We start from the raw sequence: 111,042 nt of genomic DNA, 5'->3' as shown, positions 1-111,042 counted from the left end.
GACTTCGCTCCGCCGGAGGACGCTCCGGGCGGCGGCCTGCTCGGCGAAGTGGAGGCCGCGGAGGCGGCGCTGCGCGAAGCGGCGGCGCGTGCGCGGCGCGGCGGTCCGGCGCCGGGCGAGGACGTCGAGGCGTACTTCGCCGACGTCATCGACGCGGACCAGAAGATCGAGCCCCGCGACTGGATGCCCGAGGCGTACCGCAGGACGCTGATCCGGCAGATCGCGCAGCACGCGCACTCCGAGATCATCGGCATGCAGCCGGAGGGCAACTGGATCAGCCGGGCGCCGTCGCTCAAGCGCAAGGCGATCCTGCTGGCGAAGGTGCAGGACGAGGCCGGCCACGGCCTCTACCTCTACGCGGCGGCCGAGACGCTCGGGATCAGCCGCGACGAGCTGGTGGACCTGCTGCTCGACGGGCGGCAGAAGTACAGCTCGATCTTCAACTACCCGACGCTGACCTGGGCCGACGTCGGCGCGATCGGCTGGCTCGTGGACGGCGCGGCGATCGTCAACCAGGTGCCGCTGTGCCGCTGCTCCTACGGCCCGTACGCCCGGGCGATGATCCGGGTCTGCAAGGAGGAGTCGTTCCACCAGCGGCAGGGCTACGAGATCCTGCACACGCTGGCGCACGGCACCGAGGCGCAGAAGGCGATGGCGCAGGACGCGGTGGACCGCTGGTGGTACCCGTCACTTGCCATGTTCGGCCCGCCGGACGGCGACTCGACGCACAGCGCCCAGTCGATGGCCTGGAAGATCAAGCGCTTCTCCAACGACGAGCTGCGCCAGCGCTTCGTCGACATGTGCGTCGGCCAGGCGGAGGTGCTCGGCCTCACCCTGCCCGACCCGGACCTGCGCTGGAACGACGAGCGCCAGGCGTACGACTACACCCAGCCCGACTACGACGAGCTGATGCGGGTCATCAAGGGCAACGGGCCGTGCAACAGGGAGCGCATGGCGCACCGGCGCAAGGCGCACGCCGACGGCGCGTGGGTACGGGAGGCCGCCGCGGCGTACGCCGCGAAGCGGTCAGATCGAAAGGAGCCGGTGGCGGCATGAGCAGCTCGTCCTCTCCCCTCTGGGAGGTCTTCGTGCGGGCCCGCCGTGGCCTGTCGCACACCCACGTCGGCAGCCTGCACGCCCCCGACGCCGAGCTGGCCCTGCGCAACGCCCGGGACCTCTACACCCGCCGCCAGGAGGGCGTATCCATCTGGGTGGTGCCGGCGAGCGCGATCACCGCGTCCAGCCCGGACGAGAAGGACTCGTTCTTCGACCCGGCCGCCGACAAGGTCTACCGGCACCCCACCTTCTACGAGGTCCCCGAAGGGGCGGCGCACCTATGAGCCGGTTCGACTTCACGCTCGCCATCGGCGACGACGCGCTCATCGCGGCGCAGCGCCTCGGCGAGTGGACCTCCCGCGCGCCGGAGATGGAAGAGGACATCGCGCTCGCGAACATCGCCCTCGACCAGCTCGGCGCGGCGCGGCTGCTGCTCACGTACGCGGGCGAGCTGGAGGGCGCCGGCCGCGACGAGGACGACCTGGCCTACCTGCGCGACGACCGCGAGTTCCGCAACTGCCTGCTGGTCGAGCTGCCGAACGGCGACTTCGGCGTGACCATGGCGAAGCTGTTCTTCCTGGCCGCGTACCAGGTGCCGCTCTACACGGCGCTGGCCGGCTGCGCGGACGAACGGCTCGCGGCGGTCGGCGCCAAGGCGCGCAAGGAGTCGGCGTACCACCTGGACCACGCGGCGCTGTGGGTGAAGCGGCTCGGCGACGGCACCGAGGAGTCGCACCGGCGCATGCAGGACGCGGTCGACGAGGTGTGGCCGTACGTCCACGAGCTGTTCAACCCGGATCCGGCGGCGCCGGTCGACCCGTCCACCCTTCGGGCCGACTTCGACGCCACTGTGGCCGCCGTGCTGGACGAGGCGACGCTCACCCGCCCGGAGACGGGCTGGACGCCCGGTGGTGGCCGGGACGGCCTGCACACCGAGCACCTCTCGTACCTGCTCGCCGAGATGCAGGTGCTGCACCGCGCCCACCCCGGAGCGAGCTGGTGACAAGCGCGAGGAACGCCGCGGCGGCGGTGGTGGACCCGGAGATCCGGGTCATCACCATCGACGAGCTGGGCATCCTGCGCGCCGTCGACGAGGAGCCCGGCACCGGCCGGGTCGTCGTCACCATCACCCCCACCTACACCGGCTGCCCGGCCATGGACGTGATCCGGGCGGACATCCGCCGGGCGCTGGCCGCCGCCGGGCATCCGGACGCCGAGGTCCGCACCGTCTACCACCCGGCGTGGAGCACCGACTGGATCTCCGACACCGGGCGGGCCAAGCTCGCCGCCGCCGGCATCGCCCCGCCCGCGCCGCGCGGCGACGACACCGTGGTGCCGCTGACGCTGGCCGTACGCTGCCCGCGCTGCGGGTCGCCGGAGACCACCCAGATCAGCCGCTTCGGCTCGACCGCGTGCAAGGCGCTGTGGCGCTGCCGCTCCTGTTCCGAACCCTTCGACCACCTGAAGGCGCTGTGACTGTCACCATCACGCGGCCGGTTCGCCGCCGGCCGGTCTTCCACCCGCTGCCCGTGGCCGCCGTGGACCGGCTCACCGACGACTCGGTGTCGATCACGTTCGCGGTGCCGGAGGAGCTGCGCGAGACGTTCGCGTTCTCCGCCGGGCAGCACCTCACCGTCCGCCGCCCGGCCGACGCCGACGGCGGGGAGGTGCGGCGGTCGTACTCGATCTGCTCCACCCCCGACGAGCTGGCCCGGCACGGCCGGTTGCGGGTCGGGGTGCGTGAGGTGCCGGGCGGGGCGTTCTCCGCGTACGCCTGCGGCGCGCTGCGTGGCGGCGACACCGTCGAGGTGCTGCCGCCGCTGGGCCACTTCACCTCCGCGTTCACCCCGGACCGGGTCCGCCGGTACGGCGCGGTGGTCGCCGGTTCCGGCATCACCCCGGTCCTCGGCCTGGCCGCGACCGCGCTGGCGACCGAGCCGCGCAGCACGTTCACGCTGGTGTACGGCAACCGCACGGCGAACTCGGTGATGTTCGCCGAGGAGCTGGCGGACCTGAAGGACCGCTATCCGACCCGGCTGCACCTGGTGCACGTGCTGTCCCGGGAGATGGGCGAGTCGGCGCTGCTGTCGGGGCGGATCGACGCCGACCGGCTGACCCGGCTGCTCGACACCGTCGTACCGGGGGACGAGATCGAGGAGTGGTTCCTCTGCGGCCCGTACGGGATGGTGGTGGACGCCAAGGCGGTGCTGGCCGGTCGTGGCGTGCCGGACGCGGCGGTGCACACCGAGCTGTTCCACGTCGACGCCCTGCCGGAGCCGGTCCGGCGTGAGGTCGAGCGGCCCGGCGCGGGCACCGACGTGACGATCGTGCTGGACGGGCGCTCGTCCAGTTTCACGATGGGCCGGGACGAGCGGGTGCTGGACGCGGCGCTGCGGGTGCGCGGCGAGCTGCCGTACGCCTGCAAGGGCGGGGTGTGCTCGACCTGCCGGGCCAAGGTGACGTCCGGCGAGGTGACGATGGCGCGCAACTACGCGCTGGAGCCGGACGAGGTGGCCGCCGGTTACGTACTGACCTGTCAGTCGAGTCCGGTAACCGACGAGCTGACCGTCGACTACGACGCCTAGCGGCGCCGCCGCTCAGATCACCACGGGCGGTGCCGTGGCGGCGCGGCCACGGGCCCGGCTGACGTGGCCGCGCCACCCGCCGACGAGCGCGAACAGGGTCCATCCCGCCGCGCCGAACACGAGCATGCCCCGCTTTCCGTCCGGGTCCACGTCCCGCGCGTCGGTCAGTTCCACCTCATCACGCGGGTCGACGAGCACAGTCAGCCGCTGGCCCACCCGGTAGCCGGGGGAACTGCCCCGGTAGACCAGCGGCTCGTCCAGCCGGCCGGCGTCGCCCTGGAGGGCGAACTCGTGCCGCTTGCCGGCCGTCTGCACGTCGGTGATGGTCACCTGCTGGGCGACGCCGCGCTCCCGGAGCACCGACTCGGGGGCGAGCTGGACGGCGCCCACCAGCACGAACAGGGCCGGCAGCACCGACAGGAGGGTCAGCCACCAGCCCCGGTGCAGCAGGCGCAGGCCGACCGCGAAGGCGAGGCAGCCGACCAGGCCGACGGAGATCGGCACCGCGATCGGGAGTCCCACGGTGAGGTGGCCGACCGCCGCGGTCACGACGATCACGGCGAGGCCGAAGCCGACGAGCACGGCGGTCATCGTGAGGGACCAGAGGGCGGAGCGGGCGCCGGCCACGCGTACGGGGGTGGGCGGGGGCGATACGACTGACACGCCGAGAGCGTAGACGGGCGACGCCAGCGCTCCGCTTCCCGCGGTGGCGCTTCGGGTCGACCACCATCCGTGACGGGTAGAACGTTACGTTCTACACTTGCCTGATGGAGCAGATCGCCGTCCGGGAGCTGAACCAGCACACCAGCCGGGTGCTGGCGCGGGTGCGCGCCGGTGAGACGGTCGAGGTGACCGATCGGGGTGAGCCGATCGCCCGCCTGGTCCCGGTGCTGGCCGGCGACGCGCTTCTCGGCCGGTTGGTGGCCGAGGGCCGGGCCACGGCCCCGACCACGACCGGCCCGGTCCCGATGCCGCCGGTGCTCGGGGATCCCACGGTGGACGCCGCGGCCGCGCTGGTCGAGGCACGCGACGAGGAGCGTTGGTGATCTACCTCGACTCGGCGGCGGTCATCAAGATGCTGCGGCGGGAGGCGGAGACGCCGGATCTGCTCGGCTGGCTGAACGAGCGCGCCGGCACCGCGCTGGTGTCGTCGGCTCTCGTCGAGGTGGAGGTGCCGCGGGCGTTGCGTCGTGCCGCTCCACAGGCGCTGGTGGGTGTCCCCTCGGTGCTGGGACGTCTCTACCGGGTCGAGATCGACGCCACGGTCCGTGCGACGGCGGGCGCGTATCCGGAGCCGATGCTGCGCAGCCTGGACGCCGTCCACCTCGCCACCGCCGAGGTCCTGGCCCGGCAGGCGGCGGCCGAGTTCGTCGCGTTCGTCACGTACGACAAGCGGCTGCTGGAGGCGGCCAGGGCGATCGGGCTGCCGGTGGCCAGTCCGGGGATGCCCTGACCGGGTGGGTCTCTCGTCACCGGGTGAGGAGTGGCGTTTCCCGCCGTCGGGCCCGCGACGTACGCTCGGGAGTGTGACGGCGAACCGGGAGATCGACGACATCCTGCAACGCGGCGCGGACGGCGGGCGCATCACGCCCGAGGAGGCGCTGCTGCTCTACACCGACGCGCCCTTCCACGCGCTGGGCGAGGCGGCCGACGCGGTACGGCGGCGCCGCTACCCGGACAACATCGTCACGTACCTGATCGACCGCAACATCAACTACACGAACGTCTGCGTGACGGCGTGCAAGTTCTGCGCGTTCTACCGGGCCCCCAAGCACAAGGAGGGCTGGACCCACCCGACCGAGGAGATCCTGCGCCGCTGCGGCGAGGCGGTCGAGTTGGGCGCCACCCAGGTCATGCTCCAGGGCGGCCACCACCCGGACTACGGCGTGGAGTACTACGAGGAGCTGTTCTCCTCGGTCAAGAAGGCGTACCCGCAGCTCGCGATCCACTCGATCGGCCCGAGCGAGATCCTGCACATGGCGAAGGTCTCCGGCGTGAGCCTGGACGAGGCCATCGCCCGGATCAAGGCCGCCGGCCTGGACTCGATCGCCGGCGCCGGCGCCGAGATGCTGCCGGACCGGCCGCGCAAGGCGATCGCGCCGCTGAAGGAGTCCGGCGCCCGCTGGCTGGAGGTCATGGAGCTGGCCCACCGGCAGGGCCTGGAGTCGACCGCCACCATGATGATGGGCACCGGCGAGACCAACGCCGAGCGCATCGAGCACCTGCGGATGATCCGCGACGTGCAGGACCGCACCGGCGGCTTCCGGGCCTTCATCCCGTGGACGTACCAGCCGGAGAACAACCACCTGAAGGGCCGCACCCAGGCGACCACGCTGGAATACCTGCGGCTGGTCGCGGTGGCCCGGCTGTTCTTCGAGACGGTGCCGCACCTGCAGGCGTCCTGGCTGACCACCGGTAAGGACGTCGGGCAGCTCGCGCTGCACATGGGCGTGGACGACCTCGGCTCGATCATGCTGGAGGAGAACGTCATCTCCTCCGCCGGGGCCCGGCACCGCTCCAACCTGCACGAGCTGATCGGCATGATCCGGTCGGCCGACCGGATCCCCGCCCAGCGGGACACGCTCTACAACCGGCTCGCGGTGCACCACACGCCCGCCGACGACCCGAGCGACGACCGCGTGGTCTCGCACTTCTCGTCGATCGCTCTGCCCGGCGGCGGGGCCGGGAAGTCGCTGCCGCTGGTCGAGGTCAACTGACCTCGTTCCCCCGTTCGGCCGGTCGGCTCCCGTCGTGCGGCCGGAGCTCCGCCCGTTTCCGGTGAAGCTTCCGCCAGGGGTCTTCACCTGCGTGATCACCGGCGGCTAGCCTGCCCGCGCGACACCACCGATCCGGGCCGCGAGCAGGCAGGTAACAGGTCGGCGGCGACCCGGGTGAGCACCGCCCGGCAAGCCGGCGACGCCATTACGCTGGCGGCGTCCGTCGGGGACCGTCGTCCTCCATCGGCCCATGAGGGCCGTTCACATAACGCACCGCGGCAGGGGCGGGATGGGTGACCATCCCGCCCCTGCCGTCTGTCGAATCGATGGGAATTCCCACCGTACGACGCTGGCGCGGCGATGCGTCGCTCCGGTACCGTCCCTTCGTTCCGTGCGTTGATCGGCACGTCCCTACCCCCGGGGGAACCATGACCTTCCGCTACCGGTCCACGCTGGCGCGCGCCGGCGTGGTGGCCCTGCTCTCCACCGCCGGCCTCGGCGCGGTCGCCGGCCCGGCGTACGCCGCCGACAAGGCCGACCTCCAGCTCATCCCGCTCAGCTACCAGCTCGCCAAGGGCGTCACCGAGGCGAAGGCCAAGCCGTTCAAGTTCCAGGTGAACAACGCCGCCGGGACCGTCGACGCGAAGGGCGTCCGGGTCACCGTCGAGACGAAGGACCTCAAGCCCGGCAAGGTCGGCGTGCTGGCGCCGAAGGGCTGCGACATCCGCGGCACCGCCTTCTCCTGCCTGCTGGGCGACGTGCCCGCCGGGACCACCGAGGACTTCGGCATCCCGCTGTTCTCCACCGGCGGCAAGGGCGGGGCGGGCACGCTGACGGTGTCGATCAGCGCGGCCAACGGCGCCGGCGTGCTGGACACGGTCGAGCACGACATCACCGTCACCGACCCCGGCTACGACCTCACCACCTGGGTCCAGGACGTGTACGCCGACGTGGTCGTCGACGGCGACGACGCCGGTGAGGCGAACCTGCGCCCGGTCCGGCCGGGCCAGACCGCGCCGCTGGACTGGGCCGTGTTCAACGACGGAAGCGAGAACGCCACGGGCGTCGCGTACGGCATCACGCTGCCGGCCGGTGTCACCTTCGCCGAGCTGCCCGAGGGCTGCGTCGAGCAGAACCTGGGCGGCTTCGCCAACGCGTACTGCGAGGACCTGGGCGCGGTGCTCAAGCCCGGCCAGTACTACACCGCCGACGTGCGGGTGAAGGTCGGCGCGGACGTGACCGAGAAGCTGCTCCGGCCGGGCTTCGTCTGGGCCGCCGGGCTGGAGGCGGCCTCCGGCACGCCGGAGGAGCAGCCGAAGGCCGCCACCTCGGCGCAGCGTCGCGCGTTCTCCGAGGCCGACGACGGCGACAACACCGCCCAGTTCGACGTCTTCGTCGACCAGAGCCCGCAGTCGACCCCGAGCCCGACGCCGAGCGCTGAGCCGACCTCGACGCCGACCGCCGAGCCGACCCCGACCGGCAGCGTGACCGCGGTGCCGACGCCGACCTCCGGTGGTGGCGCGGGTGGCGGCACCGGCGGCGGTGGCCTGCCGGTGACCGGTATGCAGGTCGGCCTGATCGGCGGGATCGGCGCTGCGGTGGTCGCCGCCGGTGTGGCGCTGATGATGCTGTCCCGGCGCCGCAAGGTGGTGCTCGTCACGCCGGGCGAGGAGCGCACCGAGGACTGACACCGTCACCGTGGACACGGAGAGGGCGGGGTGGGCGACCACCCCGCCCTCTCGCGTACCCGGGGCGGGGCGGAAGGGGCGCGGCTGGCAGAGTGGAGGGGTGAGCCGTACCCCGCAGGGCCAGCGCGCCAGCCTGGACAAGCAGCCGCACGAGGTAGCCGCGATGTTCGACGGTGTCGCGGCCCGCTACGACCTGACCAACACCGTGCTCTCCTTCGGGCAGGACCGGTCCTGGCGGCGGGCCACCCGGGCGGCGCTCGGGTTGGCGCCGGGCGAGCGGGTGCTCGACGTGGGCGCCGGCACCGGCGTCTCGACCGAGGAGCTGGCCCATTCCGGGGCGTACGCGGTCGGCGCCGACCTGTCGCTGGGCATGCTGTACGCGGGCAAGCGCACCCGCCCGTCGGTGCCGCTGCTGGCCGGGGACGCGCTCCGGCTGCCGTTCGCCGACGCCAGCTTCGACGCGGTGACCATCTCCTTCGCGTTGCGCAACGTCAACGACACCGACGCGGCGTTGCGCGAGCTGGCCCGGGTGACCCGGCCGGGCGGGCGGCTGGTGGTCTGCGAGTTCAGCACCCCGGTCAACCCGGCGTTCCGCACCGTCTACCTGTCGTACCTGATGCGGTCGTTGCCGGCCGTGGCGCGCGCGGTGTCCAGCAACCCCGACGCCTACGTCTATCTGGCGGAGTCGATCCGGGCCTGGCCGGACCAGCCGGCGCTGGCCGCGCGGATCGGCGCGGCAGGCTGGGGCCGGGTGGCGTGGCGCAACCTGACCGGGGGCGTGGTGGCCCTGCACCGGGCCGTCCGAAACTGACCGGCCGACCAGGCGTTAGCCGGTCATTTCGTGAATATCCGGTTCTGGTCTACTTTGTCCCCGTAGGCTCGCCTGCATGACGGGACCAGACCAGGCCGCCACCGACGACGACGCCGCCGAGCTGATCGCCCAGCTCCGCGAGTTGGCCGGCGCGGATCCCGCTGATGTCCGGCAGGTCGTCGCCGAGGTGCTGGCGGCGCTCGACCGTGCGGCAGGTGGCGCGTTGCGTGACCACCTGCCCGAGGCGATCCGGCTCGACGCCGGGCTCGGACCGGCCGCGCCGGCTCGCCCCTGACCGGTTTCGGCCCGCCTACCGGCCCGTTTCCGCGAAGTTAGGCCCCCCTCAACGCGTCCTGGTGTAACAGCGGTCATAGACTCCATCCGGATGGGCTTGTGAAGCATTTCACGAGCATGCGGGAGGAGGCGCGGATGACCGCGGTGGAGAACGACGCCGACGTCATCGTCGTGGGCGCCGGTCCCGGAGGATCGGCCACGGCGTACCACCTGGCGCGGCACGGCGTACGCGTGCTGCTGCTGGAGAAGACGGAGTTTCCCCGGGAGAAGGTCTGCGGCGACGGGCTCACGCCCCGGGCCGTGCGCCAGCTCATCCGGATGGGCGTGGACACCTCGCCCGAGGCCGGCTGGCTGCACAACAAGGGCCTGCGGGTGATCGGCGGCGGGGTGCGCCTGGAGCTGGACTGGCCCGACCTGGCGAGCTTCCCCAACTACGGCCTCGTGCGGACCCGGCTCGACTTCGACGACCTGCTCGCGCAGCGGGCCGTCGCCGCCGGGGCGAAGCTGCGCACCAGCGTCAACGTCCTCGGCCCGGTGCTCGGTGCCGACGACCGGGTGATCGGCGTGCAGGCCGAGGTCGGCCCGGACAAGGAGCCCGCCACCTTCCACGCGCCGCTCGTGGTCGCCGCCGACGGCGTCTCCGGCCGCTTCCCGCTCGCCCTCGGGCTGGCCAAGCGGGAGGACCGCCCGATCGGCGTGGCGGTCCGCCGCTACTACCGCTCGCCCGCCAAGCACGACGACGACTACCTGGAGTCGTGGCTGGAGCTGCGGGCCAAGGGCAGCGACGCGCTGCTGCCCGGCTACGGCTGGATCTTCGGCCTCGGCGACGGCCGGGTGAACGTCGGCCTCGGCGTGCTGAACTCGTCCTCCGCGTTCGGCAAGACGAACTACCGCAAGCTGCTCACCGACTGGCTCGCGAACACCCCCGAGGAGTGGGGGATGACCGACGAGTCCAACGCGGAGGGTCCCACCCTCGGGGCCGCGCTGCCGATGGGCTTCAACCGGGTCCCGCACTACACCCGCGGGGTCCTGCTGGTCGGCGACTCCGGCGGCATGGTCAACCCGTTCAACGGCGAGGGCATCGCGTACGCGATGGAGTCCGGCGAGATGGCCGCGGAGGTCATGGTGCAGGCGCTGGCCCGCCCGGCCGGCGCGGAACGGGAGCGGGCCCTGATGGCGTACCCGCAGGAGCTGAAGGCCCGCTTCGGCGGCTACTACCGGCTCGGCGGCGTGTTCGTGAAGCTCATCGGCCGCCCCGAGATCATGCGGATGGCGACCAAGCACGGCATGCCGCACCCGATGCTCATGCGCTTCGTGCTCAAGCTGCTGGCCAACCTGACCGACCCGCGCGGCGGGGACGCGATGGACCGGGTCATCAACGCGATGACGAAGGTGGCCCCGGCCGTGTAGAAGACGACCGACCACGAGCCGGACAGAGATCGACCCCCCGACGACCGAGGTCTCAGGGACGTGAATAGTGTGATTTTGGCCAACCACCGAGGTCAGGGAAGGACGAGCAGGGGACAACGATGACGCTCTCTCCTTACGCACCCATCATCGGGCTGTTCGCCCTCGCTGCGGCGTTCGCGCTGTTCTCCGTGGCCGCTGCCCGACTCGCCGGCCCGCGGCGTCTGAACAAGGCCAAGCTCGAGGCGTACGAGTGTGGCATCGAGCCGAGCCCGCAGCCGGTCGGCGGCGGCCGGTTCCCGATCAAGTTCTACCTGACGGCGATGCTCTTCATCGTCTTCGACATCGAGATCATCTTCCTCTACCCCTGGGCGGTCTCCTTCGACGCTCTGCCGATCTTCGGCTTCGTGGAGATGGTCCTGTTCATCGTCGCGGTCTTCGTCGCCTACGCCTATGTCTGGCGTCGCGGCGGCCTGGACTGGGACTGAGGAGGTAGCAGATGGGCATCGAGGAGAAACTCCCCTCCGGCGTCCTGCTCACCAGCGTCGAGAAGCTGGTCAACTGGACGCGGAAGACCTCGGTCTGGGGCGCGACGTTCGGTCTGGCCTGCTGCGCCATCGAGATGATGGCGGCGGGCGGCCCGCACTACGACATGGGCCGCTGGGGCATGGAGGTCTTCCGGGCCTCGCCCCGCCAGGCGGACCTGATGATCGTGGCCGGCCGGGTGAGCCAGAAGATGGCCCCGGTGCTGCGCCAGATCTACGACCAGATGGCCGAGCCCCGCTGGGTCATCTCGATGGGCGTCTGCGCCAGCAGCGGCGGCATGTTCAACAACTACGCCATCGTGCAGGGCGTCGACCACGTCGTCCCGGTCGACATGTACCTGCCCGGCTGCCCACCCCGGCCGGAGATGCTCATCGACGCCGTGCTCAAGCTGCGCGAGAAGATCATGCACGAGCCGCTGGGCCCGAACGGCCGCAAGATGCTGGAGGCCCGCCAGGCGCGCGGTGACGTGCCGGTCGTGCCGTACGGCTCGATGCCCTCGTCGTACCGCAGCGACAAGGCCCGCCGTGCCGAGTGGACGAAGGCCGTCCGCGAGGGGCGCGAGGAGCAGCTGCGGATCGAGAACTGGATGAAGGCGCAGAACCACCTTCAGGCGTCGCATAGGGGCCCGAAATGAGCAACGACAAGACCAACGACGGCGGGGTGCCGGTGCCGACCACCCCGGTCGGGGCCAGCTCCACCGCTCCGGCCGAGTACCCGCCGGCCAGCCCGGCCGGCCGGGGGATGTTCGGCAACCAGGGCACCGGTGACGTCTCCGGCTACGGCGGGCTGGTCCGCCAGCGCAAGCCGATCGAGGAGGCGACCCGCCCGTACGGGAGCTACTTCGACGAGGTGCGGGACGCGCTGGAGGAGGCGTACCCGGACTTCAACGACGCGATCGAGAAGGTCGTGGTCGACCGGGGCGAACTGACGCTGCACGTACGCCCGGAGCGCATCGCCGAGGTCTGCCAGGTGATGCGCGACGACCTGTCGCTGCGCTTCGAGCTGCTCTCGTCGCTGTCCGGCGTGGACTACCTGGGCGCGGAACGCCGCCTGCACGTGGTCTACCAGCTGACCTCGATGACCTACCGCCGCATCGTCCGGCTGGAGGTGGCGGTCTCCGCCGAGCAGCCGCACGTACCGAGCGTCACCGCCGTCTACCCGACCGCCGACTGGCAGGAGCGGGAGACGTACGACATGTTCGGCGTCGTCTTCGACGGCCACCCCGCCCTGACCCGGATCCTCATGCCGGACGACTGGGAGGGTCACCCGCAGCGCAAGGACTACCCGCTCGGCGGCGTACCGGTCGAGTACAAGGGTGCGGAAATCCCGCCGCCGGACCGTAGGAGGTCGTACCAGTGACCACGTCTAACTACGCGACCGAGCGCGAGACCACCGAGGGCAAGGTCTTCACCGTCACCGGCGGGGACTGGGACGAGGTCGTCTCCGGCGCGGACCCGATCAACGACGAGCGGATCGTCGTCAACATGGGCCCGCAGCACCCGTCCACCCACGGCGTGCTCCGGCTGGTCCTGGAGCTGGAGGGCGAGACGGTCCGCGAGGCCCGCTCGGTCGTCGGCTACCTGCACACCGGCATCGAGAAGAACCTGGAGTACCGCAACTGGGTCCAGGGCTCGACGTTCGTGACCCGGATGGACTACCTCTCCCCGCTGTTCAACGAGACGGCGTACGCGCTCGCGGTGGAGAAGCTGCTCGGGATCACCGACGACATCACCGAGCGCGCGAACACCATCCGCGTGCTGATGATGGAGCTCAACCGGATCTCGTCGCACCTGGTCTGGCTGGCGACCACCGCCATGGAGCTGGGCGCGATCAACATGATGCTGTACGGCTTCCGCGAGCGGGAGTACGTCCTCGACATTTTCGAGACCATCACCGGCCTGCGGATGAACCACGCGTACGTGCGGCCGGGCGGCGTGGCGCAGGACGTGCCGGACGACGCGATCCGCAAGATCCGCGACTTCCTCCAGCTGATGCCGAAGCGGCTCAAGGAGTACGAGAACCTGCTCTCCGGTCAGCCGATCTGGCTGGAGCGGACGCAGAACGTGGCGGTGCTCGACGTGACCGGCTGCATGGCGCTCGGCGTCACCGGCCCGGTGCTGCGCTCCGCCGGCCTCGCCTGGGACCTGCGCAAGACCATGCCGTACTGCGGCTACGAGACGTACGAGTTCGACGTGCCGACCCACACCGACGGTGACGTGTGGGGCCGCTACCTGGTCCGGGTCGCGGAGATCCGGGAGTCGCTGAAGCTCGTCGAGCAGGCGCTGGACCGTCTGAAGCCGGGCCCGGTGATGGTCTCCGACAAGAAGATCGCCTGGCCGGCGCAGCTCGCCATCGGCGTCGACGGCATGGGCAACTCCCTGGAGCACGTCGCGAAGATCATGGGTCAGTCGATGGAGTCGCTGATCCACCACTTCAAGCTCGTCACCGAGGGCTTCCGGGTCCCGCCGGGCCAGGTGTACGTCGCCGTCGAGTCGCCCCGCGGCGAACTCGGCGTGCACGCGGTGTCCGACGGCGGCACCCGGCCCTACCGGGTGCACTACCGGGAGCCGAGCTTCGTCAACCTCCAGGCCCTCCCGGCGATGGCCGAGGGCGGCCTGATCGCCGACGTGATCGCCGGCGGCGCCTCGCTGGACCCCGTGATGGGTGGTTGTGACCGATGAGCACGTTCACTGAAGAGACCCGGCTCCGGGCGCGGGAGATCATCGCCCGGTACCCGGCCGACCGGTCCCGCTCGGCGCTGCTGCCGCTGCTGCACCTGGTCCAGTCCGAGGAGGGGTACGTCTCCCCGGCCGGTGTCGAGTTCTGCGCCGAGGTGCTCGGGCTGAACAAGGCCCAGGTCGGCGCCGTCGCCACCTTCTACACCATGTACAAGCGCAAGCCCACCGGTGAATACCTGGTCAGCGTCTGCACCAACACCATGTGCGACGTGCTCGGCGGGCAGAAGGTCTACGACGCCCTGGCCGAGCACCTCGGCGTCGGGCACGAGGAGACCACCGCCGACGGGAAGATCACCCTGGAGCACGCCGAGTGCCTGGCGGCGTGCGACTACGGCCCGGTCATGACCGTGAACTACGACTTCTTCGACAACGTGGAGCCGCAGGGCGCGCTCGACGTGGTCGAGGAGCTGCGGGCCGGCGGCCGGCCGATGCCGACCCGGGGCGCGCGCCTGTGCACGCTCAAGGAGATGGCGGTCCAGCTCGCCGGTTTCGCCGACGAGCGCGACGGCGCGGTGGCCGACGGCGGGCCGGGCGAGCCCAGCTTGCGCGGCCTGCGCCTGGCCGAGCAGCACGGCGTCTCGGTGCCGGGCTTCGACCCGAAGACCCCGATCCGCAGCAAGGCCGAGGCCGACCGGGCCGCCGCCGAGGCGAAGGCGAAGGCCGAGGCCGCGAAGCCGGCCCCCGCGCCCGAGCCGGCCAAGGCCGCCGAGCAGGTTTTGCCGGAGGCGGCCACCGGCAGCACCGCGCCGGACGTGAAGGCGCCGGACGCCAAGTCGCCGCAGGTGCGTACCGCCGAGACCCGGCAGCCGGACGCGGCCACCGCCGTACCGGACGCGCCGGGCACCAAGGTCCCGGTGGACGGCCCGCCGCCGGTGCCGCGCGACGCGCAGGCGGCGGAGGCGGCCGGCACGGCGGCGAACCCGCCGGCCGGCGACGGCAAGCCCGCCGGCGACGCGGCCGGCGCGCAGGAGCGCAACCTCAAGGAAGCGGAGGCCGGTACGGGCGCGGACGGCGCCGACCCGGCGGACGCCAACGGATCGGGGGTCCGCAAGTGACCACGCCTCGGCCGGAGACGCTGGCCAAGCTCACGCCGGTGCTCACCAAGCGCTGGCTGTCGCCGGACGCCTGGCGGATCGGCACCTACGAGAACCTGGACGGCTACGCCGCCCTGCGCAAGGCGCTCAAGGCGCACCCGGACGACCTGATCCAGCTGGTCAAGGACTCCGGGCTGCGCGGCCGTGGCGGCGCGGGCTTCCCGACCGGCCTGAAGTGGGGCTTCATCCCGCAGGGCGACGGCAAGCCGCACTACCTGGTGGTGAACGCCGACGAGGGCGAGCCGGGCACCTGCAAGGACCTGCCGCTGATGACCTACGACCCGCACTCGCTGGTCGAGGGCGTCATCATCGCCTCGTACGCGATCCGGGCCAACCGGGCGTACATCTACATCCGGGGTGAGGCCGTGCACGCCGCGCGGCGGCTGCGCAGCGCGGTCGCCGAGGCGTACGCCAAGGGCTACCTCGGCCGGAACATCCTCGGCTCCGGGTTCGACCTGGACCTGGTGGTGCACTCCGGCGCCGGGGCGTACATCTGCGGTGAGGAGACCGCGCTGCTGGACTCGCTGGAGGGCTTCCGCGGCCAGCCCCGGCTGCGCCCGCCGTTCCCGGCGACCCACGGCCTGTACGCCAGCCCGACCGTGGTCAACAACGTCGGCACCATCGCCAGCGTGCCGTACATCGTGCTCGGTGGCGCGGACTGGTGGAAGACGATGGGCACGGAGAAGTCGTCCGGCCCGATGATCTACTCGCTGTCCGGCCGGATCGCGAACCCGGGCCAGTACGAGTGCTCGATGGGCATCACGCTGCGCGAGCTGATCGAGCTGGCCGGCGGGATGAAGCCGGGGCACAACCTGAAGTTCTGGACCCCGGGTGGCTCGTCGACGCCGCTGCTGACCGCCGAGCACCTGGACGTGCCGCTGGACTTCGAGGGGGTGGCGGGGGCCGGCTCGATCCTGGGCACCACCGCCACGCAGATCTTCTCCGACCAGGACTGCCCGGTGTACGCGACCTACCGGTGGCTGGAGTTCTACCACCACGAGTCGTGCGGCAAGTGCACCCCGTGCCGGGAGGGCAACTACTGGATGGTCCGGGTCTACCGGCGCATCCTGTCCGGCCAGGGCACCCACGAGGACCTGGACACCCTGCTCGACACCTGCGACAACATCCTCGGCCGCTCGTTCTGCGGTCTGGGTGACGGCGCGACCAGCTCGGTCACCTCGTCGCTGAAGTACTTCAAGCAGGACTACCTCGACTACATCGAGGGACGTACCGCTCCGAAGCTGTCGGAGAAGACCCTGGTAGGGGCGCACTGATGACCGACGTAGCCAAGCAGACCGAGACCGTCACGCTGACCATCGACGGCGTCGAGGTCACCGCCCCCAAGGGGGCGCTGCTGATCCGGGTCGCCGAGCAGCTGGGCACCGAGATCCCCCGCTTCTGCGACCACCCGCTGCTGGCCCCGGCCGGCGCCTGCCGGCAGTGCCTGGTGGAGGTGGAGGGCCAGCGCAAGCCGGTCGCCTCCTGCACCCAGACCGTCGCCGACGGCATGGTGGTGCGGACCCAGCTCACCTCCCCGGTCGCCAAGAAGGCCCAGGAGGGGGTGATGGAGCTGCTGCTCCTCAACCACCCCCTGGACTGCCCGATGTGTGACAAGGGCGGCGAGTGCCCGCTGCAGAACCAGGCGATGTCCACCGGCCGGACGGACTCGCGGTTCCACGAGCACAAGCGGGAGTACCCGAAGCCGCTGCCGATCAGCACCCAGGTGCTGCTCGACCGCGAGCGCTGCGTGCTCTGCCAGCGGTGCACCCGGTTCTCCGAGGAGATCGCCGGGGACAAGTTCATCGACCTGATGGGCCGCTCCTCGCACGAGGAGATCAACATCTACCGGGACGAGGAGTACGGCGAGGAGGGCGACGAGGGGGACGTCCCGTTCAACTCGTACTTCTCCGGCAACACCGTGCAGATCTGCCCGGTGGGCGCGCTGACCGGCGCGCAGTACCGGTTCCGGGCCCGCCCGTTCGACCTGGTCTCCACGCCGAGCGTCTGCGAGCACTGCTCGGCCGGTTGCGCCCAGCGCACCGACTGGCGGCGCGGCAAGGTGCTGCGCCGGCTGGCCGGCGACGACCCGGCGGTGAACGAGGAGTGGAACTGCGACAAGGGCCGCTGGGGCTTCCAGTACACCCGCGCGTTCGACCGGATCAGCACCCCGATGGTGCGCGACGAGAAGACCGGTGAGCTGCGCGAGGCGTCCTGGAGCGAGGCACTGACCCGGGCCGCCGAGGGGCTGCGCGAGGCCCGTGACGGCGCGACCGGCACGGCGGTGCTGACCGGCGGCCGGCTCACCGTCGAGGACGCCTACGCGTACGCGAAGTTCGCCCGGATCGCACTGCACACGAACGACATCGACTTCCGGGCCCGCCCGGTCTCCCGCGAGGAGGCCGACTTCCTGGCCAGCAGCGTCGCCGGGGTCACCGACGTGACCTACACGGACGTGGAGAACGCGCCCGCCGTGGTGCTGGTCGGCCTGGAGCCGGAGGAGGAGTGCCCGATCCTCTTCCTGCGGCTGCGCAAGGCGTACCTGAAGAAGAAGCTCACGGTGTACGCGATCGCGCCGTTCGCGACGCGCGGCCTGGAGAAGCTCGGGGCGAAGCTCGCCCGGGTGGTGCCGGGCGAGGAGGCCGGCGTGCTGGCCGAGCACGCCACGGTGGCGGAGGCGCTGGGTAAGCCCGGCGCGATCCTGATCGTCGGCGAGCGGCTGGCCGAGGTGCCGGGCGGGCTGTCGGCGGCGGCGGACGTCGCCCGGCGTACCGGTGCCCGGCTGGTCTGGGTGCCGCGGCGCGCGGGTGACCGTGGCGCTGTCGACGCGGGCTGCCTGCCCAACCTGCTCCCCGGCGGCCGTGTGGTCACCGAGCCGGCCGCCCGCGCAGAGCTCGGCGAGGCGTGGGACATCCCGGCCGGGGTGATCCCGAGCCAGGCCGGCCGCGACACCGACGGCATCCTCACCGCCGCCGCGAACGGTCAGCTCGGCGCCCTGGTGGTGGCCGGTGTCGACCCGGCCGACCTGGCCGACCCGCGCCTGGCCGAGAAGGCCCTGGACGCGGTGCCGTTCCTGGTCAGCCTGGAACTGCGGATGAGCGCGGTGTCGCGCCGGGCCGACGTGGTCCTGCCGGTCGCGCCGGTGGTCGAGAAGGCCGGCAGCTTCCTGGACTGGGAGGGCCGGCTGCGCACGTTCGAGAAGGTGCTGGACACCGGCGCGATGACCGACGCCCGGATCCTGGACGCGATCGCCGCGCAGCTCGACGTGCGGCTGGGCACCGGCGACGTGCCGAGCATCCGCCGCGAGCTTGGCACGCTGCCGCGTACCCGGGTCGAGCGGCCGTCGGCGCCCTCGGTCGAGCCGGCCGCCGTCCGGCAGCCGGGCGCGGGCGAGGCCGTGCTGTCCACCTGGCACCAGCTCATCGACCTGGGCAGCCTCACCGACGGCGACGAGCACCTCGCCGGCACCGCCCGCCCGCCGGTGGTCCGGCTGGGCAAGGGCACCGCCGAGTCCCTCGGCGTGGCCGACGGCGACGCGGTCACCGTCGGCACCGACCGTGGCGCGGTCACGCTGCCGGCGGCGATCACCGAGATGCCGGACGGCGTCGTCTGGCTGCCGACCAACTCGCCCGGCTCCACCGTGCGGCGCAGCCTCGGCGCGACGTCCGGTTCGCTGGTGAAGGTCTCCGTCGGCGCCGCCGGCGGTTCGGCCGTCCCGGCGGGGCGGGTCGCGGCGGACGCCGCGGACCGGCCGGGCCCGCTGCTGAACACCGGGAGTGCACAGTGAGCGCGCGCAGGCAACGAGCGGAGCGAGTACGCCTCGCGGTCGCGAACGAAAGGTCGGTGCAGTGAATCTCTACCTCGCGGCGCAGGACCCGACGCTTGCCGACTTCGGCAAGGACCCGTGGTGGCTGGTCCTCGGCAAGATCCTCTTCGCGTTCGTCGTCGCCGTGGCGGCCACGCTGCTGGGCGTCTGGTTCGAGCGCCGGGTCGTGGGCCGGATGGCGGTGCGGCCCGGCCCCAACCAGGCCGGACCGTTCGGTCTGCTCCAGACGCTCGCCGACGGCGTGAAGCTGGCCTTCAAGGAGGACATCCTCCCGCGCAAGGCCGACAAGGTGGTCTACTTCTTCGCCCCGGTGATCTCCGTGGTCTGCGCGGTCACCGCGCTGTCGGTGATCCCGTTCGGGCCGATGGTGAGCATCTTCGGGCACCGCACGCCGCTGCAGGTCACCGACGTGTCGGTGGCGGTGCTGGTGGTGCTGGCCTTCTCCTCGCTGGCCGTGTACGGCATCGTGCTCGGCGGCTGGGCCAGCGGCTCCACCTACCCGCTGCTCGGTGGTCTGCGCTCCGCCGCCCAGCTGGTGTCCTACGAGGTCACCATGGGCCTGAGTGTGGTCGCGGTCTTCATGACCGCCGGCACCATGTCGACCAGCGGGATCGTCGCCGCGCAGGGCGACGGCACCCGGCTGAGCATCGGCGGCTTCGAGGTCGCGGCCCCCGGCTGGTACGCGATCCTGCTGCTGCCCAGCTTCATCATGTTCTTCATCGCCATCGTCGGTGAGACCAACCGGGCGCCGTTCGACCTGCCCGAGGCGGAGTCGGAGCTGGTGGCCGGCTTCCAGACCGAGTACAGCTCGCTGAAGTTCGCGCTGTTCATGCTCAGCGAGTACGTCGCGATGGTGACCATGTCGGCGTTCACCGTGACGCTGTTCCTCGGCGGCTGGCACGCGCCGTGGCCGATCACGATCTGGTCGGGCGCCAACGAGGGCTGGTGGCCGATGCTGTGGTTCTTCGGCAAGGTCATCCTGCTGGTGTTCGTCTTCGTCTGGCTGCGCGGCACGCTGCCCCGGCTCCGCTACGACCAGTTCATGCGCTTCGGCTGGAAGGTGCTGCTGCCGCTGAACCTGGTCTGGATCATGGTGCTCGCCGGGCTGCGCTCGATCGAGGACTGGCAGGCCCGGGACCGGCTGCTCGTCACCGCCGTCGGCGCGGGCGTGCTGCTGCTGGTCACGCTCTTCTGGCCGAGCCGGAAGAAGGAGCTGAAGCCGTCGCCCCAGGAGCAGGCGGACAGCCGGCCGTACGGCAGCTTCCCGCTGCCGCCGATGGATCTTCAGGTTCCGCCGAGCCCGCGTACCAAGCGCGTGCTCGCCGAGCGGGAGCCGGCCAACGTGGTCGCCGGCCCGGACTCCAGGGAGGTGTGACGTGGGCGCGATCACCGGAACGTTCAAGGGCTTCGGTGTCACCTTCTCGCACATGTTCAAGAAGGTCGTCACCACCGACTACCCGTTCAAGCCGCCGGTCTCGGCGCCGCGCTACCACGGGCGGCACATCCTCAACCGGCACCCGGACGGGCTGGAGAAGTGCATCGGCTGCGAGCTGTGCGCCTGGGCCTGCCCGGCCGACGCGATCTACGTGGAGGGTGGCGACAACACCGAGGAGCAGCGCTTCTCCCCGGGTGAGCGGTACGCCAGCATCTACCAGATCAACTACGCCCGGTGCATCTTCTGCGGGCTCTGCATCGAGGCCTGCCCGACCCGTTCGCTCACCATGAGCAACGAGTACGAGCTGGCCCGGGACAACCGGCAGGACCTGATCTTCACCAAGGAGCAGCTGCTCGCGCCGCTGCTCGAAGGCATGGAGCAGCCGCCGCACCCGATGCGGCTGGGCGACAGCGAGAAGGACTACTACGTCGGCGCGCTGACCAACCCGGGCACCTCGGCCGGTGCCGAGCGCTCGCCGATGGGCCCCGGCCGGTACCAGGTGGAGGAGCACCCCGGCGTGACCTTCCCCGGCGCCGAGCAGGCCGAGCAGCGGTCCGCCGCCGCGGCGGGCAAGGGAGGCAAGGCATGACCTCGGCAACGGTGCTCGCCGCTGCGGGCCAGGTGTCCGGGGGTGAGGAGGTCACCTTCTGGATCCTCGCCCCGCTGGCCCTGCTCGGGGCGGTCGGCATGGTGTGGGCCCGCAACGCGGTGCACTCCGCGCTCTGGCTCGTGCTGACCATGCTCTGCCTGGGCGTGTTCTACGTGCTCCAGGCGGGGCCGTTCATCGGCATGGTGCAGATCATCGTCTACACCGGCGCGATCATGATGCTGTTCCTGTTCGTGCTGATGCTCGTCGGCCGGGACGCCTCCGACTCGCTCATCGAGACGCTGCGCGGCCAGCGGGTCGCCGCCGTCGTCCTCGGGCTCGGCTTCGCCGGCCTGGTGGGCAGCGGCCTGTACCGCGCGCTCGACGGCGTGCCGGCGGCCGGGCTCGACGAGGCGAACGCCGAGGGCAACGTGCAGGGCATCGCCCGGCTGCTGTTCACCAAGTACGTCTTCGCCTTCGAGTTGACCTCGGCGCTGCTGATCACCGCCGCGGTGGGCGCGATGGTGCTGGCGCACGTCGAGCGGCGCAAGGCGGACCGGATGGACCAGATCGCCACCATGAAGGCGCGGTTCCGCCCCGGCAACTACCCCGGCCCGAAGCCCGGCCCGGGTGTCTACGCCACCTCCTCCTCGGTGGCCACCCCGGCCCGCCTGCCCGACGGCCGGCTGACCGACCGCAGCATCCCGGAGATCCTGCCGGTGCGCGAGCTGACGGCCGAGGAGACCGCACCGAAGGGGACGGACAAATGACCCCGGACTACTACCTGATCCTCGCGGCGGTGCTGTTCACCATCGGCGCCGTCGGCGTGCTGGTCCGGCGCAACGCGATCGTGCTGTTCATGTGCATCGAGCTGATGCTCAACGCGGCCAACCTGACGCTGGTCACGTTCAGCCGGATCAACGGCGACCTGAACGGCCAGATCATGGCGTTCTTCGTGATGGTGGTCGCGGCGGCCGAGGTCGTGGTCGGTCTCGCGATCATCATGGCGATCTTCCGTACCCGGCGCTCGGCGAGCGTCGACGACGCCAACCTGCTGAAGTACTGAGGGGCTCGTGGTGGAACAGATTCTGACGATCGCCCAGTCTGAGCCAGCCGAGGCCGTCACCTTCGCCACGGCGGACGGGATGCTGGGCTCGGTCTGGCTGCTGGTGGCGATCCCGCTGGTCAGCGCGGCGATCCTGCTGCTGCTCGGCAAGCGGGCCGACCGCTGGGGCCACTGGCTCGGCGTGGGCGCCATCGGCGCCGCCTTCCTGCTCGGTCTCACCTACTTCTTCCAGCTTCGCGGCCTGGAGAACAAGCAGGTCGAGCTGAGCCTCTGGGACTTCATGGCGGTCGGCAACCTGAGGGTGGACTTCGGTCTGCTCTTCGACCCGCTGGCCGCGGTCTTCGTCCTGCTGATCACCGGGGTGGGTTTCCTGATCCACCTCTACGCCGTGGAGTACATGGCGCACGACGCGGGCCGGCGACTGTTCTTCGCGTACTTCAACCTGTTCGTTGCCGCGATGTTGCTGCTGGTGCTCGGCAACAACTACGTGATGCTCTACTTCGGCTGGGAGGGCGTCGGTCTGGCGTCGTACCTGCTGATCTCCTTCTGGTACGGCCGGCCGAGCGCGGCCACCGCCGGCAAGAAGGCGTTCCTGATGAACCGGGTCGGCGACGCCGGCCTGGCCATCGGCATCTTCATCATGTTCGCCATGCTCGGCACCACCCAGTACGACGAGGTGTTCAACGGGGTCGGCTCGATGACCTCGACCACGGTGCTGGTGCTCGGCCTGCTCCTGCTGCTCGGCGCGGCCGGCAAGTCCGGCCAGTTCCCGCTGCAGGCGTGGTTGCCGGACGCGATGGAGGGCCCGACCCCGGTGTCCGCGCTCATCCACGCGGCCACCATGGTCACCGCGGGCGTGTACCTGATCGCCCGCTCCAACGCGATCTTCTCGGCCAACGAGACGCTGCAGCTCGTGGTGGTCAGCGTCGGCGCGCTCACGCTGCTGATGGGCTGCATCATCGGCGCGGCCAAGGACGACATCAAGCGGGTGCTGGCCTGGTCGACGGTCAGCCAGATCGGCTACATGTTCCTCGGCGTCGGGCTCGGCGGCGGCGCGTACGCGCTGGCCATCGTGCACCTGCTGGCGCACGGCTTCTTCAAGGCCAACATGTTCCTCGGCGCCGGCTCGGTCATGCACGGCATGAACGACCAGGTGGACATCCGCCGCTTCGGCGGGCTGTCGAAGTACATGAAGGTCACCTGGCTGACGTTCATGATGGGCTGGCTCGCCATCATCGGCATGTTCCCGTTCTCCGGCTACTTCTCCAAGGAGCCGATCATCGTGGCCGCGTTCGAGCGGGAGGGCTGGACGGCCTGGCTGTTCGGCATGGCCGCGCTGCTCGGCGCCGGGCTCACCGCGTTCTACATGACGCGGCTGTTCGTGCTCACGTTCCACGGCCCGAAGCGCTGGACCGAGGACATCGAGCACCCGCACGAGTCGCCGAAGCTGATGACGATCCCGCTGATCCTGCTGGCGATCGGCTCGGTCGGCGCGGGCTTCCTGCTCGCCACCTCCGTGCCGGACTGGCTCACCGCCACCAACGGGCTCGGCGGCGAGAGCGGGGAGCACGCGCCGGTGCTGGCGCACTGGCTGCTCACCGCGCTGTCGCTGCTGGTCACCGTGCTGGGCGCCGGGCTGGCCTGGTTCCTGTTCCGGGGCGGTACGGCCACCGAGCCGCAGCCGGCCGGCGTGGTGGTCACCGCCGCGCGCCGGAACCTCTACACGGACGCCTTCAACGAGGCGGTCTTCGAGAAGCCGGGCATCTTCCTCACCCGGGCGCTGGTGTTCCTCGACAACCGGGGCGTGGACGGGCTGGTCAACGGCCTGGCCGCCGCCGTGGGCGGGGGCTCGGGCCGGCTCCGGCGGCTGCAGACCGGCTTCGTGCGGTCGTACGCGACCTCGATCCTGACCGGCGCGCTCCTCGTGGTCGCGGCGTTCCTGGCGGTGCAGGCGGGGTGGCTGGCGTGATCGACCTCAACGCGGCCGCCCCCGCCGGCGGGCCACGCAGTCACGACGGAGGTAAGGCCGAATAATGTCCAACTTCCCGTTCCTCTCGGTGCTGACCGTGGCGCCGCTGGTCGGCGCCCTGGTGGTGGCGCTGCTGCCACGCAGCCGTCCGGACCTGGCCAAGCTGGTGGCGTTCGGCTGGTCGCTGCTGGTGCTGGTGCTCTCGGTGGTGATGTGGTTCGCCTTCTCCGCCGGTGGTGACCGGTTCCAGTTCCGCGAGTCGTACCCGTGGATCCCGAACTGGGGCGTGAACTTCACCTTCGAGGTGGACGGCATCGCGCTGGTCATGCTGATGCTGATCGCGATCCTGGTGCCGCTGGTGATCCTGGCGTCCTGGCACGACGCCGAGGCGTCGAAGCGCTCGGTGCCCGCCTACTTCGCGCTGCTGCTCGTCCTCGAGTGCACGATGATCGGCGTCTTCGCCGCCGCCGACGTCTTCCTGTTCTACGTGTTCTTCGAGGTCATGCTGGTGCCGATGTACTTCCTGATCGGCAGCTACGGCGGCCACCAGCGGCAGTACGCGGCGGTGAAGTTCTTCCTCTACTCGCTGGTCGGCGGTCTGTTCATGCTGGCCGCGGTGATCGGCCTCTGGGTGGTCGGCGGGAAGACCTTCGACTGGCAGGCGCTGAGCCAGGCGGAGTTCGCCACCGACACGGCCCGCTGGCTGTTCCTCGGCTTCTTCGTCGCCTTCGCGATCAAGGCGCCGTTCTTCCCGTTCCACACCTGGCTGCCGGACGCCGGTGGCGCGGCCCCGGCCGGTGCCGCCGCGCTGCTGGTCGGCGTGCTGGACAAGGTCGGAACGTTCGGCATCCTGCGCTACTGCCTCCCGCTGTTCCCGGAGGCGTCGCGGTGGTTCGCGCCGTGGGCGCTGGCGCTGGGTGTCATCGGCATCATCTACGCCGCGCTGCTGGCGGTCGGCCAGAACGACCTGAAGCGGCTGGTGTCGTACACCTCGATCGCGCACTTCGGGTTCATCGGCATCGGCATCTTCGCCTTCACCACCCAGGCCGGCACCGGCGCGGTGCTCTACATGCTCAACCACGGCCTGGCCACCGGCCTGCTGTTCCTGGTGGTCGGCATGCTGATCGCCCGGCGCGGCTCGGCCCTGATCAGCGACTTCGGCGGCGCGGGCAAGCTCGTGCCGGTGCTGGCCGGCGTGCTGTTCTTCGCCGGTCTGGCCTCGCTGGCGCTGCCCGGCACGGCGCCGTTCGTCTCCGAGTTCCTGGTGCTGATCGGCACGTTCACCGTCAACAAGCCGGTCGCGGTGATCGCCACGCTCGGCATCATCCTGGCGGCGGCGTACGTGCTGTGGATGGTGCAGCGCACCACGCAGGGCACGCTGAACCCGGCGCTGACCGAGGTCGAGGGCATGCGCCGGGACCTCACGCTGCGCGAGAAGGTCGTCGTCGCGCCGCTGATCGCGCTGATCGTGCTGCTCGGCTTCTACCCGAAGCCGGTCACCGATGTCATCAACCCCGCCGTCCAGGCGACCATGCAGGACGTCGGCAAGTCCGATCCCGCCCCTGAGGTCGGCAGCGTCCAGGAGGCCGCGAAGTGAGTGAACTGAAGCTGCCGTCGATCGACTACGCGGCGCTCGCTCCGATCCTGATCATGCTGGGCGCGGCCCTGGTCGGGATCCTGGTCGAGGCGTTCGTGCCGCGCCGGCTGCGCAACGCGGTGCAGCTCGGGCTCGCCCTGGTGGCGATGCTCGCGGCGATCGTGATGGTGATCCTGAACGCGGACGCCCGGCTGATCACCATCGGCGGGGCCATCGCGGTTGACGGGCCCACGCTGTTCCTCCAGGGCGCGATCCTGGTCCTGGCCGTCATGGCGCTGCTGCTCGTCGGCGAGCGCACGGTGGAGCGGGGCGGCGCGTTCGTGGCGCACGCCGCGGTCACCGCCGAGTCGGCCGAGGACCGCCGGCAGGCCGAGGGCGTCGGTGGCGCCACCGAGGTCTACCCGCTGATGTCGTTCGCGATCGCCGGCATGCTGATCTTCGTGGCGGCGAACGACCTGCTGACCATGTTCATCGCGCTCGAGGTCTTCTCGCTGCCGCTCTACCTGCTCTGCGCGCTGGCCCGCCGCCGGCGTCTGCTGAGCCAGGAGGCGGCGCTGAAGTACTTCATGCTCGGCGCGTACGCCTCGGCGTTCTTCCTGTTCGGTGTCGCCCTGATCTACGGCTTCACCTCCGGCATCCCGGGCCGTGGGGCCGGCGTCGACTTTGCCACCGTGCACGCGGCGGTCACCGACTCCTCGTCCAGCCCGGTGCTGCTCTTCGCCGGCATGGCGCTGCTCGCCATCGGCCTGCTGTTCAAGGCCGCCGCCGCGCCGTTCCACGTCTGGACGCCGGACGTCTACCAGGGCGCGCCGACCCCGGTCACCGGCTTCATGGCCGCCTGCACCAAGGTCGCCGCGTTCGGCGCGCTGCTGCGCGTCTTCCACGTGGCGTTCGCCGGGGCGTCCTGGGACTTCACCCCGGTGCTCGGCGCGATCGCGGTGCTGACCATGCTGGTCGGCGCGGTGCTCGCGGTCACCCAGACCGACATCAAGCGCCTGCTGGCGTACTCGTCCATCGCGAACGCCGGTTACCTGCTGGTCGGTGTGCTGGCGCCGAGCCGCGAAGGGCTCTCCGGCACGATGTTCTACCTGGCCGCGTACGGCTTCTCGGTGCTCGCCGCGTTCGCCGTGGTGACGCTGGTGCGCGACGCCGACGGGGAGGCCACCCACCTGTCCCGCTGGGCCGGGCTGGGCCGCCGCTCGCCGTTCTTCGCGGCGATCTTCACGTTCATCCTGCTGGCCTTCGCCGGCATCCCGCTGACCAGCGGCTTCACCAGCAAGTTCGCGGTCTTCGGCCCGGCCCTGGAGGCGAACCAGGCGTGGCTGGTGATCGCCGGTGTGCTGACCAGCATGGTGCTGGCCTTCCCGTACCTGCGGGTCGTGGTGATGATGTGGCTGTCCGAGCCGGGCGAGTCCACCCCGACGGTGACCGTGCCGGGCGCGCTCACCTCGGCGGCGCTGGTCATCGGCGTGGTGGCCACGCTGGCGCTGGGTGTGGTCCCCGGTCCGCTGCTCGACCTGACCACCGGTGCTGCCGAATTCGTCAGATGACCGACGTGATCCCACCGGGGGCCGGTACGCCGTGGCGTGCCGGCCCCCGGCCCGTATCCCCCTCGACGAGCAGGTCGAACGGGTGTGGCATGGTTGAGGACGTGGCGAATCCGGCTGGCGAGCGTTCAGGTCAGTTCGGCGCGCTCGGCCTGCACCTCGCGGACCCGCGCGTCGAAGCCTCGGTGCTGGGCGTGCTCGACCGGGTCGAGACGAGCCTGCGGGCGAGCGTGGCGAGCGCTGACCCGCTGGTGACCGAGGCGTCCCGGCACCTGGTCGAGGCCGGCGGCAAGCGGTTCCGCCCGCTGCTGGTGGCGCTGAGCGCCCAGTTCGGCGACCCGGAGGCCGCGCAGGTCGTCCCGGCCGCCGTGGTGATGGAACTCACCCACCTGGCGACGCTCTACCACGACGACGTGATGGACGAGGCCGCCGTGCGGCGGGGCGCGCCGAGCGCCAACTCCCGCTGGACCAACTCGGTGGCCATCCTGGTCGGCGACTACCTCTTCGCCCGGGCCGCGGACATCGCCGCCGAACTGGGCACGGAGGCGGTACGCCTGCAGGCGCGCACGTTCGCTCGGCTGGTGCACGGCCAGATCGCCGAGACGGTCGGCCCGCGCGACGACGACCCGGTCGCGCACTACCTGCACGTGATCGCCGAGAAGACCGGTTCGCTGATCGCCACGTCGGCCCGCTTCGGCGGCATGTTCGGCGGCGCGTCGCCCGAGCACATCGAGGCGCTCGCGGGGTACGGCGAGATCATCGGCGTCGCGTTCCAGCTCTCCGACGACCTGCTGGACATCTCCAGCGAGTCGATCCAGTCCGGCAAGACGCCCGGCACCGACCTGCGCGAGGGCGTGCCCACCCTGCCGGTGCTCTACGCGCTGGCCTCGGACGACGCGGACGCGGCGAGCGTACGGCTGCGGGAGATCCTGGCCACCGGCCCGCTGGTGGACGACGCGCTGCACGCCGAGGCGCTCGGCCTGCTGCGGGAGTCCCCGGCGCTCAAGCGGGCCCGGGAGACGGTACGCAGCTACGCCGAGGACGCGCGGGCCCGGCTGGCCCCGCTGCCCGAGAGCCCGGCGCGCCGCGCGCTGGAGTCCCTCTGCGACTACATCGCCGACCGCACCAGCTGACCCCCGCACCCAGGGCGAGGGCGGTCAGCCGAGCGCGGGGGCGCGGCGGAGCAGGCGGGCGCCGAGCAGCATCAGTACGGCGGCCACGAGCATGGCTGCCGCCGCCGTCAGCCACATCGCCGGGTAGCCGGCCGCGCCGGCCAGCGCGCCCAGGCCGAGCGGGCCCAGGCAGCCGCCCGCGTACACGCCGGTCTGGGTGATCGAGGTGGCGGCGGCCGGGGCCTGCGGGTGCAGCCGGACCACCGCGAAGTTCATCAGCCCGGGCCAGGCCCAGCCGAGCCCGAAGCCGAGCACCACGCCCGCGACCAGCGGCGCGGAGCCGGCCACCGCGAGCAGGATCAGGCCGACCGACCCGGTCAGCAGCATCCCGGCGATCAGCCCGACGTGCCCGTCGGCCCGCCGGTCGGCGAGCCAGCCGACGCCCACCCGGGCGAGCACGCACACCGCGCTGCCGAGCGTGAGCGTCAGGCCGGCCAGGCCGGGGGAGAGACCCCGCGTCGCCGCCGAGTCGACCAGGAACGTGCCCAGCGCGTTCGCCGCGGCTGCCGCCAGCGTCGCGGCCAGCCCGATGACCACGAGCGGGGCGGTGCCGCCGTAGCGGCCCCCGGAGGCGGCCCGGGCGTGCCGGTCCCGTCCGGTCCGGGGTACGGCCGGCAGCGCGGCCAGCGCCGCCCCGGCGGCGACCACGAAGGCCCAGCGCCAGCCGGCGGTGAGCGCGACGGTGGGGACCGCCACGCCGGCCAGCAGCGTCGCGACCGGGACGGCGGCCTGCTTCACGCCGAACGAGAGCCCCTGCCGGTGGGCGGGCACGTGCTCGGCGAGCGCGGCGTTGCTGGCGAGCTGTCCGAGGGCGTTGGCGGCGGCGCTGAGCGCCAGCAGCGTCACCAGCATCGGGTACGACCGGGCCAGCCCGGCCACGGCCAGCAGGGAGGCGGCGGAGAGCAGGATGCCGGCGCGGGCGACGGTGGCCGGGCCGTACCGCTCGACCAGGGCCCCGGAGGGCACCGAGGCGAGCGCGCTCACGCCGAAGTAGATCGAGACGGCCAGGCCCAGGCCGGCCGGGCTGAACCGGAGTTCGTCGCCGAGCTGCACGGCGAGCCCGCCGACGAGGAAGACGGGCAGGACGCACACGATCGTGGTGACGGTGGCGCCGGCGCCCGCCCGGACCGCCCGCCGGGCCGACGCGGGCGCGTCTTGCGAAACTGTTTCAGTCATTGCGAGCACACCCTACGCCCGCACGTTTTGGCTGCTCATCGTGTCCGTCGACCTACCGTCTGTGTCCGGTGATCTGGCATCCTCCATCCGAACAGGCATTTCGCACTCGGCCGGTTTTTCATATGGTGTAAGTCCCCGGCGGCGGAGGTGGTTGTGCGCGACCCCTTGGCGGAACCCTCGGACCTGATCCGCAGCGTGTCCCGCGCGCTTCGAGTGCTCGAGTCGGTCGGCCGTGCGCCGAGAGGGCTCACCGTGAAGCAGATCGCCCGGCGTTGCGAGTTGACAGTCGCCACGACCTACCACCTTGTCCGCACGCTCGCGTACGAGGGCTACGTGATCCGGCGCGAGGACGGGACGTACATCGTGGGGTTGGAGGTGGCCGACCGCTACCGCGAGCTGGTCACCGCGTTCCGCGGGCCGCCCGCGGTCGGCGAGGCGCTGCGCCGCGCGGCGTCGGACACCGGCTGGAGCCACTACCTCGGCCGTTTCATCGGCGGGCAGGTGGCGGTGACCGCCTCCGCCGAGGGGCCACGCTCGCCCTTCCTGGAAGACCTGGTGCCGGGCTTCGACGAGGGCGCCCACGCCACCGCGCTCGGCAAGAGCCTGCTCGCCACGCTCACCACCGAACAGCGCTTCCGCTACCTGCGCGAGTACGGCATGCGCCCGTTCACCACCGCCACCCTCACCACCGTGGAGGCGTTCGAGGCCGACCTGGCCGCCGGTGACCGGCGCGGCATGCAACTGGAACTCGGGCAGTTCCGGCAGGGCGTGGCGTGCGCGGCGGTGCTCGTCGCCCCGGACAAGGACATCGAGCGCCGGGTGGTGCTGGCGTGCGCGCTGCCGGCCGGCGAGATGATGACCTCGGCCCGGGTGGTCCGCGCGAAGCTGCTCACCGCCGCCAGGTCGATCGCCGACGGCATCGCCTCCGAGAACTGACGAAGGGCCGCCGACCTGGTGGGTCGACGGCCCCTCGCGGAGCGGACCAGCGCCGGACCGCTCCCGGGGTGGGTCAGCTGCCGACCGGGCCGCCGTCGAGGCGCCAGGTGACCACCACGCCGGGCTTGGCGAAGTCGCCGTCCGGCCAGGTGGAGGCCGGGTTCTCCACCGACGCGCCGGTCACCTCGCCCGGGTGCTGCACCGCCACGAAGACCGAGCGGTTGTCACCGGTGATGAACGGGCCGCAGGTCTCCGCGCCGAGCGGCACGGTGAGGAACTGCTTCAGGTGACCTCGCTCCGGGCCCTCCACGGCGGTGGCGAACAGGCCGTCGTTGCTGCCCAGCGCGTTGCCGTCGGTCGAGATCCACAGGTTGCCGGTGGCGTCGAAGGCGACGTTGTCCGGGCAGGAGATCGGCGAGACCCTGGTCTTGTCGTACCCGGCGAAGTACGTCGAGGCGTCGGCCGGGTCGCCGCAGACGATCGGCAGCGACCAGGCGAAGGTCTCGGCCGTGTTGTCGCCGCGGTCCTCGACCAGCTCCAGGATCTGCCCGTGCCGGTTGCTGTTGCGCGGGTTCGCCTCGTCAGCCGGGGCCTTGCCCGCCTTGCCGCGGTCGCTGTTGTTCGTCAGCGCCACGTACACCTTGCCGGTGAGCAGGCTCGGCTCGACGTCCTCGGGGCGGTCCATCTTCGTCGCGCCGACCTTGTCCCCGGCCAGCCGGGTGAACGTGAGCACGTCGGCGGCGGTCATGCCGTCGACGTACGAGCGGTTGCCGCTGACCAGCTTGATCCAGCGCCCCCGGCCGCCGAAACCGCCGTCGGCCGGGAGCTTGCCGGAACCGTCGATCTCGGCGGCCGGGCTGTCCCCCTCGATCCTGGCGACGTAGAGCGTGCCCGACTCCAGCAGCGTCAGGTTGTGCCGCCGGGCCACCGAGGACTTGCCCGGCATGAACTTCTTGTCCGACACGAACTTGTAGAGGTAGTCGAAGCGCTCGTCGTCGCCCATGTACGCGACCACGCGGCCGTCGCGCGCCACGATGACGTTCGCGCCCTCGTGCTTGAACCGGCCCAGCGCGGTGTGCTTGCGCGGCTTGGACTGCGGGTCGAACGGGTCGATCTCGACGACCCAGCCGAACCGGTTCGCCTCGTTGGGGTGCCGGGCCAGGTCGAAGCGCTCGTCCGCCCGGTCCCACTTGCGGCTGCCGCTCGGGTAGCGCACGTCGGTCGGGATGCCGTAGCGGGTCAGCTTCGCCTTCTGCTCCTCGGCCACCGCGTCGCCGCCGACGAAGTACTGGTTGAAGTTCTCCTCGCCGGAGAGCACAGTGCCCCACGGGGTGACGCCGCCGGCGCAGTTGTTGAGCGTGCCGACGACGGTCCGGCCCTTCGGGTCGGCGGCGGTACGCAGCCACGCCGACCCGGCCGCCGGGCCGGTCATCTCGAACTTCGTCGCCAGCGCCGTGACCCGGCGGTTGTACTCGCGCCGACCGCGCCGGACCGGCTGCCACTGCCCGGTGTTCTCCACCCGCTCCAGCTCGACCACTGACATGCCGTGCGCGGCCATCGCCACCCGCACCTGCTCCACGGTCAGCGCGTCCTGGCTGGTGAAGCCGGGGAACATGAGGTCCTCGTTTGTGTACTCGTGGTTCACCACGAGCAGCGCGCGCCGACGGTCGATCGGCAGCACGCCGACGAAGTCGTTGTTGTAGCCGAACTGCTTGGACTGGGCGGCGGCGGTCTGCCGGCCCAGGTTGAACGCGGGCGCGCCGGGCACGACCTCGTCACCCCAGCGGATCACCACCGAGTGGTCGTACCCGTTCGGCACCACGAGCGTGTCGAGCTTGTTCGGCGGGATCGGCTTGAACGTCAGCGCGCCGCTGCCGGGACGCCCCGCACCGGTGGCGGCCACCCCGCCCTCGCCGGGCACCGGCGGAGCGGCGGGGGCGGCAGCCGCCGGGGACCCGGCCAGCGCGCCCGCCGCGGCGCCGCCGAAGCCGAGCACCAGCGCGCCGACCGCGCCGGCCCGGACCACGCCGCGCCGGGAGATCTCGGTGTCGACCACGTCCCCGAAGTACGGGTTGTCGGTCGGGTTGGGCACCGGGTGGTCGCAGGCGTTGCCGCACCGGTACAGACAGGTCATCGCGTCGCGGCTGCCGTGGCGGGTGCCACCGAGCAGCGGAAGCAGGCGAGGCCGGTCGCTCATGAGGTGGAGCCTCCAGATCGGACGAGGGGGAAGGCGCACGGGCGAGGGAGCCCGCGCTCACCCGCCGGACGCTGCCAGGGCGCCGTGAGCGGCGGTCGGCCCGCAGCTGAACCGGACGTGAACAGCTCCGTCGTGACCTGCGGCTGAACCGTTCGGCGACACGGCACGTATGGAAGGGCGTACACATCGCCGGTCTCCCCGCCGCCGGAAGCGAGGTACCGCCATCAGCGACCACGACGCCCAACTGCTGCGCGCGCTGCACGACGAGCATGCCGACGCGCTGTACGCGCACGCCCTGCGGCTGGTCAACGGCGATCGGCCCCGCGCCGAGGACCTGGTGCAGGAGACGCTGCTGCGCGCCTGGCGGCACCCCGAGTCGCTGGACCCGCGACGCGGCTCGGTACGCGCCTGGCTGTTCACCACGGCGCGGAACCTGGCCATCGACGCCTGGCGGCGGCGCTCGGCCCGGGTCGGCGAGGTGTACACGGACGAACTGCCGGAGACCGCCGAGACGGTCGACGAGACGGAGCGCGCGGTGGAGGCGTGGACCGTGGCCGAGGCGCTCAACCGGCTCAGCCCGACCCATCGGGAAGTGCTCGTCGAGTGCTTCTACCAGGGGCGTTCGGTGGCGGAGGCGGCGGCGCGGCTGGGCGTACCGCCCGGCACGGTGAAGTCGCGTACCCACTACGCGCTGCGCTCACTACGGTTGGCGCTGGCCGAGATGGGGGTGACCGGATGACACGCTGCGAGTTCGCGCACGACGACGGGGCGTACGTGCTCGGTGCCCTCGCCCCGGCGGACCGGGTCGCCTACGAGCGGCACCTGGCCGGCTGCGCCCAGTGCCGGGAGGCGGTGGCCGAGATCGCAGTGCTGCCCGGCCTGCTGGGCCGGCTCGACCCGGCCGGCCTGGAGCAGTTCCTGGAGGTCGGACCGGAGACGTCGCGGGTGCCCGCGCTGCTCGACGCCGCGCGGGAGCGCAAGCGCCGCGAGCGGTCCCGCTCCCGCCGCCGGTACGCGCTGACCGCGCTCGCCGCCGCCGCGCTCGCGGTGCTGGCCGGCGTCGGGGTGGCGCTGGTCCAGCCGTCGGCCGAGCCGTCCACGCCGCAGGTGGCGTTGACCTCCATGCGGCCGGTGGCCGGGACGGTGCCGGTGCACGCCGAGGTGGGGCTGACCGAGACGCCGTGGGGCACCGAGGTCACCATGCACTGCGGCTACGACAGGCGGGCCGGGCACCGGGAGGCGTACACGTTCCGGCTGGTGGCGCACGGCCCGGACGGCGCGACGGAGCAGATCGGCTCCTGGCTCGCCGCCCCCGGCGACGACCTGCGGTTCTCCGGGGTAACCCGGTTCACCAAGGGTGAACTGGTCCGCCTGGAACTCCTCCGAGGCGCCAATTCCCCCGTCCTGGCCTACGACTTCCGCTGACCGCCGTCCCCTCCCCGTTGATCTTGCAGTTGCGGCCCTCGGCGCGGGTGATTGGTCCCTTTCGCCGGGGCGGTAAGTGCAAGATCAGCGGGACGGGGTGGGTGCGGCGGCCGGGGTGGGGGTGCGGGTGGCCTGGCGGGTGCGGTGGGAGTGGCGCAGGGCGTCGGCGGTGAAGACCATCAGGGCCAGCCACACCAGCGCGAAGCCGGCCAGCCGGACCGCGGGCATCGGCTCGTGGAAGATCAGCACGCCGCAGCCGAGCTGGAGGATCGGGGCCAGATATTGCAGCATGCCGACAGTGGACAGCGGCAGCCGGTTCGCCGCCCCGGCGAACAGCAGCAGCGGGATCGCGGTGGCAGCGCCGGCCAGCACCAGCAGCGCGGTGTGCCCGGCCGAGACGTGCCCGAACGTCGAGTCGCCGCGCGCCGACAGCCAGCCCAGGTACGCCAGCGCGGGCAGCGCCAGCACCGCCGACTCCACGAACAGCCCTTCCGTGGCGGGCAGCGCGAGGCGCTTCTTGACCAGGCCGTACCCGGCGAAGCTGAACGCCAGGGTGAGCGCCAGCCAGGGCAGCCGGCCGTAGTCGACGGCGAGCACCGCCACCGCGAGCCCGCCGACGCCGAGCGCCGCCCACTGCGCCGGGCGCAGCCGTTCGCGCAGCAGGAAGACGCCGAACAGCACCGACACCAGCGGGTTGATGAAGTACCCGAGCGCCGTCTCCACCACCCGGCCGGAGTTCACGCCGTAGATGTACGTGCCCCAGTTGACGGCGATCAGCGCGGCGGCGAGCCCGATGCCGGCGAGCGCCCGCGGCCGCCCGGCCAGCCTGCGCAGGAAACCGGCGTGCCGCGTGGCGGCCAGCAGCAACGCCACGAACGCCACCGACCAGAGGATCCGGTGCGCGAGGATCTCCATCGGCCCGGCCGGGCGCAGCAGCTTCAGGTAGATCGGGAAGAAACCCCAGATCAGGTACGCGCCGACGCCGTACAGGTAGCCGAGCCGGAGCTGGTTCACCGCTCCACCGTAAGTGGTGGATCTGTCTGCTGATCCTTATCGGTGACCGGCGTCACCCGCTGATCCAGCTCCATCCACCGATCCGGCGCGACCGGGCGGAAGCCGAGCTTCGCGTAGACCCCGTGCGCGTCGAGCGTCGCCAGCAGGATCCGGCGTACGCCCAGCTCGGCCAAGTGGTCGCGGACCGCGCCGGCCAGCCAGGTGCCCAGCCCGCGACCGCGCTCGGCCGGGTCGACGTAGACGTCGCAGAGCCAGGCGAACGTGGCCCGGTCGGTGACCACCCGGGCGACAGCGACCTGCCGGCCGTCACCGGGGCGGTAGACGCCGAAGCCGATCGAGCCGGCGAACGAGCGCGCGACCGTCTCCCGCTCCCGCCCCCGCGCCCAGTAGGCGTCGCCGGCGAGCCAGGCGTGCACCCGGTCCAGGTCGATCCGGTCCGGGTCGGTGCTGATCTGGTAGCCGTCCGCGCGGGTCACAGTGAACACCCGCCGACGCTAGCGCCGACACCCGGGCCGCTCGCCAGCCAATTCCCTCCTGGTGGACCCGGCCGGTCGCCGTCGCGCCCGGCCGGGGCCGGGGGTGTCAGTCGCGGTCGAGGACGGCGCCCAGGATCCAGGTGACGATGCCGACGAACAGCGCGCCCAGCACCGCCTCCGGCCAGAACCCGTCCACGTGGAAGGGCAACCCGGCCTCACCGGCGATCCAACTGGTGAGCAGGAAGAGCAGGCCGTTCACCACGAGCGCGATCAAACCGAGGGTGAGCAGGTAGAAGCCGCAACCCACGGTCTTGATGATCGGCTGGAGCACCGCGTTGACCACTCCGAAGATCACCGCGACGAGAACCAGCGTGATCACGGTCTCGGTGGCCGACCCGGAGTCCAGCGAGATGCCGGGGATGAGCAGCGTGGCGAGCCAGAACGCCACTGCCGTCGAGCCCACACGAATCAGAAGACCCTTCAGGAAATCCATGGCCGGGATCGTGCCACGGACGTACCACCAGGGAAAGCAGCGTGACGCCCCCGCGCGCCTCAGCGTCGCGCCGGGCGACCGACCAGTTGCGACTCCACAGGCGTCGGTGAGAGCAGCGCCCACCGCAGGGCCCGCCGGTTGACCACCGCCACCATGTCGTCGCGGATGCGGGTCAACCAGTCGGCGGATCCGCCGAGCCCGAGCGCCGCTCCGGCCAGCGCCGCCTCGTCCGGGTCGAGTGGCTGCAGGATCGCCAGGTCGGCGCGGGCCAGCGTCGCCGTGTCGGCCGCGGTCAGCTCGTCGCGGACCACGAGCACGGACTGCCAGGCCGCGTCCGGCCCGGCCTCCGGCGGCACCGGGCCGACGTCGACCACCACCAGCAGCGGGCACAGCGGTGAGGCGGGCGCGCCGCCGGGCGGACGCCCCGGCGGAAGCAGCGGTACGCCGCCACCGAGCGTCCCGACGCCGCGGACGAACGGCTCCCAGGCCCGGGGACGGCCGGTCTGCACCGCCACCCGGGCACCCAGCGCCAGCGCCCGCAGCACGAGCAGTTGAGCGGCCGGCACACCGCCGATCAGCAGCACCCGTGTCGGGGCGGGCCGGAACAGGCGCACGGTGAGCGCGGCGCCGTGGCGGTTGGCGCCCACCATCAGGCCGGCGGTGGCCGGGGGCAGTTCCAGTGCGGGCGGCGGCGACCCGGACCCACCGGTCACCCCGAGCGGCAGCGTGGCGGCGAGCCCGGCCAGGTGCTCCCCGTCGAGCCGGCGCAGCTCCCCGCCGACGTCACCGGCGACGCGCCGAAGCGTCCGATCCACCGCCGACAACTCGTCCGCGCTGCCGGCGGCGACCCGCACCGCCAGCTCGGCCGGGGCCGGATTCGTCCCGGCGCGGGGTCCGACCGTCAGCGCGACGGTGGTGGCGGTGGCGGGCACCGCGAGCAGCCGGGTGACCAGCCCCGGGGAGGGCTCGCCCCGCGGATCGGGCCACCGGCGCAGTCGCCAGGTGGCCTGCGCCAGCCCGCCCACGGTGAGCAGCGGCCACGTCTCCCGGACCGGGGCGCCGGGCTCGTGATGGGCCAGCTCTGCGATCACCCGCAGCGCCGCGTCCCCGCCGAGCGGCCGGGCGGTGAGCGGCCCGAGCCGGCGGACGATCCGCCGCAGCGTGCCGGAGAGCGCCCGCAGCAACTCCTCGTCCGGCCAGCCGTCCGCCCGCAACACCTGGACGGCCAGGACCGCGCGCGTCCGCCCCGGCACCCGGCCGTCGGTGAGCTGCCGGTAGGACGTCCCGGCGGGACCGCCCGCGACGGCCGGCACGGGCGCGGGGGAGGACGAGAAGACGAGCTGCAACCGGACCGCTGGGGCGTCCGGGCCGCTCGGCGGGAGCAGGTCGGACGGTACGGGCAGCCGGCGCGCGTGGTCACCGAGCAGGTCGTCCGGGTCGCCGAGTTCCAGCAGCGCGGTCAGGCCGGCGGCGTCGTGCAGCACCGCGGCCGGACCGCCGGCCAGCTCGGTGGAGCCGGCCACCGCCCCCGGCCGGACCAGTTCCAGCAGCGCCGCCGGGTCGGCGGCCGACGGCAGGGCGCGGCGCCGGGTCAGGTACGCGACGGCGGTGACGAGCCATTCGTGCAGCCAGCGGCCGCGTACCCGGATCCACGCGGCCGGCAGCATGAGCGCGGCGGTGAGCAGCGCGGCGGCGGTCGCCACGAAACCCCGCCCGGCGGCGGCCACCAGCACGGCCGCCGCGACCTGTGTCGCCACGACCTGACCGGCCCGCTGCCGCGCGCCCGGCCGTCGTGTCCACAGTGGGGCGGACGCGGCCGGCCGGGTCGTTGTCGTCGCGGCCACCGCACCTCCTCGCCCGGGTCCCGCTGTGACATCACCGTGGCACATCGTAATGGCCGAGTTGTCCACAGGGGAGCCCGAGGGGGTAGCAGAACCGGAGTGGGGCGGCTACCGTCAGCGACGAAATCGTCGAGTCGCGTGTCCGCCGCCGCCTGGTCTTCCCCTCCACCGGCCCCGGGCGCCCCCGGCGAGTCCACGGTGGTCACCGGGGTGACCAGCCACGACCGAGGAGACGAGGTGACGTCCGGGATGTCCCAGACCCAGGCAGAAGCCGCGGTGATGCAGCAGACCGCCGCGAAGTTCGAGCAGGTCGACCAGTCGCTGCAGACCATGCTCAGCGGCCTGATGGCCGAGCTGGAGGTGCTGCAGCAGGCCTGGCGGGGCGCCGGAGGGCGCTCGTTCGCGCAGGTCAAGCAGCAGTGGGCGCAGGACCAGGCGGCCCTGCAGCGGGCGCTGCGGGAGACCGCCACCGCGATCCGCACCGCCGGCCGGCAGTACGACCTGTCCGACACCGAGGCCGCCGGCCGGGTGGCGGGCACCAACCGCGGCATCCAGCTGCCGCTCTGACAACCGGAAGGATCGAACTCATGGAGCACGGTGTGCTGGTCGTCAACTTCGCCGCCCTGCAACAGGCCGGCGCCGACATCCAACGGGCGTTGTCCACCCTGGAGAGCCAGCTCGGCCAGTTGGAACGCGACGCCGCCCCGCTGGTGGCGAGCTGGAACGGCGCCGCCCGCGAGGCGTACGAGGTGCGGCAGTCCCGGTGGCGGGCCGCCTCGCAGGACCTGCAGGCGATGCTGCGCGACATCAAGCTCGCGGTGGAGGATTCCGCGGCCGACTACCTCGACACCGAGAAGCGCAACACCAACCTGTTCCAGTGAAGCGTCCCGTGCGGCCCGGGTCTGCCGATCCGGGCCGCACGGCGGTTCAGGCCCGGTCGGCCGCCCGCCAGCGGCGCCGTGCTCCGCGCGGCAGCACCAGGGCGAGCGCCGCCACGAGTGCCACGGTCCCGCCCACGACGGCGGCGGTCAGCAGCGCCCGGTCCCGGGCCGTCCCGCGGCGAGCCTCGCGGGCCAGCGCGGCCGGATCTGGCCGGTCGGCGGGCAGCGCGGCGCCCGGCCGGGGCCGGGAGTCCATCACGCCCGCCGACTCGGTCACCGCCCGGTACGGGTTGAGCACCCCCGCGCCGTAGCCGGTCTCCCGTCCCGGGGCCGGGTCGGCGGCGGCCACGATCCGGGCGGCCACCTCGTCCGCGCTCAGCCGGGGCCGGTACTGACGCAGCAGCGCCGCGGTGCCGGCCACGAACGGAGTGGCGTAGCTGGTGCCCTCCGCCCGGTGGTGTCCCTGGCGGGGCGCCGCCATCAGCACCTCGCTGCCCGGGGCGACCACGTCGACGTACGGGCCGGTCTGGGAGAACGCCGAGCGGGTGCCGTCCGGGCCGATCGCGCCCACCCCCAGCACGCCGTCGTACGCGGCCGGGTAGGGCCGGGGATCGCCGTTGTCGTGCAGGTTCCCGGCGGCGGCCACCACCACCACGTCCTGTCGCAGCGCGTACGCGACGGCGGCGCGCACGTCGGGGTCGTCCGCGTACAGCACGACCGACAGGTTGAGCACGTCGGCGTCGTGGTCCACCGCCCACTGGATCGCCCGGGCGAACCCGGTCGCGTCGACGGTACGCCCCGACTCCCGCCCCTCGACCACCTGCTGCTCGCTCACCCGTACCGGCAGGATGCGCGCGTCCGGCGCGAGGCCGCGGAACGCGATGCCGGGCTGCGGGGCGGCGGCGACGATGCTCGCGACACCGGTGCCGTGCCCGGCGCAGTCCCGGGTGCCGTCCCCGCCCGGGTCGAGGAAGTCGGCGCCGGACAGGACGCGCCCGGCGAGCTGCGGATGGGACCGGTCCACGCCCGAGTCGATCACCGCGACCACGACTCCGGCGCCGGTGGCGAGCGGGGCGAGCCGGTCCGGGGCGTACCGTTGCTGCGGCCACGGCTGTTGCGCGACCGGCCGCGCCGGGGCGGGTGGCGAGGCGCAGCCGGCCGGCGCGCGAGCCGCCGCGGGGGCGACCGGAGACCCGACGGCGAGGAGCGTCGCCAGGGCGGCCACGGCCGGGTGCGCGACAGGCCGGTACATCGACGACCTCCGTAACGTGTCGGCTCCGGGACGGGATGTTATCGCCTCGTGGACATCGGGGCGGACCGTCGATGGCCAGAAGTCCTGATCTTGCTGCCACCTTGTAGGTTGTAGGCGATGCCTGTGGCCTGTTCGCGGAAGGAGAGGTGGCCGTGACCGGATGGGAGCCGGCCACCGAGGCCGAGGTGGCGATGCGGGACGCGCTGCGCGCCCAGGACCAGCAGCAGTACTTTCGGGTGCTGACGCGCGTCGATTTGTTCCTGCCGGTCGCGGGCGGCCCGGCCGGCGGATGGGGCACCTGGACCTCCGGCGGCCGCACGCACGTGCTCGCCTTCACCTCCGCCGCCGCGCTGCGGGCCAGCCTGGGGGAGAACGCCGGCACGGCCCGCCGTGTGCCCTACCCGGAACTGGCGGACGGCTGGCCCAACCCGGAGTGGTGGCTGGCGGTCAACCCCGGGCTGCCGATCGAGGGCTACCTGCCCGCCTGGTACGTCGCCCAGCTCTCCCGGGGCGATGTCCGGCTGCCCGGGCGGACCATGGGCGCTCGGGCCCGGCTGGAGCGGGTGGAGGGCGCGGCCCGGAGCGCGCGCAACGGCGTACCCGATTCCGCGCCCCGCCCGTCCGCCGTACCCGTCCCGCCGGCCGCCGTCCCGCCCCCTGTCGTTCCGGCTCCCGCGGTTCCGCCTCCGGCGGTGCCGGGCGACCGGGGCGGACCGCGGACTGCGGACGACGAGCCGCCGACGGTGCCGGTACGCGGCGGTTCGGTGCTGGGGCGGCGGCTGCCGACCGTGCCGCCCCGCCGCCGGGAGCCGGACCGGGACAGCCCGGGCCGCGCCGACCCGGGCGACGAACCGGGTACGGACGCCCTGGACGGCTGGCTCACCGACCTGCGCCGCCGCCCCGACGAGCCGGACCCCTTCGCCGCCGAGCCCGCGTCGACCGACGAGCCGCCGCCGACCCCCACGCCACCGCCACCGTCGCGGTCCTTCTTCGAGCCCGCCTCCGGTCGCTCGGCCCGGCGCCCGTCACCGCTGGACGCGCCACGGCGGGCCGCCGACCGGGCCACCCCGCCGACCCGGTTCGCCGGTGGCCAGCCGTTTCCGCGTCGCCGTCCGCTGAACGAGCCGGTACGGGAGGACCCCACCCAGGCGTTCGCGGCGCAGGCGGACGAGCCACCTCCGGCGCTCCGGACCGACGAGGCGACCCAGGCGTTCCGGCCGAGCCGCCCACCCGAGGACGCCATCGGGACGCTGCCCCGGCGTCACTCCGGCCCTGCCACCCCCGCGACGGACACGTGGGCCGACCCGGTCGGCCCCGACCGGGAGGCCCCGCCCTGGAACGCTGCCGAGGACCCGACGGAGGCGCTGTCGCCCTCGATCGCCGAGCCGGTGTCGAGCCCGCCCGCGCCGCGCCGGGACTTCACCCCCATCGTCATCGAGGGCACGGTCATCGAGGCCCGCGACCTGACCGAGCCCGATCAGCCCTGGTCCGCGCAGTACGCCGACCCGGTGCGTGCCGCGTCGGCCGATCACGCGGCGGCACCCTGGGCCGGTGACCCGACCGCGCCGCTCCCGGCCGACCCGCTGCTGACGACCGGCGACGAGACGATGAACCTCACCGAGGCCGCCCACACCGTTGCGCCGGCCGAGACGGCGCCGTTCGACCGGGCCGGACGGCTCGACGATCCGACGGTGTCGTTCACCTCGACGGCCGAACCCACGGTTTCCCTGTTCGAGGCGCACACGCCGGCTGCCGAGCCGACCACCTCGCTGTTCGCGCCGACGCCGCCCGAGCAGACGGCGGCCCTGATCGCGCCGGCCACCGCCGGGGAACAGGCCACCGTGTCGCTCTTCGAGCCGGCCGCCGACGCCGAGCCGGCCACGCAGCCGGCCACCGAGGCCGAACCGGCGGCCTTCGACGACTCCGTCACCACGTCGCTGTTCGCGCCGGGTGAGCCGACCGTCGCGCTGTCCACCCCGCACGAGACGCCGGACACCTCGGCGCCGCCCGCGCCCCTGGCGGAGCCGGCGCCGATCGACGGCGACCCGGTGAGCGCCGCCGCTCCGGCCGACTTCGTGCCGGCGAACAACGTGGAGGAGGAGTTGCTGGCCGCCGCGGGCAGCGGGAGCACCGACGGCTTCCTCACCACCCTGCTGCTGGCCCGGGTGCTGCTGCCGGCCGCGCCCGACTCGGCCGCGGGCAGCCGGCCGGGTGAGCCGGGGTTCGTCTGGCACACCGAGCCGGTGGACGGCGAGACGTCCGTCTCGGTCTACACCTCCCTGGAACGCCTCGCCGAGCACGCCGGAGACGCGGTCGAGACGGTACGGGTCAAGTTCGTCCAGCTCATTCGCAAGTGGCCGGACGTGTCCTGGTCGTTCCGGGTGAACCCGGGCAGCCCGGTCGGCGCGACGTACCCGGGGGAGCAGGTTCTCGCGCTCGCCAACTGGGCGGCCGAGGTGGGCCTCGGCGACGACCCGGAGCCGGCCGCCGCGCAGCAGCCGGCGGAACGACAGCGCCCGGAGGCGCCGACCATCGCCGCGAACCAGCCGGTGACCATGCAGAAGGCGATCGCGGCGAGCCAGCTCGCGTACTACCTGGAGCGTGGCTACGACCGGGTCTCCGGCTTCGTGCACCGGGCCGGGGAACTGGCGCACCTGAACAGCCCGGCGGAGCTGTACCGGGCGCTCGGGCTCGGCCACCCGGGTTCGCCGTTCTCCCCGGACGACGAGGAGATCTACCTCCTGCGCTGGCCGGCCTACCGGCCGAGCCTCTACCGGATCCCCTACGGCGGGCCGAACGAGGCCGCGATGCGGGCGATGGAGGGCTGGGTGATCGAGCGGCCGCCGTTCCGCGGCAACGGCTTCGCTCCCGGGGAGAGCAGCGACGTGATCGCCGAGTTCAAGGTGGACAGCGCCCGCCTGCCGCACGGCGCCGAGCTGTGGCGGCTCGGCGCGGACGGCGCCACGCGGCTGGTCGCGGTCCTGGACACCGACGCGCTGGTCTGGCGGAAGGCGGACGAGGCGTGACCCGCGACGGCTACGTGGCCCGCTGGCGGGGGCGGGAGTACCAGGCCAGCCCCGCCGGGGACGAGGTCCGCCTCTACCAGCCCGGCCCGGAGGAGGGTTTCACCGAGGTACGCCCCGGCCGGCACGTCCGGGTGGTGCCGGCGGCCGAGGTCGACGATCTCGCGTACGTGCGGACCACCTGCACCTGGCAGGGACAGCCGTTCATCGTGCTGGCCGAGCACGAGGGCTGGCTGCGGCTGGAGTACACGGGTGGGCGCTGGCCGGTGGCCGAGGCGATGGGGCTGGAGGCGTTCGACTTCGGCGTCTACCAGGGCTGGGCGCCCGCGACCGAGGTGGCCGACCTGGGCGAGCAGCGGGTCTGAGTCAGGACTTCGCCCAGCGCAGGACCTCGCCGAGCACCAGGTCACGGGCCTCCACGTGGGGGAAGTGCCCCACGTCGTCGAGCAGCCGCCACTCGTACGGCGCGCTGACGTAGCGGCCGGAGCCCTGGGCGGTACGGGGAAGCGACGCGCGGTCCAGCGCGCCGTGCAGTTGCAGGGTCGGCGTGACGAGCGGCTTCTGCATCAGCTTCACGAAGCGGTAGCCGTGCAGCCGCAGCACCGAGCGGAACGCCCAGCGGTAGCCCTCCATCGCGCAGAACGCGGCCTGCGGGATCTGCATCGCGACCCGGCAGCAGTGGGCGTAGGCGGCGAAGTCGGGGCTGTCCGCCCAGCGTGGGCCGCCCCACCGGCGCAGGATCTCCTCCACCTCGGCGGCGTCGTCCCGGGTCAGGACGTGCTCGTAGCGGGGGAGCTGGAACTTGAGCGTCGCGGTGGCCGAGGCGAACTGGCCGCGCGGGTCGGCGAAGATGGCGGCCCGCAGCCGCAGCGGGTGCGGCGCGCCGAGCACCACGAGCCGCCGGACCAGGGTCGGGTGGAAGGAGGCGGCGGTCCAGCCGATGAGCCCGCCCGCGCCGGTGCCGACCACCGTGGCCGATCGCTCGCCGAGTGCGCGGATCAGGCCGGCGACGTCGGCGGCGAGCGTGTAGCCGTCGTACCCCCGGGGTGGTTTGTCGCTCGCGCCGTAGCCGCGCAGGTCGACGGCGACCGCCCGGAAGCCCGCGTCCGCGACCGCCGGCAGCATCTCGTGCCAGGCGTACCAGTACTCGGGGAAGCCGTGGAGGAAGAGCACCATCGGACCGGCGCCCGCCTCGACGACGTGGAACCGGCTGCCGTTGGCGCCGACGAACCGGTGCGTCCACGGCCCCTCGGGCAGGACGCAGGACTCGTCGACGGGTCCGCCGCGCTGGTCGGTCATGGGGCACAGCCTAGGGCCGCCGATCGCGCATCGGGCTCGCAGGTGACCAGGATCAGGGATTTCTCCGGGAGGTGACCCATGTGGCCCGGCGACCGCTTGCGGGGTCAGGATTCGGCGACGCGCATGGGGATGCCGGGCCCGCAGTCCACCGAGCGGTCCCGCGCGGTGAGCCGCAGTGAGACGAAGTCGCCCTTGCGTAACTCCCCGGCGTCCGGGCCGTACACGGCGTACTCCGTGCCGTTCTCGTCCATCAGGCCGTAGCAGGGTCCGGCGCCGCCCCGGGTGATCCATCCGGCGACGACGCCGGCCGGGCGGTTGTCGGTCGGCTTCCTCGGCGGGCCGGCGGGACGCCGCAGCGTCGGCAGTTCGGTGGCGGACAGCGGCGCGGGCCGGTCGGCGGGCGTGCCCGCGCCGCTCGCGGCCGGCTGGTGGTCGTCGGACACGGATCCTCCGTCTCGGCCGCGCCGTCGATCAGCGCCATCGTGGGGCGGCCGGCAGCGTGGGGCGGGTGTCGAACGGATGGGACGCGGGCGGGGTACGCCGGGTTCCCGGAAAGGGCGATGCCCGGGCGGTGAGCCCGCCCGGGCATCGCGTGGCGCGTCGATCAGTGGATCAGGAGAAGCGGACCTTCAGCGAGGTGCCGTTCTGCTCCAGGACCTTGATCTTGGTGCCGGTGGCCGGGAGCTTGACGCCGTGGTTCGGCAGCTCCGGGTACCAGTACTGCTTGGTGTCGTCGAACAGCGGCTGCGCGTCCTGACCGCGGATGTACTGCGGCTGGCTGTTGATGTGCAGCGTGAACGAGTCGGCCTTCTTCAGGCTGAACGGCGCGTCGTAGACCTGGACACGGGCCCGCCAGGGCTGGCCGGTCAGGTTGTAGATCGGCCGCGGGTGCGCGTCGATGATCATGTTCCGACCCTCACCCGGGTGCGCGAACGTGTCGTTGTCCGCGAACCGCAGGTTCCAGTAGGAGATCAGCAGACCCTCCTGGTACGCGTAGTGGTCCACGTAGTCCGGGCGGGTGTTCGCGTAGCCGAAGAAGTACGGGCCGGTCTTGAGGTACTTGTCGTACGAGACGTACGACCGGTGACCGGCGATGTAGTAGTTGTCGAACTTACGGGTGTAGGTCTCCTCGACGATGCTGAAGCCGCTGAGGGTCCAGCCGTTGGCACCGGCCTCGGCGCCGTCGGTGAGGAGGGTCTGACCGTCGGCGGTCACGGTGATCGCGTCACCGTAGAAGCCGCCCTCGGACACACCGCCGTCCGTCTGGTAGCGGAGCCGGAACTGCACGACCTTGCCGGCGACCGCGTCCATCGGGATGTTGACGTCGACCCACTGGTCGTTGCTGGAGCCGTCCAGGGCGTAGCGCCCGGGGGAGATCTCCTTCAGCGGGGTGCCGTTGGCCGTACCGGGCAGCGAGGTCCAGGTCTGGCCACCGTCGGTGGACGCCTCGAAGAACAGGTAGTCGTAGTCCGCCTCGATGCTGTAGCGACCCTTCATCGACAGCGCGGCGCTGGTCTTCCCGGTGAGGTCGACAGTGCGCGTCATCGTGTTGTTCAGGTCGTCGTCGTTGCCCGAGAAGAACTGCTTCGTACCCTCGAACGGCTTGCCGTTCTGGAACGTGTACTCCCGCTGCGGCAGCACCACCACGGCGCCCTGGGCCTTGTTGGAGTTGTACTCCTGCGGCCCGAGTTCCAGGGTGCGCTTCTGGCCGGCCACGATCACCTCGTAGTCGAGCCAGCCGAGCTGGAGCTTGTTCCAGGCGCCGAGGTCGCCACCGCGCTCGCCGATGCCGCCGTCGTTCTTGGCGCCGAGCCGGCTCTGGGCCATCAGGGTCCAGTGCTCGTTGTTGTTGTCCCCACCGCTGACCACGTTGTAGTCGTCCGGCAGACCGAGGTCGTGGCCGTACTCGTGGTAGAAGACGCTCCGGCCACCGTTCTCCGGCTGGATCGTGTAGTCACCGATCCAGACGCCGGTGTTGCCGATCTGGGTGCCGCCGGCCGGGAAGTTCTCCGGGCCGGTGTTGCCCTGGTCGCTGGCGAAGGCGTACCACCGGTGGCTCCAGATGGCGTCCTCACCCTGGTACGGGTCACCGTCGGCCTCGTCGCCGCCGGCGTGGACGATCTGGAAGTGGTCGATGTAGCCGTCCGGCTCGTTGAAGTCGCCGTCGCCGTCGAAGTCGTACCGGTCCCACTGGTCCATCGCCTTGACGTCCGCGGCGATCTCCGCGTCGGAACGGCCCTGCGCCTTCTGGTCGGCGACCCACTGGTTGGCGGCGTCGCGGACCAGGGCCCAGGTGTTGGTGCAGACGTTCGAGGCACACGGGTAGCCGCCGGAGCGGCCGTAGCGAGCCTCGTTGTACCGCACCTTCACCCAGTTGGTGACCTCGCCGTCGACGCTGTACCGACCCGAGGACTGGGCCTCGTAGTACTGCTTCAGCGACTCGTCGCCCGGGTTGGTGCCGAAGTACAGCTGCCGGTAGTAGTCGGCGCTGTAGTCCGCCTGCCAGACCGTGGAGTTGTCCACCGCGCGGTTGGGCTGGGGGATCTGGTTGCGGAGCGGACCGTCGAACCGGGTCGGGCCCGGGGTGTCCGGGTCGGTGTCCTGGTCCGGGTAGTTCGGGTGCCGCTCGTCGCCGAACTCCGCGAGGATGACGAAGATCCTGTCGGTCCGCTCGCGGGAGAGTTCGACGTACTGGTCCTTGGTCGGGCCCTTGCCGGCCTTGGTGCTCTTGGCTGCCTTGCCCGCCGCGGGACCGGCGGCGGCCCGCTCGCCGACCTTGACGACCGTGCTGCCGTTGATCTTCTGGGCCTTCGCCCTGCCGGACAGGACCTCGCTGAGGCCTTCCTGGCGCAGCGCGCGCCGCTTCTCCTCGAGCGGGTTGGGCAGGTCGTGCTCAGCCTGCGCAGGCTCGGCCACCGACGGAGCGGCGGCCGGCAGCTTCGGCGTCGGCGCGGCGCTGGCGGCCGTGCCTGCCACCAGCCCCGTCGCGGTCAGCGAAAGCCCGAGCAGACCCACTGCGACTTTGCGCACGTGGTACCTCCGGTGTGAGGGAACCGGCCCAACTGGGGGTACGGGCCGGTGGAACGGTCCACTGGTGGGACCAAGGGTGAACATAGACACTGCTGCGACTGGTGGGAAGACGCGTGCGTCGATTTGTTGCAACTTTTTGTTGAGAACGCTTTTCACCGTCACACACCTGCCCGTCACCGAGTCGTTGACCAGCGACGATGCGCGGAGCCGCGATTGCAGAGACATGCATGGATTAATGGGTTAGCGGAAGGGCCGGGAGCGCTCACGCTCCCGGCCCTTCCCCCATCGAGCTAGATCAGATCATTTTTCGGTCATTCCGGTTCCGCTTTGACCGCGCCCGTTTCAGGGACGCGGCGGGACCACGTACACCTGGGCGTACGAGTTGTCCTTGGCGGCCCGCTTGATGATGATCGAGACGCCGTACTGGACGCCCGCGTCACCCGGGTTGCCGGTGCCGAGCACGATCGCCCCGCCACCCAGCGTCGAACCGTAGTAGTCCGTCGCCGGAGTGCCGTCCGGGTTCACCACCCGGGTCGTGTACTGCTGGTTGCCCCGCGACGGGACGACCACCGAGGCGTCGTTGTCCCGCGCGTACGCGGCGCCGTCACGGATCTCGATGCCCGGGTACCAGCCCTTGGCGTCGGTGAAGCCCTTCACCGGCGCCTGCGGGCCGAACTTCGTGCAGTACTCGCTGTACGGCTCGTCCGCCGCCTCCAGGCACTCCTTGAACGGGTACGTGGGCTTGAGGCCGAACGCGGCGTTGGAGGACTGCGGCCGGCTGGGCAGGTTCTTCAGCACCGACGGGTCCTTCTCGGCCGCGGTGCCCTTGCGGCGCAGCGGGTCGTTGTGCGAGTCGACGATCAGCAGACCGCCCTTGGCGCCGTAGCTGGGCAGCGCGGTCATCTGCGCGGTGACGTGGTTGACGTCGCCGAGCTGGGTGTCCCGGTACCAGACCAGCATGCCCGGCGCGTTGTACGCGATCCGGTCGACCTTCCAGGCCTCGTGCGAGTAGACGGTGTCGTAGGTGTACTTCAGGCCGTTGTCGAAGCCGTCGAAGTTACGCCACTCGGCCAGGTAGTAGTGCGACTTGACCTGCGTGCCCGAGTCGATGTACCAACCCGCGCCGCTGGTGTCGGTGAAGGTGCCGCCGGTCTGGGTCCAGCCCGCCGCGCCGCTCTCCACGTCGTCGCTCCAGGTGGTGGCGCCGCCGCCGGTCACCGAGAAGTCGTCGGCGAACCAGCCGCGCTCGACGAACGCCTCGTCGGTGGCGTACCGCAGCCGCACCTGCACGGTCTGCCCGGCGAACGACGACAGGTCGACGTAGTCGTGCCGCCAGCCGCCGGTGCTGCCGCTCAGGCCGTACTTCTTGTTGCCGAAGTCGACCATCCGGCCGTTCGGGTCGGCGTAGCCGTCGTTTGTGGAGACCAGCGCGCCGCCCTCGGCGTACACCTTCTGCTCGTTCCAGGTGGCGCCGCCGTCGGTGGAGACCTCGACGAAGCCGAAGTCCCAGTCCGCCTCGATGACGTAGTTGTTCCACATCCAGAACTTCGCGTCGGCGGCGTTCGGGACGGTCACCGTGCGGCTGAGCTTGACGTCGGCCCAGTTCTGGTCCGCGCCGGAGTACCACATGTTGCCGCCGCTGTGCGGCGTCGCCAGTGAGATCACCTTGTCCGGCAGGTCGATCTTGATGCCGTCCTCGGTGCCGACCGGCGTACGCGACGTCTGCCCGAGCTTGACCAGTTTGGACCGGTCACCCGGCCCGAACGTCTTCGGCTCGGCCCAGCCCAGCACCCACTTGTCCCACAGGCCCATGTGGGTGGGCAGCGCCTGGAAGATCTCGCCGGAGTGCGAGCCGGACGCCATCAGGTCCCAGAAGTCCACGTCCGAGTCGGCGTTGCCGGAGGTGTCGTAGAGGTCCGGCAGGCCCAGGTCGTGGCCGAACTCGTGGGCGAAGACGCCGACGCCGGCGTCCTCCGGCTGCACGATGTAGTTCGACACCTTCAGGTTGGTGCCGGGGATCGTGTAGCCGCCGGCCACCGTCGAGGAGTGCGCCCAGACCGAGTAGATGCCGATGTCGCCGCCGCCACGGGACTTGCCCTGGTTGGCGTGCACCAGCACCAGGTGGTCGATCACGCCGTCCGGCTCGTGGTAGTTGCCGTCGCCGTCGCGGTCGCTCTGGTCCTCGATGTCGTAGTCGGCCCAGGGGAAGTTCGGGTCGGCCGCGGCCAGCGCGTCGATCGCGTCGGTGGCGAGGCGGCCGGCGCCCTGCGGGTTGTCCGGGTGGCCGTTCATCGACTGCTCACGCCCGGCGACCCAGTTGCCGTTCTCGTCCTGGAAGCAGCGCGACGCGGCGTACCAGCCCTCCGAGTGCGGCACCGTGATCCACGGGGTGGCCTGCCCGTCCACCGTGTACGCGCCCTTGGACATCTCCAGGTACATGTTGTGCATGGTCCGCCCGGCGAGGCTGATGCCCGGCTTGCCGTCCGGCCCCTTGAGGTCCTTGCGGACCCGCTCGGTGATGCCCTTCTTGCTGTAGAGCATCTTGTCGTAGTGGGCCGGCGAGAAGTCCGGCACCCACATCGAGTTGTTGTCCTTGTGCGGCAGCGTGGCCGGGTTCGGGATGGTGTTGTGCCGCGGCCCGTTCTGCACCGTGCCGGGAACGCAGGTGCGGTCCTCGAACACCGTCTTCGGGACCATCACGTCGGTGAAGTCGTCGTTGGCGTTGTCGTTGAACTCGACGAGCAGCGTCAGCAGCTTGGCGGTCTGCGTACTCTTTGCCTGCTTGATCTTGCGAGGGCTCTTGCCGGTCCGGATGGACTTGGCCTCCAGCTTGGCCAGCTCACGGGCCGCGATCGGGTTGCCCCCGGCGTACTTGCGGTCGTAGGCGCGGGCCTCGTCCGCGGGCGAGGTGAAGACGCCGTCACGGCCCTTGATCTCCTTGCCGCCGGTGTCCGGCTGCACCTCGGGCTCGGCGTAGTTGATGTAGTGCTCGTCCGCCCCGATCGTGACCGGTGCGGACCGGGACGGCTGGGCCGCCGCGCTGCCCGTCACGGTCAGCGACGTGGCCGCGAGCGCGATGACGGGCAGCGCGACGAGTAAGCGTCGCCGTGCCCTGTGCTGCGACATGGGGAGCATGCCACTCCGTTCGTAGGGAATGGTGGGGAACCGGCCGTCTCACTGACGCTCGTCGAAATCCGCCGGTGCGGCTGAACGTAACCGACAACAAGCGACATCGACAGTGGTGGAAAAGTGCTCTGGCCGATCAGGTCAGATCGGGTCCCCCGATCGACCGGCGCGGATCCCGGATACGACGAAGGGGGCGGACCGCGCCGCGGTCCGCCCCCTGGTCGGCTGTCGTCAGTCCTCGTCGGACTTGCCGCTGCTCATCCCCGACGAGATCAACTCCATCACCGAGGAGTCCTGGAGTGTGGTCACGTCGCCGAGCGACCGGTTCTCCGCCACGTCCCGCAGCAACCGGCGCATGATCTTGCCGGAGCGGGTCTTCGGCAGCTCCGGCACCAGCATGATCTGCCGCGGCTTCGCGATCGGGCCGAGCGTCTTCGCCACGTGGTTGCGCAGCTCGGCGATGAGCTGCTCGCCCGCGTCGCCGGCGGTCTCCGCGGTGCCGCGCGGGATGGCGAACGCGACGATCGCCTGCCCGGTGGTCGGGTCGGTCGCGCCGACCACCGCCGCCTCCGCCACCGACGGGTGGCTGACCAGCGCCGACTCCACCTCCGTGGTGGAGATGTTGTGGCCGGACACCAGCATCACGTCGTCCACCCGGCCGAGCAGCCAGATGTGCCCGTCGTCGTCCTTCTTCGCCCCGTCACCGGCGAAGTAGACCCACTCGTCGCCGATGTTGGCGCCCGCGCCGAACCGCGACCAGTACGTCTCCAGGAAACGGTTGTCGTCACCCCACACCGTCCGCAGCATCGACGGCCACGGCTCCTTCAGCACCAGGTAACCGCCGCCGCCGTTCGGCACCGACTCACCCTGGTCGTCCACCACGTCGGCGACGATGCCGGGCAGCGGGCCCATCGCCGAGCCGGGCTTCGCCTCGGTCACACCGGGCAGCGGCGAGATCATGATGGCGCCGGTCTCGGTCTGCCACCAGGTGTCCACCACCGGCAGCTCACCGCGGCCGACGTGCTGCCGGTACCAGATCCACGCCTCCGGGTTGATCGGCTCACCGACGCTGCCGAGCAGACGCAGCGACGACAGGTCGTACCCGGCCGGGATGTCCTCGCCCCACTTCATCATGGTGCGGATCAGCGTCGGCGCCGTGTACAGGATGGTCACCTTGTACTTGTCGACGATCTCCCAGAACCGGCCCTTGTGCGGGGTGTCCGGCGTGCCCTCGTACATGACCTGGGTGGCGCCGTTGGAGAGCGGGCCGTACACGATGTAGGAGTGCCCGGTCACCCAGCCGATGTCGGCCGTGCACCAGTAGACGTCCGACTCCGGCTTCAGGTCGAACACCGCGTGCGTGGTGTACGACGCCTGGGTCAGGTAGCCGCCGGTGGTGTGCAGGATGCCCTTCGGCCGGGCCGTCGTGCCGCTGGTGTAGAGGATGAACAGCGGGTGCTCGGCGTCGAACGGCTGCGCCTCGTGCTCCGGCGCCGCCGTCTCCACCGTCTCGTGCCACCAGTGGTCCCTGCCCGACCAGGCGACCTCCTCACCGGTACGCCGCACCACCAGCACGTGCTCCACCGACGGGCACTTCGCCACCGCCTCGTCCACGGTCGGCTTGAGCGCCGACGGCTTGCCCCGCCGGTACCCGCCGTCCGCGGTGATCACCACCTTGGCGCTGGCGTCCTGGATCCGGTTGGTGAGCGCGTCCGCGGAGAAGCCGCCGAACACCACGCTGTGCGTGGCGCCGATCCGGGCGCAGGCGAGCATCGCCACCGCCGCCTCCGGGATCATCGGCATGTAGATCGCCACCCGGTCACCGGCGGTCACGCCCAGCTCCGTCAGCGCGTTCGCCGCCTGGCAGGTGAGCCGGTGCAGGTCGGCGTAGGTGACGGTGCGGGTGTCGCCGGGCTCGCCCTCCCAGTGGATCGCCACCTTGTCCCCGAGGCCCGCCTCGACGTGCCGGTCCAGGCAGTTGTACGCCACGTTCAGCGTGCCCCCGGTGAACCACTTCGCGAACGGGGCGTTCGACCAGTCGAGCACCTGCTCCCACGGCTGGGCCCAGGCCAGCCGGCCGGCCTGACGCGCCCAGAAGGCCAGCCGGTCACCGGCCGCCTCCTCGTACGCCTCGGCGGTCACGTTGGCGTTCGCGGCGAGTTCAGCCGGCGGCGGGAACTGGCGCGTCTCGTTCAGCAAGTTGGCCAATGCCTCGCTCATGCGGTGACTCCTTCGTCGCGTGACCTGCGTCTCCTACTCCGGGGAAGGTTAGTCCCGCCGTACCCCGGTCGCGACCGCCCGGCCCCGCACCGCGCGCCCAGCGGCCCTCCCCTCGCGCCGAGGTGTAAGGAAGGGCCCCTTGTTAACGCCTCCGGTAGAGGAAGGGACCCTTATTAACAACCCCGGGCATGGGGGGAGCCCGGCGGTCGCTAGCGTGACGGGGTGACCACCGATCCGCTCGCCCCGCTGCTCGCGCTCGCCGACGTCGCCCCCGCCGTCGAGCAGGCCCGCGAGCGGGTCGACCTGGCCCACCGGCACCGCGCGCTGCGCCGCCAGGGCGGCCAGGTCGCCGCCGAGGTCAGCCTCCGCTCCGCCGTGGCCAGCGCCGCGCTGGAGGGCCGCGTCCACGACCGCGAGGAGGTACGCGCCGGCACCGTCACCGACCCGGTGATGCAGGGCGCGCTGCGGGTGGCCGGAGCGCTGCCCGGGCTCAGCGACCTCTGGCCCAAGGCGCCCCGGCAGGTGCTGGCCCGGCTGCACGTGCTCGCCGCCCGCGACGTGGTGACCGAGGAGGAGTTGGGCCGGCCGGTCGCCGACCCGGTGGTCGCGGCCCGCCTCGACGGCCTGGCCGCCCTGGTCGCCGGCGGCACCAAGGTGCCACCGCTGGTGCTGGCCGCCGTCGTGCACGGCGAGCTGCTGAACCTGCGCCCCTTCCCGGGCCCGTCCGGGGTGGTGGCCCGCGCCGCCGCCCGGCTGGTGCTGATCTCCACCGGGTTCGACCCCCGTGGGCTGGTCGCTGTCGACGTCGGTCACCGCGAGCGCGAACCGGAGTACGTGGGCGCGGCCGGCGCGTTCGCCACCGGCACGCCCGACGGCCTGCGCTCCTGGCTACGGCACTACATGACGGCTGTCGAGGTCGGCGCCGACCAGATCACGCTCATCGGCGACGAGATCCTCGCCGCGTCCTGAGGTCGCGGGTGTCAGGCGGTCGGCGCGGCGGCGCGGGTGCGGCGGTGCCGGCCGTACCAGGCGATGCCGATGGCCACGCCGACTCCGACACCGAGCGCCGCCGCCGCGACCGGCACGGCCGGCCGCTCACGCAGGCGGCGGCCCAGCGGAATCGGGTGCCGGAACTCCAGCACCGGCCACGAGTTCTCCACCGCCAGCTTGCGCAGCGCCCGGTCCGGGTTGACCACCGTCGGGTGCCCCACGCACTCCAGCAGCGGCCGATCCGAGTACGAGTCGGAGTACGCGTACGAGTCGCTGAGGTCGTAGTCGCGTTCCAGAGCCAGCTCGCTGACCGCCTCGACCTTGCTCGGACCGGCGGCGTAGAACTCGACCTCACCGCTGTAGCGGCCGTCCACCACACCCATCCGGGTGGCGATCACGTCGGTGATCCCGAGCAGCTCACCGATCGGCCGGACCATCTCGTCACCCGACGCGGAAACCAGCACCACGTCCCGGCCGGCGGCCTGGTGCTCCTCGATGAGGGCGGCCGCCTCGGCGTACACATAGGGGTTGATCAGTTCGTGCAGCGTCTCCGCGACGATCTGGCGGACCTGTTCCACCGGCCAGCCCTTGCAGAGCGTGGCCAGGTAGTCCCGCGTGCGGGCCATGGTCTGCTCGTCGGTGCCGCCCAGCCGGAACATCAACTGCGCGTACGCCGACTTGACCACGTCACGCCGAGTGATCAGCCCGTCCCGGTAGAACGGCCGACCGAATGCCAGTGCGCTTGACTTGGCGATGACGGTCTTGTCGAGATCGAAGAAAGCGGCGCTGCGGCCCACGGCGCGAAAGTCTAGCCCGACAGCGGCGCGGAGGCGTCCGCCCAGGGTCATGGAAGTGGATGAGCACCCGCAGGAGTGACGGCGGTCACATCTGATGTGCAAGAAATTAGCTTTGCGTGGACTGAACACCACTCGACGTATAAGGGTCGGCTGCGGCATGCTTGTCCTCGCGACGGGAGTTCACATTCCCGACGCCGCAGGCCTCGGCGGTTGCACCCCCCGTAACCGCTGAGTCGGTTCGGCTCGACCCCCCCGGAGCCGAACCACAAGACGACCCCCGTCTCCCCCCGACGGGGGTCGTCCCTTTGCACCGTGAGCGCTCCGCCGCAGATCACAGGTCATCTCCGTCGCCGTCGAGCAGGCTCCCCGAGGGCGTTTCTCTGGTCGGAGGCAGCAGAGAGGCAGCAGAGCCGTTGAACGCCTCCAGGACGCGGGCGGCGTAGTCGTCCGGGGTGTGGGTGTAGCGGTTGAGCGTCGTCGACGCCTGTTCGTGGCCCATGACCCGCTGCACCAGGTTGATCGGAACGCCGTCGGTGACCAGCCAGGTGGCGTAGGCGTGCCGCAGATCGTGGAAGCGCATCCCGCCGGAAGCCTTGGCCGCCACGCAGGCGACGGCCTCCCGTTCGGTGGTGAACTCGGCCGACCACTCGATGCCCTCCCGGTCCGGCCAGGTCGCGCGGTAGCGGTGGGGGCCGGTGTTGACGACCTGGCCGAGCAGTCCGGCGCGGACCAGCGACGGCAGCCACACTCGGCGCCGGAAGTTCGAGCGTCGGAGTGGCCGGCCGATCCGGTCGCGGAAGACCAGGGCTCGCGGGTCCGGGTCGTCGGCGGCGGTGTGCAGCTCGCGGAGCGCGGCCAGGAGGAAGGACGGTAGCGGCACGGTCCGGACCCCGGCGCGACTCTTCGGGTACGGGCGCAGCACGATCCCGCCGTGCGTCTCCTCGGCCACCTGGACCACGCGCAGCGATGCCCGATCGAGGTCCACCGACGACCACGTCAACCCGGCACACTCGCCCCAGCGGAGCCCGGCTCCAGCAGCAGCGGCGACGATCCCCCGATGCCGAGGCGGGACCGCCGGAAGCAGCCGACCGAAGAAGTTCTCCCGGCTGATCGTGACCGGCTTGACGTCGCGGGACCGGTCACGCGGCAGCTTCACCCCCTCGGCGGGGTTGGTGGCGATCAGCCGCGCCTGTACCGCCGTCTTGAGGATCATCGACAGCAGTTGGTAGCACTTGGCCACGGTGGCGGGCGCGAGGTCCCGACCGAGGCCGGTCACCCACTCCTGCACCGACATGAAGTCGAGCTTTCCGAGCGGCCAGTCACCCCACTTCGGCAGGACGTGCGTGCGGAGCATGGAGACGGTCCGCTCAGTCGTACGCGCCTCGACCGCCCGGGTGGCGAGCCACTGCTGAGCGAAGTCACCGAAACGGGTACGACCAGCGTGCGGGTTTACATAGGTGCCTCGGTTGAGGCGTCCCTCGACCTCGGCGAGGAAGGCATTGGCCTCCCGCTTCGTGCGGAAGCTCTTGGACTTCTGCCCACCGGCAGGATCACGCCAGCAGGCACGGAAGGTACCGGCCGGAGTCTTGCGGACGAATCCCATCAGCACCTCCGGCCATGCTCGGTGCCGGTGGCGGCGGTTTGCTCGGTGACGCCGTCGAGCCAGGCGTGGAACCGGGCACGCGGGATCAGCCAGCGGCCCCCGAGGCGGGTCGCCGGGATGGTCCCGTCGCGGACGAGGGCGTAGGTGCTGCCCAGCGAGATGCCGAGGAGCTTGGCGACCTCCCGGACGGTGTAGGTGACCGGCTCGACGACGACGGTGCCGGTACGAGGGACGAGCCGGACGACCGGGTTGGGGCGGGCGGTGGTGCTCATGACGGGTGACCTCCTTGGTCTGTCTGGGTCAGGCGGCGACCGGCGAGACACTGGCCGGGGTGATGGCGCTGAGTTCGTGGGCGAGTTCTTCGCGGCCGGTGGTTCGTCGTTCGCGGGCGAGGGCGGCGGCGGTGTTGGCGAGCAGTGCGTCACCCGAGGTGTGCCAGCCGACTCCGGCGAAGGTGAGGGTGCCGACGATGAGCGTCGTGTCGTCGTCGACCAAGTCGGTGCGTGGGCCGCTGGCGGCTGGGTGGTCGTGGTGCTGGTGCTCGTGGCGCCGGTAGGCGACGCGGGTGTCGCGTAGGAGCCGGAAGGTGACGGAGTAGCGGCGGGCTTTGGTGAGGAAGTGGCCGCCGTAGCCGAGCATGTGCGCCCATCGGCGTAGCCGGGCGTAGGGGTTGGTCGTCGGCGGTTTCGTCGGTTGGGTGTCAAGGGCGGCTTGACGCGCGGCGGTGCAGGTGGGGCAGGCGGGGTAGCGGGTGTGGGTGCCGCAGTCGGGGCATTCCCAGCGGTCGACGAAGCCGGGCCGGGGCCGGGGTTCCCGTGGCCGGTCGGCTAGTGGGGCCGGTGTGTGGAGCGGTCGGCCGATGCGCCAGCATGCGTCGATGAGGCGGGCGGTGTGGTCGCCGTCGGGGTCGGCGTAGTCCCCGATCGTGTCGGCGGTCAGGCGGGTGGAGGTGTGCCCGGTGGCCTCGGTGCTTTTGGTGGCGTACTTGGCAAGGTAGCCCGCGACCATGCCATCGGTGACCTCCCCGGAGCCGTCGGTGGCGATCGGTTCCAGGTCGACCTGTTCTCCCCAGGCGATGGGCCATCCGTCGGGCCGGTCGGGGTGGGGTGGGGTGTGGAAGGCGATCTGTCGGGCGGCGTGGCGCAGCGCGTCGACGAGGTCGGTGACGGTGAACCCGGCCGGTGGGGGCACGACGTTGTCAGGGTCGGTGGGGTCGACGCCGTCGAGGCGGGCGATGGCGTGGAAGTGCACCGCTCCCCGCGCTTGCAGTTCGGCGACCTTCCCGGGCGACAGCCGCACCGGGGCGACTTTTCGGGTCTTGCCGGAGGCGGTGATCACCTCGACGCGGGGGATGCCGCGGCGTTGGGCGAGTTTGGCGAGCCAGCGTTCGGCGGCTTGTTTGGTGCGGTGCCAGAGTTCGCCGGAGAAGATGTTCCAGACGACCTGGTGGTCGTGGTCGTAGCAGTCCAGGCACAGCGGATGCCCGAGCACCGCGTCACCCTGCTCGTGCCTCGCCCAGCAGACGGCGGGTCGGCCGTGCTCGCACTGGCCGGTGTGGCGGCGGGGGTGGCAGGGTTCGGCGCGGCAGTCGCAGCGGCGTCGGTTGCGGCAGGTGTGCCGCTTCACCTTCCGGGCGTGGACGGTGCCGAACGACGGTGCGGTGAACGTGGCGAACACCGCCGGATGCGATGCCACCGATTCCGGTACGCCTTTGCCGCCGACCAGGCCCGCGCGCAGGAGCTGGAAGGCGTCGCGTTGGTAGGTCTGGGCGCAGGCGGGGCAGACCGTGGCGCGGCGGTTGCCGCAGGCGGTGTAGATCGCGGCATCAGGCATGGCGTCGGTGTGCCGGGCGTCGAGAACACGGCCGGTGGCCTGTTCGACGGTGAGGATCTGTCCGGACAGGCGGATGGGGCGGGTGCAGCCGGCGGCGGCGCGGACGTGTTCCAGCCAGCCGTAGTAGTCGGGTCGGGTGGCGCGTTCGAACGCGGCTCCGGCAGCAGTCCAGCCGTAGACGGGCGCGATGGTGTCGGCGTTCGAGCCCACCCCCCGGGCCGAAGCGCGGGGGGTGAGGTCCAGCGTCGAGGCCATCAACCGGCCACCCCAACGGTGGGGTGCAGGTTGGTGATGGTGCGTTCGATGACAACGATCCGGCAGGCGCCGCACTGGCGCTTGGACGGTTCGTGCCGCCCACAGGGGATCTGGGTGATGGTGTCGCCGCAGCGGATGGTGACCGGGTTGCGGCAGGGTCCGCCGTCGATGACGTCGATGACGGTCCGGCGGATGTCGTAGGGGTGGGGCTCCGGCTCGGCCGGGCAGGTGTGCAGGAGCTGCACGACGTCGACGGTGTGGATGCTCATCGGGCAGCACCGCCGATGGTGGTCAGGAGTTGCCCGGCGACGGGTGGGGTGACGTCGAGGCGGTCGGCCAGCTCGGCCGGAGTGATCGGGTGGCCGGTGGCCTGTTCGTGCTGCACGGCGGCGAAACGCGCCATCGGCAGCAGATGAGAAGGGACAGGGACGTCGACCGGCTCGGCCGGTGCGGCGACGGACTCCGGCGTGGTGGTCGGAGTGGCGACGGGTTCCGGCTCGACCGCCGGGGTCGGGGTTGGGGTGATGGCAGCCGGTGGTACCGGCTCGGTGGCGACCTGCTCGGCCACCTGAACCCGGATGGGTTCAGCCGGGGCAGCCGACGGCGTGGTGGGTTGTTCCGGTGTGGGGGCCGGGGCGAGGACGAGTTTCACCAGGGCCATGAAGGCCAGCGCGGGGACGGCGGACAGGAGCCAGCCGGAGATGCCGGGTTTGGCGACCGCGAGTTGTGCGGCGAGGGAGAGGCTGGCGGCGGCGATGAGCAGGAACAGCGGGTAGCCGATGGGTGCGCCGGTGCGGCGGCGTCGGCGGATGGTTAGCAGGCAGGCGATCGGCACCAGTTCGGAGATGACGGCGTTGGCCCAGCCGAACCATGCCCCGGTGCCGGTGGGGCTGTTGGCGAGGGTCCAGTCTTTGACGTGGGTGAAGGAGGCGGCGCCGGCGAATCCGGCGACGGCGATGAGGATGAGCACCAGGACCAGGCCCTCGATGCGGGGGCCGGTGGTGGTGTGGCGGTCAGTGGTCATGGGTCACCTGCCCGGTGGTGACGGCGCATTGTTCGGCGGCGAGTCCGGCGAGTCCGACGCGGATGCCGTTGCAGGTGGGGCAGTGCTGCTCGGGTCCGGCGGTGCACTGGGTGAGGTGGGCGTCGTGGATGATGCGCAGGCTTTCGGCGTAGTAGCCGGACAGGAACCGTTCGAAGGACAGTTCGCCTCGGGCGGCGAAGTCCCGGGCGATGGCGGTGACGACGTAGTCGTCCGGGGTCATCCGCTCCTGCGCGGCGAAGTTGACGGCGGTGGTGGTGGTCATCGGACGCCTCCCATGTAGGCCAGGGCGATGCCGATAAGCAGGACGACGGCGAAGGTGATCAGGACAGCCATCAGTGGCCTCCGTGGCAGTCGAGGCAGCAGCCGTAGCGGCGGGGGATGTAGTAGGGCTTGATCTGGCCGCAGTCGCGGCAGGTGCGCCGGGCGAGCAGGGCCTTGGCAATCGCCTCCCGCTGGGCGGGGGTGGCGATGCGCTTCGGTTTGGCCCAGTCGAGGCGGTAGAGGTAGGCGATGCGCTTGCCGCGACGCCAGAGGATCTGCGCGACCGCGTGATGCCCTCCGGGGCGGAGTCCGGCGGCGCGGAGCTGTCGGCGGGTGGCCAGCCCGTCGGGGGCGAGCCGGAATGGGTAGGTGGGGAAATCGTCGGCGGGGTTGGCCGGGTCGTAGGTGTAGGTGGTCATGGCCGGTCTCCCCAGCGCTGCTGGGCGGCCTGGCGGGAGATGCCGAGCCGTTGGCCGATTTCGGTCCAGGAGTAGCCGAACTGGCGCAGGCCGACGACGGCGTCGGTGATGGCGCGGTCGAGGTCGGCGGAGAGGGCGACGAGGTCGCGGAGGGCTTCGACGTCGCCGTCAGCGACGCGGCGGCCGTGGGCGCGGATGATGCGTCGGGCGAAGGCGGCGAAGGCGTCGTTCTCGACGACGTCCCGGCGACGCTGCCGGGGCAGATGTGGCGTCAGGGGCTTCTTGACGGTGTTCATCGCGGCTCGCCTCCGTCGCTGTGGAGGCGGTCCCACTCGTCAGCGGCGTTCTCAAGGGCGGTGATGACCTGCTCGGCGGTGCGGCCGGGCTCGTCGTTCCAGGAGTAGGGGGAGATGTGCTCGTCGAGCAGGTAGCCGTCTTCGTCGATGTGGAAGACCGGCGCGAAGTCGTCGAGGTAGTCGACGAACGCGGCGATGGCGGCGAGGTAGGTGATCCGCTCGTCGGTGTCGAGGTCGTACCAGTGGTGCACCGGGTGTCCGGTGCAGGCCATGCCGATGGCTCCGACGGCGCAGGCCGGCGGGGTGGGGGTGTCGGTGGTGTGGGGGTAGTAGGTGCCCTGGTGCCAGCCGTGCCGGCGGAGGTAGAGGGCAGCCATCCGCAGCAGGTCAGCGGGTGTGACCTGATCTGCGGTGGTGGGGTGTTGGGTAGCCTTCATGGCAGCCACGTCCTTTCGGGGCTGTTGGTGGAGGTCGGCGGAACCGGTCTGCTTTCCAGGGCTTGAGCCGGTTCCGTCGACTGCTATCGGGTGCGGAGCCGCAGGTAGCGGCGTTGGCGGGTGTCGTCGCCGCCCATCGGGTGGGGTGGGCCGAGGTAGACGAGTCGGCCGCTGGCCGAGGCGACTTGGACCATCGAGGCGATCTCCGCTGGTTGGGCGACGATCCAGATCTCGACGTACTGGGCGGCCCGCTGCTGGTTGGCCTTGGTGTATGCCTGTTCGCGGGTGGTCATGAGGTGATCTCCCAGCCGGGATCGGTGTAGAAGACGGCGTTGTCGGGGACGGGGTGGAAGGCGTCGGAGCCGCCCTGGCTGATGTGTCCGTCGCGCTTGCCGCAGACGGTGCAGCGCAGGTACTGCCACAGGTGGCCGGTGGCCTTGTCGGTCTCGGTGTCGACGACCTCGATGAAGTCGGCACAGTTGTGAGTGGGCGTGGTCATGCCGCCACCTCGAAATCCACCCGGGTCAAGTCCGGGATCAGGGCCGGTAACCGGCGTGGCCGGCGGATCCAGGCCGCGTAGTCCGCGATCCCGGCGATCTGCGCGTCGGTCAGGTAGGCGACCTTGATGCGCTTCGGGGTGCCGCCTTCGGCGATCAGGTAGGCGGCGCCCTGGTTGGTGGGGGCGATGTCGGTGGCCGAGTAGCCCTGCTCGGCCCAGCCGTGCCCGAGCACGATGTTGGAGGTGTTCGGCGTGGTGCAGCGGAACGCGGCGCGGTAGCCGAACAGGTCCCGCAGCGAGGTGGGGATGATGTCGAAGCTGGGCCGCTGAGTCGCGGCCACCACCGGGATACCGGCGGCACGGCCACGGGCGACCAGGTCGCGGAGCAGGGCGACGAACTCTTCCTGTTCTTGCTTGGTGCCGACGGTGGCGGAGTAGTAGGCGATTTCGTCGACGAGGACGGTGATGACGGACAGGCCGTCGGTGGCGGTGAGCTTGCGGCGGCCGTGGGCGCGCAGCCAGGCGTAGCGGTTGTTCATCACCAGCTGGAGGCGTCGGAGGATGTCGAGGGCGGCGGTGATGTCGGGGCCGATGAACGCGTCGGCGCAGTCCTCCCACTGGCCGAGTTCGACGAGCTTGCCGTCCAGCAGCACCAGGCGGCTGTCGACGGACAGTGCGGCGTGGGCGGCGATGGTGTTGAGGAGGCCGGATTTGCCTCCGCCGGGTTCGCCTCCGGCGAGCAGGTTGCGGTAGGCGAGGGTGATGTAGACGGGGTGACCGAACTCGTCGATGCCGACGAAGATGGGGTCGAACATCGACAGGCCAGGCCCCACCGGAACCCCGGAGGTCGGGGCGGGTGTGGTGGTCATGAGGTGCCCTCCTTGGGCGAGGTGTGGGCGCGGAGAGCCACACGAACGAACCCCGCAGGGCTCTCCGCGACCGGTTGGGTGAAGGTCAGATCCAGTCGGAGACGTCGTCGACGTCACTGGCGGCGGAAGCCGCAGGCTTGCTGCCATTGGCCGAGGGGGTGGCCGGCTTCTTGCCGGTCGGCTTGCCCTGCTGGGTGGGCAAGGTGACGGTGGGCATGTCGACGTCGGGCAGGTCCAGGGCGGTCGGCACGGGGGCCGGGATCCGCTCGGTTGCCGGGGTGTCGGGGTCGATGACGTCGACGAGCGGGGAACCGACCTGAGCGGTCAGCACCTCGCGGCGTTTGATGTCGAACCGCAGGTAGGCGGCGTTACGGTCGGAGGCCCGCTCGATCAGCGCGGTCGAGGCGTGACAGGCCACCGCGATGCGGTCGAGTCGTCCTTCCAGGTCGGCCAGGGACAGGCCGGGGCGCAGGTAGACCCAGACCCGTTCACCGACGGGCGTGGGCTTGGCCCAGAGGATGAGCGGCAGGCTGCCGGACTGGTTGGCGATGATGAACTGCGCGAAGCACACGCGCAGCCGATGCCGGACGATCAGGCACCAGGTCCAGGCCACCAGGAACCGGCGGGACACCGGCACGGCGGCGGGGACGCCGACGACCAGGGCGACCACGATGAGCGTGACCGGGGTCGAGGTGTGGTTGACCAGCTGCACCCAGCAGACGCCGAGAAGCGTGGTGATCCCGATTTCGGGGGTCCACCACCACAGCAGCCGCAGCACCGGCCAGATCCGCACGAGCAGCCAGGCCAGGCCGCCGAGGGGAACCCCGATGAGCGCGCCGACGAAGACGGCGAGGATGGGGTGGATGGAGGAAGCGGCCACCACGGCCGACAGAAGGCCGACGATGACCGCCGTGAGGATGAACGCCAGGCGAGCATTCCTGGCCGATGACCGGTGGACCTTGGCCTCGATCACCGTGATCGTGTTGTTCGACCTGCCGCCGAACGGGCGGCGGGGGCTAGACTTGGACACGACGAGTCCTCCCATACGTGGGTGGATGAGTTGGAGGGCACGGGGTCGGCAGATGTAGGAGTCGGACCGACCCCGCGCCAGCTCTTGCGGGGTTGCCACCACCACGACGTGGTGACCGGGCCGGGAGTACAGGAGTCGGAACCACTCCCGGACCGTTTCTTCACTTGTCAGCGGACCATCAGGCCGCTTCGCGCCTCAGCGCATCGACACCAGAAGCTCACGCAGCACAGGTGAACCGAGGAACCTACTTCGCCGCCGAGGTGCCAGCCTTCGGCTTCAGCGACACGGCACGGAACGCGACGCCGTTGCGCCCGTTGGTCGCCCACGGAATGGCCTCCAACTGCTCGACAGCGACGAGCTGCCCCACCGTCACGCTCGGCTTCTCACCCGCCGTGGTGATGGTGATGATCTCGCCGCCGGTCTCGTCGAGAACGAAGACCTGGGTCGACCACATGAGCCGGCCAGTGTTCTTCTCCGACCGCTGGTTACCGTTCTGGTCGTTCTTCGGCTCCGGGTCCTTCGTCACCTGGACCTGCTTGCTCGCGGTGTCCACGTACAGCTTCATTCGTGCTCCTAAAGGGAGAGGGCTGTTGCCCCGGGTGTCCTTCACCCGTGCGTCTATGAAAGCCCGCATCTCGGATTCTGTGCAGGGTGACGGAGCATGACGGGAGGGGCTGAGCATGGCGGGTAGTGACGAGGGATGACGCACCCCTTGCATCGAGTGTCGAGAATGGGGCATGGTGAAGCGGGCAGACTATAGGCTGCACACCGAATCGGGGACGAGGCATGACGCCACTACGGCAGGCCCGGCAGTTACGTGGGTGGTCGAAAGCGCGCCTAGCGCATGAGTTGGAACGGCGAGCGCAGGGCAGGTGCACCCTCGCTACGCGGACGAGTCTGTTGCGGATGATCTCCGCATGGGAGAGCGGCGAACGAGACGCATCCGATCCGTACCGGTCGCTGCTATGCGAGGCGTACGGGCAGAGCGCGGACCAGTTGGGGCTCGGCGGCGGCACGGACCGTGCCCGGTCAGACATTGGTCTGGTCTACAGCGCCTCGCTCAACCAGGCCGCGTCGGCGCTAAGTGATCTGTCGCGCTTCGACGAGATGAAGCACACGGCGGTGATCCTTGGCAAGTACGCGCCTGAAGCGCTGAATGCGGCATGTCTCGACTGGTTGTTCGGCACGGCGACGATGGACATTGCGGGCGAAGGTAAGCCGGTATCGGCATATGACGTGGATGAAATTAGGGCCATGACGGCTACCTTTGATGGCCTCGACCGTAGATTCGGTGGAGAGCATTGCCGAATGATGGCGGTTCGCTACTTGCGCGAGCGCGTTTTGCCGCAGGTGCGGGCTCCGAAGCCAGAGAAAGTGGAGCGAGAGGTCTTTAGCGCTACCGCCGTTCTCTGCGAGCTGGTCGGGTGGATGGCCTACGACACGTCGCGGCACTCGCTCGCTCAGCGCTATTTCACGCAGGCATTGCGTTTCGCCGAGGCGGCAGGTGACCGGGCATACGCCTCGTACGTGTTGACGAGCATGGCAGACCAGGCGTTGTACTTGGGGAGGCCGGATCAGGCACTTCGGCTTGCCCAGGTCGCACGAGACGCGAGCCTTCGTGCAGGCGCGCCAGTTGTGGTCACGGAGGCATCCGTCTTCGAAGCACGGGCCTACGCGGCCCAGGGTGACGAGGGGGGATGCAGGGCAGCTCTCAGCAGGGCAGAGGAAAGCTTCGGTCGGATTGCCCCTCAGGATGGACCCGACTGGGCGAAGCACTGGGGTGACGTGCTGTTCGCGAGTCACGCCGGAACGTGCTGGATCGACCTAGGGCGGCCGAAGGAGGCCCGGCCGCTCATGCAGGCTGTGTGGGACAGTGGCAAGGACCAGGCGCGGCGCCGGGTCTACGCAGCTTCGCAGCTAGCTCGCGTGGCTCTACTGGATGGAGACATCGAGGAAGCCACGGTCCTGGGCACGACAGCCATCGAATCAGCCGGTGGTCTAACGTCGCATCGCTCGCAGCAGCAGCTGAAGCAGCTGCGGCAGCGGCTTGTTCCCCATGCCCGCCATGCAGCCGTCAAGGAGTTCGAGCAACGTGCTGACATCCTCCTGGCAAGCTGAGGTGCCGGCCGTGCACGCCGGCACGATTCAGTACGGTGAGGCTGTGACGCTGGCTGACGACCTCTCCGCCGAGGGCGAACCAGAACGCGAGTTCAACCCTGGCATCGCTCAAAGGCTCCCGCGGAAACGGGTAGCCGGCGGAGCGCTCATCCGTGACCGAGCTGGACGGATCCTGTTCGTAGTGCCCGGTTATAAGCCCTTCCTCGACATACCGGGCGGCATCGCCGACGCTGACGAGTCGCCGTTGGCTGCCTGCCGTCGAGAGATCCAGGAAGAGATCGGGCTCGACCTGCCGGTCAGCCGGCTACTGGTAGTCGACTGGATGCCGGCCCACGGCGTTTGGCTAGACGGGCTGATGTTCATCTTCGACGGCGGCCAGCTCGAAGACGAACAGGCGCAAGCTCTCAAGCCAACCGATGACGAACTGACGGGACTCCGCTTTCTCCGTTACGAGGAGGCGGTGCCTCACCTGCGCCCGTCGATGGCCCGGCGGGTCCAGTCGGCCTTGGATGCCCTCGCGGATGGCCAGCCTCGCTACGCCGAGTTCGGCCGATCCTGACGGGTGGCGGCCGGCCGCCGGCGAGTCGGTTCAAAGTTTCTGTACGTCTTCAAGGCGGCCCTGAACGGGCCGCACGCGCCGCCGCCTGGGCGCGCGTCCGTCGCTCCGCTGGCGCTCCGACTCCGGCCACGCAACACGCCCGGCGGCTGGCGCGGAGGGCGGGTAGCCCGGTAGGCCGCCGCATGACGACAGCAGCGTTGACCGGGGTGTGGTGGGCCGGCTGCCGGCCGGGCCGCGCGGCCACGAGCCCGCGCGGCGAAGGGAAGCGCACGCCGGCCGCAGCGGCGAGGTGGCGGCGGTAACGGGGTTGCGGCTACTGCGCCTCCGGCGGGGGCGCTCCGGCTCCAGGATGGCCGGGATCCGTCGGCGGGTCACGGTCCGTGGGTAGTTCCGGTAGGCCATCCCGTCTGCCCTCGACCCGGGCAAGCCGAGCAGACCACCGCCCGTCCCGCCAGCGTCCGAACCTGCGTCAAGGTCCGCTTGACATGGCGGGACGGACGGCAGCCCGCTCCCCAGAAGGGCGGGTCGACGGCACACGGGATGGCAGCACGGGATAACTCCTGGAGAGTCAACATGAAGACCGACACAGGGCGCCGCGACTTGGGGGCAGCCTTTCACCCGCTGCATGGATATCCTCGATGCAAACTACGGAGGGGGCAGCGTGAAGCCTGAAGATGACTGGTTGTTTCTTGGTGACCCCGACGTTGAGGACGGCCAGGTCGATGAATATGACTTGACCTCGACCCCCAATGACTTCAACGCCTTGACGATCTTCAGCTTCATCGAGTCCGGCGCTGTCAAAATTCCGGGGTTCCAGCGGCATTTTGTCTGGGACATTAAGAGGGCCTCGAAGCTTATCGAGTCCTTGATAATCGGCCTTCCTGTGCCTCAGGTCTTCCTCTATGAAGAGGCGAGGAACAGATTCCTCGTGATTGACGGGCAACAGCGCCTAATGACGATCTATTTCTTCATCAAGCAACGGTTCCCGAAGAAGGAGGCTAGGCCGCGTCTCCGGAATGTCTTTATGGAGCGAGGCGGAATTCCTGATGAGGTCTTGAGTAATGACGACCTCTTCGAGGATTTCGCGCTGAAGCTCCCGGATCTTAGCCCCGGCAGGCCCAACAAATTCTCGGGTCTCACCTATTCTGATCTAGACGACTACAAAACACAGTTCGACCTGCGCACGATTCGAAATGTTGTGGTCAAGCAGGTCAAGCCGTCCGGCGGCAACTCGTCTATATACGAGATGTTTAGTCGGCTGAACACCGGTGGCATAAATCTTACTCCGCAAGAGATCCGGCTCAGCCTCTATCACTCAAAGTTCTACGACCTTTTGACGAGACTAAACCTGGACTCCCGGTGGCGGCTTCTGCTCGGGCGACCGGAGCCCGATCTCCACATGCAAGATGTGGAGGTCTTGGCGAGGGCAGTGGCCATGTGGCGCGACGGGTCACAGTACAAGCCTTCCATGGTTCGCTTTCTTAACCAGTTCTCGCATGTAGCGCAGAAGTTCAACGAGGAAGAGCTGGCTACTATTGAAAGCTACTTCAACTGGTTCTTGGACAGCGCCAGGGAAGTTGCTCCCAGCGCATGGCAACGACAATCGAAGTTCAGCGTCCCAATCTTCGAGGCGGTTTTCGCCGCGTCTTGCTCTCTCCGGGACAAGGGCCAGCCGGTGGCTCTATCTTCCGCGTTGGTCGAGAAGATCAAACTGGATCCCGTGGTACAGGATTCATCACAAGAGAAGACAACGGACACTGGGAATGTGCGGAATCGGCTGAAGAGGGCATTGGAGCTCGTCGCAGCGGCAAACGAGTCGAGGTAAGCCCGTGCCAAAAGAGCATGTCGAGCGGCTATACCAGGACCACGTGGCAGTCATGGAGTATCTCCAAGAAGCCCAAGAGATCTCGTTCCTTAACACTCTTGAATCTGGTATTCCAAAGATAGTTCTCTTGGCCGCCGCTAGCGACCTAGAAAACCGTACACAGGAGACGCTAACCACCTACTACGAGACGTGCACTCAAAGAGCCGAGTTTGCGGTTTCCTTTGTGACCAACAAGGCGCTTAAGCGTCAGTTCCATACCTTCTTCAAGTGGGAAGACCGAAACGCGAACCAGTTCTTTGGCTTGTTCGGGCCGAGGTTCAAGAGAAAGATGCGGCTCGCCATAGAAGCAGACCAGGCGCTTGCGGCATCGATCAAAGACTTCTGCGAGATTGGCGACCTGCGAAACCAGTTAGTCCACCGCGGCTATGCGACTTTTCTGCTAGAGAAGACAGCCGCCGAGGTGTACGGTCTATATGAGAGTGCCTTGTACTTCCCTGACAGACTGAGGAACCTTCTGGAAGAAGAGGAGGCCGAAGAAGGTGCCCTCTAAACTCTTGATGGGCCCAGATCTTGCCTACGCGCCGCATCAATCTTTGCGACATCATCTACTGCTTGCAGTAGGTCGTCGTGTTCCCAAATCCGGATGACAAGCCATCCAGAACTTCGCAGGGCCTCCGTCTGTGTTCGATCCCATTCTGCTGTTCGAGCCAACTTTGGGCTCCAATACCACTGATTCACTCTTGGCTGCCGGCCGTGCTGAGGACACGAGTGCCAAAAACATGAATCGTAGAAGATCGCGATCCGTGCACGTGTGAAGGCGACATCTGGACGTGCTTTAAGGTTAAGCGGTAGTCGAACTAAGAGATCCTTCCTGAACCGGAGCCCGCGAGCATGCAGAAGGGATCGCAGCCGTACCTCAGGTTTCGTATCTGTTCGTCGGATCGCGCTGAGGTTCCTCGACCGCCCAGCCGAGGATGGAGAGGGCCGCAACTCCTTAAGGCCTTGGATTTTTGTGGTATCCATAACTCTTAACCTGTGACTTCGCCGCCAGCAGCCAGCCTTGCAAGCCAGCCGTCCAAGCCCTCGATTCTGCCGGAACTAATGTACATCTTAGACCTGGCCATGCCGCCTTTGCTCCTGTCTGGACCGGGGGCAGCATAAGCGACCAAGGGGCCAGCCGGATTAACGTGCACCACCGTCTTAAACAAGGGGTGCACCTCGCGCGTCCGCTCACAAACGGATGCCAGGCGAGCTGGATCGAATTCATTTGTAAGTAGCACATAGTCGAATGGCTTATTTACCGACTGAAGGTCAGTATAAGCTGCGTGCTCATTCGGGAACTGCTTTTCCCGGTCGGTGCGGAACGACCACTTGCAGGTGATAAGAGAACGATGGTTATCAGACTTCCTGACTAGTGCTAAATCCACCTGCTGAGCCTTGTCCTGTCCCCGCGGCGGGTAGAAGCCGGGAATGTCATGCAAGACTGGCCTTACCATGATGTTGTACGACGAAGCGACCCCCGGAATCCGATGAAGGATTGCGGCGAGGGTGTCTTCAAATCCTTCGCCAACGAGATTTTTTCGCTTGTTCTCTTGGCCGACATACGCCCGAACGCTTGAGGCCAGTGCCCTGAGGGTTGCCAAGTCGGGCGCTTCCCGGAACCACGGCCGAAGGTACTGGTCGACCAGGTCAAGGAACTCTGGATCTTCTCCTGGCAGTGGAAGGTCCTCTGGAAGATAAACCTTCCGCTGGTCCTCGGCGTTTCTGGCATACTTTTCGCGCTGGCTTGCTGCGAAGGCCGTAAGGTCGCTGGCTGCCCAAGTGAACAAGATATCTATCTTCTCGTTCAGTTCCCTGGGCGAAATCTCGAACTGCTTCGACAGCCAGATATGAAAGGCCAGCGACCTGCCATACCAAGGACGACCAGGTTGGCACTTATCCGACTCGTAGCAATGAGCCAAACCAATCGTTGGGTCGATCCACATTAAGAGGTGGTATACGTGCCGCCAAGCGTTGTCCGGTGTTACTGGCTCGCGAGAGTCGAAATAACGGTCCAAGAGACTGCGTCGATTCTCCTGCCCGAATGCATACTTAACGAGTTTGCTGGGCTCGACGTTTGCGGGAAGTTCGTCGATCACTGGGGGTGTCTCCCGTTGCTGACTGAAGTAGACGGGACGACATTGCTTGGGCAGCAGCGTATGCAAGCAAGGGGGGCACAGCGTTGCCAACCTGCCGATACTTCGAATGGGCGGCCCCGCCGTCCATTCGGCCAGGGATTAGCCCGCGTCGCTGATCCGTCGTAAATTGAAAGTGGTCAGGGAAAGATTGGAGCCGTGCGAACTCGCGAACGCTGAGGCACCGATGCGCCGAATAATGATACACCGAATCGGCCTTGGTGTTTAGCGTCCAGGCCCAAATATCCGGATGGAGTCGCCGGTAGGCATAGAAATGGCGCCGGCTAATGCGGCCTGAGCCATTATGAGGCCCCCACTTGTCGCCGGTAAGATATCGTTCAAGGAGTTCTTCGGGGAGGTCTCGATAATTTCCTCCTGCGGGGATGGCCTCTAGCCGCATTACGGTGTCGGCGCGCACTCGGGGGACACTTACATTCGTTAGACCCGAGCTGCTCAAATTGTCGCTACGCATCAGCTTCTGATAGGAAGAGTCGGCTTCCGGAAGTTCGTACTCCAGGACGTCCTCACGACGTCCTGGAGTGAGGTAAGCCAGATCGCTGATCGCCTGAGAAGCCGTCACTGCTGTCGAATCGAAAGGATCAGCAAGTGCGGCTCCGAGGTCAGTGCCGAGTTGTTCCCGCGCCTGCAGGAGGTACCTCGTCGGATTGTCTGTTCGCCGGGCGAGCTGGACTAGTGTGGTAATGCCGGTACCCGTAAGCGTCGGGGGGTCCAAGTTCAGGTCACGTCGAACACCAATGAACAGGAGACGCTTACGTGTCTGAGGGACTCCGAAGTCGGCAGCATCAACGAGTTGGGGAAGCACGACGTACTCCCCTTCGAGCGATAGATCCTGCTGGACCTGCTCGCGGACCCCCATCTGGGCCATCCCCGGAACATTCTCCATAAGGAACGCCTGTGGCTTGACCTCTCCCACGATTCGAACAAACTCGCGGTAGAGACTGTTGCGGGGGTCGTCGATGATGCGGCTGTGATTACGTACCTGCGAAAATGCCTGACAGGGCGGCCCGCCAACTACGACATCAACGCCGCTAGCTGCATCGAGAACCCGTGCCCGTATGTCCTCGTCACGAATATCGCCTACTACAGGTGCCGCGTCCCGGAAGTTGGCGCTGTAGGTCGCCATTGCATCTGGGTCAAAATCGCTGCCTGCAACAATATCGAAGCCTGCCTGCCGAAAGCCTTGCGACAAGCCACCGGCGCCAGCGAATAAATCAACAACTCGCAACGGACGGGCATGGCGTGGCTCGTTGGACGCTCGACTTCGCTCGCCCGCTCTGCTCGTCATGTGAGCCCATCCTCACGTAGGGTTACCGGAGGGATCTCGCCCATCACCGGGTGAACCTTAGCTGACCCGACTGACAACGTCTCCTTGCCGCGCACCTTGACAGTCAAGTGCGGGCTAGTTCATTGGCTCCTCGGGGGCAGCGGAGTTGAGCCGTTGAGGTTGTGATCTCGACAGCAACGCAAGCTCGTCGACGTGGGCTGGCGGGCGGCACCAGTGCCCAGCCGGCGTCAGTGCTCCTCCGCGGGGTCCACGCGGGAGTTTGCTCCACGGAATCTCGTCGATGATAAAGAGGTGAGTGTGACGACAGCCGGGGCTGACTGCGACGAGCTCACAGGTCAGCCCGGCGTCGAACTACGCGGCGATGAGGTTCTTACGGCGGCCCTTGTTCCACTCCCTCAGCATCAGCTGGTAGCACGTCGTGACGCGCGAGCCGGTGCCGGTGTTGTGGATGCCTCCCGAGGAGGCCACCGTGTGCACGTCCCGAACCCAGTGGAAGGCCGGCTTCTTGCCGAGCTTCCTGGCGAGCTCGCTGTCGTTTACGGCGTCGCCGTGGCGGCCGAGGAAGGTGCTCAGCCCTCCGAGAAGGACACCGTCCCATGCGTCCTTGGATCGGCCCCACGCCTCTTCGGCCACGCTGAGCGTTCGGTCGAGAGTTTCTGGACCGAAGGTGTCAGTGATCCGCAGAACTCCTGCGACAGCTCCCACCGAGTTCGTCGAGCTCGACCCGAGCCCAAGTCCGTGGTTCTTGAGTACCGCATCGGTGTCGACGAACAGCGGCAGGCCGGCGGTAAGACCGACGTTGTACTCGTCCAACGCGTTCGGCTTGTTGGACTCCCGGTTCTTGATCAGAAAGAGGATGGCCTCCTCCTGCTGGGTCAGCCCGTAGTGGACCTCGCACGTGATATTCGGGATGCCCGCCAGCTCACATGCCCGCCGCCGGTGCATGCCATCGACGATGAACCTCTCACCGGTGGCTCGCTCCGACACCACGATCGAACCGACCGCTTCCTTGACGAGGTTCGCGGCGATTCCCTGCGCGCGCTTTTCGTTCAGAGTCCGCTGTGCCTGGGGGTCGACCTTCAGATCGCCGACCGCGACCACCACGCCATAGTCGACGTTGTGCTCGGGAAGCACGTAGGGGTACCTGCTTCGGGCCATAGCTCCGCCCCTCTTTCTGCGCCACGTTCAAAGGGAAAGTCGGCTTGATGCCTAGTAAAGGGATGCAGCGCACAGCCAATGTGACACAGCAGACGCGGAGCAACAAGCCCAACCCGACGTAGGGGCCTACTCAGTGTTACCGGTCTTGATCGTTCGGAGGAGCAGGTGTCGTCTGGAAGGGCCATCCGCAGAGCTTTCTGTGCAGTAGATCAAGGTGGGCAACGTCGCGGACATGCTCTAGATCGGGCGTTCGAGCCGTGAAAGCCCACCCCGTAAGGTCTCTGCACCGCACGGATCAGGGCTGGCCGGTGTCTGCACCGCCAGAGAATGCCGGCAGAGTGAGCGGGCCTGCGGCCCTGTACTAGCCGACATGATCGAGCGAGTAGCTGTTGACAGCAACGGCGACAGCAACGGGCGGGGACGAGAACGGCCGGCAGCGGCCGGACGGGAGCAGTCGTCCGAGGTCGCGAACGCGGACAGACAACGTCAGACAGCTCGTACAGAGCTTGTAAGCGAGACGTCCGCGCACGCCTGCGGCACGCAGGCTTTCGCTCTACCAGGGCTGCGCCCAGCGCGACGACATTTCGGCGGCCGTGAGTCAGTAGCCGAGGATCTACGGTGTTGCCTATCAGTGCGAGGATCGGTTGGTCATGGATCCGCTTGTCACCCCCGCCGCAGCCACTGCCGTCCTGGGCAACGCCTCCTCGCTGTTAAAGGCTGTCGCCAGTGCGATACCACCTGTGCAGCGGCGCAGCCGCGCCAACCGCGAGGAGCGCCGCGCCGCGTACCTGGCATTTCAGCGGGCGTCCATGGACTCAATGACGTGGGCTCAACACATGCTCGGCCTGGAGGTAGCTGTGGCCACTCGCCTTCAGATGGTCCAGATGCAGCCCACGCTGGTACGTGAGCTGGGTTCGGCCCGCGCCTGCACGGCAACCATGCTTGGCGCATTGTCTGAGATTCGCATGGTGGGCAACCCGGCGCCACGCAAGGTGGCCGAGGAGGTGGCCACGCTAATCGGCCACCTGTACGAGACGATGCCCGTCGGACGGCCGGCCCGTCATCATCAATGGGCGCTCGCTCAGGCCGACTCTCGGCCCGAGCTCGCCGACCTGATGCGGAAGTCGGCGTACCTTAGCTACCGGCTCAACAGCTTGCGTGCGGCTCAGACCCGCTGGCGACAGAGGAGCGCGGAGTTTGAAGAGTGCCTGCGCGCGCTGGGCATTGCCCAGCGTGACTTCGTCCTCGCCGCACGCGACGATCTCGGTCAGGGGCGACGCTGGTGGCAGCGCAGTCGCACCGAACGAAAGCGCTGGTACCAGTTTTGGCGTCCGTGCCCATGGCCGGGGGGTTGGCCTGGGCCAGACGCGCAGGAGCTGATCGCACGCGTGAGGGTTGGTCAGTGAGACCACAAACCAAGGCCCTAATTGGCTGCGCATTGTTGGCGACGGTTGCAGCCGTGCTGCTCATGGTGGTCGTGTCGCGTACCTATCACCCACCGAGTGGGCAAGAGCCTCCCAAGGTCACCGACTGGATGCAGGGGTGGAGCAGCGTCGTCGGTGTCATTGCGGGCCTCGGCGCAGCCATTCTCACAGCTGGTCTCTTACTCCACGAGGTGCGGCAGGCGGCGATCGCGCGCCGGGAGGCTGTCGAGGCCAGGGCCGAAGCTACCCGAGAGCGAGCCGAGGCTGCTGCGGATCGTGCGCGAATCGAGCAGGAACGCCTCGATGCCATGAAGGCTCCTGCTCGGGCAGTCTTCACGTCCGGGCTCGGGTTTAGCGGGCGAGTAGACTTCGGATACCTCAGCAACCTCAATGTGACAGTTTCAAACTATGGTCCTGGTCATATCCACCGGGTTGCGGTCAAAGTGGTATCTGCTCGTGACGAGGCTTCGCTCAACCTCATCCAGGTGATTGGACCGGGCGGCCAGGCGGCAAGCGCAAGCAAGCACTTCCATCCGGATGCTTTGTTGCCAGGCATCGCGGCCAAAGACGGAACGCGCATAGAGGTCCGCTTCATCGATGTCAACGGCCGCTCGTGGATTCGCGTCGATAACGGCGAGCCTGAGGAGTGCCCGGACCCCTGGTAGTCATCGAGCGAGACGGCGTCGAGTGCGGCAGTGCGGGGAGTCTCTCGGAGCGAGACGTTGGGCTGCGGCGAGGCAGCGAGAAGGCAGCATGAGCGTCGACCAGAGCCGATCCCGGATGCCACGGGACGTCGGCTGTCACCTACATGCCCACGCCGGTCGGTACGGCCCGACAACGGTTGGCAGCGTGTATCCGTATCCCCCCGACGGGGGTCGTCCCTTTGCGCCGTGAGCGTTCCGCCGCAGGTCACAGCCCCTCCCCGTCGCCTACGGGTGGCGTCCCCGGCATCGGGCGGGCTGAAACCGTACGGCTTCCCGCGATGCCCGGACTCCGGCCTGGTTGCAGATCGGTCTCAAGGCCCTGTCGCAGAACCAGCAGGCCGACATGATCGTCCGAGGTGGCTTTCTGCGGTACGGGGAGGAACGGCGTGGGCGCGAAGACGGCACTGCTGGCGTTTACTGACGGCGACATTCGTCCGGCGCTGCGTGGCGCCGGGCGATCGGCGCGAGCCGAAGTCGAGGCGTTGATACGTCGAGTCCACCCCGGCCACGTCGTCGAACCAGCCGACGACGACACCCTGCTCGACGGCGTCTACCCGCCGGACGGTGTCACGTACGCCACCGTGCTGGCCGGGGCGGAGCTGTACTGCGACCGACGGGTCATGCTCGACCGCCCGTCCGAGCTGCCGGAGCACCTTCGCCTGGCCGGAGCAGGCCGGCGAATCATCATGCACGGGATGCACTCTGCCGTGGACTGGCTCGGCTTCGCGGAGTGGGAGGACGGCGTACTGGTCAGATCGCTGAGCCTGTCGCCCGGCGGCAGCATCCAGGAGAACATCGGCGAGCCGTACGACTTCGAGCTGCCGTACTGGGCCGGTGAGCATCGCGTCGAGCCGGGCCCGTACCCGTTGCCGTTTCATCCCCTCGACCTCGGCGAGGAAGCGTTGCGTGCGCTGTTCGGCTTCGTCGTCGAGGGCCGTCCGTCCCCCGACGACATCGACCCCGACGATGTTCATCTGCACGGCTTCCGCGTGAGCGACCCGTCCGGCGAGGAACAGGCCGCCCGTCAGGCCGCATATGCGGAGGCACTGCGAGCCATGGGACCGCCGCGGAGGTACCGCATGGGGCCGGACGGAACGATGCACGAGATTAGCTCCTGACCCGCCGACGGGCGGACCAGCAGGCGCGTGCCCGGTCAGGTGAGGCCGAGCGCCGTGAGGAGTTGCGTGAACCTGGGCGCCACCAGCCGCCAGGAGCATCGGGTGGGGTCGGTCCAGAAGTCACTGGCGACGACCCTCGGGTCGGCGACGTCGGTGCGGTAGTCGAGCGCGAGGGCTACATCGTCTCCAGGGTCCCGGTTGACCGCGATGAACACCGCGCGATCGGCATCGAGCCACGGCAGGGCGACCGGACGATTCATGCGGCTGCCGCGGGTCACTCGAAACAGCTGCGACAACGGGGCGTCGTCGGCGAAGAGGTCCAGGGCATTGTTCTCGAACCGCATTCCGTCAAGACTGGTGGGGAACATCAGTGGGTATTCGAACCACGGCATGACGCTCCGGAGCACGTGGTCTCCGGGGTGCCGCCAACGGTCCTGTTCCAGCAAGGTGGCCAGCGTGGTGGGCAGGGGGAGACCTCGGACCGTCCAATCCTGTGGACGAGGGCTCTTGTGCACGTCACCTCGCAACGTCAGATGTCGGCAGGGCGGCCAGAGTAGCTGTTCACGGCGCGTAGGCGGGGTCGGCGACGGCCTCGGCGATGCGGGTGAGCCAATGCAGGTCGTTGGCCCGGGACTCCGGACTGGCCCCGGGCCTCAGGATGCTGCGAAGGAACTCGGCGGCATCGTCGAGGTGTCGCTCGCCGCGGTAGTAACTCAGCAACCTCTGATCCGGCTCGACCGGGCCGTAGCCCCGCCGGAAGAGCTCGGCCCGGCGCGCGTCGGCCGGGTGGTCGCCGAAGTCCCGGCTGTAGACGAACATCAGGTCCCGCTCGCGCGGCGCGAGCATCGGCGCGTCCCAGTCCACGACGTGTAGCGGACCGTCGCCGTCGGCGATCAGGTTGCCCGGGTGGATGTCGGCGTGGGCGATGACGTGCCGAGCGCGCGTGACACCGGACGCAAGCTCATCCACCGTGTCCGCCAATCGGTGCAGCGCGGTGCCGTACCGTTTCCAGAACGCGCCGAGGGCGTCGCTCGCCGCGGCCTGATCGCCGAGCGTTCGCAGCCGGTCGCCCGCGGTCGACCGGTAGGTCTCCACCGGCAGGACGGCGGCGAGTTCGGCGCTCGGCGTGACCTGGTGCAGCCGGCCCAGGAACTCGCCGTACCCGATCCACTGGCGGTCGGTTAGACCGCGAGCCCACAGACTGCCGCCCTCATGGAACGGGTAGAGCAGCAGCCGGTAGCCCTCGAAGCCGTGTACGGCGCCGCCGTCCGGCAGGTCGATCGGCGCGACGACCTGCCGGAGGCCTCGCGCGCGGAGGAATCCTGGCAGCGCGACGGCGGCCCCTGTGAACTCGCCGCGGCGCAGCTTCAGGAAGTACCGCGCACCGCCGGTCGTGTCCACCCGGTACGCCCAGGCGTTCCCGTCGAGCCCCACCGGCAGGAACACGAGGTCGGCGACGCTCAGGGCCCAGGCGGCGGCCACCTCGGCGGCCAGCAGCGGCTCGTCGACGCCAGGTCTGTCGATCACGGCCGGAGCGTCGCAGCCGGGGTCCCGGCCGGCAAGCGAGTTGTGGTCGGGTCAGCGAATCACCGCGCGCGAGGTGTGCCTGGCCGGCTCGAAACACACCAGCGCTCCGCCGCGCTCGTCGGTGACCACCCAGGGATGACCGACGTACGTCTGCTGCCGGTAGGACTGCCCAGGCTCGAGCAGCGCGTACCGCTGACGCCGCCCCTCGTAGTTGAGCCAGTAGACGGCGACGCGCTCCCGCCGGGCGTTGACGAAGTCGATGAACGTCTCCGGTCCGCCGCCGTGTGAACGCAGCCTCCGTTCGCGTGACGGCGACAGCGGTCTGAGCTCGTCGGGCCCGATGACAGGCGGCTTCGGCCGGGAACGCGAGGGCTTCGGCGACGCCGGCCGGCTGGTCGGAGCGGCGGACCGGCTCGGCTCGGCCGTCCGGGTGGGCAGGACGGAGCGGCTGGAGAGCGACACCGGCGGCGGCGACCAGGACGCCTCCGGTGGTTCCGCGGCCCCCTTGGACAGCGCCGGGGATGCCAGGATCGCCTGCCCCTCGATCGGCGGTGGAAGGTCGGGGCGGCGGGGCGTCGCGAAGGCGCTGACGATGCTGGCGAGCACCACTACCACGAGCCCGACCGCGATCGCGGCGAGCGCTGCCGGTGACGGATCGCGCAGCCAGGCCTCGCCGCCGGTCGGTCCGTCGGGCAGCGCGTGGCGCGGAGGTGGGGGAATCGCGAGGGGATGCGATGAATCGGTCATGGCCTCGAATCCGCAAAGCCGGTGCCGTCCATGGAGCGGCGAGGGGTCCCCGATTATCCGTTACTGATCATCCCCGTAGTCAATGGCTGACCGTGCGTTCGCTGCTCAACCCTCGCGCCACATAGCAGATCCACTCCTCCGCCGAGGTCTGTCCACATCGCATTCCGCCGTCCACAGGGGAGTCCACATCTCCCGCATTCGGCTCATCGGCCGGGCAGGCTGCCGGGCACGTCCGAGTCCGACCGAGGGAGACAGCCATGCCGCCCCGCACTCCGCTCCCGCCGTACCGTCGCCTGCCTCTGCTCGTCACCTCCGACGGCGACCTTCTCGACGAGCTGTTGCGACTCGCGGCCGCCGGTGGCACCGAGGTCGAACTGGCCGCCGACCCGGCGGCCGCCCGGGCCCGCTGGGCGCCGGCGCCGCTGGTCCTCATCGGCGCCGACCAGGCGGCGGCCTGCCTGCGGGCACGCCTTCCCCGCCGCGCCCGCACGGTCCTGGTCGGTCGCTCCGGAGAACTCGATCCGGGTACGGAGTTGGCCGAGCTGATCGGCGCGGAGCACGTCGCGACACTGCCGGCGGCCGAGCCCTGGCTGATCGACCGGTTCGCCGAATGCGGGGCCGGCCCGGTGGGTCCGCCGTCGGGGCGGGTGGTGGCGGTGCTCGGCGGGCGGGGCGGCGCCGGGGCCAGCGTGCTCGCCGGCGGGCTCGCCGTCACCGCGGCCCGGTCACGCCTGCGCACGCTGCTTGTGGACGCCGACCCGCTCGGCGGAGGCCTCGATCTCGTACTCGGGTGGGAGCAGCTCGACGGGTTGCGCTGGCCCGAGTTGGCCGGCACGGACGGGCGCGTCGACCCGCCGTCGCTGGTCCGCGCGCTGCCCAGCCGAGGCGACCTGGTGGTGCTCTCCTGGGATCGCGGGGACCTGCGGCACCTGCCGGCCGAGGCGATGGCCGCCACTGTCGACGCCGGCCGTCGCGGGCGGGACCTGGTCGTGCTCGACCTGCCCCGGCACCTCGACGACGCGGCGGTGATCGCGCTCCAGGCCGCCGACCGCGCGCTGGTCGTCGTACCGGCCGAGCTGCGGGCGGCAGCCGCGGCGGCCCGGGTCGCCGCCCTCGCCGCGCCACACTGCGTCGACCTGTCGGTGATCGTGCGCGGCCCGGCGCCCGGCCGGCTCCGCGCGGCCGAGGTGTCCCGGGCGCTGGGCCTACCGCTCGCCGGCACGCTGCGGCCCGAGCCGGGGCTGTGCCGAGGGCTGGAGCGGGGCGAGGCGCCGGGCGCGAGCGGCAAGGGCCCACTCGCCGTCCTGTGTCAGCGGCTCGTGGACGAGCTGGTCGGGTCGTCGGCGGCGGGTGCGGCATGACCGGGCCGGCCGACCCCGGGGAACTGGCCGTCCGGGTCCGGCACCGGTTCGCCGCCGAGGCGACGCCGGTCACCCCGGCGGCGATCGTCTCGGCCGTACGCGCCGAACCGGCGACCGCGGTGCTCGGCGACACCACGTTGCTGCGGATCGCCGACCGGGTCCACGACGACCTGATCGGCGCCGGTCCGCTCGCGCCGCTGCTCGCCGACCCGCAGGTCACCGACGTGCTGGTGAACGGGGTACGGGTCTGGGTCGACAGGGGGCAGGGACTGCGTCAGGTGGCGGTGCCGCTGGGCACGCTCGACGACGTGCGCCGGTTGGCGCAGCGCCTCACCGCCGCTGCCGGACGCAGGCTGGACGACGCCGCGCCGTACGCCGACGCGCGGCTGCCCGACGGCACCCGGTTGCACGCCGTGCTGCCGCCGGTGGCGACCGACGGGCCGTACCTGTCGCTGCGTACCTTCCGGCAGCGGCCGTTCACCCTCGACGAGCTGGTGGACCGGGGCACGGTTGCCCGGCCGGTCGCGCCGCTGCTCGCCGCAGTGGTGGCCGGCCGCCTCGCGTACCTGGTCAGCGGCGGCACCGGCTCCGGCAAGACGACGCTGCTCAACACGCTGCTCGGGCTGGTGCCCGGCACCGAGCGGATCGTGCTGGTGGAGGACGCCGCCGAGCTGCGGCCGGTGCACCCGCACGTGATCGGGTTGCAGGCGCGCACCGCGAACGTCGAGGGCGCCGGGGCGGTAGGGCTCGGTGACCTGGTCCGGCAGGCACTGCGGATGCGGCCGGACCGGCTGGTCGTGGGCGAGTGCCGGGGCGCCGAGGTGGTGGACCTGCTCGCCGCGTTGAACACCGGCCACGACGGCGGGGCGGGGACGCTGCACGCGAACGCTCCGGCCGACGTCCCGGCCCGGCTGGAAGCGCTCGGGATGCTCGGCGGTCTGCCGCGCCTCGCACTGCACGCGCAGGTCGCCGCCGCGCTGCAGGTCGTCCTCCAGCTCCGCCGGACCGGCGAGGGACGGGTGCTGGACTCCATCGGCCTGCTGCTGCCCGACGGCCCCGACCGTGTGGTGACAGTGGTTCCGGCCTGGGTACGAGGGCGGGGTCCCGGTCCGGCGGCCCGTGCGCTCGGCGCCCTGCTGCGGCAGCGGGGTGTGCCGGTGCCGCCGGTCCTCCAGGTGCCCGGGGCGGAACCGTCGTGACCGCGCAGCTCGGGCTGGTGGCGCTGCTTCTCGCGGTCGCGGCAGCGGCCGTCGCCTGGCCGGTACGCGCGGGTCGCGCCCGGCGACTGGCGGTCCTGGGCGGCGGCCCGGCCCAGCGGGCAGGCGGTTCGCGCCGTCCGCTCGACGCCGGGCCGCAGTCGTCCGGCCAGCCACCGGGCCGCGCTCGGGAACCACGTCGGCCCGGAGCCGGGCACCCGGCACATCAGTGGATCAGCCCCGGCCCTGCCGCCGACCGGGCAGGGCAGTGGACCGGCGGCGGGCCTGCTCCCGAGCCGGCGCAACGGGCAGGGAAGCGGGCCGGCCTCGGGCCTGCGTCCGCGCTGGCGCATCGGGCACGGCGGTGGGTCGGCCTCGGCCCGGGGACGCTAGGGGCGGACGGCGACCGGGCCGCCGGTCCGCCGACGCTGTTCACGCCTCGACGCGCGCTACCCGTGGCGGCGCTGCTCGGCGCCGTGTCCGGGGCGCTGCTCGGCGGTCCGGTGGCGGCCCTGGCGCTGGCCACCTACGGCGTCCTCGCGGCCCGGGCGGTGCTGCGTCGGCGTACCCGAAGGGCGGCCGCGCTCGCGCACCGCCGCGACCTCGACCGGCTCGCCGCCGTCGCCGCCGACCTGCGGGCCGGGCTGCCGGCCGACCTGGAAGACGGGCCGGGCCGAGTCGCGCGCCTGGCCCGGGCCGCCGGGAAGCTGGCCGACCGCACCGGAGCGCCCCTGGCCGACCTGCTGGAACGGATCGAGGCCGACGCCCGCGCCGCCGACCGGGGGCTCGCCGCTGCCGCCGCCCAGGCCGCCGGGGCCCGGGCGACCGCCTGGCTGCTCGCCGCGCTGCCCCTGGGCGGGATCGGCCTGGGCTACGGCATCGGGGTGGACCCGGTGGCGGTGCTCCTGCACACGCAGGTAGGTGGCGGCAGCGCGCTGGCGGCCGTCGCGTTGCAGGTCGGCGGGCTGCTCTGGGCGGAGCGGCTCGGCGTCACACCCAGGCGGGCCGTCTGATGTCCCGCCAGGTGCTGGCCGCCGTGTGCCTCGGTGGCGCCGCGTCGCTCCTGCTCGTCGCCGTTCCGGTGGCCCGCCCGGCCCGGCGGTTGCGCCGGCTCGCCCCGGCGCCCCGGCGGCCCCGCCCGGCGTGGTGGCCGGATCGGGTACGGCTGGGCGCGGCGCTGGCCGGGCTGGCCGTGCCGGTGGTGGTCGGCGGCTGGACCGGTTTGTTCCTCGGGCTGCTGGCCGGTGTCGCCGCCGATCGCCTGCTCCGGCGGATCGAGCCGCGCGCCGTCCGGGACCGACGGCTGCGGGAGACGGCCGATCTGCCGCTGGCCGCGGACCTGCTGGCCGCCGCGCTGCGGGCGGGCGCGCCGGTCGACCGTTCGGCGCTGGCGGTCGCCGAGGCGCTCGGCGGTCCGCTCGCTGACCGGCTCGGCCGGGTGGGCCGCACGCTGGGCCTGGGCGGTACGGCAACCGAGGCATGGGCGCACCTGAGCTGCGTGGCCGGGGCCGAACCCGTGGTCGCGGCGGCGGTCCGGTCGTCGAACAGCGGTGCCGCGTTGGCTCGCGCGCTGACCCGGCTCGCCGACGACCTCCGCGCCGAACGGTCGACCGCCGCGGAGGCGGCCGCCCGGCGCGCGGGCGTGCTCATCGTGCTGCCGCTCGGGCTCTGCTTCCTGCCCGCCTTCATTCTCGCCGGTCTGGTGCCGGTGATCGTCGCTGTTCTCGGCGACGTGCTGTGAACCATCGAGAAGGGACTACGACATGCGCAAACTCCTCACCCGCCTGCGGGGTGACGCCGGCATGAACACCGCCGAGTACGCCGTGGGCACGCTCGCCGCGGTCGCCTTCGCCGGCATCCTGTTGAAGGTGCTGACCTCCGGCAACGTGCAGTCCGCGCTGACCGCCGTCATCGACCGGGCCCTGAAGTGATCCGGCGCCGGTGGGCCGACCGCTGGTTTCCCACTCCGGCGCACCCGCTGGGCGTCCCGGCCGAAGCGGGCCCGATCCGCGGCGCTGCCGGCATCCGGGCCGGGGCGGTCGGGCGTGCCCTCGTCCGCCTGCTCCGCCGGGGACGTTCGTGGGCAGCGTGCGAGCGGGGCTCCTTCACCGCCGAACTGGCGGCCGGCCTGCCGGCGCTCATGCTGCTGCTCGTCGCGGGGCTGACGGCGGTGAACGCGGTCGGTACCCGGGTCGGCTGCGTCGACGCAGCCCGGGAGGCGGCGCTCGCTGCGGCCCGGGGCGAGTCCGGCGAGGTCGCCGGCCAGCGGTACGCGCCCGACGGCGCCGAGGTGTCGGTGACTGTGGCAGGCGACCGGGTCACGGCGACGGTTCGGGCGCCGGTCCGGACGTTCGGCGCGCTGCTGCCGCGACTGAGCGTGTCGGGGCAGGCGGCGGCGGCTGTGGAACCCGGCGCGCCGGGGCCGGTGCCGTGACGGCCGTCCGGGCGTCGCGCCGAACCGCCGCCGAGCGGGGCGGAGCCACTGTGTGCCTGCTCGCGATCGGGCTGGTGTTCGTGCTGGTCGGGATGTTCGGCGCGGCGCTCGGGGCCGCCCGCTGTGCTCGGCACCAGGCCCGCAACGCGGCGGACTTCGGGGCGCTCGCCGGTGCCGGGCGGGTGCTCGACGGCGTCGAGGGCGCGTGCGCTCGCGCGGCCGAGCTGGTGGCGGCCAACGGCGGCCGGATGACCGGCTGCCGGATCGACGGGCTCGATCTGATCGTCACGGCGCGGGTACGTGTCGAGCCGCTGCCCGGGCTGACCCGGGACGCCACCGCGACGTCCCGGGCCGGGCCGGCCCGGGACACCGACGGTTGAGGCGGCCGAGCCGGGGGCGTCGATCGCTGGCGCTCCCGGCTCGGCCGGCGGGTGGTGGAAAAGGTGGCGCGGGGTCAGCGGGACTGGAGCGCGTCCAACCCGACGGCCATCGCGATGACCAGGCGCCGGTCGATCTGCGGGTGGTGGATGTCGACGACGTACCGGTCGCGCAGGCCCCACTTCTTGTCGACCGAGAACACCGGCTGGCCACCGGCCACGAAGTCGAAGTGGTACGGCAGCCAGGAGAGCGAGTCGACGAACCGGCGCAGCAGCGCGACCGGCAGGCTGCGCTCCTGCCCGGTGGCCGGCGGCAGCCCGGGCTGCTCGACGTGCCACGTCGAGCGCAGCAGCGACTGCGCGAAGTCCTTGCGGAACAGCCCGATCGGGTTGCCGGCGTGGTCGGTCACGTCGTATGTGGCGCCGAGGTCGAGCCGCTGCCGGGCCTTGAACCCGAGAAGGGGGTACTGCTTGGAGTCGTCGGTGTAGATGGTCACCTGCTCCTTGAAGGCGAGCCGCTTCTGCTGCGCGAACGCGAGCAGCCCGGCCTCGGAGCCGTCGGGTGCCGCGGCGTGCACCTCGTACTGGTTGACCATCATCCGGATCCGCTGTCGGACGATGAACCGGTTATGGGCCTGCAGGTTGTCGAGCGACATCAGATCTCCTTCGAGGGGTCGCCGGAGTCTCGCACAGCAGGCCCGCCGCCGCTTGCCCCCGCTCGCGCCAGGATCACCGCTCGCGAGGGCCTCCGGCTTCCGGGCACCCACCCACCCCACAAGGCGAACGACGACGAAAGGTCAACGACCGCCGTCGACCGTGGCCTTCATCGCCCAACTGTTCAGCACCTGGTGAATGCCGCGCAGGCGCTCGTTGATCTGCTCCAGCCGCTCCGCCTGGGCGAGCGTGGCCAGCGCGGTGCCCAGCGCGATCTGCTGGTCGGGGGTTAGGTTTTCCTGGTCGATGGTGTAGAGCAACTCGACGGTCTCGGCGATCGTGTCGGCCACGGCGGCACCTCCGGCGGGACGGGTCTGGGGTCACCTGCGCTACCGGAAATGATGCATGGAAGCGCTCCCATACATCAATGCCCCGAGGGCCCTGCCCTCATGCACCCGTCCCACCAACCAGACCCCCGGGGCCACGGCCCACCTTGATCGACACCAGTTCGGCGAAGTGTCGGGGTCCAGCACCCGCCGATACAGCAACCTCCCCGAACTGGCGGGAGGCCCCACCCGACGGGCGCGGACCAGGTCAGGCGGGTGGGCCACCGGCCGTCTGAGCTGGGCGGGCCACCCGGTCGCCCTGCCGGGGCAACACCTCGCCGCTCCCCGGGCCGCCCGCGTCCGGGCCGGCACCCGCCTCCGGGCCGTCCGCCTCCGGGCCAGAGGTGGGCGGGTCCGGGTCGGCACCCGCGTCCGGGCCGCCGACCGTGGCGAGATTCACCAGCACCACGTCGAGGACCTTCACCGCCTCTGCCTTCGCCAGCGGATTGTTGCCGTTTCCGCACTTCGGGGACTGGACGCACGACGGGCACCCGGTCTCGCACCCGCACTCGGCGATCGCGTCCCGGGTGGCGCGCAGCCAGGCGGCGGCGGTGCCGTACGCCCGCTCGGCGAAACCCGCCCCGCCGGGATGCCCGTCGTAGACGAAGACCGTGGGCGCCTCGGTGTCCGGGTGCAGGGCGGTGGACAGCCCACCGATGTCCCAGCGATCGCAGGTCGCCATCAGCGGCAGCAGGCCGATGGCGGCGTGCTCGGCGGCGTGCAGCGCGCCCGGCACGTCGGCCGCCTCGACACCGGCGGCGGTCAGCGACTCGGGGGAGAGCGTGAACCACACCGCGACGGTGCGCAGCTCCCGGGCCGGCAGGTCGAGCGGGCGGGTGTCGATCACCTCGCCGGTGGCGATGCGCCGCCGCTGGTACGACACCACCTGGCTGGTCACGTCCACCTCGCCGAGGAAGAGACCGACCGGGCCGGCGTCCACGTACGAGCGGACCGACACCACCGACAGTGAGGTGACGTCGCGGGCGTGGGTGGACCAGTCCGGCTCCTCGGCGTGCACGAGCGCGCACCCGTCGGCCAGGTCGAGTGAGTCGACCACGTACGAGACGCCCTGGTGCAGGTAGACCGCGCCGGTGTGCAGCAGGAAGTGCGACGATCCGCCGTCGACGGTGCCGAGCAGCCGGCCGGTGGACTCCTCCACCACGCAGACCGGGGCGCCGCCCTCACCGCGCAGGTCGACCTCGGGGCGCTCCCGGTGCCGCCAGTACCAGCCGGTGGGCCGCTGCCGCAGCGCCCCCGCCTCGACCAGCGAGTCCACCGCTTCCTTCGCGCCCTCACCGAACAGGTCAAGGTCGGCGGGGGTGAGCGGGGACTCGTGGGCGGCGCAGGCGAGCTGCGGCGCGAGGACGTACGGATTGGCGGGGTCGAGCACCGTCGCCTCGACCGGCCGCCCGAACAGCGCCTCCGGGTGGTGCACCAGGTAGGTGTCGAGCGGGTCGTCCCGGGCCACCAGCACGGCGAGCGCCTCGTCGCCGGAGCGCCCGGCCCGCCCGGCCTGCTGCCACAGCGACGCGCGGGTGCCGGGCCAGCCGCAGATCAGCACCGCGTCCAGCCCGACCAGGTCGACGCCGAGTTCGAGCGCGTTCGTGGAGGCGAGCCCGAGCAGGTCGCCGTGCAGCAGCGCCCGTTCCAGCTCGCGGCGTTCCTCGCGCAGGTAGCCGGCCCGGTAGGCGGCCACCCGCTCGCCGAGGCCGGGGACCGCCTCGTCCAGCGACCGCCGGGCGTTCGCGGCGACCACCTCGGCGCCCCGGCGGGACCGCACGAACGCGAGCGTGCGTACCCCCTCGACCACGCTGTCGGCGAGCAGGTCGGCGGTCTCCCGCAGCGCGGAGCGCCGGACCTGGACGAGGTCGGCGTCGGGAGCCGAGTCGGAGGGCGGCAGCAGCGGCGGCTCCCAGAGCGCGAACGTCACGCCGCCACGCGGCGACGTGTCCTCGGTGACGGCGGTGACTGCTAGGCCGGTGAGCCGCCCGGCCGCCGTCGCCGGGTCACCCGACGTGGCCGAGGCCAGCAGAAACACGGGGGTACGCCCGAAGCGCGCGCACTGCCGCCGCAACCGCCGCAGTACGTGCGCGACGTGTGAGCCGAAGACGCCCCGGTAGGTGTGGCACTCGTCGACCACCACGTACGCGAGGCGGCGCAGGAACCCGGACCAGTGGGCGTGGCCGGGCAGGATGCCGTGGTGCAGCATGTCCGGGTTGGTCAGCACGAACCGGGAGTGCCGCCGGATCCACTCCCGTTCGGCGCGCGGAGTGTCCCCGTCGTAGGTGGCGGGGCGTACCCCGTCGAGGTCGAGACCGGCGACGGCGCGGAGCTGGTCGGCGGCGAGCGCCTTGGTCGGCGCCAGGTAGAGCACAGTGGCGCGCGGGTCGGCGAGCAGCGTGCTCAGCGCGGGCAGCTGGTACGCCAGGGACTTGCCGGACGCCGTGCCGGTGGCCACCACGACGTGATTGCCGGCGTACGCCAGCTCGGCGGCCTCGGCCTGGTGCCGCCACGGGGCGGTGACGCCGCGCCGCGCGAACGCCGCCCGCAGTTCCTCCGGCGCCCAGCCGGGCCACCCGACCGGCTCGCCGGCCCGGGCCGCGACGCGCTCGACGTGGGTGACCGGGTCGGTGGGGTGCCGCAGCCGCAGCCGGCGCAGCAGCTCACCCGGAGCACGCCGCGGGCCGGGGCTGTGGTCGGTCACGTCCTGCACTCTCGCACTGGTGTTCGGAATTGGGAACCGCAGGGTGGGGGTAAGGGAGGGGCGTGGCCGGTGATCCGAGAGGGCCGCACGGGGGATGGTTAGATGCCCTGGAGAGTTTACCGAGGAGGGGCCGATGGAGCTGTCGCTGGCGACCCGCGCCGTGGGGGAGCACACGGTGCTCGAGGTCGGTGGTGAGGTGGACGTCTACACCGCCCCCCGCCTGCGGGAACGGCTTCTTGAGCTGATCGACGGCGGGGCCCGCCACGTGGTGGTCGACCTGGGTCGGGTGGACTTCCTCGACTCGACCGGACTGGGCGTGCTGGTCGGCGCGCTCAAGCGGCTGCGCTCGGCCGGCGGCTCGTTCGCCCTGGTCTGCGACAAGGAGCCGCTGCTCAAGATTTTCCGGATCACCGCCCTGGACCAGGTCTTCCCGCTGCATCCGACGGTCGACGCGGCCATCGCCGCCGACTCCACCGGCGCGTGATGGCCACCGTCAAGCTTTCCTTCTCTCCGGCCCCGGTGCACGTGCGTACCGCACGCCTGGTCGGCGTCGCGGTGGCCCGGCGGGCCGGCGTACGCGAGGACCTGCTGGACGAGGTGCGCCTGGCCATCGGTGAGGCGTGCACGCGGGCGGTCGCGCTGCACCGGCAGTACGGCCTGGCGGATCCGGTGTACGTGGAGATGTCCGACACCGGTGGCTACACGGTCCGGGTGGTGGACCGGGCGCCGATCGAGGCGGGCCTCGGCCTGGCCGCGCTCGGGCCGGACGAGCTGGCCAAGGAGTCGCTGAGCGAGGACGCGCTCACCACCGGGGTGGGCTTCGCGCTGCTCGCCGGTTTCGTGGAGGACCTCCAGGTCCGCCCGGTCGACGAGGGCGTCGGCACCGAGGTCCGGATGACCTGGCCGGCCGGACGCGCCTGACCTTTCCGTTCACGTAGGCCGCGTTCCCCGCACGGGGAGCGCGGCCTCGTCGTGTTGACCGGGCCATATATCAGATTTCTTCGTATAACACAGTTACGAAGATCATCGAGACACGGTGCCCCCTGCCTGTGACCCTCGCCACGCCGGAGGGCTACAGTACCCGGGTTGTCAGCAAGTGATCCCGTCCCGTAGCCAGCGGGAACGGTCCGCCGGAGTGGGTTGGCGCGCGCTTGCGAGTCCGCATCCAGGCGTCGGCCCGTGCGTCTCCACCGGCCGGCGCGAGTTGTTCGGTACAGGAGGACATAGATGTCCGGGACCTTGGCCGCTGACGGCGGCGCACTGTCCCTTACCGGAGCCAACGTGACGTACGTCGTCATCGCCGCGGTCATCGCGCTGGTGGCGCTCGTCTTCGCGGCCGCCCTCACCAGGGCGGTCCTGGCGGCCGGTAAGGGAACCACAAACATGCAGGAGATCTCCGGCGCGGTGCAGGAGGGCGCGTCGGCGTACCTGCTGCGGCAGTTCCGCACGCTGGCGATCTTCGTCGTGATCGCCGTCGTGCTGCTGTTCCTGCTGCCGGTGCACGACACCGACGGCAACGAAACGCTGGTGAAGCTCGGCCGCTCGGCGTTCTTCGTGGTGGGTGCGCTGTTCAGCGCGTTCATCGGCGGCGCCGGCATGTGGCTGGCCACCCGCGCCAACCTGCGGGTGGCAGCGGCCGCGCGGGAGCGCGAAGGCGGACGCGAAGGCGCCATGAAGATCGCCTTCCGCACCGGCGGCGTGGTCGGCTTCCTCACCGTCGGCCTCGGTCTGTTCGGCGCGGCGCTCGTCGTGCTGATCTACCGGGGTGACGCCCCGACCGTGCTGGAGGGCTTCGGTTTCGGCGCCGCGCTGCTCGCCATGTTCATGCGGGTCGGCGGCGGCATCTTCACCAAGGCCGCCGACGTCGGCGCCGACCTGGTCGGCAAGGTCGAGCAGGGCATCCCGGAGGACGACCCGCGCAACGCCGCCACCATCGCCGACAACGTGGGCGACAACGTCGGCGACTGCGCCGGCATGGCCGCGGACCTGTTCGAGTCGTACGCGGTCACGCTCGTCGCGGCGCTGATCCTGGGCCGGGCCGCGTTCGGTGAGACCGGCCTGGTCTTCCCGCTGATCATCTCCACCATCGGCGTGCTCGTCGCGATCGTCGGCGTCTTCATCACCCGGCTGCGCGCCAGCGACCGCAACGGCCTGACCGCCATCAACCGGGCCTTCTACCTCTCCGCGCTCATCGCCGCGGTGCTCGTCGCGATCGCCGCGTTCGCCTACCTGCCGGCCACGTTCGCCGAGCTGGAGGGCGGGCTGACCGACGTCGACCGCAACCCGCGGCTGGTGGCCATCGGCGCGGTCGTGATCGGTATCGTGCTGGCCGCCGCGATCCAGGCGCTGACCGGCTACTTCACCGAGACCAACAGGCGCCCGGTGCAGGACATCGGCAAGAGCTCGCAGACCGGCCCGGCCACCGTCATCCTCGCCGGCATCAGCGTCGGCCTGGAGTCGGCCGTCTACTCGGCGCTGCTGATCGGCGCCGGCGTGTTCGGCGCGTTCCTGCTCGGCGGCAGCTCGATCACGCTGTCGCTGTTCGCCGTCGCGCTGGCCGGCACCGGCCTGCTCACCACCGTCGGCGTCATCGTCGCCATGGACACGTTCGGCCCGATCTCCGACAACGCGCAGGGCGTGGCCGAGATGTCCGGCGACATCGACGAGCACGGCGCGCGGACGCTCACCGAGCTGGACGCCGTCGGCAACACCACCAAGGCGATCACCAAGGGCATCGCGATCGCCACCGCCGTGCTGGCCGCCACCGCGCTGTTCGGCTCGTACACCGACACGCTGCGCTCCTCGTACGAGGACGCGGGCGTGAACGACGTCGGCAACGAGATCCTCAACTCGCTCAACGTCGCCAACCCCCGCAACCTGGTCGGCCTCATCATCGGCGCCGCGGTGGTCTTCCTCTTCTCCGGCCTGGCCATCAACGCGGTGTCCCGCTCGGCCGGCGCCGTGGTGATGGAGGTACGCCGCCAGTTCCGTGAGCTGCCCGGCATCATGGACCGCACCCAGCGGCCCGAGTACGGCAAGGTCGTGGACATCTGCACCCGGGACGCCCAGCGCGAGCTGCTGACCCCCGGCCTGCTGGCCATCCTGGCCCCGATCGCTGTCGGCTTCGGCCTCGGCCCGGGCGCGCTGGCCGCGTACCTGGCCGGCGCGATCGGCGCGGGCACGCTGATGGCGGTGTTCCTGGCCAACTCCGGTGGCGCCTGGGACAACGCCAAGAAGCTGGTGGAGGACGGCGCGTACGGCGGCAAGGGCTCCGACGCGCACGCCGCCACCGTCATCGGCGACACCGTCGGCGACCCGTTCAAGGACACCGCCGGCCCGGCGATCAACCCGCTGATCAAGGTGATGAACCTGGTCTCGCTGCTGATCGCGCCGGCCGTGGTGGCCTGGAGCGTGGGCAACGACCAGAACAACCCGCTGCGCATCACGATCGCCGTGGTCGCCGCGCTGATCATCGCGGGGGCCGTGGTGTTCAGCAAGCGCAAGGGCGTGGCGATGACCGACTCGGACAGCGACGCCGGCAAGCCGGACCAGCGCCCGGAGACGGTCAACGCCTGAGGTCCACGCGACGGCTCCCGGCCGGTCCCGGCCGGCCGGGAGCCCCGTGCCCGGCAAACCTGAGCGGTGGCGGTTCCGCCCGGAGGTCGTACGCTGCAACGCATGCGTACGCGCCGGGCGGCAACCGCCGGAAAGCTCACGGTGGTCCTGGCCACGCTGGTCCTCGTCGTCGCCGGGTGCGGCGGCGGCCCGAGCCCCCGGGTCTGGGCCGCGTCGGTGTGCCAGGCGCTCACCCCGTGGCGCGCGGAGATCTCCAAGCTGACCAGCAGCACCCAGCAGCAGATGACCGCGCAGACCACTCCGGCGCAGGCCAAGGAGAACCTGGTCCGGCTCTTCGCCGGCGCCGAGCAGGCCAGCGAGACGGCCCGGCGCAAGGTCGAGGAGGCGGGCGTGCCCGAGGCCGAGCGCGGCGCCGAGGTGTCCGCCGGGTTCCTGGGGTCGCTGAGCAAGATGCGCGACGCGTACGGCCGGGCCCGGTCCGCCATCGACGGGCTCGACACCGCCCAGGCCGGCCCGTTCTACGACGGCGTGCGCGCCGCCGTGGACACGCTCAACAAGGAGTACGACGCGAGCGCGCTGGACACCAGCAAGCTCAACTCGACCGAGCTGAAAGAGGCCTTCGACGAGGTCCCGGAGTGTCGCTGACCCCTCCCACCCCGAAACCGGCCCGCCAGCCCTCGCTGTTCTCCACCGAGGCGGCCGATCCCGCGCTAGCGGATCTCGCCGGCCTGCTCGCCGGGCCGGGTGAGGTGGGGCGGATGGGCGGCACGGCCCGGATCTCCGTGGTGGTGGACGCCGCCTGGCGGGTGCACGTGCTGGTGGCGGAGCTGGGCGCCCGGGGCGTGCCGGCGAGCTGGGAGCCGACCGAGGACGGGCGGCACCGGGTGCGCACCGCGTACACGAGCATGCTGGCGCCGCTCGCGCGGGCCTGGCTGCGCGGGGCGGTGAAGCGGCCACCGGCCCGATTCCACCTGGACGGGCGGCGGCTGCGGCTCTGGGCGGCCGCGGCCGGCACGGCCGAGCCGGCCGGGTTCCGGCTGCGGCTCGGACCGGCCGACGAGCCGTGCTGGCCGGTGGTGCGCGCCGCGCTGGCGGCGGTCGGCCTGCCGGCCGCGTTCGTGGAGCCGGACGAGGGCGGGCCCGCGTTCCGGATCGGCGGGCGGCGCATGTCGCGGCTGGCCGAGTTGGTGGGGGAACGGCCGGTCACGGCGCCGGCGGCGGAGTGGCCGGGCGCGCCCGGCTGACCGTCCGGTGTCCGAACCCGGACACCCGGAGACGGCTCCGCCGGGTGTACGCGATCGTCACAGTGACACGCCTGCCGCCCTACCCACGGTGTACCGTGACGCCGTCCGGCAGGGTGCGGCCGGCGGTGGCCGGGAGAGCGGCCCGTTTGCCGCCCACGAAACCCGGAACGCGGACGGCGCGTTACGTTGGACATCCGGACCGCCCGTGGTCCGGGTGGCGCAACACGGCCCGAAGCGGGCATGGCGTAGGAGTGAGGTCGGGGAGAGACGTGCCGAGCAACGCTGGAACCACCCGTCTGGTCATCGTCGAGTCTCCGGCGAAGGCCAAGACGATCTCGGGCTACCTCGGCCCGGGGTACGTCGTGGAGGCCAGCTTCGGCCACGTCCGGGACCTGCCCCGCAACGCCGCCGACGTCCCGGCGAAGTACAAGGGTGAGCCGTGGGCGCGCCTCGGCGTCGACGTCGACAACGGCTTCCACGCGCTCTACGTGGTGTCGGCCGACCGTAAGCAGCAGATCAGCAAGCTGGTGAAGCTGGCCAAGGAGGTCGACGAGATCTTCCTGGCGACGGATGAGGACCGCGAGGGCGAGGCCATCGCCTGGCACCTGGTGGAGACGCTCAAGCCCAAGGTGCCGGTCAAGCGGATGGTCTTCCACGAGATCACCAAGCCGGCCATCCAGGCCGCGGTGGCCAACCCCCGGGAGATCGACCGCGACCTGGTCGACGCCCAGGAGGCGCGGCGCATCCTCGACCGCCTCTACGGGTACGAGGTCTCGCCGGTGCTGTGGAAGAAGGTCATGCCGAAGCTGTCGGCGGGCCGGGTGCAGTCCGTGGCGACCCGGATCGTGGTCGAGCGGGAGCGCCAGCGGATGGCGTTCCGCACCGCCGAGTACTGGGACATCCTGGCCACGCTCGCGGTGGCGAAGCCGGGCGAGGGCCCGCGTACGTTCAACGCCACGCTGGTCGCGCTGAACGGTGACCGGATCGCCACCGGCAAGGACTTCGAGCCGACCACGGGTCGTGTTCGCGCCGGAGCGGGTGTCGTCCACCTCGACGAGGGCGGGGCCCGGGGGCTCGCCGCCCGCCTGGCCGACCGGCCGTTCACCGTCACCCGGGTCGAGGAGAAGCCCTACCGTCGCCGCCCGTACGCGCCGTTCATCACCTCCACGCTCCAGCAGGAGGCGGCCCGCAAGCTGCGGTTCTCGTCGCAGCAGACGATGCGCACCGCGCAGCGCCTGTACGAGAACGGCTACATCACCTACATGCGTACCGACTCGGTGAACCTGTCCGAGACGGCCATCGCGGCGGCCCGCCGGCAGATCGTCGAGCTGTACGGCGAGCGCAGCGTGCCGCCGGAGCCGCGCCGCTACACCGGCAAGGTGAAGAACGCGCAGGAGGCGCACGAGGCGATCCGCCCGGCCGGCGACAACTTCCGCACCCCCGGCGAGGTGGCCAAGGAGCTGTCCGCCGAGGAGTACAAGCTCTACGAGCTGATCTGGCGGCGCACCATCGCCTCGCAGATGACCGACGCGGTCGGCTCCAGCGTGTCGGTGCGCATCCGTGCCGTCTCCTCCGCCCAGGAGGAGGCCGACTTCGGGGCGACCGGCAAGACCATCACCGACCCGGGCTTCCTGCGCGCGTACGTCGAGTCCAGCGACGACGAGAACGCCGAGGCCGAGGACGCCGAGCGGCGGCTGCCCACGCTGGTCAAGGACCAGCCGCTGACCGCCGACGAGCTGGCCGCGCAGGGCCACCACACCCAGCCGCCGTCGCGCTACACCGAGGCGTCGCTGGTGAAGGCCCTGGAGGAGCTGGGCATCGGCCGCCCCTCCACGTACGCGTCGATCATGCAGACGATCCAGGACCGCGGGTACGTGACCAAGCGCGGCCAGGCCATGATCCCCACGTTCCTGGCGTTCGCGGTGATCGGGCTGATGGAGCGGCACTACCCGCGCCTGATCGACTACGACTTCACGGCCAGCATGGAGAACGAGCTGGACGAGATCGCCGGTGGCGACCACGCCGCCGTCGACTTCCTCACCTCCTTCTACTTCGGCAGCACAAACGGCACCGGCGACCAGGCCATCGCGCACGCCGGTGGCCTGAAGAAGCTGGTCACCGAGAACCTCAGCGAGATCGACGCGCGCAGCGTCAACTCGATCCCGCTGTTCACCGACGACGAGGGCCGCGAGGTCGTCGTCCGGGTCGGCCGGTACGGGCCGTACCTGCAGCGGGCGCTCCCCGGTTCGGTTTCGGGCACGGCCTCGGTTTCGGGCTCGGCCTCGGGTGAGGTCGAGGGCGAGGAGGGCGGCTCGCAGGGCGACCGGGCGCCGATCCCGGAGGGCCTCGCGCCGGACGAGCTGACCCCGGAGAAGGTGCACGAGCTGTTCCTCGGCGGCGGCGGTGAGCGCAAGCTCGGCGACGACCCGTCGACCGGCGAGCCGATCCTGCTCAAGTCCGGCCGGTTCGGCCCGTACGTGGCCAGCGGTGAGCGCAAGTCGTCGCTGCTGCGGTCGCAGTCGCCGGACAGCCTCACCCTGGAGCAGGCGTTGCAGCTGCTGCGCCTGCCCCGGCTCATCGGCGTGGCACCGGACGGCACCGAGGTGTTCGCCAACAACGGCCGCTACGGCCCGTACGTCAAGCGCGGTGACGAGTTCCGCTCGCTGGACTCGGAAGACAAGATGTTCACCGTCACGCTGGACGAGGCGCTGGCGCTGCTGGCCGCCCCGAAGACGCGCCAGCGCCGGGCCGCCGCGCCGCCGCTGCGGGAGATGGGCAACGACCCGCTCACCGAGAAGCCGCTGGTGATCAAGGACGGGCGCTTCGGGCCGTACGTCACGGACGGCGAGTTCAACGCGTCGCTGCGGCGCGGGCAGACGCCGGAGGAGCTGACGCTGGAGCAGGCGTCGGAGATGCTGGCCGAGAAGCGCGCGAAGGGCCCGGCCCCGAAGAAGAAGGCCGCGAAGAAGGCCGCCCCGGCCAAGAAGGCAACGGCGGCCAAGAAGACAACGGCCGCCAAGAAGACGACCGCGGCGAAGAAGGCCCCCGCGAAGAAGGCGGCCCCCAAGAAGGCGACCTCAACCCCGAACGAGTGATCTTGGAAGGAAAGGGCCCCTAGGACGGCCCTTTCCTTCCAAGATCTCGTGGTTGTCCACAAGGGCGGCGAAGCAGCCGCGTTGGGGCCACCGTGGGTGGGTGGGGAAATCGTGGGCGGGGATGCGGCGGGCGCTGCCGTCGGATGATGCGGACGAGCTGACCTGGCTGCTCTTCCGGCAGGAGGACGTGCTCAGCCTCCAGCAGGCACGGGCGCATCTCACCCGTGGGGCGATCCGCCATCGGGTGGCGACCGGCCGGTGGCGGCAGGCGCACCGGGCGGTTCTCGTCGCGCACAACGGACCGGTCGGTGCCGCTCAGCGACGGTGGATCGCGGTGCTGGCGGCCGGGCCCACCGCACTGCTGGGTGGCGTGACCGCTGCTCAGGCAGGCGGGCTGCGGGGGTTCCCGGACCGGGTGGTCCACCTGCTCCTGCCCGCCACGACCCGTCGGTCACCGCTGCCGGCCGGCGTGCTCGCGCACCGGACGACCCATCTGCCCGACTCCGACGTGGTGCCGGTCGCGGCGCCGCCCCGGACTACGGTGGCCCGGTCGATCGTCGACGCCGCGCAGTGGGCACCGACCGACATGCAGGCCCGGGCGATCGTCGCGGCTGCCTTCCAGCAGCGGCTCGTGGGCGGTGACGACCTGCACGAGGTGGCGGAGCGGATGCCCCGTATCCGCAGAAGGCGGCTGATCCTGTCCACTGCCACCGATGCGGCGGGCGGCGCGCACTCCCTGGGCGAACTCGACCTGCTCGGTCTCGCCCGCCGCGCCGGTCTGCCCGAACCGACCCGGCAGGTGGTCCGCCGGGACTCCGCCGGCCGGCGGCGATACCTCGACGCCTACTTCGAGCAGTGGCGGGTGCACGTCGAGGTGGACGGCGGACAGCATCACGACCCGGCGCACGCCTGGGCGGACATGCGCCGACAGAACGACCTGTGGGTCGAGGGCGACCGTGTTCTCCGGTTCCCCGCCTGGGTCCTGCGCGCCCATCCGGAAGAGGTGATCGCGCAGCTTCGCGCCGCCCTGCGAGCGGCGGGCTGGCGAGGCGGAGCGTGAGCCGAGATCTTGGAAGGAAACGGCACCTATGACGGCCCATTTCTTCCAAGATCTTCAGGAGCCTAGGACCTGGGTCAAGTACGGGTTCTGGAAAAGGTTGTGGGGGTCCAGGCGGGTGCGGACGGATCGGAAGTCTTCGAATCTCGGGTAGGCGGTGGCCAGCGACTCCGCATCGCGCCAGTGCAGCTTGCCCCAGTGCGGGCGACCACCCAGCTCCGTCGCCACCTGCTCGAACGCGCGAAAATAAGGCTCGTACGGCATGCCCACGTACTGGTGCACGGCGATGTACGCGGAGTCCCGCCCGTACGAGTGGGACAGCCAGATGTCGTCGGCGGCGGTGAACCGCACCTCGACCGGGAACAGCACCTTGAACGGCAGCCGGTCCACGATCCGGCGCAGCTCGGCCAGCGCCGTGGGCAGCGCCTCGCGCGGCAGGCCGTACTCCATCTCCACGAAGCGGACCCGGCGCGGTGTGCAGAAGACCTGGTCGGAACGGCCGGTGTAGGTGCGTTCGGTGAGCGCGCGGGCGGAGACGGCACTGATCGTGGGGGCGAGGGCGGGTACGGCGCGGCCGAGGCGGCAGGCGCCGGCGAAGACGGTGTTGGAGAGGAACTCGTCGTCGAGCCAGCCGCGCCAGCCGGGCAGCGGCTGGTCGTCGGCGGGTACCCGGTCGTTGGTCTTGACCTGCACCCGGTCGGTGTACGGGAACCAGTAGAACTCGGCGTGGTCGTGCGCCTCGTACAGGCCGGGCAGGTCGCCGAGCACCTCGGCGAGCGGGGCGGGGCGTTCGTGCGCGCGCAGCACGAAGGCGTCGACGCAGCGCAGCGTGACCTCGACCAGTACGCCGACCGCGCCGAGCCCGACCCGGGCGGCGTCGAAGACGTCGCGGTTCTCCTCGGCCGAGCAGCGCAGCACCTCGCCGGTGCCGGTGACGAGCGTCAGCCCGGCCACGAAGGTGGACAGGCAGCCCAGTTTCGCCCCGGTGCCGTGGGTGCCGGTGGAGAGAGCGCCGGCGATGGTCTGGGCGTCGATGTCGCCGAGATTCGGCATCGCCAGGCCGTGCCCGGCGAGCAGTTCGTTGAGCGTGTGCAACGTCATTCCAGCCGGTACGGTGACCAGGCGGCGCGCCACATCGACGCTGACGTCTGTCTCCAGTTCGGCGAGGTCGATGCGGTGCCCGTCGGCCACAGCCGTGGCGGTGAAGGAGTGGCCGCTGCCGGTGGCCCGGACGGTCCGGCCCGCCGCGGCGGCCTGACGGACCGCCTCGACGACGTCGGAGACGCTACGCGGGCGCACGGTGAGGAGCGCGGAGCTGTGCTGGTTGCCGGCCCAGTTGGACCAGGTGGCGGTGGTACCGGTCATCGCGGCCACTCCTCGACATGAATATGAACTGAATTCATATCAGGAACGTTGTGCCTGGTAAATACCGCAATCGAGCCCGGCTCGTTGTACCGGTAGTCACAGACTCGTGACGTGCAGATATGTTCATCCGTCGAAGGGGGGTGGCGCCGAGTGTCCACACCAGCCGCCACGACCGGGCCGCTGCGTCGGGTACCGGTGCAGGGTCGAAGTGTCGCGCGGGTCCAGCGGATGCTGGACGCCTGCGCCGAGCTCGTCGACGAGGTGGGGTACGAAGGGCTGACCACGACCCTGCTCGCCGAGCGCGCCGAGGTGGCGATCGGGTCGGTGTACCAGTTCTTTCCGGACAAGCGGGCCATCGTGCAGGCGCTGACGCTGCGGACCATGGAGTCCTACCTCCAGCGGCTCGACGAGCGGTTCGCGTCGGACGATCTGACGCACTGGTGGGACGGCGTCGACGCGGCGATCGACGAGTACATCTCGATGCACCGCACCGTCCCCGGTTTCCGTACCCTGCACTTCGGCGACGTGGTCGACCTGCACCTGCTGGACGACCAGCGGGACAACAACGGGGTCATCGCGGAGCAGCTCGCCCGCGTGCTCACCGAGCGTTTCGGCCTGGCTGGGGTGCCCGACCTGCGGTTCCACCTGGAGGTCGCGGTCGAGGCGGCCGACGCCCTGATCAAGCTGGCCTTCCGCCGCCGCACCGACGGCGATGAGCGGGTGCTGGTCGAGGCGAAGGCCCTCATCCGGGAGTACCTGCACCGGCAGGTCAACGCTCCCACGGAGGCCGTGTCCCAGGGCTGAGCGGCACGCCGAGCGGCGGGTTCCCGGGTGCGCCGGGGCCCGCCGTCGTCACGCCGGCGGCGGGTCAGAGGAAGGCGTGGCCCTCGCCCCGGTAGGTGGGCACCGTCGCGACCACCGCGTCCCCGTCGACCAGGTGCACCTCGTTGACGTGCTCGCACATCTCGCCGGCCTTGGCGTGGCGGAACCACACCCGGTCACCGACCCGCAGGTCGTCCGCGGCGTCCCCGGCCAGCGGCGTCTGCACCTCACCGGCGCCCTCCGCGCCGAGCAGCTTCAGGCCGTCCGGCAGCCAGGGCCGGGGCAGCCGGCTGCTCGCCGCCTGGCCGGAGGCGATCCAGCCGCCGCCGAGCACCGTCGCCAGCCCGGGCGCCGGGCGTCGGACCACCGCGCAGGCGAAGAACGCCGCCGGGGTCGGCCGCCAGGCACGGTACGCGTCGAACAGCGTCGGCCCGTACAGGCCGGAGCCCGCGGTGACCTCGGTGACCGCGGGGTCGGCGCTGGTGGCGGCCACGCTGCCGGTGCCGCCGCCGTTGACGAACTCCAGGTCGGCGTGTTCGCGTACCGCGGCGACCGCGTCCGAGCGGCGGGCCAGCAGTTCCCGGTACGACCCGCGCTGCGCGACCCGGATCGCCGAGCCGAGCACCGCCTGCCCGGGTGGCGCGTCGCCCAGACCGGCGATCTGCGCCTCGTACGACATCAGGCCGACCAGCCGGAAGCCCGGCCGGGCGGCGACGGCGGCGGCGAGCGCGCCGGCCGCCGTGGCGCTGTGCACCGGGGAGCGGCGCACGCCGACGTGCACCCGGCCCCGCAGCGGCCGCCAGGAGGCGTCCAGGTCGAGGCAGACCCGCAGCGCGGGGCGGCGCGCGGGCGGGCAGACCTGGTCGATCAGGTCGAGCTGGGCGGGGTCGTCGACCATCAGCGTCACCGCGTCGGCGAGCGCCGGGTCGGCGGCCAGTTCGGCGAGGCCGGCCCGGTGCGCCGTCGGGTACGCCACCAGCACGTCGTCGCTGACGCCGGAGCGGGCGAGCCAGACCGCCTCGGGCAGGGTGAAGGCCATCACGCCCTGCCAGCCGGGGCGGCCGAGCACGCGGGTCAGCAGCTCGCGGACCCGTACCGACTTGCTCGCCACGCGCAGCGGCTTGCCGTCGGCCCGGCCGGTCAGCGCGCCGGCGTTGGCGTCGAACGCGGAGAGGTCGACCACCGCGTACGGCGGGTCGAGGTGAGCGGTCGCCCGGTCGAGACGCTCGCGAAGTTTGTCACGGTCGATGGCCACGTCTGCACGCTAACTGTCTGGGCGAGAATGCGAAATACCCTCGCGTCTGTCCGGGCTGCGGGCGGTGGTCCCGGCGGCCTAGGCTCAGCGAGCAGGTGAATGTCGCGCAGGACCACTCCTCCCACGCGACTAGAGTGTTCCACCGGGGATGCCCAGACCTGGGCCGGCACGTGGAGGTACGGCCATCGAAAGCCAGAACAACGGCGAGTCGCCCGGCGTGTCGTCGCCCGGGACAGCCGCCGACCACTCCGGCGTCGCCGCCATCCGCTCGGTGCTGCGCATCCGGCCGTTCCGCAGGCTGTGGATCGTCCTCAGCGCCGCCTCCTTCGGCGACTGGCTCGGTCTGCTCGCCACCGCGCTGTTCGCCGCCTCCCAGGTCTCCGGCAGCACCGCCCAGGGCGCCGCGTTCGGCGGTGTGACAGCGATCCGGCTGCTCCCGGCGCTGGTGCTCGGCCCGGTGGCGGGCGTGTTCGCCGACCGGTTCGACCGCCGGTGGACGATGGTCATCTGCGACCTGCTGCGCTTCGTGCTGTTCGCCTCGATCCCGCTCTACGCGCTGACCGGCGCCGCCGGCGGGCTGGTGGTCGGCTGGGCGCTGATCGCCACGTTCCTGATCGAGTCGATCACGCTGATGTGGATCCCGGCCAAGGAAGCGGCGGTTCCCAACCTCATCCCGCGTACCCGGCTGGAAGCGGCGAACCAGCTCACGCTGATCACCACCTACGGCCTCACGCCGGTGGCCGCGGCCATCGCGCTGGCCGTGCTGGACCGCGGCGTCCGCGGCGCGGTCGGCGGCGACCTGCCGAACTGGGCCGAGCCGGCCCAGCTCGCGCTCTGGTTCAACGCGTTCTCCCGGCTGGCCACCGCGCTCGTGGTGGCGTTCGGGATCAAGGAGATCAGCCACGCCCAGCGCGGCGAGGCCGAGCGCTCCGAGCAGAGCATGTTCCGGCAGTTCTCCGAGGGCTGGAAGTACATCGGCCAGACCCCGCTCGTCCGCGGCCTGGTGCTGGGCATCTTCGGCGCGTTCGCCGGCGGCGGCATCGTGGTCGGCACGGCCAAGTTCTTCGCCAACTCGCTCGGCGCCGGTGACGCCGCGTTCTCGCTGCTCTTCGGCGCGATCTTCGTCGGCCTGGCGCTCGGCATCGGCCTCGGTCCGATGATCGTGCGGGACATGTCCCGCCGCCGCTGGTTCGGCATGAGCATCGTGCTCGCCAGCGCCTCGGTGCTGGTGCTCGCGTTCGCCATCCACCTGTCGATGGCCATCCTCGGCGCGATCCTGGTCGGCGCGGGCGCCGGCATGGCGTTCCTGGCCGGCACCACGCTGCTCGGCGGCGAGGTCGCCGACGAGGTACGCGGCCGGGTCTTCGCGGTGGTGCAGATCGGCACCCGGCTGGTGCTGATCCTCGCCATCGCGCTCAGCAGCCTCCTGGTCGGCGTCGGCGGCTCCCGCCAGCTCACCATCGCCGACCTGGGCATCTCCATCTCCTCGACCCGCCTGCTGCTGCTCGCCGCCGGCGCGGCCGGCATCATCGCCGGCATCAGCGCGTTCGGCCAGATGGACGACAAGAAGGGCGTGCCGGTCCTCGCCGACCTGTGGGGCTCGATCCGGGGCCGCCCGCTGATGCCGGCCGAGCCGTTCGTCTCCAGCGGTCTCTTCGTGGTCTTCGAGGGCGGCGAGGGCGCCGGCAAGTCCACCCAGCTCGCCGTGCTCGCCGAGCGCCTGCGCGCGCAGGGGCGGGACGTGGTGGTCACCCGCGAGCCGGGTGCCACGCCGGTCGGTGAGCGGATCCGCTCGCTGGTGCTGGACACCGGCACGGACGAGGCGCCGTCGCCGCGCGCCGAGGCGCTGCTCTACGCCGCCGACCGGGCGCACCACGTCGCGACTGTCGTCCGCCCGGCGCTCGTGCGCGGCGCGGTGGTGATCAGTGACCGGTACGTCGACTCGTCACTGGCCTACCAGGGCGCCGGCCGGACACTGCCGGTGGACGAGGTCTCCTGGCTCTCGTCCTGGGCCACCGGCGGGCTCAAGCCCGATCTGGTGGTGCTGCTCGACGTCGAGCCGCGTACCGGCCTGAGCCGGGTGGAGACGCGCAACGAGGGGGCCGACCGGCTGGAGGCCGAGTCGCTGACGTTCCACGAGCGCGTCCGGTACGCCTTCCTCGACCTGGCCGCCGGTGACCCGAAGCGTTACCTCGTGCTCGACGCGTCCCGGCCGGTGGACGAGATCGCCGACGCGGTGGCCCGCCGGGTGGGTGAGCTCCTCGCCGACCCGGGCGGGATCGTGCACCCGCGTCCGGCGCAGGGCCCGGACACCTCGGTCCAGCCTGAGTTATCCGACGCGGAGCTGGTGACGATGGAGCAACCCCGAAGATGACCGACGTCTTCGGCGATCTGGTCGGGCAGGACGAGGCGGTGGACACGCTGCGGCGGGCCGCCGCCTCGGCCGCCGCGCTGCTGCGCGCCGCCGTGCCCGTCGCGGCCGGCGCGCCGGCGGGCGGGTACGACGACCTCGACGCGCTCGCCGAGGAGCTCGACGGCACCGACGCCGACTCAGGTCCGGCACCCGCCGCTGAAGCCGATCCCGGCGCCGGGATGACCCACGCCTGGATCTTCACCGGGCCGCCCGGATCCGGCCGGTCGGTGGCCGCCCGCGCGTTCGCCGCCGCCCTGCAGTGCGTGCACGGCACCGGATGCGGCAGCTGCCCCGGCTGCCACACCACGCTCACCGGCACGCACGCCGACGTGCGCCTCGTCGTCCCGGACGGGCTCTCCATCGGTGTCGGCGAGATGCGCGCGCTGGTGCTCAGGGCGGCGAGCACGCCGTCCGGTGGCCGGTGGCAGGTAGTGATCATCGAGGACGCCGACCGGCTCACCGAGGCCGCCGGCAACGCGCTGCTCAAGGCGATCGAGGAGCCGCCGCCGCGTACCGTCTTCCTGCTCTGCGCCCCGTCCACCCACCCCGACGACATCTCCGTGACCATCCGGTCGCGCTGCCGCGTCGTACCGCTGCGCCAGCCGCCGCCGGCCGCGGTGGCCGAGGTGCTGGTCCGCCGGGACGGCATCGCGCCGGACGTGGCCGAGTGGGCCGCGGCGGCCGCGCAGGGGCACGTGGGCCGGGCCCGGCGGCTGGCCCGCGACCCGGAGGCCCGGCAGCGGCGCGACGCGGTGCTGGCCGTGCCGCGCCGGCTGACCGGCGTGGGCGCGGCGTTCGACGCCGCCTCGGCGCTGATCGAGGCCGCCGAGGCGGAGGCCGCCGCCTCGGTCGTCGAGATCGACGAGGCGGAGCGTACGGCGTTGCAGACCGCGCTCGGTGCGGGCGGCACCGGCCGGGGCGCGGCCGGCGCCATGCGCGGCGCGGCCGGCCAGCTCAAAGACCTGGAAAAACGGCAGAAGTCGCGGGCCACCCGTGCCCAGCGGGACGCGCTCGACCGGGCGCTTGTCGACCTGGCCGGGTTCTACCGCGATGCGCTCACCATGGCGTTGCGGGCGCCGGTCGCCCCGGTGCACACCGACACCGCGGCGCTGGCCGGCGCGGGCGCGCAGAAGTGGGACGCCGAGGGCTCGCTGCGCCGCCTGGAGGCGGTGCTGGAGTGCCGGGCGGCGATCGAGGCGAACGTCAAGCCGCGAATCGCGGTGGAGGCGATGATGCTCGCCCTCTGGCGCGGCTGACCCACGCCCGCTCCACGCTGTCCACAGGGCATCGACACGCGCGATTGGCGTGCGGTACGGTCCCCGGTGATGCCGCCGTGATCGAGGCGGCACGCTCAGTGATGCTGGGGCCGACCGGCCGGGAGGAGTCCGCCGATGCCGCGGGGCGAGATCGACGAGGCCTGGATCGAGGAGGCGGTGCGGCGCTACCGCCGCATCGAGAACCTGCAGGCCGAGTTCGACCAGGCGGTGGCCACTGTCGAGGTCACCGTCCGCTCGCCCGACGGCCTTGTCGAGGTGGTGGTGACAGCCGGTGGGCGCATCACCGACGTGCGTTTCCTCGGGCCGCTGCATCACCGCAGCCCACGTGACGTGGCCGGGTCGGTGCAGGCGGCGGTCACCGCCGCCGCCGACGCGGCGCAGTGGGCGCGGGAGAAGCTGCACAACGAGACGTTCGCGGCCTACCGGCCGCTGGCGGGAGCCTGACATGGAGACGCTGCGCGCCCTGGCCGCCCGCCTCGACGAGGCCGGCGCGACCCTCGCCACGCTGGCCCGCACGGTCACCGCCACCGACCCGCCGCACCCCGCGTTCGGCGCGCACGCCGCCGGCCGGCCCGGTGAGGTGGGCCGCGCGCTGCACCGGCAGTGGACCGCCGCCACCGCCGACCGGGCGCGCGAGGCACAGGCTGCCGCCGTCCGGCTGGCCGCCGCCGCGGCCGCGCTGCGCAGCGCCGCCGACCGCTATGCCGCCGCCGACGACGGCGTGGCCCGGCGGCTGGCCCGGGAGGCCTGATGGACGCGCTCGACCGCCTCGCGGAGCCGGGGCTCGACCTGCTCGCCCGCGTCGACACGCTGCTCGCCGCCGGCGCACCCGAGGGCCACCGCCTCTGGCCGCTGCTGCGCCGCATGCAGGTGCTCCCCGGCGCGGCCGTGCGCGAGTTCCTCGACCTGCACCCCGCGCCGCTGACCGACGCCGGCCACGCCGTGCGCCGGCTCGTCCGGGGGTACGACGACACCTGCGCCCTGCTCGGCGACCAGGTCGCCTGGTCCGGCGCCGCCGCGTCGGCGTACGACGAGGCGCGCGCAACACTGCTCCGGCACCTGGACGAGGGGCCGGAGAGCCTGGTCGGGCGGCTGGAGTCGACGGCGAGTTACGCGGACGCGCTGGCCGGCTGGGTGGAGGGCAGCCGGGTCGCGCTGGCCCGCGCGCTGGCCGAGGTGCTGGGTTCGTCCGAGGCGGTCGCCGTGCACGCGGCGACCCGGCCCGGCGTCCACGCCGGACCGGCCGGGGCGTCGGCCGCGGCCGAGATCGCCACCCGGATCCTGGGCGTGCTCGGAGTCGCCTACGACGGCGCCGAGACGCTGCTGCGTCAGTGGGGGCCGAGCCTCGCCGAGACGGTCTGGCGGGATCGGCCGGCGGTCGCGCCGCACTACGGCGGCACCACCCGAATCGGCTACTGACGGTCCACGGCGCCGCGCGCCGGACCGGCCGTGGCCGGGCAACGGCGGCGACGCCGTGGACTTCCCCTGCACCCCCCGCAGGTATGTCTTCACTCAACGCTGTCGGCAGACGCTTGTCCCGGCGGCGGGCGAGGTTTCAGCCGTCCGGGCGAGGCGAAGGGGCGATTCGGCCGGGTCGACGGAGCCGATCGCCGCTGTCGGTGACCGTACGGCGACCGCCCGCCGTACGGCGGGCCCCGATCCGCGTAGGGTGGGGCGCATGGGCATGCTCTGCGCGGTCAGTTTCAACCGGTACGGGCGCCTCTACTACCTCGACCCGGGCGAGCTGCGCCCGCAGGTGGGCGACCGGGTGCTGGTGCCCACCGACGAGGGGCCCGAGGTGGCCGAGTGCGTCTGGGCGGCCCAGTGGGTCACCGAGGACACCGACGGATTCCCGAAACTCGCCGGGCTCGCCGAGGACGACGATCTGCGCCGCGACGAGATGCTGCGCCGGCGCAAGGCCGAGGCGAAGGTGGCCGCCAAGCGGCTGATCCGCGAACACGGCCTGCCGATGAAGGTGGTAGCCGTCGACCACGTCCTGGCCACGCCGGAGAACGGCAGCGACCGCACCACCATCTACTTCACCGCGCCGCACCGGGTCGACTTCCGTTCCCTGGTCCGTGACCTGGGCGCCACCCTGCACTGCCGGGTCGAGCTGCGGCAGCTGTCCGCCCGCGACTCGGCACGGGTGCAGGGCGGCATCGGCTCCTGCGGGCGTGACCTGTGCTGCGCCACGTTCCTGACCGACTTCGAGCCGGTGACCATCCGGATGGCGAAGGACCAGGACCTGCCGCTCAACCCCCTGCGCATCTCCGGCGCGTGCGGGCGGCTGATGTGCTGCCTGAAGTACGAGCACCCGCTGTACCAGAAGTTCCAGGAGACGGCCCCCGCGGTCGGCAGCCGGGTGTCCACGCCGCAGGGTGAGGGCAAGGTGGTCGGCCACAGCGTCCCGCGCGACGCGGTGACGGTCCGCCTGGACGCCGACGGCTCCCGCTCGATGTGCTCCCGCGCGTCGGTCTGCGGCCCCAGACAGGCCCACGACCAGCACTACCCCCAGCCCTGACCGCTGCCCGCCCCTTCGGCGGCGATCAGGGGTCAGCGGATGACGATCGGGGGTTCGGCCAGGCGGGGGGTCAGCGGGGCCTTCGGGGTCAGCCAGGAGGCGGTGGGGGACTGGTCGGGGTTGAGCTGCCAGTCGTGGGACACCTTGTCCACGGCGATCGGGTAGATCGTCAACGTGCCGTCCGGGTCGATCCGGAACCGCAGGAACGCCTTCGAGTCCTCGATGCCCTGGGCGGCGAACAACTCGTTCAGGTTGACCCCGAACGCGCCGGCCACCAGCAGGTACAGCGCGACGAGCTGGCTGGCGACCAGACCGCTCACCGGCCCGTAGAGCACCGCTGCGGCGACCGCCGGCAGCGGCCACGGCCAGTCGTAGAACGGCAGCTGCAACCAGACCCACGTGCCGCCGGCGGCGAGAGCTATCTGGGCCAGTCCGTGCGCCACCCCGAGGATCCAGTGGCGGGCGTGCCGCTTCCCGCCCGCCGTCGGCGGCTTGGCGAAGAACACCGCGCCCATCATCGCCACCACCAGCATGATCGCCAGCGGCACGCTGAACAGGCGCTGCTCGGTGGTGCCCACCCGCTGCACCGCCACGCCGGCCATGGCCAGCATCAGCAGCGTGTGCAGGGTGCCGAGCAGCGTGGTGAAGCCCGGATTGCGGAACGGCAGCCGGGCGAAGATGCCCCAGCCGTACCGGCGGGAGCGCGCCTTGTCCGGGTAGCGCGCGGCCAGGTCGTACTCCCGGGTGTTGCTGGCCCGCCGGGTCAGCGTGTCACGCGGCGGCACCTCCAGCTTCTCCGGCAGCCGGTGCGTGGGGTAGAGGTAGGCGCCGCCACCGCCGCACGTGACGAGCTGCCGGTCCGTCCCGGCGTAACGGGCGTAGTGGTGCAGGTCGCCGGAGACCAGCACCCGCACCTGCGCGCCGGTCGGCGCGACGAGGGTACGGATGAAGTAGTCGATCGAGTCGTACGCGTTGGGGTGGTCCACGGCCTTGACCCACGTCGGCGCCGGCACCGCCAGGATCACCTTGGACTCCGGGGTGAGCTTGCGGGCCACCTCGTCGAAGTAGGTGAGCTGCGGGTCGTCCAGGTACGAGCCGGACTGGTCGTCGAGGCCGAGCAGCCACCAGCCGGCCGGCAGCTCGACCGCGAAGTACGAGCGGGACTGGCCGGTGCCCCAGCCGCCGAAGTGCCGGTCCCGGGTCCGCACGAACAGCCGCAGGAACGCCGTCAGCCCGTCGTACCAGTCGTGGTTACCCGGCACCGCGAACAGCGTCGGCTTCTCCGGCGGAGCAACCGGCAGCGCGGACTGGTACGGGCCCTTGCAGCGGTCCTCGTACGCCTCGTAGCCCGCCGCCGGGTAGACCTGGTCACCACCCATCACCAGCGTCTGCGCCCGCGGAAGCCGGTGCCCGTCCACCGTCAGCTCCGGCTGGGCGAGCAGGTACGCCACCGAGTACGTGGCGTCGAAGCCGTCACCCAGGTCGGCCACGTAGTCGAGCCAGAGCCCGCCGTCCGGCCCGACCTGCCGGAACGTGCCGTCGCCGAACGCGTTCTGCAGCTCGCGCTTGTCCAGGTACGCCCCGAACAGCATCGCCAGCAGCGTACGCAGGCCGGTGCTGATCAACAGCAGCGGCGCGAGCCAGGGCACCGGCCGGCGCGGGGTGAAGCCCAACTCCTGCGGGTCGATCTTGCGGGGGCGGCGGGTGGCGCGCTCGCCGGGATGCGCCTCGGGGGCCGCTGGCCGCGGCGGTTCGTCGGTCACCCGCCGCAGGGTAGTCGGGACGCGGCGCGAAGTCTCTCCCGTGACGGGGCGGACGTGGCTCGGTGTCCGGGTTCGGAGGCGGGGGGATCCGGTTCGGCTTCGGCCGGGGAGTGCCGTACACTTTACGATCGTTGCCGCCTTAGCTCAGTCGGCTAGAGCGACGCACTCGTAATGCGTAGGTCGACGGTTCGATTCCGTCAGGCGGCTCGGTGAGGCGAAGGCCCGCCACCAGGCGAAGCAGCCCGGGGGCGGGGCCTTCCCATCGACCGCCCCATGATCGACAGTGTACGGAACCGTGTACCTCAGCTCGGATGCGCCGGCCCGTCCAGACCGCCGAGGTCCTCCAGGACGTCCGTGTACACCCGCCAGTAGAGGTCATTCTGGCCCGACGGATCCCCGACGTCCGTCCGCCACCGGCCCCTCGCCCGGTCGTCGACGCGCGGCATCGACGGCACCGCCCGATCCTGCCGCCCCTGCGGAGCGGCAACCGGCGCGCGGGCGTGCAGCTCCTCGACCCGGGCGAGCAGGTGCGCGATGTCCCGCCGGCTCGCTGCCCGGTCCCGCTGCGACCGCCAGCCGGACGCCCCCACGACGCCCAACGCGACGAGCAGCGGGTAGATGCCCGTCGGCGCGTCGAGAGGCGTGGTCGCGTCGACGACCAGGCCGACGACCGCCACAGTGGAGGCCACGCAGGTCAGGACGATGTAGCGGACCTCGGTGCGAGTCGACGGCTGCGGTCGGTGCGGCTGTTGACGTTCGGTCCCCCAGTGATCATTCATAGCGACGCAGTGTGCCGTTACCACTACGTGACACCGCAAGGATCTCGGCCGATATTACAGATGATGAATGAGCGGTGACGTGCAAGTTGCACGCCGCGTCGATCGGACGATTAGCTGTCCGGCCCCTCCACATAGACCCCCGCACCGGGCACCCCGTACGTCAGGCCGCGCTCCTTCAACCGGCGGTGCACTTCCGCGATCGTCCCAACGGACACCGAATACAGATCCGCCAGCTCCCGCATCGACGGCAACTTCGAATGCGCCGGGTACTCGCCCGAGGCGATCCGCTCGGCCAGATCCGAGACGATCTGATCATTCGTCATCCGACGGGCGGGGACCATTTTGTGCGCGTTCTCCTGGCTCTGGGGCCCCGGAATTGCACCATGCGAATACTCGGACGGCAATGACCTGGAACGCACCCCTGTACATCTTGGACAGGTTGCATAGGCTGCACAGGGTGACCCTCTAATACGGGAGAGTGATCATCCGGTGCGCGACTACTACCGGCACGCGAACCCGCCACCCGTCCCCGACGGCGACACCATCCCCCAGCCCGCACCCGACCCGGATCCGCTGCCGCCCGTCAGCTGGGCCGAACGACGGTGGGCCCTCCTGTTCCTCGCCATCACCGTCGGCGCCATCGTCTACGGGACGCTGCGGTGAGCCGCCTCGACGAACCCGTCGACCGGCCCTTCCTGGTCGAGGTCGCCGCGCTCGTCGACGCCGCTCACCGTCCCCGCGACGACGGCCGGCCGCCGCGCGGCTGCATCAACTGCACGCCTGCCGGCTGCGAGCGGGTCGCCTGGGCCGCGCCGATCCTCGCCGCGCACCGGCGGCGGCGGGCCGCGGCGTGTCGGCGCTGACACCGGCCCGCTGTCTCGGCTGCGCCATGGCTAGCGGCGTGCACCGCTGCGCCGGGCCGGCGGAGCTGCTGCCGTACGGCGGCTACTGCGGCTGCCGGCTGCCGTACTGCGGGCCCACCCCTACCGAGCCTCGACCCGACGCTCGGCGTCAGCGGGCGGCGAGACGTGCGCCGATGTCGTACGGTACGCAAACATGAACTGGCGTTCGATCATCGTCACTGGCCTCGCGCTTCTGTTCGTGCTCTTCTGCACGGGGGTCCTCGGCCTGTCGGCCGCATCGCAGATGGGCCGTTGACTTGACGGCCGCTCGTATGGTGCCGCCATGAACCGAACACCCATAGTGATCAGTGCAGTGGCGGCGATCGCGTTCGGCCTGGGTATCGCGGTGGCCGCCGTCATCTTGGACGGCGGCGATCGGGGGGTGCCTGCCCCGGCGGCGACCGGCCCGGCCCCGGCCACGGCCTCGGCCGGCGCGAAGCCTGCGGACCCGTACGCGGTCTACCTGAAGCTCGCGCCGAAGAACGCGCCGAAGCTGTCCCGGGAGGACGCTCAGGCCCGGGCTGTGCTCGGCTGCGGTCAGGAGTGGGCGCCGGGCACGGTGGACGCCGCGCTGGCGAAGGCGTACGCGGGGCTGTGCGAGGGGCGGTAGCTACTGCTGCTTGGCCGGGCGGCCTGGTCCGCGGCCTGTGCCGGTGCGCTTGCGGTGGGCGGTGACCCGGCGGCGTACCTCGTGGGCGGTCACGCCGGCGCGGTCGGCGACCTGGTCTTCGGGCTGGGTGTCGCGGGCCTCGGCGATGGCGGCGTCCATCTCGGCGGCGAGTGCGGTCTTGAGGGCTGGGGCGAGGGCGTGCAGTGCCTGGTAGCGGTCGAGGGGGTCGGTGGTCGTCGAGGCGGCGGTGAGCTGTTCGGTGAGGGTCCGGAGCGTCTCCATGCCAGAAATTCTACACCACCCTGTTGCGCGGAATGCTAGGGCAGTGTAGAATTTAGGTACAGGCAAGCGAGAGGGAGACGGAAATGGCGAAGGACATCAAGACCGCGACGGACACCTACACCTACACCTGGACCCCCGGCTCCGACCTGTGCAGCACCGAGATCCACGCCACCGAGCCCACCTGCGGCGACTGCGAGGACAACGGCCCGTGCGCCGACTGCGGCGGCCAGGTCGCCGGCCCGGACAGCCTGATCTGCGTCGAGAACGGCGAGGTGGTGCACCGGGGGTGCAGCCCGCAGCGGGCGGCGGACCGCTGGGTCGACTACTACTGAGGGGGCCGGGGGCTCCGGCCCCCTCTCCGCAAGGTCAACTTCGCAAGGTCAACTTCTCGGCCTCGATCGGCTACCCCGAGCACAACGACGCCCCCGCCAGGTCGGCGGGGGCGTTCGCGTTCCCGGGTCAGCCGCTGAACTCGCGCCGGTCGCCCGGCCGGACCGCCGCCAGCCGGCGGCCAGCCTCGTCGCGCGGATCCGACAGCGGCGTCACCACCGACTGGAGGTACACGCCGGACACAGCGACCGCGACGGCCTGGACCAGCAGCAGCCACAGGATGACCGTGGCGGGCAGCAGATCGGCCAGGCCGGCGAACCCGGTCACGGCGCCGAGACCAGCGAGGGTCATCGTGATGATCAGGACAGGGCGGGGACGACGGTCCATCATGCCTCCTAGTTGGTGATCTTCGGGATGATGCCGACCGCCAGCGCGGCCAGCGCGACCAGCAGCGACGCCGCGGGCAGCGGCCACATCCGCGCCTCCACCGCCCGCAGCCGCTGCTCGTGGTCCTTCACGTCCTGCGCGATGGCCTGCTGCTGCTCGATCAGGACGTCTACGCGGCCGGTCAGCCGCACGACGGCGTCGTAGATCTCCCGGCCCGTAATCCGCACGGCCAACGGGTCGCCTAGCGGGTCGGGGCTCGGCATCGTCACGACGCCGGGACGGCCAGGCCGGCGAGGACCTCGCGGATCGCGGCGACCAGCTCCGCCCGGCTGACCGGGCCGGACACCCGGGCGGCCACCGCCGCGGCGAGCTCGTCGACGTCGACCGGCTCCGGCCGGGGCAGCTCGGCCAGCAGCGCCCGCACCTCGTCGGGGTTGGCCGCCTCCCGGGCGATGGCCTCACCCAGCGCCCGCTGCCCCGCGTACACCGGCGCCAGCAGCTTCGCGACCGCGTCGCCGACCTGCCGGCCGTACGGGTCCGGCCGGGCTGCGGCCTTGGTCAGCGCGGTGTGGATGCCTCGCTCCACGGCCGCCTCGATCTCCTTGATCGTGGGCATGTCGTCCTCCTGCTCGATCAGGCCGATGCTGGCCAGGTAGCGGCGGAACAGCGGCGTGAGGTCACGCCCCGCCTTGGTGGAGTCACGGAAGAAGCTGAAGTGCGTGTGGTACAGGTGCGAGC

114 protein-coding genes and 1 tRNA gene (2 of these 115 running past the window's edge) are annotated in these 111,042 nt (G+C 71.2%); 68 read left to right on the top strand and 47 right to left on the bottom strand.

Going from position 1 to position 111,042, the window contains the following annotated elements; genetic code table 11:
* The 5 genes in view from paaA to paaE are tightly spaced (each overlapping or abutting the next) and all read left to right on the top strand, a layout consistent with a single transcriptional unit that may run on beyond the window.
* Positions 1-1,056, top strand: partial view of a 1,2-phenylacetyl-CoA epoxidase subunit PaaA gene (gene paaA, locus KBX43_RS11975; protein WP_043327333.1) — the 3' portion only. It extends 12 nt beyond the left edge of the window; 1,056 of the gene's 1,068 nt are visible here — the last part of the coding sequence; the start codon falls outside the window, past its left edge; the stop codon is at positions 1,054-1,056.
* Positions 1,053-1,340, top strand: coding sequence for a 1,2-phenylacetyl-CoA epoxidase subunit PaaB (gene paaB / locus KBX43_RS11970; RefSeq protein ID WP_064448426.1), 288 nt, complete (start codon positions 1,053-1,055; stop codon positions 1,338-1,340). Before paaA ends, paaB begins: the two co-directional genes overlap by 4 nt.
* Positions 1,337-2,059, top strand: coding sequence for a 1,2-phenylacetyl-CoA epoxidase subunit PaaC (gene paaC / locus KBX43_RS11965; protein ID WP_210884420.1), 723 nt, complete (start codon positions 1,337-1,339; stop codon positions 2,057-2,059). Before paaB ends, paaC begins: the two co-directional genes overlap by 4 nt.
* Positions 2,056-2,532, top strand: coding sequence for a 1,2-phenylacetyl-CoA epoxidase subunit PaaD (gene paaD, locus KBX43_RS11960; RefSeq protein ID WP_113972200.1), 477 nt, complete (start codon positions 2,056-2,058; stop codon positions 2,530-2,532). The genes paaC and paaD overlap by 4 nt, the downstream gene beginning before the upstream one ends.
* Positions 2,529-3,641 carry a 1,2-phenylacetyl-CoA epoxidase subunit PaaE gene (gene paaE / locus KBX43_RS11955; RefSeq protein ID WP_210884416.1) on the top strand — a complete coding sequence of 371 codons (1,113 nt, stop codon included), beginning with the start codon at positions 2,529-2,531 and terminating at the stop codon, positions 3,639-3,641. The genes paaD and paaE overlap by 4 nt, the downstream gene beginning before the upstream one ends.
* Before the next feature lie 12 nt (positions 3,642-3,653).
* On the opposite strand, the gene KBX43_RS11950 is transcribed toward paaE, so the two are convergent.
* Positions 3,654-4,304 carry a hypothetical protein gene (locus tag KBX43_RS11950; RefSeq protein ID WP_307851507.1) on the bottom strand — a complete coding sequence of 217 codons (651 nt, stop codon included), beginning with the start codon at positions 4,302-4,304 and terminating at the stop codon, positions 3,654-3,656.
* Between the two features lie 104 nt (positions 4,305-4,408).
* Between KBX43_RS11950 and KBX43_RS11945 the strand changes: the two genes are divergently transcribed.
* The 22 genes from KBX43_RS11945 (at position 4,409) to KBX43_RS11840 (ending at position 28,092) form a co-directional block, all read left to right on the top strand.
* Positions 4,409-4,687, top strand: coding sequence for a type II toxin-antitoxin system Phd/YefM family antitoxin (locus KBX43_RS11945; RefSeq protein ID WP_013283593.1), 279 nt, complete (start codon positions 4,409-4,411; stop codon positions 4,685-4,687).
* The gene (locus KBX43_RS11940) at positions 4,684-5,094 is read left to right on the top strand and encodes a type II toxin-antitoxin system VapC family toxin (RefSeq protein ID WP_043327321.1); all 411 of its coding nucleotides are present in this window, start codon (positions 4,684-4,686) and stop codon (positions 5,092-5,094) included. Before KBX43_RS11945 ends, KBX43_RS11940 begins: the two co-directional genes overlap by 4 nt.
* A gap of 73 nt (positions 5,095-5,167) precedes the next feature.
* A complete protein-coding gene (mqnC, locus tag KBX43_RS11935) occupies positions 5,168-6,358 on the top strand; it encodes a cyclic dehypoxanthinyl futalosine synthase (protein ID WP_030500766.1) in 1,191 nt (396 codons plus the stop codon).
* Between the two features lie 428 nt (positions 6,359-6,786).
* On the top strand, positions 6,787-8,046 hold the full coding sequence (locus KBX43_RS11930) for a cell wall anchor protein (RefSeq protein WP_210884414.1): 1,260 nt from the start codon (positions 6,787-6,789) through the stop codon (positions 8,044-8,046).
* 100 nt (positions 8,047-8,146) lie between these two features.
* The gene (locus KBX43_RS11925; RefSeq protein WP_064448431.1) at positions 8,147-8,857 is read left to right on the top strand and encodes a demethylmenaquinone methyltransferase; all 711 of its coding nucleotides are present in this window, start codon (positions 8,147-8,149) and stop codon (positions 8,855-8,857) included.
* Positions 8,858-8,933: 76 nt separating this feature from the next.
* Positions 8,934-9,152 (top strand): hypothetical protein, encoded by a 219-nt coding sequence (locus KBX43_RS11920; RefSeq protein WP_030500769.1) that lies wholly within the window; start codon positions 8,934-8,936, stop codon positions 9,150-9,152.
* A gap of 134 nt (positions 9,153-9,286) precedes the next feature.
* The gene (locus tag KBX43_RS11915; protein WP_043330724.1) at positions 9,287-10,561 is read left to right on the top strand and encodes a geranylgeranyl reductase family protein; all 1,275 of its coding nucleotides are present in this window, start codon (positions 9,287-9,289) and stop codon (positions 10,559-10,561) included.
* A gap of 119 nt (positions 10,562-10,680) precedes the next feature.
* Entirely contained in the window at positions 10,681-11,046 is a 366-nt protein-coding gene (locus tag KBX43_RS11910) for an NADH-quinone oxidoreductase subunit A (protein WP_013283601.1), read from the top strand.
* A gap of 11 nt (positions 11,047-11,057) precedes the next feature.
* Positions 11,058-11,738: an NADH-quinone oxidoreductase subunit B family protein gene (locus KBX43_RS11905; protein WP_013283602.1), complete on the top strand. Its 681-nt coding sequence runs from the start codon at positions 11,058-11,060 to the stop codon at positions 11,736-11,738.
* The gene (locus tag KBX43_RS11900) at positions 11,735-12,463 is read left to right on the top strand and encodes an NADH-quinone oxidoreductase subunit C (RefSeq protein WP_043327315.1); all 729 of its coding nucleotides are present in this window, start codon (positions 11,735-11,737) and stop codon (positions 12,461-12,463) included. The genes KBX43_RS11905 and KBX43_RS11900 overlap by 4 nt, the downstream gene beginning before the upstream one ends.
* Positions 12,460-13,785 (top strand): NADH-quinone oxidoreductase subunit D, encoded by a 1,326-nt coding sequence (locus KBX43_RS11895; protein ID WP_210884411.1) that lies wholly within the window; start codon positions 12,460-12,462, stop codon positions 13,783-13,785. The genes KBX43_RS11900 and KBX43_RS11895 overlap by 4 nt, the downstream gene beginning before the upstream one ends.
* On the top strand, positions 13,782-14,897 hold the full coding sequence (nuoE, locus tag KBX43_RS11890; protein ID WP_210884410.1) for an NADH-quinone oxidoreductase subunit NuoE: 1,116 nt from the start codon (positions 13,782-13,784) through the stop codon (positions 14,895-14,897). Before KBX43_RS11895 ends, nuoE begins: the two co-directional genes overlap by 4 nt.
* Positions 14,894-16,210: an NADH-quinone oxidoreductase subunit NuoF gene (nuoF, locus tag KBX43_RS11885; protein ID WP_043327309.1), complete on the top strand. Its 1,317-nt coding sequence runs from the start codon at positions 14,894-14,896 to the stop codon at positions 16,208-16,210. The genes nuoE and nuoF overlap by 4 nt, the downstream gene beginning before the upstream one ends.
* A complete protein-coding gene (locus KBX43_RS11880) occupies positions 16,210-18,720 on the top strand; it encodes an NADH-quinone oxidoreductase subunit G (protein WP_043327307.1) in 2,511 nt (836 codons plus the stop codon). The genes nuoF and KBX43_RS11880 overlap by 1 nt, the downstream gene beginning before the upstream one ends.
* Positions 18,721-18,781: 61 nt before the next feature.
* Positions 18,782-20,134, top strand: a complete 1,353-nt coding sequence (gene nuoH, locus KBX43_RS11875) for an NADH-quinone oxidoreductase subunit NuoH (RefSeq protein WP_184681264.1) — start codon at positions 18,782-18,784, stop codon at positions 20,132-20,134.
* A 1-nt stretch (position 20,135) separates the two neighbouring features.
* Positions 20,136-20,783 (top strand): NADH-quinone oxidoreductase subunit NuoI, encoded by a 648-nt coding sequence (nuoI, locus tag KBX43_RS11870; protein ID WP_030500778.1) that lies wholly within the window; start codon positions 20,136-20,138, stop codon positions 20,781-20,783.
* Positions 20,780-21,550: an NADH-quinone oxidoreductase subunit J gene (locus tag KBX43_RS11865; RefSeq protein WP_043327303.1), complete on the top strand. Its 771-nt coding sequence runs from the start codon at positions 20,780-20,782 to the stop codon at positions 21,548-21,550. The genes nuoI and KBX43_RS11865 overlap by 4 nt, the downstream gene beginning before the upstream one ends.
* Positions 21,547-21,846, top strand: coding sequence for an NADH-quinone oxidoreductase subunit NuoK (gene nuoK, locus KBX43_RS11860; protein WP_013283611.1), 300 nt, complete (start codon positions 21,547-21,549; stop codon positions 21,844-21,846). The genes KBX43_RS11865 and nuoK overlap by 4 nt, the downstream gene beginning before the upstream one ends.
* 7 nt (positions 21,847-21,853) lie before the next feature.
* On the top strand, positions 21,854-23,815 hold the full coding sequence (nuoL, locus tag KBX43_RS11855) for an NADH-quinone oxidoreductase subunit L (RefSeq protein WP_064448433.1): 1,962 nt from the start codon (positions 21,854-21,856) through the stop codon (positions 23,813-23,815).
* Positions 23,816-23,879: 64 nt separating this feature from the next.
* Positions 23,880-25,412 carry an NADH-quinone oxidoreductase subunit M gene (locus tag KBX43_RS11850; RefSeq protein WP_030500781.1) on the top strand — a complete coding sequence of 511 codons (1,533 nt, stop codon included), beginning with the start codon at positions 23,880-23,882 and terminating at the stop codon, positions 25,410-25,412.
* The gene (gene nuoN, locus KBX43_RS11845) at positions 25,409-26,962 is read left to right on the top strand and encodes an NADH-quinone oxidoreductase subunit NuoN (RefSeq protein WP_043327299.1); all 1,554 of its coding nucleotides are present in this window, start codon (positions 25,409-25,411) and stop codon (positions 26,960-26,962) included. The genes KBX43_RS11850 and nuoN overlap by 4 nt, the downstream gene beginning before the upstream one ends.
* 89 nt (positions 26,963-27,051) lie before the next feature.
* Positions 27,052-28,092 (top strand): polyprenyl synthetase family protein, encoded by a 1,041-nt coding sequence (locus tag KBX43_RS11840; RefSeq protein WP_043327297.1) that lies wholly within the window; start codon positions 27,052-27,054, stop codon positions 28,090-28,092.
* A 24-nt stretch (positions 28,093-28,116) separates the two neighbouring features.
* On the opposite strand, the gene KBX43_RS11835 is transcribed toward KBX43_RS11840, so the two are convergent.
* Positions 28,117-29,307, bottom strand: a complete 1,191-nt coding sequence (locus tag KBX43_RS11835) for an MFS transporter (RefSeq protein WP_043327295.1) — start codon at positions 29,305-29,307, stop codon at positions 28,117-28,119.
* Positions 29,308-29,460: 153 nt separating this feature from the next.
* Here KBX43_RS11835 and KBX43_RS11830 point away from each other — a divergent pair, with 153 nt between their 5' ends.
* Positions 29,461-30,243 carry an IclR family transcriptional regulator gene (locus tag KBX43_RS11830; RefSeq protein WP_030503712.1) on the top strand — a complete coding sequence of 261 codons (783 nt, stop codon included), beginning with the start codon at positions 29,461-29,463 and terminating at the stop codon, positions 30,241-30,243.
* 73 nt (positions 30,244-30,316) lie between these two features.
* Here the strand turns inward: KBX43_RS11830 and KBX43_RS11825 are convergent, their stop codons facing one another.
* Positions 30,317-32,440 (bottom strand): PhoX family phosphatase, encoded by a 2,124-nt coding sequence (locus KBX43_RS11825; protein ID WP_064448436.1) that lies wholly within the window; start codon positions 32,438-32,440, stop codon positions 30,317-30,319.
* Between the two features lie 169 nt (positions 32,441-32,609).
* Here KBX43_RS11825 and KBX43_RS11820 point away from each other — a divergent pair, with 169 nt between their 5' ends.
* Positions 32,610-33,179 carry a sigma-70 family RNA polymerase sigma factor gene (locus KBX43_RS11820; protein WP_036343884.1) on the top strand — a complete coding sequence of 190 codons (570 nt, stop codon included), beginning with the start codon at positions 32,610-32,612 and terminating at the stop codon, positions 33,177-33,179.
* Complete coding sequence (locus KBX43_RS11815) at positions 33,176-33,865, top strand: anti-sigma factor (protein ID WP_064448437.1); 690 nt, start codon at positions 33,176-33,178, stop codon at positions 33,863-33,865. The genes KBX43_RS11820 and KBX43_RS11815 overlap by 4 nt, the downstream gene beginning before the upstream one ends.
* 84 nt (positions 33,866-33,949) lie before the next feature.
* On the opposite strand, the gene rarD is transcribed toward KBX43_RS11815, so the two are convergent.
* The 4 genes from rarD to eccE all read right to left on the bottom strand — a co-directional run bounded on the left by rarD (position 33,950) and on the right by eccE (position 37,692).
* On the bottom strand, positions 33,950-34,879 hold the full coding sequence (gene rarD / locus KBX43_RS11810; RefSeq protein ID WP_064448438.1) for an EamA family transporter RarD: 930 nt from the start codon (positions 34,877-34,879) through the stop codon (positions 33,950-33,952).
* Entirely contained in the window at positions 34,876-35,364 is a 489-nt protein-coding gene (locus tag KBX43_RS11805; protein ID WP_064448439.1) for a GNAT family N-acetyltransferase, read from the bottom strand. Before KBX43_RS11805 ends, rarD begins: the two co-directional genes overlap by 4 nt.
* Positions 35,365-35,461: 97 nt before the next feature.
* Positions 35,462-35,848, bottom strand: a complete 387-nt coding sequence (locus KBX43_RS11800; RefSeq protein ID WP_030503717.1) for a phage holin family protein — start codon at positions 35,846-35,848, stop codon at positions 35,462-35,464.
* A gap of 59 nt (positions 35,849-35,907) precedes the next feature.
* Positions 35,908-37,692, bottom strand: coding sequence for a type VII secretion protein EccE (eccE, locus tag KBX43_RS11795; protein WP_069088822.1), 1,785 nt, complete (start codon positions 37,690-37,692; stop codon positions 35,908-35,910).
* A 246-nt stretch (positions 37,693-37,938) separates the two neighbouring features.
* Between eccE and KBX43_RS11790 the strand changes: the two genes are divergently transcribed.
* On the top strand, positions 37,939-38,256 hold the full coding sequence (locus tag KBX43_RS11790; protein ID WP_030503719.1) for a WXG100 family type VII secretion target: 318 nt from the start codon (positions 37,939-37,941) through the stop codon (positions 38,254-38,256).
* Positions 38,257-38,276: 20 nt separating this feature from the next.
* Positions 38,277-38,570 carry a WXG100 family type VII secretion target gene (locus KBX43_RS11785; RefSeq protein ID WP_043327280.1) on the top strand — a complete coding sequence of 98 codons (294 nt, stop codon included), beginning with the start codon at positions 38,277-38,279 and terminating at the stop codon, positions 38,568-38,570.
* Positions 38,571-38,616: 46 nt separating this feature from the next.
* Here KBX43_RS11785 and mycP read toward each other — a convergent pair whose 3' ends face one another.
* Positions 38,617-39,822 carry a type VII secretion-associated serine protease mycosin gene (gene mycP, locus KBX43_RS11780; RefSeq protein ID WP_210884408.1) on the bottom strand — a complete coding sequence of 402 codons (1,206 nt, stop codon included), beginning with the start codon at positions 39,820-39,822 and terminating at the stop codon, positions 38,617-38,619.
* 152 nt (positions 39,823-39,974) lie between these two features.
* Between mycP and KBX43_RS11775 the strand changes: the two genes are divergently transcribed.
* Together KBX43_RS11775 and KBX43_RS11770 are read left to right on the top strand one after the other, a co-directional pair.
* On the top strand, positions 39,975-42,848 hold the full coding sequence (locus tag KBX43_RS11775; protein ID WP_210884407.1) for an SseB family protein: 2,874 nt from the start codon (positions 39,975-39,977) through the stop codon (positions 42,846-42,848).
* Positions 42,845-43,210: a hypothetical protein gene (locus KBX43_RS11770; RefSeq protein WP_210884406.1), complete on the top strand. Its 366-nt coding sequence runs from the start codon at positions 42,845-42,847 to the stop codon at positions 43,208-43,210. The genes KBX43_RS11775 and KBX43_RS11770 overlap by 4 nt, the downstream gene beginning before the upstream one ends.
* Position 43,211: 1 nt before the next feature.
* Here the strand turns inward: KBX43_RS11770 and KBX43_RS11765 are convergent, their stop codons facing one another.
* From KBX43_RS11765 to acs, 5 genes are all read right to left on the bottom strand, one after another.
* Positions 43,212-44,144 carry an alpha/beta fold hydrolase gene (locus tag KBX43_RS11765; protein WP_104114587.1) on the bottom strand — a complete coding sequence of 311 codons (933 nt, stop codon included), beginning with the start codon at positions 44,142-44,144 and terminating at the stop codon, positions 43,212-43,214.
* 104 nt (positions 44,145-44,248) lie between these two features.
* Positions 44,249-44,587 (bottom strand): hypothetical protein, encoded by a 339-nt coding sequence (locus tag KBX43_RS11760; RefSeq protein WP_210884405.1) that lies wholly within the window; start codon positions 44,585-44,587, stop codon positions 44,249-44,251.
* A 169-nt stretch (positions 44,588-44,756) separates the two neighbouring features.
* A complete protein-coding gene (locus tag KBX43_RS11755; protein WP_043327268.1) occupies positions 44,757-47,159 on the bottom strand; it encodes an immune inhibitor A domain-containing protein in 2,403 nt (800 codons plus the stop codon).
* 357 nt (positions 47,160-47,516) lie between these two features.
* Entirely contained in the window at positions 47,517-50,300 is a 2,784-nt protein-coding gene (locus KBX43_RS11750) for an immune inhibitor A domain-containing protein (RefSeq protein WP_223201261.1), read from the bottom strand.
* A 231-nt stretch (positions 50,301-50,531) separates the two neighbouring features.
* A complete protein-coding gene (gene acs / locus KBX43_RS11745) occupies positions 50,532-52,520 on the bottom strand; it encodes an acetate--CoA ligase (protein WP_187693914.1) in 1,989 nt (662 codons plus the stop codon).
* 222 nt (positions 52,521-52,742) lie between these two features.
* On the opposite strand from acs, the gene KBX43_RS11740 reads away from it, so the two are divergent.
* Entirely contained in the window at positions 52,743-53,489 is a 747-nt protein-coding gene (locus KBX43_RS11740) for an oxidoreductase (protein ID WP_043327263.1), read from the top strand.
* Positions 53,490-53,500: 11 nt separating this feature from the next.
* Here the strand turns inward: KBX43_RS11740 and KBX43_RS11735 are convergent, their stop codons facing one another.
* From KBX43_RS11735 to KBX43_RS11665, 15 genes are all read right to left on the bottom strand, one after another.
* On the bottom strand, positions 53,501-54,307 hold the full coding sequence (locus KBX43_RS11735) for an HAD family phosphatase (RefSeq protein ID WP_043327262.1): 807 nt from the start codon (positions 54,305-54,307) through the stop codon (positions 53,501-53,503).
* A gap of 331 nt (positions 54,308-54,638) precedes the next feature.
* Positions 54,639-55,910 (bottom strand): tyrosine-type recombinase/integrase, encoded by a 1,272-nt coding sequence (locus KBX43_RS11730; protein ID WP_247677331.1) that lies wholly within the window; start codon positions 55,908-55,910, stop codon positions 54,639-54,641.
* A complete protein-coding gene (locus tag KBX43_RS11725) occupies positions 55,910-56,182 on the bottom strand; it encodes a helix-turn-helix domain-containing protein (RefSeq protein WP_210884402.1) in 273 nt (90 codons plus the stop codon). Before KBX43_RS11725 ends, KBX43_RS11730 begins: the two co-directional genes overlap by 1 nt.
* A gap of 28 nt (positions 56,183-56,210) precedes the next feature.
* Positions 56,211-57,998, bottom strand: a complete 1,788-nt coding sequence (locus tag KBX43_RS11720; RefSeq protein WP_210884400.1) for a replication initiator — start codon at positions 57,996-57,998, stop codon at positions 56,211-56,213.
* Complete coding sequence (locus tag KBX43_RS11715) at positions 57,998-58,267, bottom strand: hypothetical protein (protein ID WP_210884398.1); 270 nt, start codon at positions 58,265-58,267, stop codon at positions 57,998-58,000. The genes KBX43_RS11720 and KBX43_RS11715 overlap by 1 nt, the downstream gene beginning before the upstream one ends.
* Positions 58,264-59,022, bottom strand: a complete 759-nt coding sequence (locus KBX43_RS11710; protein ID WP_210884396.1) for a hypothetical protein — start codon at positions 59,020-59,022, stop codon at positions 58,264-58,266. The genes KBX43_RS11715 and KBX43_RS11710 overlap by 4 nt, the downstream gene beginning before the upstream one ends.
* The gene (locus tag KBX43_RS11705) at positions 59,012-59,305 is read right to left on the bottom strand and encodes a hypothetical protein (RefSeq protein WP_210884394.1); all 294 of its coding nucleotides are present in this window, start codon (positions 59,303-59,305) and stop codon (positions 59,012-59,014) included. The genes KBX43_RS11710 and KBX43_RS11705 overlap by 11 nt, the downstream gene beginning before the upstream one ends.
* A 70-nt stretch (positions 59,306-59,375) precedes the next feature.
* Entirely contained in the window at positions 59,376-59,723 is a 348-nt protein-coding gene (locus tag KBX43_RS11700) for an RRQRL motif-containing zinc-binding protein (protein ID WP_210884393.1), read from the bottom strand.
* On the bottom strand, positions 59,720-60,019 hold the full coding sequence (locus tag KBX43_RS11695; protein WP_210884391.1) for a hypothetical protein: 300 nt from the start codon (positions 60,017-60,019) through the stop codon (positions 59,720-59,722). Before KBX43_RS11695 ends, KBX43_RS11700 begins: the two co-directional genes overlap by 4 nt.
* Positions 60,016-60,456, bottom strand: a complete 441-nt coding sequence (locus KBX43_RS11690; RefSeq protein WP_210884390.1) for a hypothetical protein — start codon at positions 60,454-60,456, stop codon at positions 60,016-60,018. Before KBX43_RS11690 ends, KBX43_RS11695 begins: the two co-directional genes overlap by 4 nt.
* An 83-nt stretch (positions 60,457-60,539) precedes the next feature.
* Complete coding sequence (locus KBX43_RS11685) at positions 60,540-60,749, bottom strand: hypothetical protein (protein WP_210884389.1); 210 nt, start codon at positions 60,747-60,749, stop codon at positions 60,540-60,542.
* Positions 60,746-60,955, bottom strand: coding sequence for a hypothetical protein (locus KBX43_RS11680; protein ID WP_210884388.1), 210 nt, complete (start codon positions 60,953-60,955; stop codon positions 60,746-60,748). The genes KBX43_RS11685 and KBX43_RS11680 overlap by 4 nt, the downstream gene beginning before the upstream one ends.
* Complete coding sequence (locus KBX43_RS11675; protein ID WP_210884387.1) at positions 60,952-61,824, bottom strand: FtsK/SpoIIIE domain-containing protein; 873 nt, start codon at positions 61,822-61,824, stop codon at positions 60,952-60,954. Before KBX43_RS11675 ends, KBX43_RS11680 begins: the two co-directional genes overlap by 4 nt.
* 85 nt (positions 61,825-61,909) lie before the next feature.
* Positions 61,910-62,803, bottom strand: a complete 894-nt coding sequence (locus KBX43_RS11670; protein WP_307851508.1) for a hypothetical protein — start codon at positions 62,801-62,803, stop codon at positions 61,910-61,912.
* Positions 62,804-63,098: 295 nt separating this feature from the next.
* On the bottom strand, positions 63,099-63,419 hold the full coding sequence (locus KBX43_RS11665) for a hypothetical protein (RefSeq protein WP_030500671.1): 321 nt from the start codon (positions 63,417-63,419) through the stop codon (positions 63,099-63,101).
* Between the two features lie 341 nt (positions 63,420-63,760).
* Here KBX43_RS11665 and KBX43_RS11660 point away from each other — a divergent pair, with 341 nt between their 5' ends.
* From KBX43_RS11660 to KBX43_RS11645, 4 genes are all read left to right on the top strand, one after another.
* On the top strand, positions 63,761-64,972 hold the full coding sequence (locus tag KBX43_RS11660) for a hypothetical protein (protein WP_210884378.1): 1,212 nt from the start codon (positions 63,761-63,763) through the stop codon (positions 64,970-64,972).
* A gap of 43 nt (positions 64,973-65,015) precedes the next feature.
* A complete protein-coding gene (locus KBX43_RS11655; RefSeq protein ID WP_307851504.1) occupies positions 65,016-65,531 on the top strand; it encodes an NUDIX hydrolase in 516 nt (171 codons plus the stop codon).
* A gap of 625 nt (positions 65,532-66,156) precedes the next feature.
* Entirely contained in the window at positions 66,157-67,356 is a 1,200-nt protein-coding gene (locus tag KBX43_RS11650; RefSeq protein ID WP_210884376.1) for a DUF262 domain-containing protein, read from the top strand.
* A gap of 52 nt (positions 67,357-67,408) precedes the next feature.
* Positions 67,409-67,906 carry a HEPN domain-containing protein gene (locus tag KBX43_RS11645; RefSeq protein WP_374226002.1) on the top strand — a complete coding sequence of 166 codons (498 nt, stop codon included), beginning with the start codon at positions 67,409-67,411 and terminating at the stop codon, positions 67,904-67,906.
* Here KBX43_RS11645 and KBX43_RS11640 read toward each other — a convergent pair.
* The 4 genes from KBX43_RS11640 to KBX43_RS11625 all read right to left on the bottom strand — a co-directional run bounded on the left by KBX43_RS11640 (position 67,903) and on the right by KBX43_RS11625 (position 71,994).
* A complete protein-coding gene (locus KBX43_RS11640) occupies positions 67,903-68,379 on the bottom strand; it encodes a very short patch repair endonuclease (protein ID WP_210884372.1) in 477 nt (158 codons plus the stop codon). The two genes, KBX43_RS11645 and KBX43_RS11640, sit on opposite strands and share 4 nt — an antisense overlap.
* Before the next feature lie 5 nt (positions 68,380-68,384).
* A complete protein-coding gene (locus KBX43_RS11635; protein WP_210884371.1) occupies positions 68,385-69,494 on the bottom strand; it encodes a hypothetical protein in 1,110 nt (369 codons plus the stop codon).
* Positions 69,448-70,836: a DNA cytosine methyltransferase gene (locus tag KBX43_RS11630; RefSeq protein WP_210884370.1), complete on the bottom strand. Its 1,389-nt coding sequence runs from the start codon at positions 70,834-70,836 to the stop codon at positions 69,448-69,450. Before KBX43_RS11630 ends, KBX43_RS11635 begins: the two co-directional genes overlap by 47 nt.
* Before the next feature lie 351 nt (positions 70,837-71,187).
* On the bottom strand, positions 71,188-71,994 hold the full coding sequence (locus KBX43_RS11625; RefSeq protein WP_210884369.1) for a ParB/RepB/Spo0J family partition protein: 807 nt from the start codon (positions 71,992-71,994) through the stop codon (positions 71,188-71,190).
* Between the two features lie 650 nt (positions 71,995-72,644).
* Between KBX43_RS11625 and KBX43_RS11620 the strand changes: the two genes are divergently transcribed.
* The 3 genes from KBX43_RS11620 to KBX43_RS11610 all read left to right on the top strand — a co-directional run bounded on the left by KBX43_RS11620 (position 72,645) and on the right by KBX43_RS11610 (position 75,240).
* Positions 72,645-73,400, top strand: a complete 756-nt coding sequence (locus KBX43_RS11620) for a hypothetical protein (protein ID WP_210884368.1) — start codon at positions 72,645-72,647, stop codon at positions 73,398-73,400.
* A 53-nt stretch (positions 73,401-73,453) separates the two neighbouring features.
* The gene (locus KBX43_RS11615; RefSeq protein WP_210884367.1) at positions 73,454-74,083 is read left to right on the top strand and encodes a hypothetical protein; all 630 of its coding nucleotides are present in this window, start codon (positions 73,454-73,456) and stop codon (positions 74,081-74,083) included.
* A 425-nt stretch (positions 74,084-74,508) separates the two neighbouring features.
* Complete coding sequence (locus KBX43_RS11610) at positions 74,509-75,240, top strand: hypothetical protein (RefSeq protein ID WP_043327259.1); 732 nt, start codon at positions 74,509-74,511, stop codon at positions 75,238-75,240.
* A gap of 35 nt (positions 75,241-75,275) precedes the next feature.
* Here KBX43_RS11610 and KBX43_RS11605 read toward each other — a convergent pair whose 3' ends face one another.
* The 3 genes from KBX43_RS11605 to KBX43_RS11595 form a co-directional block, all read right to left on the bottom strand.
* On the bottom strand, positions 75,276-75,686 hold the full coding sequence (locus KBX43_RS11605) for a hypothetical protein (protein WP_247677329.1): 411 nt from the start codon (positions 75,684-75,686) through the stop codon (positions 75,276-75,278).
* 115 nt (positions 75,687-75,801) lie between these two features.
* Positions 75,802-76,767 carry a phosphotransferase enzyme family protein gene (locus KBX43_RS11600; RefSeq protein ID WP_113972190.1) on the bottom strand — a complete coding sequence of 322 codons (966 nt, stop codon included), beginning with the start codon at positions 76,765-76,767 and terminating at the stop codon, positions 75,802-75,804.
* A 51-nt stretch (positions 76,768-76,818) separates the two neighbouring features.
* Positions 76,819-77,514: a hypothetical protein gene (locus KBX43_RS11595; protein ID WP_113972189.1), complete on the bottom strand. Its 696-nt coding sequence runs from the start codon at positions 77,512-77,514 to the stop codon at positions 76,819-76,821.
* A 257-nt stretch (positions 77,515-77,771) separates the two neighbouring features.
* Between KBX43_RS11595 and ssd the strand changes: the two genes are divergently transcribed.
* The 7 genes from ssd to KBX43_RS11560 all read left to right on the top strand — a co-directional run bounded on the left by ssd (position 77,772) and on the right by KBX43_RS11560 (position 82,885).
* Complete coding sequence (gene ssd, locus KBX43_RS11590) at positions 77,772-78,875, top strand: septum site-determining protein Ssd (protein WP_210884366.1); 1,104 nt, start codon at positions 77,772-77,774, stop codon at positions 78,873-78,875.
* On the top strand, positions 78,872-80,074 hold the full coding sequence (locus tag KBX43_RS11585; protein WP_166455713.1) for a TadA family conjugal transfer-associated ATPase: 1,203 nt from the start codon (positions 78,872-78,874) through the stop codon (positions 80,072-80,074). Before ssd ends, KBX43_RS11585 begins: the two co-directional genes overlap by 4 nt.
* Positions 80,071-81,084 carry a hypothetical protein gene (locus tag KBX43_RS31500; RefSeq protein ID WP_247677328.1) on the top strand — a complete coding sequence of 338 codons (1,014 nt, stop codon included), beginning with the start codon at positions 80,071-80,073 and terminating at the stop codon, positions 81,082-81,084. The genes KBX43_RS11585 and KBX43_RS31500 overlap by 4 nt, the downstream gene beginning before the upstream one ends.
* Positions 81,084-81,812 (top strand): type II secretion system F family protein, encoded by a 729-nt coding sequence (locus tag KBX43_RS11575; protein WP_210884364.1) that lies wholly within the window; start codon positions 81,084-81,086, stop codon positions 81,810-81,812. Before KBX43_RS31500 ends, KBX43_RS11575 begins: the two co-directional genes overlap by 1 nt.
* 22 nt (positions 81,813-81,834) lie before the next feature.
* On the top strand, positions 81,835-82,002 hold the full coding sequence (locus KBX43_RS11570; protein WP_013283643.1) for a DUF4244 domain-containing protein: 168 nt from the start codon (positions 81,835-81,837) through the stop codon (positions 82,000-82,002).
* 92 nt (positions 82,003-82,094) lie between these two features.
* The gene (locus tag KBX43_RS11565) at positions 82,095-82,505 is read left to right on the top strand and encodes a TadE family type IV pilus minor pilin (protein WP_369830107.1); all 411 of its coding nucleotides are present in this window, start codon (positions 82,095-82,097) and stop codon (positions 82,503-82,505) included.
* Positions 82,502-82,885 carry an Rv3654c family TadE-like protein gene (locus tag KBX43_RS11560; protein WP_113972184.1) on the top strand — a complete coding sequence of 128 codons (384 nt, stop codon included), beginning with the start codon at positions 82,502-82,504 and terminating at the stop codon, positions 82,883-82,885. The genes KBX43_RS11565 and KBX43_RS11560 overlap by 4 nt, the downstream gene beginning before the upstream one ends.
* 74 nt (positions 82,886-82,959) lie before the next feature.
* Here KBX43_RS11560 and KBX43_RS11555 read toward each other — a convergent pair whose 3' ends face one another.
* The 3 genes from KBX43_RS11555 to KBX43_RS11545 all read right to left on the bottom strand — a co-directional run bounded on the left by KBX43_RS11555 (position 82,960) and on the right by KBX43_RS11545 (position 86,626).
* Positions 82,960-83,538, bottom strand: a complete 579-nt coding sequence (locus KBX43_RS11555) for a hypothetical protein (RefSeq protein ID WP_030503750.1) — start codon at positions 83,536-83,538, stop codon at positions 82,960-82,962.
* Between the two features lie 141 nt (positions 83,539-83,679).
* Positions 83,680-83,886: a hypothetical protein gene (locus tag KBX43_RS11550; RefSeq protein WP_043327245.1), complete on the bottom strand. Its 207-nt coding sequence runs from the start codon at positions 83,884-83,886 to the stop codon at positions 83,680-83,682.
* A gap of 244 nt (positions 83,887-84,130) precedes the next feature.
* Positions 84,131-86,626 carry a DEAD/DEAH box helicase gene (locus KBX43_RS11545; protein ID WP_210884362.1) on the bottom strand — a complete coding sequence of 832 codons (2,496 nt, stop codon included), beginning with the start codon at positions 86,624-86,626 and terminating at the stop codon, positions 84,131-84,133.
* Positions 86,627-86,759: 133 nt separating this feature from the next.
* On the opposite strand from KBX43_RS11545, the gene KBX43_RS11540 reads away from it, so the two are divergent.
* From KBX43_RS11540 to KBX43_RS11510, 7 genes are all read left to right on the top strand, one after another.
* The gene (locus KBX43_RS11540; protein WP_013283649.1) at positions 86,760-87,110 is read left to right on the top strand and encodes an STAS domain-containing protein; all 351 of its coding nucleotides are present in this window, start codon (positions 86,760-86,762) and stop codon (positions 87,108-87,110) included.
* The gene (locus tag KBX43_RS11535; RefSeq protein WP_043327241.1) at positions 87,110-87,547 is read left to right on the top strand and encodes an ATP-binding protein; all 438 of its coding nucleotides are present in this window, start codon (positions 87,110-87,112) and stop codon (positions 87,545-87,547) included. Before KBX43_RS11540 ends, KBX43_RS11535 begins: the two co-directional genes overlap by 1 nt.
* Before the next feature lie 306 nt (positions 87,548-87,853).
* Entirely contained in the window at positions 87,854-90,202 is a 2,349-nt protein-coding gene (locus KBX43_RS11530; protein ID WP_043327240.1) for a sodium-translocating pyrophosphatase, read from the top strand.
* A gap of 102 nt (positions 90,203-90,304) precedes the next feature.
* A complete protein-coding gene (locus KBX43_RS11525) occupies positions 90,305-90,847 on the top strand; it encodes a hypothetical protein (protein WP_043327238.1) in 543 nt (180 codons plus the stop codon).
* A complete protein-coding gene (locus tag KBX43_RS11520) occupies positions 90,838-91,446 on the top strand; it encodes a hypothetical protein (protein ID WP_069088061.1) in 609 nt (202 codons plus the stop codon). Before KBX43_RS11525 ends, KBX43_RS11520 begins: the two co-directional genes overlap by 10 nt.
* A 269-nt stretch (positions 91,447-91,715) precedes the next feature.
* A complete protein-coding gene (topA, locus tag KBX43_RS11515) occupies positions 91,716-94,541 on the top strand; it encodes a type I DNA topoisomerase (protein ID WP_210884354.1) in 2,826 nt (941 codons plus the stop codon).
* 100 nt (positions 94,542-94,641) lie between these two features.
* A complete protein-coding gene (locus tag KBX43_RS11510) occupies positions 94,642-95,601 on the top strand; it encodes a DUF559 domain-containing protein (protein ID WP_231915640.1) in 960 nt (319 codons plus the stop codon).
* Between the two features lie 54 nt (positions 95,602-95,655).
* Here the strand turns inward: KBX43_RS11510 and KBX43_RS11505 are convergent, their stop codons facing one another.
* Positions 95,656-96,972, bottom strand: coding sequence for a D-arabinono-1,4-lactone oxidase (locus tag KBX43_RS11505; protein ID WP_210884352.1), 1,317 nt, complete (start codon positions 96,970-96,972; stop codon positions 95,656-95,658).
* Between the two features lie 219 nt (positions 96,973-97,191).
* On the opposite strand from KBX43_RS11505, the gene KBX43_RS11500 reads away from it, so the two are divergent.
* Positions 97,192-97,767: a TetR family transcriptional regulator gene (locus tag KBX43_RS11500; RefSeq protein ID WP_030503760.1), complete on the top strand. Its 576-nt coding sequence runs from the start codon at positions 97,192-97,194 to the stop codon at positions 97,765-97,767.
* Positions 97,768-97,831: 64 nt separating this feature from the next.
* Here KBX43_RS11500 and KBX43_RS11495 read toward each other — a convergent pair whose 3' ends face one another.
* Entirely contained in the window at positions 97,832-99,040 is a 1,209-nt protein-coding gene (locus KBX43_RS11495) for an amino acid deaminase/aldolase (RefSeq protein ID WP_210884349.1), read from the bottom strand.
* Positions 99,041-99,188: 148 nt separating this feature from the next.
* Here KBX43_RS11495 and tmk point away from each other — a divergent pair, with 148 nt between their 5' ends.
* The 6 genes from tmk to KBX43_RS11465 all read left to right on the top strand — a co-directional run bounded on the left by tmk (position 99,189) and on the right by KBX43_RS11465 (position 105,251).
* The gene (tmk, locus tag KBX43_RS11490; RefSeq protein ID WP_247677326.1) at positions 99,189-101,414 is read left to right on the top strand and encodes a dTMP kinase; all 2,226 of its coding nucleotides are present in this window, start codon (positions 99,189-99,191) and stop codon (positions 101,412-101,414) included.
* Positions 101,411-102,709, top strand: a complete 1,299-nt coding sequence (locus KBX43_RS11485) for a DNA polymerase III subunit delta' (protein ID WP_113972180.1) — start codon at positions 101,411-101,413, stop codon at positions 102,707-102,709. The genes tmk and KBX43_RS11485 overlap by 4 nt, the downstream gene beginning before the upstream one ends.
* Before the next feature lie 135 nt (positions 102,710-102,844).
* Positions 102,845-103,174 (top strand): YbaB/EbfC family nucleoid-associated protein, encoded by a 330-nt coding sequence (locus tag KBX43_RS11480; protein ID WP_013473591.1) that lies wholly within the window; start codon positions 102,845-102,847, stop codon positions 103,172-103,174.
* A gap of 1 nt (position 103,175) precedes the next feature.
* A complete protein-coding gene (locus KBX43_RS11475; protein WP_030503764.1) occupies positions 103,176-103,481 on the top strand; it encodes a hypothetical protein in 306 nt (101 codons plus the stop codon).
* A complete protein-coding gene (locus KBX43_RS11470; RefSeq protein WP_064448457.1) occupies positions 103,481-104,149 on the top strand; it encodes a hypothetical protein in 669 nt (222 codons plus the stop codon). Before KBX43_RS11475 ends, KBX43_RS11470 begins: the two co-directional genes overlap by 1 nt.
* A 259-nt stretch (positions 104,150-104,408) precedes the next feature.
* Complete coding sequence (locus tag KBX43_RS11465; RefSeq protein ID WP_043327224.1) at positions 104,409-105,251, top strand: regulatory iron-sulfur-containing complex subunit RicT; 843 nt, start codon at positions 104,409-104,411, stop codon at positions 105,249-105,251.
* A 32-nt stretch (positions 105,252-105,283) separates the two neighbouring features.
* On the opposite strand, the gene KBX43_RS11460 is transcribed toward KBX43_RS11465, so the two are convergent.
* Positions 105,284-107,014 (bottom strand): metallophosphoesterase, encoded by a 1,731-nt coding sequence (locus KBX43_RS11460; RefSeq protein ID WP_210884347.1) that lies wholly within the window; start codon positions 107,012-107,014, stop codon positions 105,284-105,286.
* Between the two features lie 133 nt (positions 107,015-107,147).
* Here KBX43_RS11460 and KBX43_RS11455 point away from each other — a divergent pair.
* Positions 107,148-107,221 (top strand) — tRNA-Thr (locus KBX43_RS11455).
* A 95-nt stretch (positions 107,222-107,316) separates the two neighbouring features.
* Here the strand turns inward: KBX43_RS11455 and KBX43_RS11450 are convergent.
* Together KBX43_RS11450 and KBX43_RS11445 are read right to left on the bottom strand one after the other, a co-directional pair.
* A complete protein-coding gene (locus KBX43_RS11450) occupies positions 107,317-107,793 on the bottom strand; it encodes a hypothetical protein (RefSeq protein WP_210884345.1) in 477 nt (158 codons plus the stop codon).
* A gap of 110 nt (positions 107,794-107,903) precedes the next feature.
* Complete coding sequence (locus tag KBX43_RS11445) at positions 107,904-108,116, bottom strand: winged helix-turn-helix domain-containing protein (protein ID WP_247677325.1); 213 nt, start codon at positions 108,114-108,116, stop codon at positions 107,904-107,906.
* A gap of 166 nt (positions 108,117-108,282) precedes the next feature.
* Here KBX43_RS11445 and KBX43_RS11440 point away from each other — a divergent pair, with 166 nt between their 5' ends.
* From KBX43_RS11440 to KBX43_RS11430, 3 genes are all read left to right on the top strand, one after another.
* Positions 108,283-108,456 carry a hypothetical protein gene (locus tag KBX43_RS11440; RefSeq protein ID WP_210884343.1) on the top strand — a complete coding sequence of 58 codons (174 nt, stop codon included), beginning with the start codon at positions 108,283-108,285 and terminating at the stop codon, positions 108,454-108,456.
* Positions 108,453-108,656: a hypothetical protein gene (locus KBX43_RS11435; protein WP_210884342.1), complete on the top strand. Its 204-nt coding sequence runs from the start codon at positions 108,453-108,455 to the stop codon at positions 108,654-108,656. Before KBX43_RS11440 ends, KBX43_RS11435 begins: the two co-directional genes overlap by 4 nt.
* Positions 108,657-108,978: 322 nt before the next feature.
* Positions 108,979-109,305: a hypothetical protein gene (locus KBX43_RS11430; RefSeq protein WP_210884341.1), complete on the top strand. Its 327-nt coding sequence runs from the start codon at positions 108,979-108,981 to the stop codon at positions 109,303-109,305.
* Here KBX43_RS11430 and KBX43_RS11425 read toward each other — a convergent pair whose 3' ends face one another.
* Positions 109,306-109,587 (bottom strand): hypothetical protein, encoded by a 282-nt coding sequence (locus tag KBX43_RS11425; RefSeq protein ID WP_210884340.1) that lies wholly within the window; start codon positions 109,585-109,587, stop codon positions 109,306-109,308.
* Between the two features lie 83 nt (positions 109,588-109,670).
* Between KBX43_RS11425 and KBX43_RS11420 the strand changes: the two genes are divergently transcribed.
* On the top strand, positions 109,671-109,919 hold the full coding sequence (locus KBX43_RS11420) for a hypothetical protein (RefSeq protein WP_210884339.1): 249 nt from the start codon (positions 109,671-109,673) through the stop codon (positions 109,917-109,919).
* Between the two features lie 127 nt (positions 109,920-110,046).
* Here the strand turns inward: KBX43_RS11420 and KBX43_RS11415 are convergent, their stop codons facing one another.
* The 3 genes in view from KBX43_RS11415 to KBX43_RS31495 are tightly spaced (at most 32 nt apart) and all read right to left on the bottom strand, a layout consistent with a single transcriptional unit that may run on beyond the window.
* Positions 110,047-110,304 carry a hypothetical protein gene (locus tag KBX43_RS11415; protein ID WP_247677324.1) on the bottom strand — a complete coding sequence of 86 codons (258 nt, stop codon included), beginning with the start codon at positions 110,302-110,304 and terminating at the stop codon, positions 110,047-110,049.
* An 8-nt stretch (positions 110,305-110,312) separates the two neighbouring features.
* Entirely contained in the window at positions 110,313-110,537 is a 225-nt protein-coding gene (locus tag KBX43_RS11410) for a hypothetical protein (protein ID WP_210884337.1), read from the bottom strand.
* Positions 110,538-110,569: 32 nt separating this feature from the next.
* On the bottom strand, positions 110,570-111,042 hold the 3' end of the coding sequence (locus KBX43_RS31495; RefSeq protein ID WP_247677323.1) for a hypothetical protein. It continues 1,150 nt past the right edge of the window; 473 of the gene's 1,623 nt are visible here — the last part of the coding sequence; the start codon falls outside the window, past its right edge; the stop codon is at positions 110,570-110,572.

The sequence above is a fragment of the Micromonospora sp. C41 genome (genome assembly GCF_018070485.1).
GTDB classification, from domain to species: Bacteria; Actinomycetota; Actinomycetes; order Mycobacteriales; family Micromonosporaceae; genus Micromonospora; species Micromonospora chalcea.
The sequence above is the reverse complement of the archived record's forward strand: the minus strand, read 5'-3'. Positions and strand labels throughout refer to the sequence as shown.

What these genes read in the sequence shown, in the direction of transcription:
- KBX43_RS11445 (WP_247677325.1), bottom strand. Translation starts at nt 108,116, where the DNA reads ATGACGAATGATCAGATCGTCTCGGATCTGGCCGAGCGGATCGCCTCG.
- KBX43_RS11665 (WP_030500671.1), bottom strand. Translation starts at nt 63,419, where the DNA reads ATGAAGCTGTACGTGGACACCGCGAGCAAGCAGGTCCAGGTGACGAAG.
- KBX43_RS11530 (WP_043327240.1), top strand. Translation starts at nt 87,854, where the DNA reads ATGTCCGGGACCTTGGCCGCTGACGGCGGCGCACTGTCCCTTACCGGA.
- KBX43_RS11450 (WP_210884345.1), bottom strand. Translation starts at nt 107,793, where the DNA reads ATGAATGATCACTGGGGGACCGAACGTCAACAGCCGCACCGACCGCAG.
- KBX43_RS11790 (WP_030503719.1), top strand. Translation starts at nt 37,939, where the DNA reads ATGTCCCAGACCCAGGCAGAAGCCGCGGTGATGCAGCAGACCGCCGCG.
- KBX43_RS11900 (WP_043327315.1), top strand. Translation starts at nt 11,735, where the DNA reads ATGAGCAACGACAAGACCAACGACGGCGGGGTGCCGGTGCCGACCACC.
- KBX43_RS11570 (WP_013283643.1), top strand. Translation starts at nt 81,835, where the DNA reads ATGCGCAAACTCCTCACCCGCCTGCGGGGTGACGCCGGCATGAACACC.
- KBX43_RS11750 (WP_223201261.1), bottom strand. Translation starts at nt 50,300, where the DNA reads ATGTCGCAGCACAGGGCACGGCGACGCTTACTCGTCGCGCTGCCCGTC.
- KBX43_RS11920 (WP_030500769.1), top strand. Translation starts at nt 8,934, where the DNA reads ATGACGGGACCAGACCAGGCCGCCACCGACGACGACGCCGCCGAGCTG.
- KBX43_RS11425 (WP_210884340.1), bottom strand. Translation starts at nt 109,587, where the DNA reads ATGGAGACGCTCCGGACCCTCACCGAACAGCTCACCGCCGCCTCGACG.
- KBX43_RS11685 (WP_210884389.1), bottom strand. Translation starts at nt 60,749, where the DNA reads ATGACCACCCGCGAACAGGCATACACCAAGGCCAACCAGCAGCGGGCC.
- KBX43_RS11840 (WP_043327297.1), top strand. Translation starts at nt 27,052, where the DNA reads ATGGTTGAGGACGTGGCGAATCCGGCTGGCGAGCGTTCAGGTCAGTTC.
- KBX43_RS11485 (WP_113972180.1), top strand. Translation starts at nt 101,411, where the DNA reads ATGACCGACGTCTTCGGCGATCTGGTCGGGCAGGACGAGGCGGTGGAC.
- KBX43_RS11420 (WP_210884339.1), top strand. Translation starts at nt 109,671, where the DNA reads ATGGCGAAGGACATCAAGACCGCGACGGACACCTACACCTACACCTGG.
- KBX43_RS11585 (WP_166455713.1), top strand. Translation starts at nt 78,872, where the DNA reads ATGACCGGGCCGGCCGACCCCGGGGAACTGGCCGTCCGGGTCCGGCAC.
- KBX43_RS11675 (WP_210884387.1), bottom strand. Translation starts at nt 61,824, where the DNA reads ATGACCACCACACCCGCCCCGACCTCCGGGGTTCCGGTGGGGCCTGGC.
- KBX43_RS11945 (WP_013283593.1), top strand. Translation starts at nt 4,409, where the DNA reads ATGGAGCAGATCGCCGTCCGGGAGCTGAACCAGCACACCAGCCGGGTG.
- KBX43_RS11475 (WP_030503764.1), top strand. Translation starts at nt 103,176, where the DNA reads ATGGAGACGCTGCGCGCCCTGGCCGCCCGCCTCGACGAGGCCGGCGCG.
- KBX43_RS11660 (WP_210884378.1), top strand. Translation starts at nt 63,761, where the DNA reads ATGATCTCCGCATGGGAGAGCGGCGAACGAGACGCATCCGATCCGTAC.
- KBX43_RS11430 (WP_210884341.1), top strand. Translation starts at nt 108,979, where the DNA reads ATGAACCGAACACCCATAGTGATCAGTGCAGTGGCGGCGATCGCGTTC.
- KBX43_RS11705 (WP_210884394.1), bottom strand. Translation starts at nt 59,305, where the DNA reads ATGACCACCACCACCGCCGTCAACTTCGCCGCGCAGGAGCGGATGACC.
- KBX43_RS11785 (WP_043327280.1), top strand. Translation starts at nt 38,277, where the DNA reads ATGGAGCACGGTGTGCTGGTCGTCAACTTCGCCGCCCTGCAACAGGCC.
- acs (WP_187693914.1), bottom strand. Translation starts at nt 52,520, where the DNA reads ATGAGCGAGGCATTGGCCAACTTGCTGAACGAGACGCGCCAGTTCCCG.
- KBX43_RS11865 (WP_043327303.1), top strand. Translation starts at nt 20,780, where the DNA reads ATGACCTCGGCAACGGTGCTCGCCGCTGCGGGCCAGGTGTCCGGGGGT.
- KBX43_RS11725 (WP_210884402.1), bottom strand. Translation starts at nt 56,182, where the DNA reads ATGAGCACCACCGCCCGCCCCAACCCGGTCGTCCGGCTCGTCCCTCGT.
- KBX43_RS11555 (WP_030503750.1), bottom strand. Translation starts at nt 83,538, where the DNA reads ATGTCGCTCGACAACCTGCAGGCCCATAACCGGTTCATCGTCCGACAG.
- paaB (WP_064448426.1), top strand. Translation starts at nt 1,053, where the DNA reads ATGAGCAGCTCGTCCTCTCCCCTCTGGGAGGTCTTCGTGCGGGCCCGC.
- ssd (WP_210884366.1), top strand. Translation starts at nt 77,772, where the DNA reads ATGCCGCCCCGCACTCCGCTCCCGCCGTACCGTCGCCTGCCTCTGCTC.
- KBX43_RS11525 (WP_043327238.1), top strand. Translation starts at nt 90,305, where the DNA reads ATGCGTACGCGCCGGGCGGCAACCGCCGGAAAGCTCACGGTGGTCCTG.
- KBX43_RS11720 (WP_210884400.1), bottom strand. Translation starts at nt 57,998, where the DNA reads ATGGCCTCGACGCTGGACCTCACCCCCCGCGCTTCGGCCCGGGGGGTG.
- KBX43_RS11630 (WP_210884370.1), bottom strand. Translation starts at nt 70,836, where the DNA reads ATGACGAGCAGAGCGGGCGAGCGAAGTCGAGCGTCCAACGAGCCACGC.
- nuoE (WP_210884410.1), top strand. Translation starts at nt 13,782, where the DNA reads ATGAGCACGTTCACTGAAGAGACCCGGCTCCGGGCGCGGGAGATCATC.
- KBX43_RS11765 (WP_104114587.1), bottom strand. Translation starts at nt 44,144, where the DNA reads ATGACCGACCAGCGCGGCGGACCCGTCGACGAGTCCTGCGTCCTGCCC.
- KBX43_RS11415 (WP_247677324.1), bottom strand. Translation starts at nt 110,304, where the DNA reads ATGGACCGTCGTCCCCGCCCTGTCCTGATCATCACGATGACCCTCGCT.
- mycP (WP_210884408.1), bottom strand. Translation starts at nt 39,822, where the DNA reads ATGTACCGGCCTGTCGCGCACCCGGCCGTGGCCGCCCTGGCGACGCTC.
- KBX43_RS11625 (WP_210884369.1), bottom strand. Translation starts at nt 71,994, where the DNA reads ATGGCCCGAAGCAGGTACCCCTACGTGCTTCCCGAGCACAACGTCGAC.
- paaC (WP_210884420.1), top strand. Translation starts at nt 1,337, where the DNA reads ATGAGCCGGTTCGACTTCACGCTCGCCATCGGCGACGACGCGCTCATC.
- KBX43_RS11850 (WP_030500781.1), top strand. Translation starts at nt 23,880, where the DNA reads ATGTCCAACTTCCCGTTCCTCTCGGTGCTGACCGTGGCGCCGCTGGTC.
- KBX43_RS11470 (WP_064448457.1), top strand. Translation starts at nt 103,481, where the DNA reads ATGGACGCGCTCGACCGCCTCGCGGAGCCGGGGCTCGACCTGCTCGCC.
- KBX43_RS11835 (WP_043327295.1), bottom strand. Translation starts at nt 29,307, where the DNA reads ATGACTGAAACAGTTTCGCAAGACGCGCCCGCGTCGGCCCGGCGGGCG.
- KBX43_RS11640 (WP_210884372.1), bottom strand. Translation starts at nt 68,379, where the DNA reads ATGGATACCACAAAAATCCAAGGCCTTAAGGAGTTGCGGCCCTCTCCA.
- KBX43_RS11715 (WP_210884398.1), bottom strand. Translation starts at nt 58,267, where the DNA reads ATGAGCATCCACACCGTCGACGTCGTGCAGCTCCTGCACACCTGCCCG.
- KBX43_RS11680 (WP_210884388.1), bottom strand. Translation starts at nt 60,955, where the DNA reads ATGACCACGCCCACTCACAACTGTGCCGACTTCATCGAGGTCGTCGAC.
- KBX43_RS11690 (WP_210884390.1), bottom strand. Translation starts at nt 60,456, where the DNA reads ATGAAGGCTACCCAACACCCCACCACCGCAGATCAGGTCACACCCGCT.
- KBX43_RS11700 (WP_210884393.1), bottom strand. Translation starts at nt 59,723, where the DNA reads ATGACCACCTACACCTACGACCCGGCCAACCCCGCCGACGATTTCCCC.
- KBX43_RS11695 (WP_210884391.1), bottom strand. Translation starts at nt 60,019, where the DNA reads ATGAACACCGTCAAGAAGCCCCTGACGCCACATCTGCCCCGGCAGCGT.
- KBX43_RS11820 (WP_036343884.1), top strand. Translation starts at nt 32,610, where the DNA reads ATGGAAGGGCGTACACATCGCCGGTCTCCCCGCCGCCGGAAGCGAGGT.
- KBX43_RS11465 (WP_043327224.1), top strand. Translation starts at nt 104,409, where the DNA reads ATGGGCATGCTCTGCGCGGTCAGTTTCAACCGGTACGGGCGCCTCTAC.
- KBX43_RS11710 (WP_210884396.1), bottom strand. Translation starts at nt 59,022, where the DNA reads ATGACCACTGACCGCCACACCACCACCGGCCCCCGCATCGAGGGCCTG.
- KBX43_RS11915 (WP_043330724.1), top strand. Translation starts at nt 9,287, where the DNA reads ATGACCGCGGTGGAGAACGACGCCGACGTCATCGTCGTGGGCGCCGGT.
- KBX43_RS11480 (WP_013473591.1), top strand. Translation starts at nt 102,845, where the DNA reads ATGCCGCGGGGCGAGATCGACGAGGCCTGGATCGAGGAGGCGGTGCGG.
- KBX43_RS11910 (WP_013283601.1), top strand. Translation starts at nt 10,681, where the DNA reads ATGACGCTCTCTCCTTACGCACCCATCATCGGGCTGTTCGCCCTCGCT.
- KBX43_RS11650 (WP_210884376.1), top strand. Translation starts at nt 66,157, where the DNA reads ATGGATATCCTCGATGCAAACTACGGAGGGGGCAGCGTGAAGCCTGAA.
- KBX43_RS11730 (WP_247677331.1), bottom strand. Translation starts at nt 55,910, where the DNA reads ATGGGATTCGTCCGCAAGACTCCGGCCGGTACCTTCCGTGCCTGCTGG.
- KBX43_RS11905 (WP_013283602.1), top strand. Translation starts at nt 11,058, where the DNA reads ATGGGCATCGAGGAGAAACTCCCCTCCGGCGTCCTGCTCACCAGCGTC.
- KBX43_RS11930 (WP_210884414.1), top strand. Translation starts at nt 6,787, where the DNA reads ATGACCTTCCGCTACCGGTCCACGCTGGCGCGCGCCGGCGTGGTGGCC.
- KBX43_RS11500 (WP_030503760.1), top strand. Translation starts at nt 97,192, where the DNA reads ATGCTGGACGCCTGCGCCGAGCTCGTCGACGAGGTGGGGTACGAAGGG.
- KBX43_RS11540 (WP_013283649.1), top strand. Translation starts at nt 86,760, where the DNA reads ATGGAGCTGTCGCTGGCGACCCGCGCCGTGGGGGAGCACACGGTGCTC.
- KBX43_RS11575 (WP_210884364.1), top strand. Translation starts at nt 81,084, where the DNA reads ATGTCCCGCCAGGTGCTGGCCGCCGTGTGCCTCGGTGGCGCCGCGTCG.
- KBX43_RS11645 (WP_374226002.1), top strand. Translation starts at nt 67,409, where the DNA reads ATGGAGTATCTCCAAGAAGCCCAAGAGATCTCGTTCCTTAACACTCTT.
- nuoK (WP_013283611.1), top strand. Translation starts at nt 21,547, where the DNA reads ATGACCCCGGACTACTACCTGATCCTCGCGGCGGTGCTGTTCACCATC.
- KBX43_RS11535 (WP_043327241.1), top strand. Translation starts at nt 87,110, where the DNA reads ATGGCCACCGTCAAGCTTTCCTTCTCTCCGGCCCCGGTGCACGTGCGT.
- KBX43_RS11880 (WP_043327307.1), top strand. Translation starts at nt 16,210, where the DNA reads ATGACCGACGTAGCCAAGCAGACCGAGACCGTCACGCTGACCATCGAC.
- KBX43_RS11800 (WP_030503717.1), bottom strand. Translation starts at nt 35,848, where the DNA reads ATGGATTTCCTGAAGGGTCTTCTGATTCGTGTGGGCTCGACGGCAGTG.
- KBX43_RS11620 (WP_210884368.1), top strand. Translation starts at nt 72,645, where the DNA reads ATGGATCCGCTTGTCACCCCCGCCGCAGCCACTGCCGTCCTGGGCAAC.
- KBX43_RS11825 (WP_064448436.1), bottom strand. Translation starts at nt 32,440, where the DNA reads ATGAGCGACCGGCCTCGCCTGCTTCCGCTGCTCGGTGGCACCCGCCAC.
- KBX43_RS11815 (WP_064448437.1), top strand. Translation starts at nt 33,176, where the DNA reads ATGACACGCTGCGAGTTCGCGCACGACGACGGGGCGTACGTGCTCGGT.
- KBX43_RS11595 (WP_113972189.1), bottom strand. Translation starts at nt 77,514, where the DNA reads ATGACCGATTCATCGCATCCCCTCGCGATTCCCCCACCTCCGCGCCAC.
- tmk (WP_247677326.1), top strand. Translation starts at nt 99,189, where the DNA reads ATGCCCAGACCTGGGCCGGCACGTGGAGGTACGGCCATCGAAAGCCAG.